At 30.6% G+C, this 115,343-nt stretch carries 101 protein-coding genes, 2 tRNA genes, 3 rRNA genes, 1 pseudogene and 3 other annotated features (2 of these 110 cut by a window edge); of the genes and pseudogenes, 87 read left to right on the forward strand and 20 right to left on the reverse strand.

What is annotated here, in order from left to right:
- The 6 genes from EBB51_RS00300 to EBB51_RS00325 form a co-directional block, all read left to right on the forward strand.
- A protein-coding gene (locus tag EBB51_RS00300) for an alanine--glyoxylate aminotransferase family protein (protein WP_123052615.1) crosses the window boundary here: on the forward strand, nt 1–418 show its final stretch. Its footprint begins 716 nt before the window's first position; 418 of the gene's 1,134 nt are visible here — the last part of the coding sequence; the start codon falls outside the window, past its left edge; the stop codon is at nt 416–418.
- A gap of 856 nt (nt 419–1,274) precedes the next feature.
- A 16S ribosomal RNA gene (locus EBB51_RS00305) occupies nt 1,275–2,787 on the forward strand.
- Nucleotides 2,788–3,163: 376 nt separating this feature from the next.
- Nucleotides 3,164–6,063: ribosomal RNA gene (locus tag EBB51_RS00310) — 23S ribosomal RNA — on the forward strand.
- 142 nt (nt 6,064–6,205) lie between these two features.
- A 5S ribosomal RNA gene (gene rrf, locus EBB51_RS00315) occupies nt 6,206–6,322 on the forward strand.
- The 16S, 23S and 5S rRNA genes sit together here with 1 tRNA gene alongside, the layout of an rRNA operon.
- Before the next feature lie 16 nt (nt 6,323–6,338).
- Nucleotides 6,339–6,414: transfer RNA gene (locus EBB51_RS00320), tRNA-Phe, on the forward strand.
- A gap of 125 nt (nt 6,415–6,539) precedes the next feature.
- Nucleotides 6,540–7,286: a peptidylprolyl isomerase gene (locus EBB51_RS00325; protein WP_123052616.1), complete on the forward strand. Its 747-nt coding sequence runs from the start codon at nt 6,540–6,542 to the stop codon at nt 7,284–7,286.
- Nucleotides 7,287–7,358: 72 nt separating this feature from the next.
- On the opposite strand, the gene EBB51_RS00330 is transcribed toward EBB51_RS00325, so the two are convergent.
- Nucleotides 7,359–8,090, reverse strand: coding sequence for an NAD-dependent protein deacylase (locus tag EBB51_RS00330; protein ID WP_123052617.1), 732 nt, complete (start codon nt 8,088–8,090; stop codon nt 7,359–7,361).
- A gap of 263 nt (nt 8,091–8,353) precedes the next feature.
- On the opposite strand from EBB51_RS00330, the gene EBB51_RS13760 reads away from it, so the two are divergent.
- The 3 genes from EBB51_RS13760 (at nt 8,354) to EBB51_RS00345 (ending at nt 9,685) form a co-directional block, all read left to right on the forward strand.
- Entirely contained in the window at nt 8,354–9,031 is a 678-nt protein-coding gene (locus tag EBB51_RS13760) for a hypothetical protein (protein ID WP_243103864.1), read from the forward strand.
- A gap of 6 nt (nt 9,032–9,037) precedes the next feature.
- Complete coding sequence (locus tag EBB51_RS13765) at nt 9,038–9,367, forward strand: transposase (RefSeq protein WP_123052618.1); 330 nt, start codon at nt 9,038–9,040, stop codon at nt 9,365–9,367.
- Between the two features lie 244 nt (nt 9,368–9,611).
- Nucleotides 9,612–9,685: transfer RNA gene (locus EBB51_RS00345), tRNA-Cys, on the forward strand.
- 186 nt (nt 9,686–9,871) lie between these two features.
- Here the strand turns inward: EBB51_RS00345 and EBB51_RS00350 are convergent.
- The 6 genes from EBB51_RS00350 to EBB51_RS00375 all read right to left on the reverse strand — a co-directional run bounded on the left by EBB51_RS00350 (nt 9,872) and on the right by EBB51_RS00375 (nt 17,047).
- Entirely contained in the window at nt 9,872–11,296 is a 1,425-nt protein-coding gene (locus tag EBB51_RS00350; RefSeq protein WP_123052619.1) for an amino acid permease, read from the reverse strand.
- A gap of 365 nt (nt 11,297–11,661) precedes the next feature.
- Nucleotides 11,662–12,492 (reverse strand): DNA-binding domain-containing protein, encoded by an 831-nt coding sequence (locus tag EBB51_RS00355; protein ID WP_123052620.1) that lies wholly within the window; start codon nt 12,490–12,492, stop codon nt 11,662–11,664.
- A gap of 5 nt (nt 12,493–12,497) precedes the next feature.
- Nucleotides 12,498–13,757 carry an ATP-binding protein gene (locus tag EBB51_RS00360; RefSeq protein WP_123052621.1) on the reverse strand — a complete coding sequence of 420 codons (1,260 nt, stop codon included), beginning with the start codon at nt 13,755–13,757 and terminating at the stop codon, nt 12,498–12,500.
- 156 nt (nt 13,758–13,913) lie between these two features.
- Nucleotides 13,914–14,834 (reverse strand): LD-carboxypeptidase, encoded by a 921-nt coding sequence (locus EBB51_RS00365; protein WP_123052622.1) that lies wholly within the window; start codon nt 14,832–14,834, stop codon nt 13,914–13,916.
- Nucleotides 14,835–14,850: 16 nt separating this feature from the next.
- Entirely contained in the window at nt 14,851–15,792 is a 942-nt protein-coding gene (locus EBB51_RS00370) for a magnesium transporter CorA family protein (RefSeq protein WP_123052623.1), read from the reverse strand.
- A 73-nt stretch (nt 15,793–15,865) separates the two neighbouring features.
- On the reverse strand, nt 15,866–17,047 hold the full coding sequence (locus EBB51_RS00375; RefSeq protein WP_123052624.1) for a M20 family peptidase: 1,182 nt from the start codon (nt 17,045–17,047) through the stop codon (nt 15,866–15,868).
- Nucleotides 17,048–17,261: 214 nt separating this feature from the next.
- Between EBB51_RS00375 and EBB51_RS00380 the strand changes: the two genes are divergently transcribed.
- From EBB51_RS00380 to EBB51_RS00440, 13 genes are all read left to right on the forward strand, one after another.
- Entirely contained in the window at nt 17,262–17,474 is a 213-nt protein-coding gene (locus EBB51_RS00380; RefSeq protein ID WP_123052625.1) for a sigma factor G inhibitor Gin, read from the forward strand.
- Nucleotides 17,453–18,880 (forward strand): aminotransferase class V-fold PLP-dependent enzyme, encoded by a 1,428-nt coding sequence (locus tag EBB51_RS00385; protein WP_123052626.1) that lies wholly within the window; start codon nt 17,453–17,455, stop codon nt 18,878–18,880. Before EBB51_RS00380 ends, EBB51_RS00385 begins: the two co-directional genes overlap by 22 nt.
- Nucleotides 18,881–18,897: 17 nt before the next feature.
- A complete protein-coding gene (locus tag EBB51_RS00390; protein WP_123052627.1) occupies nt 18,898–19,584 on the forward strand; it encodes a deoxynucleoside kinase in 687 nt (228 codons plus the stop codon).
- Between the two features lie 114 nt (nt 19,585–19,698).
- Nucleotides 19,699–20,028 carry a cyclic-di-AMP receptor gene (locus EBB51_RS00395; RefSeq protein ID WP_123052628.1) on the forward strand — a complete coding sequence of 110 codons (330 nt, stop codon included), beginning with the start codon at nt 19,699–19,701 and terminating at the stop codon, nt 20,026–20,028.
- Nucleotides 20,029–20,044: 16 nt separating this feature from the next.
- Nucleotides 20,045–20,992 carry a DNA polymerase III subunit delta' gene (locus EBB51_RS00400; protein ID WP_123052629.1) on the forward strand — a complete coding sequence of 316 codons (948 nt, stop codon included), beginning with the start codon at nt 20,045–20,047 and terminating at the stop codon, nt 20,990–20,992.
- 2 nt (nt 20,993–20,994) lie between these two features.
- Nucleotides 20,995–21,903 carry a stage 0 sporulation family protein gene (locus EBB51_RS00405; protein ID WP_123052630.1) on the forward strand — a complete coding sequence of 303 codons (909 nt, stop codon included), beginning with the start codon at nt 20,995–20,997 and terminating at the stop codon, nt 21,901–21,903.
- 11 nt (nt 21,904–21,914) lie between these two features.
- Nucleotides 21,915–22,118 (forward strand): heavy-metal-associated domain-containing protein, encoded by a 204-nt coding sequence (locus EBB51_RS00410; RefSeq protein WP_123052631.1) that lies wholly within the window; start codon nt 21,915–21,917, stop codon nt 22,116–22,118.
- 80 nt (nt 22,119–22,198) lie between these two features.
- The gene (locus EBB51_RS00415) at nt 22,199–22,369 is read left to right on the forward strand and encodes a 4Fe-4S binding protein (protein WP_119969820.1); all 171 of its coding nucleotides are present in this window, start codon (nt 22,199–22,201) and stop codon (nt 22,367–22,369) included.
- Nucleotides 22,370–22,511: 142 nt separating this feature from the next.
- Nucleotides 22,512–23,306 carry a flagellar motor protein gene (locus tag EBB51_RS00420; protein ID WP_123052632.1) on the forward strand — a complete coding sequence of 265 codons (795 nt, stop codon included), beginning with the start codon at nt 22,512–22,514 and terminating at the stop codon, nt 23,304–23,306.
- Nucleotides 23,303–24,103: a flagellar motor protein MotB gene (locus EBB51_RS00425; RefSeq protein ID WP_123052633.1), complete on the forward strand. Its 801-nt coding sequence runs from the start codon at nt 23,303–23,305 to the stop codon at nt 24,101–24,103. Before EBB51_RS00420 ends, EBB51_RS00425 begins: the two co-directional genes overlap by 4 nt.
- Nucleotides 24,104–24,262: 159 nt before the next feature.
- Nucleotides 24,263–25,012: a tRNA1(Val) (adenine(37)-N6)-methyltransferase gene (locus EBB51_RS00430; protein ID WP_123052634.1), complete on the forward strand. Its 750-nt coding sequence runs from the start codon at nt 24,263–24,265 to the stop codon at nt 25,010–25,012.
- A gap of 14 nt (nt 25,013–25,026) precedes the next feature.
- Complete coding sequence (gene rsmI / locus EBB51_RS00435; protein WP_123052635.1) at nt 25,027–25,869, forward strand: 16S rRNA (cytidine(1402)-2'-O)-methyltransferase; 843 nt, start codon at nt 25,027–25,029, stop codon at nt 25,867–25,869.
- A 455-nt stretch (nt 25,870–26,324) separates the two neighbouring features.
- The gene (locus EBB51_RS00440; RefSeq protein ID WP_123052636.1) at nt 26,325–27,419 is read left to right on the forward strand and encodes an NlpC/P60 family protein; all 1,095 of its coding nucleotides are present in this window, start codon (nt 26,325–26,327) and stop codon (nt 27,417–27,419) included.
- A gap of 161 nt (nt 27,420–27,580) precedes the next feature.
- Here the strand turns inward: EBB51_RS00440 and EBB51_RS00445 are convergent, their stop codons facing one another.
- Complete coding sequence (locus EBB51_RS00445; protein ID WP_123052637.1) at nt 27,581–27,826, reverse strand: AbrB/MazE/SpoVT family DNA-binding domain-containing protein; 246 nt, start codon at nt 27,824–27,826, stop codon at nt 27,581–27,583.
- Between the two features lie 405 nt (nt 27,827–28,231).
- Between EBB51_RS00445 and EBB51_RS00450 the strand changes: the two genes are divergently transcribed.
- On the forward strand, nt 28,232–29,458 hold the full coding sequence (locus EBB51_RS00450) for an HDIG domain-containing metalloprotein (protein WP_123052638.1): 1,227 nt from the start codon (nt 28,232–28,234) through the stop codon (nt 29,456–29,458).
- A 386-nt stretch (nt 29,459–29,844) separates the two neighbouring features.
- On the opposite strand, the gene EBB51_RS00455 is transcribed toward EBB51_RS00450, so the two are convergent.
- From EBB51_RS00455 to EBB51_RS00465, 3 genes are read right to left on the reverse strand one after another with little or no spacing between them, the layout of a single operon-like run.
- A complete protein-coding gene (locus tag EBB51_RS00455) occupies nt 29,845–30,501 on the reverse strand; it encodes a DUF1292 domain-containing protein (protein WP_123052639.1) in 657 nt (218 codons plus the stop codon).
- Nucleotides 30,502–30,510: 9 nt separating this feature from the next.
- Nucleotides 30,511–31,161: a PspA/IM30 family protein gene (locus EBB51_RS00460; RefSeq protein WP_123052640.1), complete on the reverse strand. Its 651-nt coding sequence runs from the start codon at nt 31,159–31,161 to the stop codon at nt 30,511–30,513.
- A 24-nt stretch (nt 31,162–31,185) separates the two neighbouring features.
- Nucleotides 31,186–31,737 (reverse strand): hypothetical protein, encoded by a 552-nt coding sequence (locus tag EBB51_RS00465; RefSeq protein ID WP_123052641.1) that lies wholly within the window; start codon nt 31,735–31,737, stop codon nt 31,186–31,188.
- Between the two features lie 394 nt (nt 31,738–32,131).
- Between EBB51_RS00465 and EBB51_RS00470 the strand changes: the two genes are divergently transcribed.
- Together EBB51_RS00470 and argF are read left to right on the forward strand one after the other, a co-directional pair.
- Nucleotides 32,132–32,725, forward strand: coding sequence for a DUF1836 domain-containing protein (locus EBB51_RS00470; protein WP_123052642.1), 594 nt, complete (start codon nt 32,132–32,134; stop codon nt 32,723–32,725).
- A gap of 222 nt (nt 32,726–32,947) precedes the next feature.
- Nucleotides 32,948–33,946 carry an ornithine carbamoyltransferase gene (gene argF, locus EBB51_RS00475; protein WP_123052643.1) on the forward strand — a complete coding sequence of 333 codons (999 nt, stop codon included), beginning with the start codon at nt 32,948–32,950 and terminating at the stop codon, nt 33,944–33,946.
- 52 nt (nt 33,947–33,998) lie between these two features.
- On the opposite strand, the gene ispF is transcribed toward argF, so the two are convergent.
- Complete coding sequence (ispF, locus tag EBB51_RS00480) at nt 33,999–34,487, reverse strand: 2-C-methyl-D-erythritol 2,4-cyclodiphosphate synthase (RefSeq protein WP_123052644.1); 489 nt, start codon at nt 34,485–34,487, stop codon at nt 33,999–34,001.
- A 1,088-nt stretch (nt 34,488–35,575) separates the two neighbouring features.
- Here ispF and EBB51_RS00485 point away from each other — a divergent pair.
- Complete coding sequence (locus EBB51_RS00485; RefSeq protein WP_123052645.1) at nt 35,576–36,493, forward strand: polysaccharide deacetylase family protein; 918 nt, start codon at nt 35,576–35,578, stop codon at nt 36,491–36,493.
- A gap of 102 nt (nt 36,494–36,595) precedes the next feature.
- On the opposite strand, the gene EBB51_RS00490 is transcribed toward EBB51_RS00485, so the two are convergent.
- Complete coding sequence (locus EBB51_RS00490) at nt 36,596–36,838, reverse strand: metal-binding protein (RefSeq protein WP_123052646.1); 243 nt, start codon at nt 36,836–36,838, stop codon at nt 36,596–36,598.
- 162 nt (nt 36,839–37,000) lie between these two features.
- Here EBB51_RS00490 and EBB51_RS00495 point away from each other — a divergent pair, with 162 nt between their 5' ends.
- The 7 genes from EBB51_RS00495 (at nt 37,001) to EBB51_RS00530 (ending at nt 44,570) form a co-directional block, all read left to right on the forward strand.
- Complete coding sequence (locus EBB51_RS00495; protein ID WP_123052647.1) at nt 37,001–37,576, forward strand: nucleoside recognition domain-containing protein; 576 nt, start codon at nt 37,001–37,003, stop codon at nt 37,574–37,576.
- 17 nt (nt 37,577–37,593) lie between these two features.
- Complete coding sequence (locus tag EBB51_RS00500; protein ID WP_123052648.1) at nt 37,594–38,112, forward strand: spore maturation protein; 519 nt, start codon at nt 37,594–37,596, stop codon at nt 38,110–38,112.
- 39 nt (nt 38,113–38,151) lie between these two features.
- A complete protein-coding gene (locus EBB51_RS00505) occupies nt 38,152–38,712 on the forward strand; it encodes a uracil-DNA glycosylase (protein ID WP_123052649.1) in 561 nt (186 codons plus the stop codon).
- 91 nt (nt 38,713–38,803) lie between these two features.
- Nucleotides 38,804–39,054 (forward strand) — a binding site (T-box leader).
- Between the two features lie 72 nt (nt 39,055–39,126).
- Nucleotides 39,127–41,064 carry a methionine--tRNA ligase gene (gene metG, locus EBB51_RS00510; RefSeq protein WP_123052650.1) on the forward strand — a complete coding sequence of 646 codons (1,938 nt, stop codon included), beginning with the start codon at nt 39,127–39,129 and terminating at the stop codon, nt 41,062–41,064.
- A gap of 683 nt (nt 41,065–41,747) precedes the next feature.
- Complete coding sequence (locus EBB51_RS00515) at nt 41,748–42,350, forward strand: helix-turn-helix transcriptional regulator (RefSeq protein ID WP_190285293.1); 603 nt, start codon at nt 41,748–41,750, stop codon at nt 42,348–42,350.
- Nucleotides 42,351–42,775: 425 nt separating this feature from the next.
- Complete coding sequence (locus EBB51_RS00525; protein ID WP_123052653.1) at nt 42,776–43,246, forward strand: MarR family transcriptional regulator; 471 nt, start codon at nt 42,776–42,778, stop codon at nt 43,244–43,246.
- Between the two features lie 10 nt (nt 43,247–43,256).
- Nucleotides 43,257–44,570 (forward strand): acyl-CoA thioesterase/bile acid-CoA:amino acid N-acyltransferase family protein, encoded by a 1,314-nt coding sequence (locus tag EBB51_RS00530; protein WP_123052654.1) that lies wholly within the window; start codon nt 43,257–43,259, stop codon nt 44,568–44,570.
- Nucleotides 44,571–44,605: 35 nt separating this feature from the next.
- Here EBB51_RS00530 and EBB51_RS00535 read toward each other — a convergent pair whose 3' ends face one another.
- On the reverse strand, nt 44,606–44,941 hold the full coding sequence (locus EBB51_RS00535; RefSeq protein WP_123052655.1) for a helix-turn-helix domain-containing protein: 336 nt from the start codon (nt 44,939–44,941) through the stop codon (nt 44,606–44,608).
- 257 nt (nt 44,942–45,198) lie between these two features.
- Here EBB51_RS00535 and EBB51_RS00540 point away from each other — a divergent pair, with 257 nt between their 5' ends.
- The 10 genes from EBB51_RS00540 (at nt 45,199) to EBB51_RS00585 (ending at nt 54,352) form a co-directional block, all read left to right on the forward strand.
- Nucleotides 45,199–45,435, forward strand: a complete 237-nt coding sequence (locus EBB51_RS00540; protein ID WP_243103870.1) for a hypothetical protein — start codon at nt 45,199–45,201, stop codon at nt 45,433–45,435.
- A 13-nt stretch (nt 45,436–45,448) separates the two neighbouring features.
- Nucleotides 45,449–46,246, forward strand: a complete 798-nt coding sequence (locus EBB51_RS00545) for a nitroreductase family protein (protein ID WP_123052656.1) — start codon at nt 45,449–45,451, stop codon at nt 46,244–46,246.
- 210 nt (nt 46,247–46,456) lie between these two features.
- Nucleotides 46,457–47,044, forward strand: a complete 588-nt coding sequence (rbr, locus tag EBB51_RS00550) for a rubrerythrin (protein ID WP_123052657.1) — start codon at nt 46,457–46,459, stop codon at nt 47,042–47,044.
- A gap of 638 nt (nt 47,045–47,682) precedes the next feature.
- Nucleotides 47,683–48,489 (forward strand): TatD family hydrolase, encoded by an 807-nt coding sequence (locus tag EBB51_RS00555; RefSeq protein ID WP_123052658.1) that lies wholly within the window; start codon nt 47,683–47,685, stop codon nt 48,487–48,489.
- 260 nt (nt 48,490–48,749) lie between these two features.
- On the forward strand, nt 48,750–49,793 hold the full coding sequence (locus EBB51_RS00560; RefSeq protein ID WP_123052659.1) for a 3D domain-containing protein: 1,044 nt from the start codon (nt 48,750–48,752) through the stop codon (nt 49,791–49,793).
- A gap of 58 nt (nt 49,794–49,851) precedes the next feature.
- Nucleotides 49,852–50,397, forward strand: a complete 546-nt coding sequence (gene rnmV / locus EBB51_RS00565) for a ribonuclease M5 (protein ID WP_123052660.1) — start codon at nt 49,852–49,854, stop codon at nt 50,395–50,397.
- 11 nt (nt 50,398–50,408) lie between these two features.
- Entirely contained in the window at nt 50,409–51,236 is an 828-nt protein-coding gene (gene rsmA / locus EBB51_RS00570; protein ID WP_123054938.1) for a 16S rRNA (adenine(1518)-N(6)/adenine(1519)-N(6))-dimethyltransferase RsmA, read from the forward strand.
- 87 nt (nt 51,237–51,323) lie between these two features.
- Nucleotides 51,324–52,685 (forward strand): hypothetical protein, encoded by a 1,362-nt coding sequence (locus EBB51_RS00575; protein WP_123052661.1) that lies wholly within the window; start codon nt 51,324–51,326, stop codon nt 52,683–52,685.
- Nucleotides 52,686–52,801: 116 nt separating this feature from the next.
- Nucleotides 52,802–53,389, forward strand: a complete 588-nt coding sequence (locus tag EBB51_RS00580; RefSeq protein WP_123052662.1) for a hypothetical protein — start codon at nt 52,802–52,804, stop codon at nt 53,387–53,389.
- A gap of 111 nt (nt 53,390–53,500) precedes the next feature.
- Complete coding sequence (locus EBB51_RS00585; protein ID WP_243103873.1) at nt 53,501–54,352, forward strand: hypothetical protein; 852 nt, start codon at nt 53,501–53,503, stop codon at nt 54,350–54,352.
- Between the two features lie 47 nt (nt 54,353–54,399).
- Here EBB51_RS00585 and EBB51_RS13565 read toward each other — a convergent pair whose 3' ends face one another.
- A complete protein-coding gene (locus tag EBB51_RS13565; RefSeq protein ID WP_190285295.1) occupies nt 54,400–54,570 on the reverse strand; it encodes a hypothetical protein in 171 nt (56 codons plus the stop codon).
- Nucleotides 54,571–54,811: 241 nt separating this feature from the next.
- On the opposite strand from EBB51_RS13565, the gene EBB51_RS00590 reads away from it, so the two are divergent.
- Genes EBB51_RS00590 through EBB51_RS00600 form a run of 3 tightly spaced genes read left to right on the forward strand, consistent with a single transcriptional unit; the run spans nt 54,812 to nt 57,877 of the window.
- The gene (locus EBB51_RS00590; RefSeq protein ID WP_123052663.1) at nt 54,812–56,914 is read left to right on the forward strand and encodes an anaerobic ribonucleoside triphosphate reductase; all 2,103 of its coding nucleotides are present in this window, start codon (nt 54,812–54,814) and stop codon (nt 56,912–56,914) included.
- A 27-nt stretch (nt 56,915–56,941) separates the two neighbouring features.
- Nucleotides 56,942–57,460 (forward strand): anaerobic ribonucleoside-triphosphate reductase activating protein, encoded by a 519-nt coding sequence (gene nrdG, locus EBB51_RS00595; protein ID WP_123052664.1) that lies wholly within the window; start codon nt 56,942–56,944, stop codon nt 57,458–57,460.
- A gap of 51 nt (nt 57,461–57,511) precedes the next feature.
- The gene (locus EBB51_RS00600) at nt 57,512–57,877 is read left to right on the forward strand and encodes a metalloregulator ArsR/SmtB family transcription factor (protein ID WP_123052665.1); all 366 of its coding nucleotides are present in this window, start codon (nt 57,512–57,514) and stop codon (nt 57,875–57,877) included.
- 103 nt (nt 57,878–57,980) lie between these two features.
- Here the strand turns inward: EBB51_RS00600 and EBB51_RS00605 are convergent, their stop codons facing one another.
- Nucleotides 57,981–58,613 carry an MBL fold metallo-hydrolase gene (locus tag EBB51_RS00605; protein ID WP_123052666.1) on the reverse strand — a complete coding sequence of 211 codons (633 nt, stop codon included), beginning with the start codon at nt 58,611–58,613 and terminating at the stop codon, nt 57,981–57,983.
- 121 nt (nt 58,614–58,734) lie between these two features.
- Nucleotides 58,735–58,960: a binding site (T-box leader), on the forward strand.
- A 92-nt stretch (nt 58,961–59,052) separates the two neighbouring features.
- Between EBB51_RS00605 and ileS the strand changes: the two genes are divergently transcribed.
- The 15 genes and pseudogenes from ileS to EBB51_RS00685 all read left to right on the forward strand — a co-directional run bounded on the left by ileS (nt 59,053) and on the right by EBB51_RS00685 (nt 81,470).
- Complete coding sequence (gene ileS / locus EBB51_RS00610) at nt 59,053–62,163, forward strand: isoleucine--tRNA ligase (protein WP_123052667.1); 3,111 nt, start codon at nt 59,053–59,055, stop codon at nt 62,161–62,163.
- Nucleotides 62,164–62,309: 146 nt separating this feature from the next.
- On the forward strand, nt 62,310–63,308 hold the full coding sequence (locus EBB51_RS00615; RefSeq protein WP_123052668.1) for a LacI family DNA-binding transcriptional regulator: 999 nt from the start codon (nt 62,310–62,312) through the stop codon (nt 63,306–63,308).
- 79 nt (nt 63,309–63,387) lie between these two features.
- Nucleotides 63,388–63,984 (forward strand): DedA family protein, encoded by a 597-nt coding sequence (locus EBB51_RS00620; protein WP_123052669.1) that lies wholly within the window; start codon nt 63,388–63,390, stop codon nt 63,982–63,984.
- Nucleotides 63,985–64,186: 202 nt separating this feature from the next.
- A complete protein-coding gene (locus EBB51_RS00625; protein WP_123052670.1) occupies nt 64,187–68,269 on the forward strand; it encodes an AAA domain-containing protein in 4,083 nt (1,360 codons plus the stop codon).
- A gap of 120 nt (nt 68,270–68,389) precedes the next feature.
- Nucleotides 68,390–70,153: a sigma-54 dependent transcriptional regulator PrdR gene (prdR, locus tag EBB51_RS00630; protein WP_123052671.1), complete on the forward strand. Its 1,764-nt coding sequence runs from the start codon at nt 68,390–68,392 to the stop codon at nt 70,151–70,153.
- A gap of 407 nt (nt 70,154–70,560) precedes the next feature.
- Complete coding sequence (prdC, locus tag EBB51_RS00635; protein WP_123054940.1) at nt 70,561–71,862, forward strand: proline reductase-associated electron transfer protein PrdC; 1,302 nt, start codon at nt 70,561–70,563, stop codon at nt 71,860–71,862.
- Nucleotides 71,863–71,878: 16 nt separating this feature from the next.
- Nucleotides 71,879–73,972, forward strand: coding sequence for a D-proline reductase (dithiol) proprotein PrdA (gene prdA / locus EBB51_RS00640; protein WP_123052672.1), 2,094 nt, complete (start codon nt 71,879–71,881; stop codon nt 73,970–73,972).
- Nucleotides 73,973–73,980: 8 nt separating this feature from the next.
- Nucleotides 73,981–74,241: a CBO2463/CBO2479 domain-containing protein gene (locus tag EBB51_RS00645; protein WP_123052673.1), complete on the forward strand. Its 261-nt coding sequence runs from the start codon at nt 73,981–73,983 to the stop codon at nt 74,239–74,241.
- Complete coding sequence (prdB, locus tag EBB51_RS00650; RefSeq protein ID WP_123052674.1) at nt 74,241–74,966, forward strand: D-proline reductase (dithiol) protein PrdB; 726 nt, start codon at nt 74,241–74,243, stop codon at nt 74,964–74,966. The genes EBB51_RS00645 and prdB overlap by 1 nt, the downstream gene beginning before the upstream one ends.
- Nucleotides 74,967–75,047: 81 nt before the next feature.
- A pseudogene (prdD, locus tag EBB51_RS13770) lies at nt 75,048–76,301 on the forward strand (proline reductase cluster protein PrdD).
- A gap of 2 nt (nt 76,302–76,303) precedes the next feature.
- Nucleotides 76,304–77,311: a proline racemase gene (locus tag EBB51_RS00665; protein WP_123052677.1), complete on the forward strand. Its 1,008-nt coding sequence runs from the start codon at nt 76,304–76,306 to the stop codon at nt 77,309–77,311.
- A 28-nt stretch (nt 77,312–77,339) separates the two neighbouring features.
- Nucleotides 77,340–78,218, forward strand: a complete 879-nt coding sequence (locus EBB51_RS00670) for a sulfite exporter TauE/SafE family protein (RefSeq protein ID WP_123052678.1) — start codon at nt 77,340–77,342, stop codon at nt 78,216–78,218.
- A gap of 153 nt (nt 78,219–78,371) precedes the next feature.
- Nucleotides 78,372–78,599 (forward strand) — a binding site (T-box leader).
- 155 nt (nt 78,600–78,754) lie between these two features.
- Nucleotides 78,755–79,630 carry a sulfite exporter TauE/SafE family protein gene (locus tag EBB51_RS00675; protein ID WP_123052679.1) on the forward strand — a complete coding sequence of 292 codons (876 nt, stop codon included), beginning with the start codon at nt 78,755–78,757 and terminating at the stop codon, nt 79,628–79,630.
- A gap of 88 nt (nt 79,631–79,718) precedes the next feature.
- Nucleotides 79,719–80,330, forward strand: coding sequence for a DNA-3-methyladenine glycosylase (locus EBB51_RS00680; protein ID WP_123052680.1), 612 nt, complete (start codon nt 79,719–79,721; stop codon nt 80,328–80,330).
- 75 nt (nt 80,331–80,405) lie between these two features.
- Nucleotides 80,406–81,470, forward strand: coding sequence for a mannose-1-phosphate guanylyltransferase (locus EBB51_RS00685; protein ID WP_123052681.1), 1,065 nt, complete (start codon nt 80,406–80,408; stop codon nt 81,468–81,470).
- Between the two features lie 72 nt (nt 81,471–81,542).
- Here EBB51_RS00685 and EBB51_RS00690 read toward each other — a convergent pair whose 3' ends face one another.
- The gene (locus tag EBB51_RS00690) at nt 81,543–82,946 is read right to left on the reverse strand and encodes a peptidoglycan binding domain-containing protein (protein ID WP_123052682.1); all 1,404 of its coding nucleotides are present in this window, start codon (nt 82,944–82,946) and stop codon (nt 81,543–81,545) included.
- Nucleotides 82,947–83,248: 302 nt separating this feature from the next.
- On the opposite strand from EBB51_RS00690, the gene EBB51_RS00695 reads away from it, so the two are divergent.
- The 5 genes from EBB51_RS00695 (at nt 83,249) to EBB51_RS00715 (ending at nt 89,311) form a co-directional block, all read left to right on the forward strand.
- On the forward strand, nt 83,249–84,082 hold the full coding sequence (locus EBB51_RS00695) for a spore photoproduct lyase (protein WP_123052683.1): 834 nt from the start codon (nt 83,249–83,251) through the stop codon (nt 84,080–84,082).
- Nucleotides 84,048–85,058, forward strand: coding sequence for a spore photoproduct lyase family protein (locus tag EBB51_RS00700; RefSeq protein WP_123052684.1), 1,011 nt, complete (start codon nt 84,048–84,050; stop codon nt 85,056–85,058). The genes EBB51_RS00695 and EBB51_RS00700 overlap by 35 nt, the downstream gene beginning before the upstream one ends.
- 50 nt (nt 85,059–85,108) lie before the next feature.
- Entirely contained in the window at nt 85,109–85,990 is an 882-nt protein-coding gene (locus EBB51_RS00705) for a DMT family transporter (RefSeq protein WP_123052685.1), read from the forward strand.
- A 516-nt stretch (nt 85,991–86,506) separates the two neighbouring features.
- Nucleotides 86,507–87,889 (forward strand): radical SAM protein, encoded by a 1,383-nt coding sequence (locus EBB51_RS00710; protein WP_123052686.1) that lies wholly within the window; start codon nt 86,507–86,509, stop codon nt 87,887–87,889.
- 141 nt (nt 87,890–88,030) lie between these two features.
- The gene (locus tag EBB51_RS00715; protein ID WP_123052687.1) at nt 88,031–89,311 is read left to right on the forward strand and encodes an extracellular solute-binding protein; all 1,281 of its coding nucleotides are present in this window, start codon (nt 88,031–88,033) and stop codon (nt 89,309–89,311) included.
- A gap of 148 nt (nt 89,312–89,459) precedes the next feature.
- Here the strand turns inward: EBB51_RS00715 and EBB51_RS00720 are convergent, their stop codons facing one another.
- Nucleotides 89,460–90,578, reverse strand: a complete 1,119-nt coding sequence (locus tag EBB51_RS00720; protein ID WP_123052688.1) for a glycosyltransferase family 1 protein — start codon at nt 90,576–90,578, stop codon at nt 89,460–89,462.
- Nucleotides 90,579–90,760: 182 nt separating this feature from the next.
- Here EBB51_RS00720 and EBB51_RS00725 point away from each other — a divergent pair, with 182 nt between their 5' ends.
- Genes EBB51_RS00725 through EBB51_RS00740 form a run of 4 tightly spaced genes read left to right on the forward strand, consistent with a single transcriptional unit; the run spans nt 90,761 to nt 93,809 of the window.
- On the forward strand, nt 90,761–91,768 hold the full coding sequence (locus tag EBB51_RS00725; RefSeq protein WP_123052689.1) for a CotS family spore coat protein: 1,008 nt from the start codon (nt 90,761–90,763) through the stop codon (nt 91,766–91,768).
- Nucleotides 91,769–91,788: 20 nt separating this feature from the next.
- Nucleotides 91,789–91,995 carry a hypothetical protein gene (locus EBB51_RS00730; protein WP_123052690.1) on the forward strand — a complete coding sequence of 69 codons (207 nt, stop codon included), beginning with the start codon at nt 91,789–91,791 and terminating at the stop codon, nt 91,993–91,995.
- Between the two features lie 23 nt (nt 91,996–92,018).
- The gene (locus EBB51_RS00735; RefSeq protein WP_123052691.1) at nt 92,019–92,780 is read left to right on the forward strand and encodes a spore coat protein; all 762 of its coding nucleotides are present in this window, start codon (nt 92,019–92,021) and stop codon (nt 92,778–92,780) included.
- Between the two features lie 12 nt (nt 92,781–92,792).
- A complete protein-coding gene (locus EBB51_RS00740) occupies nt 92,793–93,809 on the forward strand; it encodes a CotS family spore coat protein (RefSeq protein WP_123052692.1) in 1,017 nt (338 codons plus the stop codon).
- A gap of 62 nt (nt 93,810–93,871) precedes the next feature.
- Here EBB51_RS00740 and EBB51_RS00745 read toward each other — a convergent pair whose 3' ends face one another.
- A complete protein-coding gene (locus EBB51_RS00745; protein WP_123052693.1) occupies nt 93,872–94,999 on the reverse strand; it encodes a glycosyltransferase family 1 protein in 1,128 nt (375 codons plus the stop codon).
- Between the two features lie 115 nt (nt 95,000–95,114).
- On the opposite strand from EBB51_RS00745, the gene EBB51_RS00750 reads away from it, so the two are divergent.
- The 12 genes from EBB51_RS00750 to spoIIR all read left to right on the forward strand — a co-directional run bounded on the left by EBB51_RS00750 (nt 95,115) and on the right by spoIIR (nt 109,025).
- On the forward strand, nt 95,115–96,128 hold the full coding sequence (locus EBB51_RS00750) for a CotS family spore coat protein (protein WP_123052694.1): 1,014 nt from the start codon (nt 95,115–95,117) through the stop codon (nt 96,126–96,128).
- Nucleotides 96,129–96,268: 140 nt separating this feature from the next.
- Nucleotides 96,269–97,129 (forward strand): sporulation peptidase YabG, encoded by an 861-nt coding sequence (gene yabG / locus EBB51_RS00755; protein WP_123052695.1) that lies wholly within the window; start codon nt 96,269–96,271, stop codon nt 97,127–97,129.
- A 196-nt stretch (nt 97,130–97,325) separates the two neighbouring features.
- A complete protein-coding gene (locus tag EBB51_RS00760; RefSeq protein ID WP_123052696.1) occupies nt 97,326–97,562 on the forward strand; it encodes a Veg family protein in 237 nt (78 codons plus the stop codon).
- A gap of 313 nt (nt 97,563–97,875) precedes the next feature.
- Complete coding sequence (locus EBB51_RS00765; protein ID WP_123052697.1) at nt 97,876–99,432, forward strand: SPOCS domain-containing protein; 1,557 nt, start codon at nt 97,876–97,878, stop codon at nt 99,430–99,432.
- A 196-nt stretch (nt 99,433–99,628) separates the two neighbouring features.
- On the forward strand, nt 99,629–100,441 hold the full coding sequence (locus EBB51_RS00770; protein WP_123052698.1) for a cyanophycinase: 813 nt from the start codon (nt 99,629–99,631) through the stop codon (nt 100,439–100,441).
- A 48-nt stretch (nt 100,442–100,489) separates the two neighbouring features.
- Entirely contained in the window at nt 100,490–103,117 is a 2,628-nt protein-coding gene (gene cphA, locus EBB51_RS00775) for a cyanophycin synthetase (RefSeq protein ID WP_123052699.1), read from the forward strand.
- Between the two features lie 163 nt (nt 103,118–103,280).
- Nucleotides 103,281–104,123, forward strand: a complete 843-nt coding sequence (gene ispE / locus EBB51_RS00780) for a 4-(cytidine 5'-diphospho)-2-C-methyl-D-erythritol kinase (protein WP_123052700.1) — start codon at nt 103,281–103,283, stop codon at nt 104,121–104,123.
- Between the two features lie 121 nt (nt 104,124–104,244).
- Complete coding sequence (locus tag EBB51_RS00785; protein WP_190285296.1) at nt 104,245–104,439, forward strand: CLC_0170 family protein; 195 nt, start codon at nt 104,245–104,247, stop codon at nt 104,437–104,439.
- A gap of 45 nt (nt 104,440–104,484) precedes the next feature.
- On the forward strand, nt 104,485–105,945 hold the full coding sequence (locus EBB51_RS00790; protein WP_123052702.1) for a spore germination protein: 1,461 nt from the start codon (nt 104,485–104,487) through the stop codon (nt 105,943–105,945).
- Between the two features lie 16 nt (nt 105,946–105,961).
- The gene (locus EBB51_RS13775; protein WP_243103875.1) at nt 105,962–107,065 is read left to right on the forward strand and encodes an endospore germination permease; all 1,104 of its coding nucleotides are present in this window, start codon (nt 105,962–105,964) and stop codon (nt 107,063–107,065) included.
- Nucleotides 107,062–108,240 carry a Ger(x)C family spore germination protein gene (locus EBB51_RS13780; protein WP_243103878.1) on the forward strand — a complete coding sequence of 393 codons (1,179 nt, stop codon included), beginning with the start codon at nt 107,062–107,064 and terminating at the stop codon, nt 108,238–108,240. The genes EBB51_RS13775 and EBB51_RS13780 overlap by 4 nt, the downstream gene beginning before the upstream one ends.
- A 149-nt stretch (nt 108,241–108,389) precedes the next feature.
- Nucleotides 108,390–109,025 (forward strand): stage II sporulation protein R, encoded by a 636-nt coding sequence (spoIIR, locus tag EBB51_RS00800; protein WP_123052703.1) that lies wholly within the window; start codon nt 108,390–108,392, stop codon nt 109,023–109,025.
- Between the two features lie 17 nt (nt 109,026–109,042).
- Here the strand turns inward: spoIIR and EBB51_RS00805 are convergent, their stop codons facing one another.
- Nucleotides 109,043–110,290 (reverse strand): glycosyltransferase, encoded by a 1,248-nt coding sequence (locus tag EBB51_RS00805; RefSeq protein ID WP_123052704.1) that lies wholly within the window; start codon nt 110,288–110,290, stop codon nt 109,043–109,045.
- Nucleotides 110,291–110,670: 380 nt separating this feature from the next.
- Between EBB51_RS00805 and ypeB the strand changes: the two genes are divergently transcribed.
- The 5 genes from ypeB to EBB51_RS00830 all read left to right on the forward strand — a co-directional run.
- Complete coding sequence (gene ypeB / locus EBB51_RS00810; RefSeq protein WP_123052705.1) at nt 110,671–112,041, forward strand: germination protein YpeB; 1,371 nt, start codon at nt 110,671–110,673, stop codon at nt 112,039–112,041.
- Nucleotides 112,042–112,539: 498 nt separating this feature from the next.
- Nucleotides 112,540–113,520 (forward strand): tRNA 4-thiouridine(8) synthase ThiI, encoded by a 981-nt coding sequence (locus tag EBB51_RS00815; RefSeq protein WP_123052706.1) that lies wholly within the window; start codon nt 112,540–112,542, stop codon nt 113,518–113,520.
- Nucleotides 113,521–113,552: 32 nt separating this feature from the next.
- The gene (locus tag EBB51_RS00820) at nt 113,553–113,969 is read left to right on the forward strand and encodes a DUF1934 domain-containing protein (protein WP_123052707.1); all 417 of its coding nucleotides are present in this window, start codon (nt 113,553–113,555) and stop codon (nt 113,967–113,969) included.
- Between the two features lie 126 nt (nt 113,970–114,095).
- Entirely contained in the window at nt 114,096–114,398 is a 303-nt protein-coding gene (locus EBB51_RS00825) for a ribose-5-phosphate isomerase (RefSeq protein ID WP_243103880.1), read from the forward strand.
- A 294-nt stretch (nt 114,399–114,692) separates the two neighbouring features.
- Nucleotides 114,693–115,343, forward strand: partial view of a CTP synthase gene (locus tag EBB51_RS00830; protein WP_123052708.1) — the start only. 951 nt of this gene lie beyond the right edge of the window; only the first 651 of its 1,602 coding nucleotides appear in the window; it begins with the start codon at nt 114,693–114,695; its stop codon lies off the right edge, out of view.

Here is a 115,343-nt window from a genome sequence, read left to right on the forward strand (position 1 = left end):
GTATACTCCTTCTTCTAGTGATATAGTTGGACTTAGAGCTGCAATAGATAATTTACTTGAAGATAAGGATATATTTGAAAGACACAGAAAAATAGCAGAAGGCGTAAGATACGCTGTACAGGAATCAGGGTTAGAATTATATGTAAAAGAAGGATTTTCAAATACAGTTACTGTCATAAATACTCCAGCTAATATGGATAATAAAATGGTTAGAGATTATATGTGTCAAACTTACAATGTACTTATAGCTGGTTCGTTTGGCTATTTGGAAGGAAAGGTATTTAGAATAGGACATATGGGTGAAAATGCAAGAGTAGATAAGATAGCATATACTTTATTTGCATTTCAAAAGTCATTAGAACATTTTGGGTTTAAATTGAACTGTGATTTAAGTCAAAAGTTTCTCGAAAGATTTTAATTCTAAATCCTAAGGACATAAAAACATAGGACAATTGACAGAGAAGGAGGATTTTTGATAACTCGTTTCGCTAAGGCGAAACATTGTGTAACCATGAGAATGTACCTAGATTTGTGTAAATCAAATCTAGATACGTTCTTTTATTTCTCAAGAGTACCCTTCTAAGTAAGCAACTATTTAAAAATTATAGATTTTAGATGCTTGCTTAAGCGATGTTTTGCAATAGCAAAACAAACTTAAAAAATAAATTAATTTTCTGACGTAAGGAAGAAAACTTACCTTCTCTGTCACCTATCTTCTTAAAAATATTGCATCGCATATTTTTATATTATGGGTTACACATATATATTAAGATAATTTACTTTGATGATTATCTTAATATATATGTGCTTATATACTTAAGACAGCTTGGATTAAAACATAATTTGATAATCAACATTACCTTGTGTGTCAGTATTAAAATAAGTGCAAAAAATGTAGATACATTTAGAAATAATGATTTAATTTGATGTAAGCGAAGTTGTATTCAACTTCTTCATTAAGTTTTGTGATAGAATAACATATGTCGCTTGAGTGATTTGAGTGGCAATCAAGAAAAGGACTTTTAATACAAAATTTAATTACTTAATGGAAAGTTAAAATAATTAAAAAAAGTTTAAAAAGTTCTTGACAGTTTCAAATATACATGATAGTATATAGAAATCGCTTAAATGAAGCGATGATGAACCTTGAAAATCAAACAGAGAAGAGAATAATAAACCAGCAATTCTTTTGAAAGCTGTGAAAACAGCTTAAAAGTAAGTAAATGAGCTTAAATTGAACTTGAAACTCTGGAAAGAGTTTATATATAAGAAATTAAATTGAGAGTTTGATCCTGGCTCAGGACGAACGCTGGCGGCGTGCCTAACACATGCAAGTCGAGCGAGAGAAATTCCTTCGGGAATGGATCTAGCGGCGGACGGGTGAGTAACACGTGGGCAACCTGCCTCAAAGAGGGGGATAGCCTCCCGAAAGGGAGATTAATACCGCATAAAGTTATTTTATCACATGGTAAAATAACCAAAGGAGAAATCCACTTTGAGATGGGCCCGCGGCGCATTAGCTAGTTGGTAAGGTAACGGCTTACCAAGGCAGCGATGCGTAGCCGACCTGAGAGGGTAATCGGCCACATTGGAACTGAGAGACGGTCCAGACTCCTACGGGAGGCAGCAGTGGGGAATATTGCACAATGGGCGAAAGCCTGATGCAGCAACGCCGCGTGGGTGATGAAGGTTTTCGGATTGTAAAGCCCTGTCTTTTGGGACGATAATGACGGTACCAAAGGAGGAAGCCACGGCTAACTACGTGCCAGCAGCCGCGGTAATACGTAGGTGGCGAGCGTTGTCCGGATTTACTGGGCGTAAAGGGTGCGTAGGCGGATATTTAAGTGGGATGTGAAAACCCCAGGCTCAACCTGGGGACTGCATTTCAAACTGGATATCTAGAGTGCAGGAGAGGAAAGCGGAATTCCTAGTGTAGCGGTGAAATGCGTAGAGATTAGGAAGAACACCAGTGGCGAAGGCGGCTTTCTGGACTGTAACTGACGCTGAGGCACGAAAGCGTGGGTAGCAAACAGGATTAGATACCCTGGTAGTCCACGCCGTAAACGATGAGTACTAGGTGTAGGAGGTATCGACCCCTTCTGTGCCGCAGTAAACGCAGTAAGTACTCCGCCTGGGAAGTACGATCGCAAGATTAAAACTCAAAGGAATTGACGGGGGCTCGCACAAGCAGCGGAGCATGTGGTTTAATTCGAAGCAACGCGAAGAACCTTACCTAGACTTGACATCCCCTGAATTACCTGTAATTAGGGAAGCCCTTCGGGGCAGGGAGACAGGTGGTGCATGGTTGTCGTCAGCTCGTGTCGTGAGATGTTAGGTTAAGTCCTGCAACGAGCGCAACCCTTATCATTAGTTGCTACCATTAAGTTGAGCACTCTAGTGAGACTGCCCGGGTTAACCGGGAGGAAGGTGGGGATGACGTCAAATCATCATGCCCCTTATGTCTAGGGCTACACACGTGCTACAATGGTGAATACAGAGAGATGCAAACCCGCGAGGGTGAGCCAAACTTCAAAATTCACCTCAGTTCGGATTGCAGGCTGAAACCCGCCTGCATGAAGCTGGAGTTGCTAGTAATCGCGAATCAGAATGCCGCGGTGAATGCGTTCCCGGGCCTTGTACACACCGCCCGTCACACCATGAGAGTTGGCAACACCCGAAGTCCGTGGGGCAACCGTAAGGGGCCAGCGGCCGAAGGTGGGGTTAATAATTGGGGTGAAGTCGTAACAAGGTAGCCGTAGGAGAACCTGCGGCTGGATCACCTCCTTTCTAAGGAGTCGTAAGATAGTTAATTCTATCTTAAAAGACTGGTTTTATTATACTCTGTTTGATTTTGAGGGATTAAAAACCTAAATGGTTTTTAACAGATAATGAATTAATTATCTGTCATCACTCTCAAAAATTGTTCTTTGAAAATTGCACAGAGAAAATAAGTTAAAAGTAAAGCATATTCATGTATATTTATTCTAAAAAGAATATTTATACTGAATGAAGATTAATATAATTAATCGTACTTTGTAGAATTAAAAGATTCTTATAGTTATAGTTGGTGTAATAATATATCAACTAACAAACAAACATTAATAATAGTGTATAACTTATTATTAATGAAATAAAAATTGCTTATAGCAATTTTTAACTTAAAGGTCAAGCTACAAAGGGCGCATGGTGAATGCCATGGCACCAGGAGTCGAAGAAGGACGTGATAAGCTGCGATAAGCTTCGGGTAGGCGCAAATAGCCTGTGATCCGGAGATTTCCGAATGGGGAAACCCACATGACTAACGTCATGTACTTTAAACTGAATTCATAGGTTTATAGAGACAAACCCGGGGAACTGAAACATCTAAGTACCCGGAGGAAGAGAAAGAAAAATCGATTTCTTAAGTAGCGGCGAGCGAAAGAGAAAGAGCCCAAACCAGGAACTTGTTCCTGGGGTTGCGGGTAGATCATAAACACTTTTATTTCCTAATTGAAGGGAGCTGGAAGGCTCCGCCACAGAAGGTAAAAGCCCTGTAAATAAAAAGAAATTTAAGTTAGATCTATTCCAGAGTACCACGAGACACGTGAAACCTTGTGGGAAGCTGGGAGGACCACCTCCCAAGGCTAAATACTACCTGGTGACCGATAGTGAAGCAGTACCGTGAGGGAAAGGTGAAAAGAACCCCGGAAGGGGAGTGAAATAGAACCTGAAACCGTGTGTCCACAACCGGTCGAAGCACATTTAAGTGCGACGGCGTGCTTTTTGTAGAACGAGCCAGCGAGTTGCGGTATGCAGCAAGGTTAAATACTTAAGGTATGGAGCCGAAGGGAAACCGAGTCTGAATAGGGCGACTAGTTGCATGCTGCAGACCCGAAACCGAGTGACCTATCCATGGACAGGATGAAGCGGAAGTAAAATTCCGTGGAGGTCCGAACCGCGTTGGTGTTGAAAAACCATGGGATGAGCTGTGGATAGCGGAGAAATTCCAATCGAACTCGGAGATAGCTGGTTCTCCTCGAAATAGCTTTAGGGCTAGCGTCGAGATTGAGTAATGGAGGTAGAGCACTGAATAGGCTAAGGGCTGAAAACAGTTACTGAACCTTATCAAACTCCGAATGCCATATACTCGTATCTCGGCAGTCAGACTGCGAATGATAAGATCCGCGGTCAAAAGGGAAACAGCCCAGATCATCAGCTAAGGTCCCAAAGTGTAAGTTAAGTGGTAAAGGATGTGGGATTTCTAAGACAACTAGGATGTTGGCTTAGAAGCAGCCACTCATTTAAAGAGTGCGTAATAGCTCACTAGTCGAGAGATCCTGCGCCGAAAATGTCCGGGGCTAAAACTTACCACCGAAGCTATGGACTCGAAAGAGTGGTAGAGGAGCTTCCTGTATGGATTGAAGCTGTACCGTAAGGAGCGGTGGACTGTACAGGAGTGAGTATGCTGGCATAAGTAGCGAGAAATAAGTGAGAATCTTATTGGTCGAAAACCTAAGGTTTCCTGGGGAAGGCTCGTCCTCCCAGGGTTAGTCGGGACCTAAGCCGAGGCCGAAAGGCGTAGGTGATGGACAATTGGCTGACATTCCAATACCGCCAGCTTCCATTTGACAGATGGGATGACGCAGGAGGATAGGATGTGCACACTGTTGGATGTGTGTCTAAGCACTTAGACGTGCCCAGAAGGTAAATCCGCTGGGATTAGTTGAGGTGTTACAGGGATTTCTTTTCTAAGAAAGAAGTATCCGATTCCACGCTGCCAAGAAAAGTCTCTATGGAGGAAACTGGTGCCCGTACCGCAAACCGACACAGGTAGGTGAGGAGAGAATCCTAAGACCATCGGAAGAATTGCTGTTAAGGAACTCGGCAAATTGACCCCGTAACTTCGGGATAAGGGGTGCCGTCCTTACGGACGGCCGCAGAGAATAGGCCCAAGCAACTGTTTAGCAAAAACACAGGTCTCTGCTAAAGCGAAAGCTGAAGTATAGGGGCTGACGCCTGCCCGGTGCTGGAAGGTTAAGGGGAATACTTAGCGCAAGCGAAGGTATGAACTTAAGCCCCAGTAAACGGCGGCCGTAACTATAACGGTCCTAAGGTAGCGAAATTCCTTGTCGGGTAAGTTCCGACCCGCACGAATGGCGTAATGATTTGGGCACTGTCTCAACAGCAAATCCGGCGAAATTGTAGTGCAAGTGAAGATGCTTGCTACCCGCAGTTGGACGGAAAGACCCCGTAGAGCTTTACTGCAGCTTAACATTGAGTTTCGGTATTGTCTGTACAGGATAGGTGGGAGACTTAGAAACTAGGGCGTCAGCCCTAGCGGAGTCATCCTTGGGATACCACCCTGACAGTACTGAGATTCTAACCGGAGGCCATGAAACTGGCCACGGGACATTGTTAGGCGGGCAGTTTGACTGGGGCGGTCGCCTCCTAAAAAGTAACGGAGGCGCCCAAAGGTTCCCTCAGAACGGTTAGAAATCGTTCGAAGAGTGCAAAGGCAGAAGGGAGCCTGACTGCGACACATACAGGTGGAGCAGGGACGAAAGTCGGGCTTAGTGATCCGGTGGTACCTCGTGGGAGGGCCATCGCTCAACGGATAAAAGCTACCTCGGGGATAACAGGCTGATCTCCCCCAAGAGTCCACATCGACGGGGAGGTTTGGCACCTCGATGTCGGCTCGTCGCATCCTGGGGCTGAAGTAGGTCCCAAGGGTTGGGCCGTTCGCCCATTAAAGCGGCACGCGAGCTGGGTTCAGAACGTCGTGAGACAGTTCGGTCCCTATCCGCTGCGGGCGCAGGAAATTTGAGAGGAGCTGTCCTTAGTACGAGAGGACCGGGATGGACTGACCTCTGGTGTACCAGTTGTTCCGCCAGGAGCACGGCTGGGTAGCTATGTCGGGACGGGATAAACGCTGAAAGCATCTAAGCGTGAAGCCCACCTCAAGATTAGATTTCCCATAGCATAAGCTAGTAAGACCCCTTGAAGAACACAAGGTTGATAGGTCAGAGGTGTAAGCATGGCAACATGTTCAGCTGACTGATACTAATAGGTCGAGGGCTTGACCAAATTAACTTAAATCATTTAATTTGACTTTTAACTTAACTGTGCAATTTTGAGAGAACAATTTTCTCAAATAAAGTATCAATTAACAATAAAAATTGATAGAAGCGAACAGTAATGTGAAGCTTATAGCAATTTTTAAAGTAAATCTGGTGGTAATGACGTAAAGGTAACACTCCTTCCCATACCGAACAGGTAGGTTAAGCTTTACAGTGCCGATAGTACTTCAGGGGAGACCCTGCGGGAGAGTAGGTCGCTGCCAGGTATAAATACTATAATTTGGCCAGATAGCTCAGTCGGTAGAGCAGAGGACTGAAAATCCTCGTGTCCCTGGTTCGATTCCTGGTCTGGCCACCAAGAACATATTAGTACTTACTAATATGTTCTTTTTGTATACATCTGAAAAATAATTAAAGGTTATGGTAAAGTTTTGTTATATATGATATAACTATATTGACTAATAAAATATAAGGAGAAAAGTAATGGAGAATAAAGTATTAGCTACTATAAATGGTAGTAAAATAACACAAAAAGATTTAGAAAGTGCTATAGAGAGGTTTCCTAGCGATAGACAAAGCTATTTAAACACTGATGACGGAAAAAAACAGCTTTTAGAAGAAATGGTGTCATTTGAACTTATCTATAATTATGCTAAGGATTCTGGACTAGATAAGGATCAAAGCTACATAAACAAAGTTGAACTTGTTAAAAAAGAAATTTTAACTCAGACAGCTATAGCAAAGGTAATGAGTGAGGTTATTGTTAAAGATAGCGAAGTTGAAGATTATTATAAAGTTAATAAAGATAAACTTGTAAATCCAGAAAGCGTTGTAGCTAGACATATATTAGTTAATACAGAGCAGAAAGCAAATGATGTATTAAAGGAAATAAATGATGGAATGAGTTTTGAAGATGCTGCTCAAAAGTATTCCTCATGTCCATCAAAAGCGCAAGGTGGTAATTTAGGAAAATTTACTAGAGGACAAATGGTTCCTGAATTTGAAGATGTTGCTTTTTCAATTGATGTTAATGTTGTAAGTAAGCCTATTAAGACACAATTTGGATATCATTTAATTAAGGTTGAACAAAAAATACCAAAGTCACCTAAGTCCTATGATGAAGTAAAGGGTACAATTAAAAATAATTTACTTCAACAAAGACAATCATATAAGTATAACGAACTTAACAAACAATTAAAAGAAAAATACACTGTCGAATACGAAAAATAATTAACATAAAAAATGCTGTTAAATATTTATTGATTAAAATATTTAACAGCATTTTTATTTATAATTTAATTGTTATTCATCTATTATACTGGATAGTACTTTACCAATACTATCATTGATTACTATATCTGCTTTACTATCATATGGAGTAGAAGACTTATTTATTAATACTAATTTTGAACCTTTAAAATAGTCTACTATTGCTGCAGCTGGATAAACTACTAAGGAAGTACCTCCTACAATTAGCATATCTGCATTTTGGGTGAATTTAATTGCATTATTTAGTGTATTCATATTGAGACTTTCTTCATAAAGAACTACATCAGGTTTCACGATTTCACCGCAGTCATCACATTTTGGAATTACAGATTTTGAATTTATAATATAATCCAAGCTAAATGGTTTACCGCATTTTGTACAAAAGTTTCTATGTATTGAACCATGCAGTTCAAATACATTTTTAGAACCTGCCATTTGATGAAGTCCATCGATATTTTGAGTTATTATAGCTTTAAGTTTACCTAGTTTTTCTAACTTTGCTAGAGCATAATGAGCAGCATTTGGTTTAGCATTTTTATATATCATTTTGCTCCTATAAAAGTTGAAAAAATCCTCCGTATGAGATTTAAAAAAAGAATGACTTAGCATTACTTCTGGAGGATAGGAATAGTTATCTTTGGTCTTATACAGTCCTGCATCTGATCTAAAGTCAGGAATGTTAGACTCCGTAGAAACACCGGCACCGCCAAAAAATACTATATTTTTACTTGCTTTTATCGCAGATTTTAAATTTTCATAATTCATACCATATCACCTCTTGTAAAGTATTATATCATAGACGTTATTGTAAATGAAATTTCATAAATTTTATTAAAAGGGTATGTGTTGAAAAATTAATAACAGAAGTTTAGCACCTAAAAAGTTTCTAGAACGATAGTCCTTTGGATTATAAAGGTTTATGAGTATTTACAGTAGAATTAATAAATTACGATTTTTACTGGAAATTATATAGAAAAAACTTGCATAATAAAAGCATCCTTTTTATAATGGTTTTGTCAGAAACTAAAATGCTCTGTATTGACGCCGTTAGGCGTTGTTTAAATGATTTTGATTTTGATGGCTTAAAAGATATCAACAAACATATAATAAAAACTACTGTAAAGAATAAAGTATTTAGAAATGGAACTATAGACGGCTTAAAAGTAGCTGCCATAGATAGTGTAGAATTATTTGATAGCATTAAAAAATCTTGTAAAAACTGTCTTACAAGGATTGATAAAAATGGTATAACTCATTATTTCCATAGGTCAGTAGTTTGTGCAATGATAGGCTCTGATCCACATATTATTTTAGGACAGGAAATGCTTGAACCTAAAAAAGATAGTTCCAATAAAGATGAAGGCGAAATTACAGGCGGTAAACGGCTAATTAAAAAACTATATAAGGAATATCATCACTTTGCAGATATTATTGCAGCTGATGCTTTATATTGTAAGTCCACATGGGTAAAGGAAGTCCTTTCCATAGGAATGGATGCAGTAGTGAGGGTAAAAGATCGCAGACTTAATATTGTAAAAGATGCGCTGGTCTTATTTAAATGCCGTGAGGCAGATAAATATTGGACTGTAAGGAAAAACATAAATGCCTATAGAAATATTAAAGCTTGGGATGAAGATAATTTTGAAATGACAGATGCGTCTATAAAAGTTAGATTTATAAGGTTTGTAGAGGAAATTCATACTTGAGATAAGGTGGAAATTAAGGAAGGATGGATTATAACAACAGATAAATTTACGTCAGTAGAAACCTTATGGAAGGTAATGCATAGAAGATGGGATATTGAAAATAATGCATTTCATCAACTAAAAACAGAATGGCATTTAGACCACTGCTTTCTTTACAGCCCTGCGGGCATAGAGACAGTTTTGATGTTTATAATAATAGCATTTAATTTAATGCAATTGTATTTTTTTAGATGTATAAAAGGGTTTAGAAAGAAGTGTATGCTTCAAATATATATAAAAGATGAAAGACTTACTATAGAAAACGGTTGGGATAATCCATTGTTTGAAAAGACCTAATCTCAAAACAAAACTGGAAATTGACTTATTAAGATTTCTTGAGGTAGGAGTAAGTGCAATTATTTTTATGACCTAACGGTCTGCGAGACTACCAGCTCTTCAAGTAGGTGTAAAAAAATGAAGTTCCAGTAGAAGTAAAATTTTCACTGGAATTTTGATGCTAAATCTCTGAATTAATAATAAAACTATTGACAAATGTATGTATAACTGCTAAACTAAAATAGCATTGTTAATTAGGAGATATGGCGCTATAGCCAAGCGGTAAGGCAGAGGTCTGCAAAACCTTTATCCCCAGTTCAAATCTGGGTGGCGCCTCCAACTTAATATCAGTGATTAAAAGCAACTTATACAGTAACTTATAATAGGGTTAACTGTATAAGCTGTTTTTTCTATTCTTTCTATTCATGATTTTAATCATGTATTTTATATTTAACTATAATTTTTAATAATTTAAACTTAAAAATCTAATTTGTATGAAAGTTTTTCTGTAATTATTGCATCTTATTAAGCACCATGTTTCTCTGATAGATTATTATAATTATCGTTATCTTGCAATTTACTGTTTTTATGCGAATATAGTGCATAAACAATTACTCCTAGTCCAACCCATACACCAAAATATAACCAAGTTGCTTTTGATAAATTAAGCATCAGAAATACACAACATGCTACTGCTATTAAAGGTACGACTGGTACTAAAGGTACCATAAAATTTCTCTTTAAATTTGGATAAGCTTTTCTAAATATGATTAGAGATACTGCTACAAGTGCAAATGTTCCTAGGAAAATCATATTTGAAAGGTCAGCTAACTGCTTTATATTTGCAATACCGGCTAAAAAGCCACTTACACATCCTACTATCCAAGTTGGAAGTACAGGTACATTTGTTTTCTTATTTAACTTAGAAAACTTTTTTGGAAGCAATCCATCACGTCCCATTGAAAATAATATATGTGATGCTCCATAAAGGTATGCAACGATAACTGCTAAAATTCCGATAATTGCTCCAACTGAAACTATAGAAGCTGCCCAATTTTGACCAACAGAACTTAATGCGTAGGACATAGCGTCACCAACATTTAGCTTAGTATAATCGGCAATTCCTGTTAAAACCAAACTAACTACAATATATATAAGTGTACATCCTATCATTGAACCAATAATACCTATTGGCAGGTTCTTTTGAGGATCTTTTATTTCTTCAGCAGAAGTTGAAATTGCATCAAAACCTGTATAAGCAAGGAATACTGATGCTGCACCAGCACACACACCCTTAAAACCAAATGGCATAAATGGATGCCATCTTTCTGGCTTTATAAAAAATACACCTACAACTACGAACAGAGCTACAATACCGAGTTTTACAAATACAAAAAAACTATTTACTTTTTTACTTTCACTTGTTCCTTGTGATAGAAGAAGTGTAATAGCAAATACTACAGCAATTGCTGGGAGATTTATTATTCCTCCCTCACTTGGAATATTTATTAAAGCGTTTGGCAAGTTAATTCCCATGTCTTTTATCAGACCATTAAAGTATGATGCCCAACCGCTAGCTACAGTTGCAGCACATACTGTATATCCAATAAAAAGTGACCAGCCAACTAAATGAGCAACAAATTCACCTAATGATACATAAATATAAGCATATGCACTTCCTGACGTTGGAATTGATGATGCAAATTCAGCATAACATAAGGCTACGAGTGTACAAGCAATTGCCGAAAAAATAAATGATAAAACTACAGCAGGACCTGCATTTGTTGCAGCTACAAGACCTGCTAATACCATTACTCCAGTTCCAATTGTTGCTCCAATACTCATCAATGTTACGTCAAATGCACCTAAAGTTCTCTGTGAAGAATTGTTTTTATTGTTGTTTAAAATAGACTCTACATCTTTTTTTCTAGTAAAACAAGATAAGTTCATATGGTAACCTCCTTTATAAAATATAATTTATAGTTAAGTATAAAACTTATAGTCTGTTATTATAAATCAAGATTTTGTAAACCTTATCAAAAGTAAAAACATAATCAATAAATAATATATATGAAAGCATTTTTGCAATTTAATAATAATTGGCTTTATAATTAATTAAACTTTAATTAATTGCTATCAGTAATTACATAATTATTATAATAGCTTGAATACAAGATACCTCAAGATACTTCAAAATGCTTCACAAAAAAATAAAATACTTTTAAAAAATTTAGAATTTTAAAAGTATTTTATTAAGAAATATGAAGGTATACTCCAAAACTTAAAAATATTAACATCTACTATTCAGTAAACTTTTAATATTCTTCACATTGCAATAACAATCCATCAAAAAATTTACTTAGTATTACCTTTCCACCAGTTTTACTTTTCCCCTTGATATAATCCATCTCAGTTTTAACGCTTGCAAAATCAAACATACCCTTAGAATAATCTTGAAAACTTTCATTAAAATAATTTTCTATTTCCATATATGCAAGATTAGTTAATCCAATTTTAATTGTTCTCCTTATTCTTTGCTGCACTGTTTTAGGGCTATCTCCAAGAATGGAGCATAAATCATTAAAATTACATTCTTCAAATGATTTTTTCGTTTCTAATAGATAAAGACAAATTTTAATAATATCATCCGTTCCTTTTTCACCTAGCATGCCAAATCTACTTAAAATATGTTTGATTATCCTAATATTATTGTCTTGTGATTTTTTTTGAGGATTAGTATCTTTGAACATTTTCTTTATGCTGCTAAGCATATTTTCAATTTCAATTTTTTCTGCCACTTTACTTGTAACTTTTTCTACCTCAATTTTGTTAATAGGCTTGCTGATAAAAAACTCGATTCCAGAATTATAAGAGTCTTCTACTAATTTTGCGTCTGATACTTGAGAAATCATGATAAACTTAATTTTTGGTTTTAATAGTTTTACTTCTTTCACCAAACTATTACCATCTAGTTTAGGTAGAAGCAAGTCAACTAATACAATATCTGGATTACAAATCAGTATTTCATTAAGAGCTGTTTCTCCATCATTGGAGCTTCCTATTACCTCACCTGATTCATTTTCTTCAAGTAAGTTAGTCAGTATCTTAACAACATTTACATCATCATCAATAATATAATAACGCACAATATCTACCCCCTAAATGAGTTTATTGGTATTTTTACTGTAAAAGTTGTACCTTCATTTTTTATAGATTGTACAGATATGCTTCCATTAAAAATATTTTGAATTAAATCTTTTACCAAAGTAAGACCTATTCCCCTGCATATATTACCAGTCTTTTTATCGTACTTAGTAGAAAAACCAGGATTAAATATAAAATCCAAATTACTTTTATTTATGCCTGTCCCATTATCGGATACAGTAAAAATATATTCATCTTTGGCCTCTTCAATTTTCAGTTCAATTAATCCTCTTTTCTTATTATCTATAGCTTCTATACCGTTAAAAATAAGGTTTCTTATAACTGATACAAGGTAGAAATGTTGGGAAACATAAAAGTCACATCCAACTTTAAAATCAAGGTCAATGTTTAAATTCTTAGCATTTATGTAATCTTTAGTATCTATTTCTAAAATGTTTATAATATCTTTTATTTTCATACTTTCAACATCTAATTTTTCATTAGACATTTCTTCAAGTCCCCCTATTACCCTGAGGTAACCCTTCTTAATCTCGTGAACATCTTTAGCAATATCAAGTGTGAGATCTCTCAACTTTTCGGGATAATTATTCTTAGAAACAATCTCATACACTGAAAAGGACTTTTTCATTACATCTTCTATTTCAGAAGCATTTTTATTCATAAAATATATTTCACTTTTGAAGCTGGAAGTTAACAATATCAATTTTCTATAGCGTTCTTCATGTTCTTCTTTTATAAGAAATGATCTATAGTATTTCATTACTATTAATATAATCAAAGCCGCTAAAGTTCTTATACAAGCTACTATTAAAAGAGCTGTAATCATATTGCTGCTTTCACCAGTTATCTTAGTTCGAATAGTTATTTCAATAACATTTGAAATAAAGTCGCAGCAAAATATTGAAAGAATAAACCTTGTTAGATTTTTCTCTTTACTTTTGTAATACAAAAAATAAAATATACACCCGTAAGTAGCAAAGAATACTATCTGTGGTGCAGTTATTTTAATGGTTTTAATAAAATCCATATTACTAGAATAAACCCATATTGATCTATAAAGCGTTACAGATATTCCTGTGATTATTGCTGTTGTTATCGGGTTTAATTCAGTATAGTTATAGAGGAACACGGAAAATACAACTACTGAAAAAGCTATGGTAAAGTTTTGAATTAAAAGATCAAAATAAATCTGAGATGCTATAACTACACCAATTATAACTATAAGAATATGTTTAAATTTTTTCATCTAATACACTTTCCTCTCATTTACTTTCGGAAATCTAACGGCGTAAAAAAGTATCAGCAGATGCAGTAAGCTGCAAATACACATTAACTAAAGGTTTTAAAATACGTTTATAAGGCTCTGAAATTACTTTCAGAGCTTTTTAATATAATTTAATTGCTACTTTACTACAGGTTCTAAAGTTTTTATAAAACCAGATTTAAAATTGACAACTACTTTTGCACCTATTGGAATTGTAAGTCTTGGATAAGAGTGCCCGGATTGAAGATTAATTAAAGTAGGTTTATTTAAAGACAATAATCTGTCTTCAAGTACTTCTTCTAAAGTCAAACTTCTCTCATAGTGAGGAAGAGTACACCTTGTAAATTGACCAAGCACAAATGCCTTACATTCCTGCAATTTGTTATCTAAAAGTAATTGAGTTAGCATCCTGTCAATTTTGTATGGATCTTCTCCAACATCTTCTATAAATAGTATCTTATCTTTGGTATCTATCTCATAGGGTGTTCCCATAGTACTAGATATTAAGCTAAGATTTCCTCCAACTAATTGTCCTGAAACTTCAGGTACATTACTCTTGTACTCAGCAGGAAAGTTTTCAGGATTTTTTATAGTATAATTTTCATAACCGTTCATAATTGTATTAAAAAAGCTTTCTGAAGTTGCTTTGTCCAAAAAGTTTGAAGTACACATAGGAGAGTGAAAAGTTACTAAGTTACATTTAGAAGATATAATGTTCAACAGTGTAGTTATGTCGCTAAATCCTGCAAATATCTTAGGATGTTCTTTTACTAAATTAAAATCTATCATTGAAAGTATACGCATTGTGCCATATCCACCTCGTATACAAAGAACCATGTCTACAGTATCATCCAAAAACATATCGTTAAAATCATGAGCCCTATCTTCATCATTACCTGCTAGATATCCCCACTTGTCAGATATGTGTTTACCTTCTTTAATTTTAAAACCTAAGCTTTTAAAAAGTTCTATACTACTTTTTATTTTGTCGTAACTTTCGGGACTTGATGGTGCTATAAGTCCTATAGTACCGCCTTTTTTTAATCTTTTTGCTATCATAAAGATCACTACCTTTTTAAAATAATTGTTTTTTGCGTAAAATTATTATGGTAATAAAGCATATTAATGCAGCGATAGCATAAACTATCCAAAATGATCTAGGATCATGACTAAATGGAATCCCGGGCACATTCATTCCAAAAGAGCTAAATATGATATTTGGTATGGACATAACTATAGTTATAGAAGCTAGTAATTTCATTACCATATTTAAGTTATTCGATATTACGGAAGCAAATGCATCCATAGTTCCACTTAATATATTGCTATATATATTTGCCATTTCAATAGCTTGTTTGTTTTCTATGATTACATCTTCTAAAATATCCTGGTCTTCTGGATATTTTTTTAATAATTCTAATTTTAACATTTTCTCGAGTGTAATTTCATTTGACTTTAACGAAGTAGAAAAGAATACTAATGACTTTTCAAGTGAAAGCAGCTGAATTAACTCTTTATTTTTCATGGATCTATGAAGTTTTTGTTCAATTATAAGACTTTTTTTATCTATTTGTCTCAAATATAGTAAGTAATAACTAGCTATTCTATAGAGTATTTGAAGAATAAATCTTGAACGTTTGAATGTAAAAAATGATTTAATTTTTCCATCTATAAAGTCAGTCAATATCTTACTGTTTTTAAGACAAATTGTTATAATTAAAGATTTTGTATGGATAATCGATAAAGGGTAAGAATCATATGTTAGTGAATTATCCTCCATTTCAGTAAATGGTATGTCAACTATTACCAAAAGGTTATCATCTTCTGAGTCAATACGAGAAGTTTCTTCTTCATCCAGGGCTGATTTTAAAAATTCTAAGGAAACGCTGGCTTTTTTAGAAACCAATACAAGTTCCTCCTTTGAAGGAGCAACTAAGTTAATCCAGCATCCAGGTTCGATAGTATCAATGGATTGCAGTACTTGTTCATCATTAATAGTTTTATAAATTGAAATCATAAAATCCCCCACTGTTTCTTAAACTTAATATATAATTATTATACATTATATATTATATTTGTACACGATATTATTAAAGGTGTACATATGAATTTTTACATTTATGTAAACTACAAAAATCATTTTTAACTTCAGCAAGCAGAGAACTATTTTCTATCAAGTCTAAACCAGTTAATGCAAGTGCTTGGGCTGCTCTAAGTATTCTTTCTTGAGCACAATAGGATATAGTTGCACTAGCAAATTCTTCTGATGAATATTTGATGGATTTACCATCACATATTGATATATATGGATGAATACATGGTACTATGCTGCTTACAGTTCCAAGGCTTAGGCTTGAATTAGTATTTTTAGGTTCGCCAATGGCTATTATTCCACTTTCTTTTAGATTATGACTGAATATTCTAGAAAGTGTTTTATTTGGCACAAATTCATCATAAGGCAGTTCGTGCATGCATACATCATATTTTATATCCATCAATTCTGACGTAGTTTGAACTAATTTTCGTATTTTCTTTTCTATTTCACAGCATTTAGTCATTTTGGGGGCTCTAATATAAAATTTTGATTCTGATTTATCAGGCATCAAATATGGAGAATCTCCTCCATTTATTATTACGCTGTCTATTAAAGCGTTTTCTCCAAATCCCTTTGCAAGTAAATTAATTGAATTAAAACTAAATAAACATGCATCAAGGGCATTGTAACTTGATTGATTTCTATATGAAAGACCACTTTTGCTTTTATATGTTATCTTTAATGGTAGAACAGCCATAGATGTTCCACTTGCTGCAGTTACTGTATCTGGATGAGCCATGAGTACAGCATCTATATCATCAAAGGTACCTTGTTTTGCCATAGTAATTTTAGCACTGCCTACAAATTCACCGGGACATCCAAGTACAATTACACTGCCGTGAATTTTAGGAATAACTTTCGAAACTGCAAGGGCAGCACCTATTGACATAGCTGATATTAAGTTATGACCAACTATGTGACCAAGTTTTTTTACTGCATCATATTCACATATATAGCAAACCTTAGGATGACCGGTACCAAATTGAGCATAAAAAGCAGTTGAAATACCAAGGTAATTGTCTTTTACTTCAAAATTATTGGATCTTAAAATGTTAGTTAAGTAATTGCAGGCTTTGTATTCATGAAAACTTTCTTCGGGATTATCGTAAAGATATTTTGATAAGGACAATATTTCATTTTTTATAGTATCTAAATATGAAATTATATTCTGTTTCATTTGGTTACCTCCAAATTATATGTAAACTTAATCTATTTTATTTATTATTAGCACAATTTTTTAGGTTTATACGTTCATAAAAATCCTAAAATTTATGTATAAATTTTTATATCATCTTTATTTATGTGGACAAAATAAGTTTTAGCATGTAATTGAATATTATATTAATTAGAGGCAATAATTTTAAATAATAAATTGTCATGGGAGGATTTAAATGAAAAAACAAAGATGTATAATATGTGGCAAGTCTATGAATGATGGTATAATTATATATAAGAGAAGAATATGCAAATGCTGTGAACAAAGACTTATTAATATGGATTGTCATACCGATTTTTATAGATACTATGTAAGTCGTATAAAGAAGAATTTGGTACCGGTTATTATAAGAGGAGAGGAATTAAAGTGTCAAAGTTACCACTTTTAGACGGAATTTTAAAGTATGTAGATGAGAACAATACATTGTTTTGTATGCCTGGGCATAAAGGAGGAAGAGGATTTTTAACTACGAGTATAGGGGAAAAGTTTATAAGAAACCTATCCAAAATCGATATTACTGAAGTGGATGGAGTAGATAATCTTCACAAACCAAATGGAATTATCAAAGATTCCCTAGAGGCACTAAGTAATTTTTACGGAAGTAAGAAGTCTTATTTTTTAGTCAATGGGAGTACATCAGGAAATTTTATAATGATATTTAGCAGTTTTAATGAAGGAGACAAGATACTCGTAGAAAGAAACTGTCATAGATCTATATTTAATGCTATAATCATGAGAAAATTAAGACCAATATATATAAAAAGTGTTATAGATGTAAGGTTGAATGCTCCTGCTTTTATAGACTTGGAGCATCTTTCAAAAGAAATAGATGAAAATAAGGATGCTAAAGGAATAATTATTACTTATCCAAATTACTATGGATTATGTTCTAACTTAGAATACATAATAAAAAAAGCAAAGAAGAACAATATGAAAGTATTAGTTGATTCTGCTCATGGGGCTCACTTTGGTGTACATGAAGGGTTACCCAAAAGTGCATTAAAATTGGGTGCTGATATGGTTGTAGTTAGCGCACATAAAACACTTCCAAGTTTTACGCAAACTGCATATTTACATATTAATAATTTAGAAGATATTCAAAAGGTTGATTTTTATACAAGTGCATTTTTGAGTACAAGCCCTTCTTATATGCTTATGTGTTCTATGGATTATGCTAGATTTTTTATGGAATCATATGGGCATGAGGCATATGATAAACTCTTAAATACATGTAAATACTATAGAAAAAAGATAAATACAATAGGTGGAATTACTATACTGGGTAAAGAATATTTTAAAGATAACTCAAAGTTTTTTTATGATATGGATGAAACAAGATATATAATAAATTTAAAAAGGAATTATAGTTCTTATAAATTGTTAAACTATTTGAAAAAAAATAATATACAAGCTGAGATGAATGATAGTTCAAATGTAATACTTATTTTTTCACCATTCAATGAGGAAGAAGACTTTTGTAAACTGTATGAAGTTTTGAAAAAATGCAGCTTGGAAGAGCTAAAATGTGATGAATTTCAAGTATTAACTCCGCATATACCTCGTTTAAAATTTTTACCATTTGAAGTTTTAAATGTAGATAAAAAAGTTATAGATTTAAGTGAGGCTTTAGGGGAGATAAGTGCTGAAAACATAGTACCGTATCCTCCAGGAGTACCCATTTTAAATATGGGAGAAATAATTGATGAAAAAACTATCAATTGTATTAATTATTACTTGAGTAACAATGTAGAAGTGTTAGGATTAAATGATAGAAAAATAAAAGTAGTTAGGTAAGCTTAAGGGGGATAAGTATGAATAAGAAAGGTAAACTTATAGTAATAGAAGGATGTGATGGAAGCGGCAAGGCAACACAAACACAGATGTTACATAAGAGATTTATAGATGAAAAGTATAGTGTGAGGAAAGTTGAATATCCAAATTATAAGAGTGATTCGTCAGCACTTGTTAAAATGTATCTTGAAGGAAGATTTGGAACTAATCCAGAAGATGTAAATTCCTATGCAGCGTCTACTTTTTACGCAGTAGATAGATTTGCTTCATATAAAACTGAATGGAAAGACTTTTATGATAATGGAGGAATAATAATAGCAGATAGGTATACTACTTCAAACATGGTACATCAAGCTTCAAAAGTTGATAATAAAGCTGACAAGGATAAATTCTTAGATTGGTTATGGAATTTTGAATTCAATCTTTTTAATCTTCCAGTACCTGATTGTGTTATTTTTCTAGATATGCCTCCTAAGTACAGCCAAAAGTTGATGCAAAATAGAAAAAATAAAATAAATGGTAAGGAGACTAAGGATATACACGAAAGTGACTTAAATTATTTAAAAAAGTCATATGATAATAGTAAGTATGTTGCAGAAAAATACAACTGGTGCGTTATAGATTGTGTAGAAGATAATTGTGTGAAAAGTATGGAAAAAATTCATGAAGATATATATTTAACTGTTAAAAGTTTTTTGAATTTATAACAGTTAAAATATTAGATAAAATTTACTATGACAGACAGGTTTAATACAAAATTATGATAAAATTGATTTAAATAAATTATTTATATTCTATATTATAAAGAGGAGATGAGTTTCATGAAATTAATAATAGCTATTGTTCAGGATAACGATGCTAATGCATTAATAGATACTTTGACTGATTCAGGTTTTAGGGTAACTAAATTAGCTACTACAGGGGGTTTCTTAAAGTCTGGTAATACAACTTTATTAGTAGGAGTTGAACAAGAAAAAGTAGATGAAGTCATATCTCAAATAGAAAGTGTATGCAAAACCAGAGAACAAGTTGTTACAACTCCATCACCTGTAGCAGGGTCAACTGGTATATATGTACCTTATCCTATGGAAGTAGAAGTTGGCGGTGCAAATATATTTGTAGTGGATGTCGATAAGTTTATTAAAATTTAATGGAGGTAATATTTTAGTGGCATTTGATGAAATAATAGGGCATGACAATATAAAAAATCAAATGTTTATTTCTATAGATAATAATACCTTTTCTCATGCACATATCATATCAGGTGAAGATGGAATAGGGAAAAGTCTTATTGCAAGAAAAGCAGCATCAGAGTTTTTATCAAGACAAGGATTGCCTGGATTTAAGGTAGATATAGTAGAATTTAAGTTACTTGAAGATAAGAAGTCTATAGGAATAGACGAAGTAAAAAATATAATACGTGAAGCAAATAGAAAACCAACTGTTGGGAAGAACAAAGTAATAATAATATACAATTCAGATAAAATAACCGAAACAGCTCAAAATGCATTATTAAAAACTGTAGAGGAACCTCCAGATGGAATAGTCATAATAATGTTATGCGAGAAGCTGGATATAATATTAGATACTATAAAATCAAGATGTCAAATTCACAAATTAAATAGATTAAAAGAGGAAGAAATGAAGATATTTTTGAAACGCAAGTTTCACAATCTATCTGATGATTATATAAAGTCCGTATGTGCATTTAGCGATGGGGTACCTGGAAGGGCAGAAAAGTTTATATCAGATAAAATATTTCATGAGATTAGGAATAAAACATTAGATATACTAAAAAATTCAGGAAAAGACGAGTTTGAAAAAGTATTTCAATACGAAAACTTTTTTATAGAAAATAAAAATGAATGGCAGGAGATGTTTACGTGTCTATTGTCTTATATAAGGGATGCACTTGTATATAAAGAAACTGGAAATAAGAGCATGGTTATAAATATAGATAAATTTATAGAGATAAAGGGTATAGCAGAAGAATTTTCATTTAATAAGTTAATTAAAATTATAGATATAGTTAAAGATACCAGCAATAAGCTGAAGAGAAATGTTAACTTTACGTTAGTTTTTGATTCAATGTTGTTGAATATGCAGGAGGTATAAAAATGGTAACAGTAGTAGGTGTAAGATTTAAAAGGGCTGGTAAGATATACTATTTTTCACCAGAAAGTTTAAATGTAAAAAAGGGTAATAATGTTATAGTAGAAACTGCAAGAGGAATAGAATTTGGAGAATGTGTAGTAGGTCCGAAACAAGTTGGCGACAGCGAAATTGTATCTCCACTCAAAAATGTTATAAGAGTGGCTACTAATGATGATATAAAAAAACACGCAGAGAATAAATCTAAGGAAAAAGAAGCTTTCAATATATGCCTTGAAAAGATAGAGAAGCACAATTTAAAAATGAAACTTATAGATGTTGAATACACTTTTGACAATAACAAAGTTATATTTTATTTTACAGCAGACGGGAGAATTGATTTTAGAGAACTAGTAAAGGATTTAGCGTCTATTTTTAGGACTAGAATAGAATTAAGGCAAATAGGTGTAAGGGACGAGGCTAAAATGGTAGGCGGATTGGGCTCATGCGGCAGACCAATGTGCTGCTCAAGTTTTTTAGGTGATTTTGCTCCTGTATCTATAAAGATGGCAAAGGAACAAAATTTATCCTTGAATCCTACTAAAATATCAGGAATATGTGGAAGACTTATGTGCTGCTTAAATTATGAACAGGAAACATACGAGAAGATAAGAAAAAGGCTGCCTAAAGTGAAATCTATTGTGAATACGGTTTATGGAAAAGGAGAAGTAATAGCTAACTCTGTAGTGAAGGAAAGTGTAAAAGTTAAAGTAAAGATTGAAGATGGTGATGATATAGTAGAAGAATTACCTATAAGTGAAGTTACTATTGTTTCTGGAAGTTTTGAGGGAACTGTAAACGAGGATGATATTAAAATAGATGTAGAGAATTCTGAAGATGCACATATAATAAAAGAGTTGTTTAAGGAAGATTGAGGAGGTAGGACATGAAATCTGTACTAAAAGTTTGTAATATTAATACAGTTAATGATGTAGTTAAGATAAAAACAGCAATTTCAAATAATTCCGGAGTAGTGGCTTGCCAGATAAATAGGGAAAAAGGAGAAGTAAGTGTGGTCTATGATGACTACTTTATTGACAATGAACTTTTAATACAATCAATTGAAGATTTGGGATATGCAGTATTTTAAAATCTACTTTAAAAATTAAATTAAACGTGGTAAAATATAAATCAGATGTATAACATCAATTTTATAAGGAGGTGTTACATATGGCATATAAAATTTCAGATGCCTGTGTAAGCTGTGGAGCATGTGCTTCAGAGTGTCCAGTAAGTGCTATAAGTCAAGGAGATACTCAATTTGTAATAGATGCAGGTACATGCATTGACTGTGGTAACTGTGCTAATGTTTGCCCAGTAGGAGCACCAGCTCAAGAGTAGTTTCATCTAAAAGACTGTCTTAATAGGCAGTCTTTTTTTAATGAATTATAAATATAAAGATTAGAGTATATCATACGAGTATTTATTGTGTGGATATTTTTTAGATTTTGTAGGGGAAACTTTAATTGAATGGAGGATAAAAGTGGATATATCTGTTATTATTTTTATCATAGTAGGTTTTGGATCTATTATATCTGGATTTTTATTGGAAAAAGGACAATTAAGTGCTCTTTTTTTACTTGCACCAGCAGTAATAGTCTTTGGTGGAACATTTGGTGCAGTTGGACTTACTTTTCCTGGAGAAATTTTAAAAAGGCTGCCGGGTATAATAAAAGTAGCTATAAACCCTAAAAAGATTGATTTGCCAGGACTTATAGCATACTTCAAAGATGTGTCTTATAAAACTAGAAAAAATGGTTTATTGAGTCTTGAGGGAGAAATATCTAGTGATCCTAACTTGGATCCTTTTATAAAGAAAGGACTTCAATTAGTAGTTGATGGAGTAGATCCACAAGCAGTTAGAAGTATTTTGGAATTAGAATTAGAATATACATCGGAAAGGCATAGAGAAGGAGCTTCTATTTTTGAACAAGCTGGTGGATATTCACCGACACTTGGAATTATAGGTACGGTAATGGGACTAATTCATATCTTAGCTGACTTGTCAGATCCGGCTACTTTGGGCCCAAAAATAGCATCAGGCTTTATAGCAACACTTTATGGACTTTCTTTTGCTAACCTCTTCTCTTTGCCAATAGCTACTAGATTGAAAGTTATAGATGGAAAGGAATATAATGAAAAATCCCTTATAATTGAAGCTATATTGTATGTACAAGAGGGTATAAACCCCAATACTATAGCAGAAAAGTTGAAGGGGTTCTTAAGCAAAGCTGAAGTCGCTAAATTTGAAGGAATGGATGGTAAAGCAGAAGTATGAAGAAGAAAAAACGAGAAGAAGGGGGTAACAATTCCGGAAGATGGCTTCTTAGTTATTCAGACTTTATGACTTTGCTTATGATACTTTTCGTTGTGATGTATGCTATGAGCAGTGTGGACCAATCTAAGTTCTCACAATTGTCTCAATCATTAAATTTGGCTATGGGTGGAGGAAAATCTATAGTTGCAAAAGAAGACGGCGTAGATATAAACCAAAATAGTAAACCTGTTGATACTAACATAGAACAAAGTGAGCAAGCTAAAATGCAAGACTTAAAAAAACAAGTTGATAAGTATTTAAAAGAAAATAATATGGGCAGTAATGTGTCTACTCAGTTAGATCAAAGGGGACTTATAGTAAGTTTAAATAATACACTAGTTTTTGATACAGGAAAGGCTGATGTAAAGCCGGAAATTCAAAGTGAGCTTATAGATATAGCTAAAATATTAAATCAAATTAAGAATAATATTAGAATAGAAGGTCATACAGATACAGTGCCTATAAATAATAGCCAGTTTTCTTCAAATTGGCAGCTGTCATGTGCTAGGGCAGCTAATGTAACACAATTTTTAATAGATAAGGCAGGTATACCTCCAAATAAGCTTTCGGCAATTGGATATGGTCAGTATAGACCTGTAAGTGATAATTCCACTGAGGAAGGTAAGGCTAAAAATAGAAGGGTTGACATAATCATAGAAAATAGTGAATTTAATAAGATAGATAATAATGTGAAGAATAATTCAAGTAATAATTCGCAGACTAATCCTAGTACAAATTCAAATAGCGGAAATAAGTAACAAACAAGGATATCCTTTTATTTAAGGGATATCCTTTTTGAATTGTAAGTAAGGTTTGACAATATTTCATGTATAGAACATAATTAACTTATTGTATTATTAAGTTTATTTACAGGGAAATATATTAATATTTATATGATGAAAAGTGAGGCATGAGCTGTGCAAAAGCAAATTATAAATTATGATGAAACTTTAGATGATCTGCAACTCAATAATATTTTTATTATACAAAAAAAGCATGCTTTTAGGTTTGGAGTTGATGCAGTTTTATTAGCCAATTTTGTAAAAAGTAAAAACAATGCCAAAGTCATAGACTTATGCAGTGGAACTGGAATAATTCCATTTATCTTATCTGCAAAGACTAAAGTTTCAAGTATAACAGGAATTGAAATACAAAGCGAAATGGTTGATATGGCAAATAGGTCTGTTTTATTTAATAAACTTCAGAATAAAATAAGGTTCGTAAATCAAGACTTAAAGAATATGGATTTTATTAAAAGTTTGGATAAAGTTGATATAGTTACTGTAAATCCACCATATAAATTAAGAGGATCAGGCATTATAAATGCTGATGATAAAAATGCCATAGCTAGACATGAAATATGCTGTACTTTAGATGATGTAATTAAAGCGAGCAAAGACCTTTTAACTCATAATGGAAAGCTATATATGATACATAGACCTGATAGATTAGTAGATATTATGTGTACTATGAGAAAGTATAAAATTGAACCTAAGTTTATAACTATGGTACATCCTAATATAAAAAAAGCACCGAATATGGTTTTAATAGAAGGACAAAACAATGGGGGAACCTTTTTAAAGTGGGGTGAACCAATCTATATACATAATTTAGATGGAAGTTATACTGAACAAATTGACGGGATATATGAAAGAAACTTAAAGTGATTGGAGGCAATAATATGAATGGAAAGCTGTACTTAGTACCTACGCCTATAGGAAACTTGCAGGATATAACCCTAAGAGCATTAGATACTTTAAAAAGTGTGGATATAATAGCAGCAGAAGATACGAGACAGACTTTAAAGCTTTTAAACCATTTTAATATAAAAAAGTCCTTGATTTCATATCATAAGTACAATGAACAGGAAAAAGGAGATTACATAATAAAAAAGTTAAAAGAAGGAATAAGCATAGCAATTGTAAGTGATGCTGGAACTCCTGGGATATCTGATCCTGGAAGCGTTATTGTATCAAAGTGTATACAGGAAAATATAGAATTTGAAGTTTTAACTGGTGCGACAGCAATAACTACGGCTTTGGTATACTCCGGAATGGATACTACTAAATTTATATTTAGAGGATTTCTACCGAGGGACAATAAAGCAAGAAATAGTATAATGGAATCTCTCAAAAATCGAATGGAAACCTTAATATTTTATGAAGCTCCACATAGGCTTATGAGTACATTACAATTTTTAAAAGAAAACCTGGGAAATAGAAATATAGCTGTATGTAGAGAACTTACTAAGATTCATGAGGAAGTTTTAAGGATGAGATTGAAAGAAGCTATAGAATACTTTGAAGACAAAAATATAAAGGGAGAATTTGTACTTGTAGTTGAAGGTAAAAGTGAAGAAGAGATAAATCAAGATCAAAAAAAGTTATGGGAAAAGTTTAGCATAGATGAACACATAAAAATGTATATTGAAAAAGGATTAAGTAAAAAAGATGCTGTAAAGAAAGTTGCCAAAGATAGAAAAATACCAAAATCTGAGGTATATAAATACTCAATTGAAATATAGCATCTATAAATGTTTAAGAATGTATTTATGAAGTTAGGTATTATATTAACAATTTTAATATTTAATAGGTATTATATTAACACTTTAAAAAAAATAGCACGTTAAAGTTGAGATTTATTGTCTTTTAATTTATAATATAAATATGCAGCTAAAATTAGGATAGTACTCAATAATTTTGTTACTTTTAATTATATCTGATTTACATATGTAGTAAACCTTGAAAAAAGCCAGATGCAGCATAGTATAAAAGCAGAAGATTAGCTTAATATTCTGTATATAAATGAAATTGAATTTTTCATACTTATATAAAATCATTTTGTTTAGATAGTTTCAAAATAGCAGCTGTAGTATCGAATCATTTATAAGATAAAGATATATTTTTTAAAATAGAGTACTTAGAATATTTTGCAAACGTATGATTAGGTTGCTTTTTTCAGTAATTAAGGAGGGGAAAAATGAACAGGAGAACATTATCTGTAGCTTTGGCTTTGACCTTAGCATTAGGAATTGGTGGGAATGTCTTAGCAGCTCCTGCTGGCGATTCTGTATCATTAAAACAGGTTCAGGATCAAAGACAAGACTTAGAAGTAAAAGCAGAACAATTGGACAACCAAATAACTCAAACTATGAATCAAATACAGGATGACAAAAATAAAATTGCCCAAACAGCAAATGACATAAAACAAACACAAGTCGACTTAGATAAGGCACAAAATGACATAAAAAATCAACAAGAATTATTTAATCAAAGAGCGAGAGCTATGTACATAAATGGTGCCGATAGTTATTTAGGCGTAATATTAGACTCTGAAAATTTAAGCGATTTTATGACAAGAGTTGATAATGTAAAGAAGATAGTTGGATATGATAAACAGGTAATTGACAACTTAAATAGTAAAAAAGATAGTATAGAAAAGAAAAAGCAGTCGCTGTGCGATGAAAATAATAAGCTAATAGCTCTAAAAGCTGATAATGAGAAGAAGCTTGCACAACTAAATAGTGATAAATCAAAGGAAACTCAATTATTGACAAGCCTTAAGCAAAAAGAGACAGAACTTGCTCCGCAGGAAAAGCCTATAATAGCTTCCGCAGCTAATGGAATTGAGCAAATAAAAAATTCTGAATCATCTTCAACTTCAAAAGGAGGGTCAAGCAGTGCATCTGCATCATCTTCACTTTCAAGAGGAGGGTCAAGCAGTAGTGCATCATCTAATGCTGTAGTTGCATATGCATCTAATTTCTTAGGAACCCCTTATCAGTGGGGCGGCAATGGACCAGATTCATTTGATTGTTCAGGATTTACTTGCTATGTATTTGCACATTTTGGTATTAGCTTACCAAGAATAGCATCAGATCAACAAAATGTAGGAACAGCAGTATCAAGCAGTGATCTGCAGCCTGGCGATTTGGTATTCTTCGGATCCCCAGCACATCATGTAGGAATTTATGTGGGTAATGGGTGCTATATACATGCGCCAAAAACGGGTGATGTAGTAAAAATATCACCATTAAATCGATCAGATTATAGTGGAGCTAGAAGAGTTCTATAGAATGATTATAATAATGTGTTAAGAATTGCATTAATGGAACTATGTAAAAGTATTAATTTTTAATATACTTTTTATAGTTCCATTTTGATTTTTAACAAGTTTAATTTTAAGTAATAAAAATCCCCACAACATATGTGAGGAACGTTAAATATATTAAAATATTATTTTCCGTTTTTTAACTCAGCTAGACAGCTCTTGCAAATATTTTTACCTTTGTAGTTAACAACATCTCTTGCATCTCCGCAGAATATACAAGCAGGTTCATATTTTTTAAGTATAATTTGTTCACCATCTACATAAATTTCTAATGCATCCTTTTCAGCTATGTCCAAAGTTCTTCTTAACTCAATAGGAATAACAATTCTCCCCAATTCATCTACTCTTCTTACAACACCAGTTGATTTCATTTAAGTTTCCTCCTCTTAATCTTCTTCAAAATTCGACATACTCACAATTAAATAATAACAAAAGTGACATTAAAAGTCAATATATAATTTTGAAAGTAACTTTACAAATTTAATATTTCATTCTATCTGTAATTAATATACTATCTAAATATACTACCTAAATATACAAATGTCAATATATTTTTGTTATATAATACAGTTTTTTACTATATTATTTATGATATATATATGCAAATATTATTCTTAAGTTCCTTATATAAGCTGACTTTAAAGCTATTTTATTTTTAAGCTTGTATGTGAATAAAATAGTTATTAAATGGATAATGATAAGTAAATGTCGAATACTTAAGTAAGTTATGTATAAGATTATATATATATGTTAAAATGATTTGGTAGGTGATTATAATGAATGATATAATTGAATTTTTAAAACAGATAAAAGACTTAAATAAGAGAGTTGGAGGGGATGTTTATATAGTAGGTGGATTTATTAGGGATAGGCTCTTTAATTCAAAAGCAAATATTCACGATTTGGATTTAGTTTATAGTGGAGATATAGAAAAGTTTATAGGTGAATTAAATAAATTAGGATATAATTTTTCGACTTTAAAAGAAAACAAGAATACATATAGGCACAAGTGCATTGATTTAACAATAGATATATCATTAATTAATGGAGATAATATTGAAGATGATTTGAGTAAGAGAGATTATACTGTTAATGCCATATGTATGAAACTTATTGAAAATAAAATAATAGATCCATTTAAAGGTAGAAGAGCTATAAAATCAAGAATAATCAAGCAAGTTAATGAACATAGTTTAGAAGATGATCCTGTTAGAATTTTGAGAGGCATAAGGATGTATATAAATCATGGTATGCATTTTAATTTTGACACAGAAAAAAAGTTGATTAATGCTGCTTGTGAATTAAAGAATTGTGAGAGACAAAGGGTCTTTGATGAATTCATGAAGATAATAGACTGTGATACAGAGGGGAAGGCATTTGAAATACTAGACAATTACGGTGTACTTAAAAATATGTTCCCATATATAGACGAGTTAAAAACTGTAGGAAAATGTAAGTATCATATTGAAGATGCATTTACACATATGAATTTGACATATCAAGTATTTAAAGATGTATTAAATAAGAGAATAAGTGTTGAGGAATTTAATGTAAATGAAATGTATGAAAATCTAGGTGAATTTAACTTGAAAGACTATATTGGAATTGCATGCTTTCTACATGATATAGGAAAATTTAAATGTTATAAAAAAGAAGGAGATAAAGTAAGTTTCTCTGGACATGAAATTGAAGGCGCAAATATAGTTAAAAGTATATGCGAAGACATGTCATTCCCTAAAGAAGCAGCAGTGTTTTTAGAAAATATTGTAGAAGCACATATGATTCCACTTGGTATCTTTAAAATGAATTCTGAAAAGCAGAAACAAGCATTAAAAGATTTCTTTAATAAGTATAATAGATATGTACCATATATACTTATAGTATCATTTTGTGATAACTATGCTACAAACATGCTAACTATTCATAATGATGAAAAGCTTAGCTTTAAGCAATTTATACAAAACCTGTTGTTAGAGTATAAAAGATACTGTAAGAAGATTTAAAGCAGGCTTAATAATGTTATTGATCTAGGAAGAAAAGTTATCTTCCTAGACCAATTTATTTAAAGTAAGTGGCAATCGTAGTAAATTATAATAAATAATATTTTTAATGATAGTATTATTCTAAAAACGATATAAAATTTGTATTATTGCAGGAAGTATTGTACGATATTAACATAACTTATCCAAAATAAGTAAATTGAGACGAAAGATATCAACAGTTAAGTTATCAACAGTGTGAATAAGTTTTTTTTAATAACTATAAAGCTAATGTTTCCAAAGAAAAAAGTTATCAACAGAATTTGTTGATAACTTAGTGAAAATTGTGGATAATTTTTATACTAATTGCATATGGTGTAAGTTTTATTTAATTATTCAAGGTTGATGCATTAAATTTCTTCTATACTTTGAAAAGTTGAAACTATAAAGTCAAATTCATCTGGATTTGAAATTTCACCATAATCGTCTCCAGATATTCCAGGATAGTAGTATAGTATAAATTTTTCTTTGCTAGTACAGTTTTGAATTATTATATACCTTTTATCAAGTTCAACATCTTGAAGTACGGCTAGAACTAGATATTTATCATTTTCTCCTGTTCTATTATTAGTTAAATCAATTAAAAGCATATCTGGCTTTGTGACATTCATTTTTCTATGGTCACACTCAATAATTTTGGAGTTATCCTTACATCCAAGGCAGCTATCAAACTTACAATTAGCACTGCAATTTAAGCATTTACATTCACTACATTTTTTGAGCTGAAGTAATGATTCAGAATTTTCTCCTTTAAAGTCTTTAATTAAGTCAATAATTTTATCTTCTTTAAATCTCCCTAAAAAACCGCCATTTTTTAGTTCGTTTTCTGCACTTTCTATTGAATTTATATACTTTTTTAATATAGGCAGCTTTGATACATATTTTCTCTGCTTTAATATATTGTTTTCTAAAAATGGAGAAACATTATCAATAGCATAATTTATGTCGACGTAAACCTTGCCGTATATGTTTTTTTCATTTTCTAAAAATTCTTTAGCTTTACTCATAATTTACACCTAACTTTGCTTATATTTCTTTAATTCTTCATCTATATTAACTTCTTGAAGTTTTTCAAACTCTTTGTCAAGTGAGTTATCTTCTTTAAGATCGGCAAGTCCTTCTGCTAGAGATTCTTTTCTTTGGATCTTTCTTTCTATATCATCTAAATTTATTTTATTGCCTTTAGTTTCAACATTAGCTAAAATTTCATTTACTTTTTTACTTGCTTCTGCATTATTATATCTAGCTGATGCTTCGTCTCTATAATTTCTTGTTTTTTCAATTTCTTCGTCTAAGTCTTTCAATTTTGTCTTTAAAACTTCTGCTTTTTTTGAAGCGTCATCATAACTCTTTTTTAAACTTTCATAGGATTTATCAGCTTCTATTTTTTTTGCGAGGGCTCTTTTAGCAAGATCCTCCCTGTTACTATTCAATGCAATTTTAACTTTTTCGTCAAAATCTTTTGAGGTTAGCTTTACTTCATCCATTTTCCTCTGAATCTCATGAACATTACCTAAAATTTGTGCGGAAGAAAGTTTAGCTTTATTTAAACTTTCCTCCATATCTCTTACTTTCTGATCTAAAAGTTCAATAGGATTTTCAACGTTATCTAGTGCAAAATTAGCTTTTGCGTTAAATATGTTAGATATTCTTTTAAAAACTCCCATATAAAATTGCCTCCTTAAAATTATTTATTTTCTACGTCTTTTTACAAGTCTTATGATAAACCTTATGATGATTATAAGTATTATAAGCTTAATTATTGACCATATAAAGTTAGCTATAGGATGATAATGTCCATACCCATATCCACCAAAAGTTGAATGTCCCCACGGTATAGGAATAGGTATAGGTAAAAAAGATCTCTTTCTACTAGTCTGAGTTTGAGAACTATTTGAATTTGGTGTTTGAGATCCTTTAGATGTTTGTGAAGAAGATTTAGGGCTATTTGAAAAACTTCCAGATTTAAAGCCTCCACTGGATGATTTATATGAAGAAGTTCCGGATGAAGATTTAGGGGATGAGAAACTTCCAGACTTAAAACTTCCACTAGAGCTTCGAGAACTTGAATGATGTCCGCTGTTTGAATGATGTCCTCCGCTAGAACCCTTGGCAAAAACTGTTTGAGAATTATTATTTATACCCATATAGCTTGTAAATTCAGGACTTATTGCACCTGTAAATGTAAATAAAAATATTATAAGTAAGGATATTAAAAAATGTTTTCTATTAATTTTAATCACCCCCAAATAATTTATTGTATCTATTATTATATATTAGCATAATACTATCTAGTGATATTAGCTGTAAACAATAAATTTCAATCTCATTATATATTCATTATATAGTATTTCATACTATATTACAATATGTATTATACGATATTTTAATTCGAAATAAACTAGATTTGGGCTGAAATTATTTAATAACTTTATATATCACAGTGGATCTTATAATTAGATTTACTTTTTAATAATTGAGTTTGTTTTTATGGCATCTAACTTGTAAAGTGGTAATGCATACTGTATAATATTAATATATGTATTTTAAATTTAGTTTTAACATAATTAATTTATAGTTAAAGTGTATAAATTGGTAATATACATAACAAATTATTTATGTAGAGGTGTTGTAAAAATGAAACATGGTCACTTTAACATGGAATACCTAGATAAATTAGCTAAACAAATATCTGAAAATACAATAGTTCCGTATGAGGACTTACCGAGGTATGATTTATTTTTATCTCAGGTAATAGATTATTTGAATGACAAATTTTCTGATGAAAAGTATACTAATAATATAGTTCAAAATTATATAAAAAATGAGGTAATTTCTAAACCAGAAGATAGTAAAAAAAGAGGATATACAAAATTACATTTAGTGCAATTAGTGCTTTTAAGTTATATGAGACCAGTTTTAACTACTGATGAAATAAAGAAAGTTTTCAAACTAGCATTTAATGAAATAAATAATAATGAAGATGATATAATAACTTGGGAACAAACCTACAAAATCTTTTCGGATATACAAAAAAATAGTTTTGAGAAATTCATTTCGAAAAAGTATTTTGATGAAGAAAAGTTGAAAACTATAATAAAGGGTATGAATTTAAAAGATGAAGAACAGGAGAGAATATTTATATTCCTTATTGTTGTAACATTGATTTGTGAAGCTAGTGCGATAAAAAAGCTGGTTCAGAATATAGTTGATAATTATGAAGAAAATTAATTAAAATTAATTAAAATACACATTATGAATTAATATCATAGTGTGTATTTTTTATAGGCTTAAATTAAATATATTTAGAAGGACTGCAGCTTTGAGAATGCTTTTAGATTTTATATAGTAAAAAAAGGCTAGAATTTTTTAAAAATATGTTATATAATAGAAAGTATATTTATACAAAATACAGTATAAATATACTACATGTTTTAATAAGGAGATGTCATTATGTTTAATTTAAAGAATAGAAATTTTTTAACATTGTTAGATTATACACAAAAAGAAATAGAGTTTTTAATTAAGTTAGCTAAACAACTAAAAATTGCAAAGTATACAGGATCAGAAAAGAAGAATTTAAAGGGAAAAAATATTATATTATTATTTGAAAAAGATTCTACAAGAACAAGATGTTCATTTGAAGTTGCTGCAATGGATCAAGGTGCAAATGTTACATATATAGGACCAAAAGGCGGCAGCCAGATGGGCAAAAAAGAATCAATAAAAGATACTGCCAGGGTTCTTGGAAGAATGTATGATGCCATAGAGTACAGGGGATATGGGCAAAATATTATAGAAACTCTTGCAAAATATTCTGGAGTACCTGTTTGGAATGGATTAACTAATGAGGATCATCCAACTCAAGTGCTGGCAGATTTTCTTACGATAAAAGAACATTTCAATAAAAATTTAAATAGAGTAAAGTTAACATATGTTGGCGATGGTAGAAATAATACAGCTAATTCACTTATGATAGGTGCTTCTAAAATGGGCATGGATTTTAGAATAGCAGCACCTAGGCTGTTATTCCCAGATAAGGAGTTAGTTAAGAAGTGTAATGATATTGCCCAGGAAAGTGGTGCCAAGATAACTATAACTCATGACATAAAACAAGCAGTAAAAGATGCAGATGTAATTTATACAGATGTATGGCTTTCTATGGGAGAACCAGAAAGTGAATGGGGGGAGAGAATTAATCTCTTAAAACCATATCAAGTAAACATGGATATGCTAAAAGCATCATGTAATCCAGGTGTTAAGTTCTTTCACTGCTTACCATCTTTTCATGATTTAGATACTGAAGTGGGGCAAAAAATATATGAAAAGTATGGTCTTGAATGTATGGAGGTAACTAACGAGGTATTTGAAAGTAAATATTCACTAGTATTTGATGAGGCTGAAAATAGAATGCATACTATAAAAGCTGTTATGGCAGCGACATTAGCATAAATTATTTAATAAAACCTCATCAAACTTTAAATTCGATGATTTTATAGTATGTTTATAAATTATCATCTGTGTTTTTGTATAAAAGACATACACTTTGAGCAGATATACCTTCTTCGCGGCCAGTAAACCCCAACCCTTCTTCTGTGGTTGCTTTTATACTTATATCTTGTTTTGTTATGTTTAATATATTTGATATGTTATCTTTCATCTTATCTATAAATGGATTCAACTTTGGATTTTGAGCGATTATAGTTGAATCTATATTTCCTATCTTATAATTTTGTTGTTTAATAATCTCATATGTTTTTTTTAATAATAATAAACTTGATATATTTTCATATGATTTGTCTGTGTCTGGAAAGAGTTTACCAATATCTCCAAGGGCAAGTGCACCTAAAAGACTGTCTATTATAGCATGTATTAAAACATCTGCATCTGAATGTCCTAGAAGCCCTTTTGAGTGTGGTATATGAATTCCTCCTAGTATAAGTGGTCTATTTTTATCAAGTTTATGTACATCATACCCGATTCCTATTTTCATTTTTAATCCTCCTTATAAGTTTTTACTATTATATTTTAGCATATATATATTTATAAAAAAAATCCTAGATGCCTTAAATAGGCACCTAAGATATATCCCGACTATAATATATGATTTTTTTATTGTTTTTAGGATTTGAAGGGTCATCATAATTAAGTAATCTTCTTATTAAGCATTTTATTCGAGAGAGGAATGTTAGTTTATTATTTTTTCTTTTATTTTTGGTAAAATCTACATAAATGATATTATTGTCCATAGATAGTCCTACCTTTCATTAAAAATAATTCCCCTTAATAAAATAATAACATAAAAGTATATAAATGTTAAGAAAATTCTAAAAATATATTTTTGTAAGATAAAAATATATTCCTTTGCTGCAACTTATATATATATTATAAACATAACATTTTATAAATATGTATTTGATTTATAGGGACAAGAATGTCCCTATAAATGAAAGAGAAAAAAGCGTATAAAATGGACTTTACGTAAAACTTTAAGGTAATAATATTATATGTTATATACGTTTAATAGGTTAATTATATTATCAATCATAATATAATTCTATGAAAAAAAATTGTTTTAAATACATAAATTTAAGCTTTGTATGGTAGTATAAATAGGTGTAGGTGTTAATTACAAATATATCTATGAATTACCAAAGTCGAATGTTATCAACATATTGTCCACAAAATTGTGGATAATATATATAAAATATTTTAATTTAATAATTAATTTACGCAATGTGAAAAAATCAACAATAATTTCACAAGTTATAAACAGATAATCTGTGGATAACTTAAATATATGTGTATAAATGAAATTAATAGAGTATACAATTTTTTAACAAGAAATTATTCCAAATGGAGATAAATAAAAAACTATGTACATATATATCAAGCAATAATGTAATATTGTATCGATTAAATAGGTTTATGTGAAGAAAATGTTACTAAATATAATTAACAAATTATGCACATATAACATGTTGATAAATTAACTACAATTATATACTATCAATGTTAAAAATTTTATATTATAATTTACTTGTAGGTTCTAAATATATCATATGCGAAAGAAGTGATATTATGAGAGTTAAGAGCAAGATCATTTTTATAGCCCTTGTAATCATATTAATAGCTGGAGCTGTAACATATGGCTTTAAAAGTAAGAAACCGGCTGTAACAAAAAAAACTCAAGTAGAAGCTAAGCAGCAAGACAATAAAAAAAACAAAGAAAATCAAGTTGAAAAAAATAAGCAGCCTAGAGAATTTAAAAACACACCGCTTATATATAATGATAAATCTATTCCTGTTCTTATGTATCATTCTATTGACTATGAAAAAAATAATGAATTAAGATTACCTAAGGAACAATTTAGACAGCAGATGAAGTATTTAAAAGATAGTGGGTATACCACTTTGACATTAGATGAATTATATAACTTTATGGTAAATAATAAACCTGTTCCAGCCAAGTCAGTAGTTATAACTCTTGATGATGGATATAAGGACAATTATACTAATGCGTATCCAGTATTAAAAGAATTTGGATTAAATGCAGCTGTTTTTGTAATTACAAGTACAATAGATAAAGATAGTAGTTATTTGACAACATCTGAATTAAAAGAAATGGATCAAAATGGCGTAGATATTGAAAGTCATACTGTAAACCATGATAAATTAGGTCAACTTTCTTATGAGAAGCAGTGCGAAACTTTAAAAGGATCTAAAGAATATATTGAAAAGATATTAAATAAGAAGGTAAAGTACATAGGATATCCTTTTGGTAAATATAATAATTACACTCAAAAGGCAGCAAAAGACACAGAATATACTATGGCATTTACAACTAATTCAGGATGGTCAAACAAAGATCAAGGAATATATAATTTAAATAGAGTCTATATATCTGCAAATTACAGCATGGACGAATTTATAAGGAGGATTACAAACCCTAATTATAATGTACAAAACACGGCACACAAAACTGGATCAAAAAAATAAAACCTAATATAAAAGTAACTTTTGATATACCCTAAGTTTAAGTGATTATATAAAAATAAAGGATTAAGTTTTAAAAGCTTAATCCTTTATTAGCGTTTAAATTTAATTTAAAATGTTCCTTGCCTTTTTTAATCCTTCTTCTTCTACAAATGGAGCATAAAATTCAAAATGCTTTTCATGTCCACAATTTGAACATACACAAGTGCATATATCATAAGGTACGTCATTAACAATATCTATCTCTAAATTTTCTGCTACATATTCGCCGCCGCACATTTCACAAGGTGTATCATTTATAACAGAATACTCACTTTCAATATATTTCATTATTTCTTTAATGGTCATTTCAAACCTCCAATAACTATATATAAAATTGCATACGTCAATGTTATCACTCTTCTATTTTAATTTCAATAAGAATTTAAGTTTGCGGTTAACTTTAAGAATTGTTTTCATATATATTAATATGAGTATCTTATATAAATGTTTCTTGGAGGAAATACATATATGATTAACATTATATGGTTTTTGATTTTGGCTTTTAGCATAGTTTTTGGCATATTTACAGGAAGAGGAGACGAGCTTTCTAAAGCTATAATATCTTCTGCTGATTCATCTGTAAAGCTTATTATAGGACTTATCGGAATAATGAGTTTATGGTGCGGAATAATGAATATTGCCAAGGAAAGTGGAATTACGTCCAAGCTTGCAGCTATTTTAAAGCCTATTTTGAAGGTTATTTTTGAAGATGCAGCTAAAGATGAAAAGACGTTAGGAAATATAGTGATGAATTTGACTGCTAATATGATGGGGCTTTCAAATGCAGCAACTCCATTTGGAATAAAAGCAATGCAGGAACTCAGCAGGTTAAATAATCATGACAGTACTGCTAGCAATGATATGGTGCTATTTCTTGTTATAAATGCCGTATGCATACAACTTGTACCAACTACTATAATATCTATAAGAGCTGCATCCGGTTCCCAAGATCCTGCTGTAATCATAATACCAACTATAATTACAAGCAGTATATCAGCTGTCTCTGGAGTTATAATTTGTAAGATACTTCAGAGATATTTTTAAGGAATTGGGAGGTAAATATGGGGTATATCACAAAATCTATAATTCCAATCATAGTTATGTTTGTAATTGTATATGGGGTTATAAAAAAAGTAAAGATATATGAATGTTTTGTAGATGGTGCAAAAGATGGAATAACAATATGCATAAAAATTTTTCCGTACCTTCTTGCAATGTTTATTGCAATAGGGGTTTTTAGAGAATCTAATGCTTTAAATTATTTTATAAACTTGATAAAACCTCTAGTAAAGTTTATAGGGCTTCCCCCGGAAGTAGTTCCTTTAATTATGATAAAACCGCTGTCTGGAAGTGGTGCACTTGGAGTATTTGCAGAAATATTAAATAAGTTTGGACCTGATAGTAGGATAGGATTAATTTCTTCTATAATTATGGGATCGACAGAAACTATATTTTACACTATTACAGTTTACTTTGGAGCTGTTGGGGTTAAAAAGATAAGGCATGTATTATGGGCTGCATTTTTTGCAGATTTAATTTCTATTATTTCAGCTGTTACTTTGGCTAAATTTATGTTTTAATATATTTATAGAATTAATTGTGCTTAGAGGTGAAAAAAATTGTTGAAGTGGAGAGAATTATATGAGGAATGTTTAAAGTGCAATAAATGTGATTTAAGCAACAGCAGAACTAATATGGTATTTGGAGATGGAAATCCAAGATCAAAACTCATGTTTGTTGGTGAAGCTCCAGGAGCAGATGAGGATAGAACGGGAATCCCTTTTGTTGGAAGGGCAGGACAGTTGTTAAATAAGGGTTTACTTGCCTTAAACTTAGTAAGAGAAAAGGATTATTACATATGTAACATATGTAAGTGCAGACCTCAAGGTAATAGGACACCTTATGAGGAAGAAGCTAAAGCTTGTATTCCGTATTTGAGAAATCAAACTGCACTCATAAGGCCCAAAATAATAGTTTGTTTAGGTGCTACAGCTTTAAAATACATATTGGGCAGTGATTGGAGAATAACCAGAGATAGAGGAAAATGGGTAGAGAAAAAAGGAATATTTTTAACAGCAACTTTTCACCCATCTGCAATACTTAGGGATCAAAGTAAGAAGGCTCTTTTTTGGGAGGACTTAAAAAGTATAAAGCAAAAATATGATGAAATAAAAGAATAAAATTTATTATATTGGGGATTATTTTATTTAAAGGCAATATAAATTAATTAAATAATATTGACATATATGTATTTGTGGAATAATATATTGATAAAGTGTTATGAAGGAAAGAGTAGTAAATTCAAGTATCCATAAGAGAATCGGGGTTGGTGAAAACCGATGATTACTGAAGTTTACGAATATGGCTCCAGAGCAGGTTATCTGAAGTTTTAGTAGGATGACACGGGAAGCAGCCGTTATACTGCAAAGTAATAAAGATTTTAAAATTGAGTTACTTAGTGAGATTTTTATTGTGAAATAAAAATGAATTAGAGTGGTAAAGTGTATAATTATGCCTCTATATGAACATATGTTCATATGGAGGCATTTTTGATATTTGTACAATTTCAATTTAATTAGGAAGGAATGAAAGTAATGGAGAAGAAAACTTATTATATTACAACACCTATTTATTACCCATCTGCAAATCTTCATATAGGAAATACATATACTACGGTAGCAGCAGATGCACTCGCAAGGTTTAAAAGACTAACTGGTTATGATGTAATGTTTTTAACTGGTACAGATGAACATGGACAAAAGATTCAAAGGCTAGCAGAAGCCAAAGGAGTTACTCCAAAGGAGTATGTAGACGAAATAGTCGCAGGGATAAAAGATCTCTGGAAAATGATGAATATAAGTTATGATAAGTTTATAAGAACTACAGATGATTATCATATAAAAGCTGTTCAAGATATATTTAAAAGGTTATATGATCAAGGAGATATATATAAAGGATATTACGAAGGATGGTATTGTACACCGTGCGAATCTTTCTGGACAGAAACTCAACTTGCAGACGGAAATTGTCCTGATTGCGGCAGACCAGTTGAAAAGACAAAAGAAGAAGCATATTTCTTTAGAATGTCAAAATATGCTCCAAAGCTAATAGAGTATATAGAAAGTCATCCTGAATTTATTCAACCAGAATCAAGAAAAAATGAAATGATAAATAACTTTTTAAAGCCGGGTCTTCAAGATTTATGTATTTCAAGAACGTCATTTGATTGGGGAATTCCTGTAACATTTGATGAAAAGCATGTTATATATGTTTGGATAGATGCTCTTTCAAATTACATAACAGCTTTAGGATACGGAAGTAACAACACTGAAGCATTTAATAAATACTGGCCAGCTGATGTACATCTTGTAGGAAAGGATATACTTAGGTTCCACACAATTTATTGGCCTATTATGCTTATGGCACTTGGAATTCCACTGCCAAAACAAGTTTTTGGTCATGGATGGCTTTTAGTTAATGGCGGAAAAATGTCAAAATCAAAGGGAAATGTAGTAGATCCTGTTGTACTTGTAAATGAATTTGGAACAGATGCTGTAAGATACTATCTTTTAAGAGAGATTCCATTTGGATCAGACGGATTATTTAACAATGAAATATTCATAAATAAGATAAATTCAGATCTTGCAAATGATCTTGGGAACTTATTATCAAGAACATGTGCTATGGCTGAAAAATATTTTAAAGGAGTAATTCCTTCACCAACTGCAAAAGAAGAAATTGATGACGAACTTATAAATTGTGCATTAGCCGCTCCTAAAAAGTTAGAAGATAGTATAGATAAACTTAGAATTCCAGAAGCATTGGACTTTATTTGGGAACTAGTAGGAAGATCAAATAAATATATAGATGAGACTGCTCCATGGATTCTTGCTAAAGATGAGAGTAAGAAAGAAAGACTTGGAACTGTTATCTACAATTTAGTTGAGTCATTAAGATTTATATCAGTATGTTTGTCACCATTTTTACCTGAAACAAGTGAGAAGATAAATAAACAATTAAATGTTGATGTTGCAACATGGGATAGTTTAGCATCATTTGATGGAACTCAAGCAGGTACTAATGTTCAAAAAGGAGAGCTTTTATTTCCTAGAATAGATGTAGAAAAGAAGATAGAAGAACTTAATAAAATTAAGGAACAAAATAAAGCTCTAGCAAATAAAATTCAAATGCAGCCTATAAAAGATGAAATCACTATAGATGATTTTGAAAAAATAGACTTGAGGACAGCTAAAGTTTTAGAATGTGAACCAGTTAAAGGTGCAAAAAAACTGCTTAAATTAAAGGTTGACTTAGGAGGAGAACAGAGACAAATTGTATCTGGAATATCCAAGTATTATAAACCAGAAGAACTGGTTGGTAAATCTGTAGTAGTTGTAGCAAACTTAAAACCAGTTAAATTAAGGGGAGAACTTTCTCAAGGAATGATACTTGCAGGTGCTGCAGATGACGATAGCAAATTATTTGTTGCTGCATTAGATGGAGAACTTCCAACAGGCAGCATTGTAAGATAGTTAATAGTTAAGAATTAATAGTGGTAAGTTAAAAGAGCTGCAAGTTTAATTAAACTTGCAGCTCTTTTATACTATCAGTTTTTAAGCACGAAACATATTCGCTTTTAAAAACCGCAATAGCTTCTTTTAAATATACTATATCACATTCTTTAAAAAGTTAAACATCATTCTCTTGAATCTTTATTCTTTATTTCATTTTGAATAGCATTAACTATTCTTTCCCGCAAGACAAACACTTATATATGGATACTATGATTTCTGAATTATTTAATTTACAGTTATATTTATATTGTCTAACAATTATCACATATAAAGTATCATATATCCTCTCTTCAATTTTTTATATTGATGAATCTATTGATTCTTTTTTTGAAAAGTTGTTCCGTGATCTTTTTTACTTTTTTTGCATATTTCTTTCAGCAACAGTTTATCATTGAATTATATGTATATATATAATTAGAAAAATTCCCGTATATACCCTCTTGTATATTTGATACATTCATATTTATAATATTAGTGTATGTGTAACCTATACTCAATATACTTTGAGCAAATTAAACAAATGTTCCTGTATACTTTATATATATATTGTATTAATATATATTAAATTAGCATCTTTATATAAAGAATAATTTACATTTTTAGAGTACCTAAGTATATTTAAGTAAGGAAGTATGGAAACAATGGAAAATAGTAAAAAATATACTAACAAAAAATATACTTCAAATGAAAGAAGTGATAATACTGAAGATAATGAAAATGATCCTATAAAGAATGATAGACTTGATGACGCAGAAAATAAACAAGGAATTAATCAAAATAATAGCGATACAGATAATTCCATACATGATGACAAAGTAAGCAATAGAAAAAATCTTTCACCAGATATAGGTACAAAATTAGCCGATGCAAGAGCTAATGCAGGATATACTCAAGCTTCTGCAGCAGAAAAGGTTGGTGTTACTCGTCTTACGATGTGTAAATATGAAAATAACAAATCTCAACCTACTTTTAAGAAAATTCAAGAAATGTGTGATTTATATAGTATATCTATGGAACAATTATTTTCGAATAATGATAATAGTAAAGATACTAAAGAAAAAGATAATACCTATTTAAATGAGAATTTAAATAATGCTCTATTAGATCAGCTTATAGATAAATTTATAGCTGGACTTACTTATGAAGGGGTTCTAGCAGAGAATTCTGTTACAGACGAGATGAAATTTAGACTTCGATCATTAGCGATTAGATACTTTAAGAAAATACAAAAGACAAAAAAGTAAAACTATATTGGATTGGCCTTCCCTGAATGGGAATAATTCATTCAAATACTCGCTAATTCTTAGAATTTCATTTTTTACATGGTACTAATTTTTTGTACCATGTAAATGCTATAGTCTAACAACTAATTTTTTTTAAAGCTACAATCTTTTAAGTTATAAAAACTGTCTAGTGTTCTATAACCAATGGATGAATGTATGCGTTCAGTATTGTAGCCATTAACATAATCCATAATCGTTTTTTCAGCATCCTCAAAGCTTTCAAATATTTTTAAGTATTATGCATCACAATTTAAATGTTATAGTAAGTTTTATTTTTTAAATTATACATACTATTTTTATTTAGGTTATTGATTTTTTATAAAAAGCGGTATACTATCTAATTAGACAACATGTTGTCTAATAACTAAATTTTAAGGAGGAACTAAATGAATCAGTATTATATACAGCAAGTTTTTGCAACAATTTTTTATCTATCAAATAAGGTCCAAGTAGAAGGAGATAAACTGGATGAAAGAATAACAGTTCGCCAGTGGATGGTACTTTTAACAATTTTACATTTACCAGAAAATGAAGCCTTTTATAGCAATGTAGCAGAGAAGATGGGATGTTCCAAGCAAAATGTAAAACATATTGTTGTAAACTTAGAAAAAAAGAACTATGTAACTTTAGAAGAAAATAAGAAAGATAAGCGATCAGTTAACATTAAAATAACTAAAGATTGTATGAAAATTATTAAAGAATATTATGAAAAAGGAAACGAACTCATGAGCACTATATTTAGAGATTTTGATGAAGAAGAATTAGAGACATTGTGGAAACTTTTAAATAAATTAGCTGCTTATGATGGTTCTAACTGGACAGGTTATGGAGAAAGAGTAGATATTGATAGAAAGTAGATGATAAGTTATGAATAATAATAATTGTAAAATAAGTATTACACCAGAAGTATCAATGGCAGATAAATCTGTTGATATAAAAATAAGTGGTCTTTCAAAAAATGAAAAAGTAATAGTTCGTGCTGCAAGTGATGATTACTATTGTATTAATACTTCTATACTTGAAATAGGAGATAACACGTTGTGGGAATCTTATGCAACTTTTTCAGCAGATGAATATGGAAATATAGATTTAAAAAATGCAGTACCAATTGATGGTACTTATAAGAATTGCGATAAGATGGGATTGTTTTATTCTATGAAACCAAAGCAGATTCATAAGAGTAAACTAATTCAAAGATTAAGTGATATTAGCGAAAACAGGAAATATAAGATTACACTTACAATAGAAAAGGATGGAAAAGAAATCACATCCAAAGATCATACGAGAATCTTTTGTGATGAAACAATTAAAAGCGCAGATGTAATAGAAAAAAATCTCTTAGCAAGATATTTTATTTCAAAAGATAATATAAAACACCTTGCAATTATTGTTTTAAGTGGAAGTGATGGCAGAATTGAAAAAGCACAGGCAATTGCTGAACTATTTGCCATGAGAGGATATTCTGCATTGGCGGTTTGTTATTTTGGAATTGAAGGAACACCAGAGGATCTTAACCTGATACCCCTTGAGTACGTTGAAAATGCAGTAAAGTGGCTAAAGAAGCAGGATACTGTTGATGAAAACAAGATAGCTATATATGGAAGATCTAAGGGTGGTGAACTGGTGCTTCTTGCAGCATCCATGTTTAAGGATATTACTTGCGTTATTGCAAATACTCCAAGCTGTTACGTATATGAGGGTATTAAGAATGGAAAACTTCCATCTCATCATTCTTCATGGATGTATAGAGGTGAAGAAATACCTTATCTAAAATTTAGTTTTCATATTATACTGAGATTGATAATAAAAATGATGAAAAAAGAAAAAGGAGCACTAGCATGGATGTATAAAAAACTAATTGAAGAAGGCGATAAGGACAAGGCTACTATTGCATTGGATAAGATAAATGGATCTGTTTTAATGATATCATCACTAGCAGATGAAATATGGCCTTCAAAAATGTATTCAGAAATAGCTTGCAATATATTTGAAAAATCACATTTTAAACATGAATATAAGCACATTACATTTGCAAAGTCAGGTCATATGTTGACAGTGCCTTTTCAGTCAATATATCCATCAGAGAAATATCCATATGATGTAGAAAGTTGGGCAAAGGCAAATAGCGACTCGTGGAATGAGACAGTCAAATTTTTAGGAAAGTGGGCAAGTAAATATTAAATATCAAATTTGATGAATAGAAACATTTCATTTTCTTAACTTGATCTCATTGAATTAGAATATTCAATTGCCCACTTACATAAAGTTGATAAAACAGGTAAAAGGGTTTTACCCTTTTCTGTAAGAGAATATTCTACTTTAGGAGGAACCTCAGCATAGACAAATCTATTCACTAATTGATCTTCCTCTAATGCTCTAAGCTGCTGGGTAAGCATTTTTTGAGTAATATTTGGCAAGGACCTCCTTAACTCACTGAATCTCAGAGTATTTTCACCTAAGTGCCATATAATAAGAGGCTTCCATTTGCCGCCTATGATATCTAAAGTTAATTCCATGGAACAGCTATATTCATTACCCTTAAATTTCAACATTTGTTATATTTAGTGATGAGACATACAACTTAACAGAGCTTTATTATATTGTCATCACTAATATTCACCCCTCTTCATTTTGTAATAATTAGTTATTATAAGTATACAAATGGGTACTATACTACTAAAAAGTACCTACTTCCATAAAATGATTGTACAGTATATAATATCTCTTGTAAAGTACTTTACAACATTTACTTCTACCTAGAAATATTCTTGTAGCATTAATATATACGATGAACATATCTGAAGAAAAAATGAAAAATATATGTTTAGATAAATATCTTGAATCGAATGAAATGCTATTTAAAAAATTCTTTGGAAAATGCAAAACATTATATTGTACTGATACTTATCAATTTAATGATTATTCAAAGGTAGTTTCAGATATGTTTGATCATGAAAAAAAGTTAAAAAGACATAAAGAAATATTTCCTAAAGATTGTGCTAAAGCATTTGATATAGGAATTGAATTTGTAAAACACAAGATTTAAGAGGTGAATATTAATGGATTTAGTTAAAGTAGATAAATCATTATGTATGAAATGTGGAGCGTGTACAAAAGTTTGTCCTACTACATCTTTATATATGAAAGAAGATGGTCCTGAAGCTAATAAAAATTCTTGCATTGCTTGTGGACAATGTGTTGCCATATGTCCTTGTGGTGCACTTGATAATGTTAAAACGCCATTATGCAATCAAGTAGCCGTAAAAGATTTTAAAGGGTTAGATTCAAAAACTGCTGAATATTTTCTTAGATCTCGCAGGTCAATAAGATGTTACAAAAATATATCTGTGCCTTATGAAGAATTATTAAAACTAGTTAATATTGCGCGTTTTGCTCCTACTGCTAGTAATTCACAAGGAGTATCCTATATTATCGTAAAAGATAAAAAAATATTAGAAAAATCTACTGAAATAATAGTTAAGTGGATGGAAGATAATATTGAACTTCATTGGAGCTTTTCAAGACATGTAAATAATTATAGAAAAAATGGCATAGATTCAATTTTACGTGATGCTCCTCATATTATATTAGCAACTGCTCCAAAGGATTTTAAAAATGGAAGAGAAAATAGCATTTCTGCATTATCTTATGTTGAATTATTTGCACCTACATTAGGACTAGGTTCTTGCTGGGCTGGATTATTTGAATTTTGTGCATTTTTAAATTATAGACCATTATTAGATTTGTTCAATATTTCTAAAGACAAAGTAATAACAGGTGCACTTATGGTTGGGCATCCTAAATATAAATATAAAAGATTAGTAGACCGTAATAAATTAGATGTTGCATTTATATAAGCAGAAAAAATGACATGATCAAATTGGAATTTGATCATGTCATTTTTTCTGAATACATTAAATATATTGAATAAGTTTGTTTTATAAGTTTAAAATCATACCGTGTTAATACCTTGAATCCTTTCAGTATAATAAAATAGCTTAATGCAAATTATATTATATGATAAAATGATTTTTTTATAATTTAACCGAAAAAAGGAGGAATTTATTATGAAAAGTTTAAATGGTACTAAAACAGCTGATAACCTTGCAAAAGCTTTTGCTGGAGAATCTCAAGCTAGAAATAGATATACATATTACGGTAGAACGGCAGATAAAGAAAGATATAAGAAAATTGCAGCAGTATTTTTTGAAGTAGCAGATAATGAAAGGGCACATGCAAAAGTTTTCTTTGACTTATTGATACAAGGATTGGGTAAGGCACATATAAATGTAAATGCACAATATCCTATTGGGTACGGAAATACAGAACAAAATCTTCAGTATGCAGCAGAAGGCGAAAAGGAAGAATGGGGAACACTATATCCACAATTTGCGGATCAAGCTAAGGAAGAAGGATTTCCAGAAGTTGAAACTGCATTTAGAGAAATTATAAAAATAGAAACGTCTCATGAAAAAATTTATTTGAATCTATTAAATAACTTAAAAAACGGTACTTTATATAAAAGAGATACAAAGCAAAGGTGGAGATGTAGAAATTGTGGATATATTTTTGAGGGAACTGAGGCACCTTTAGTATGCCCAGCATGTAAACATCCTCAAGGATATTTTGAAATTATGGATAATGTTGAATTATAAAATTATAGGATTTTTGATTCAAAACTTAACTCATACTCCGGGATATATTTGTAAACCTCAGCACGTTAAAAAGTTTTAACAGCTCTAAGCTTGTATTTTGAAAATCTAAGTAGATTATATAAACTCGCAAGCTTAGACAATATATAATCTACTAAGATTTTCTAAAATACTTCACTAAGAGCTGCAAAAAAAATCTTTTAAATGTGCTATCATTTTACAAATATATTCCTGCGTATGAGTTAATTTTTAAGCTAAAAGTAATGTATATAGTTATTTTAATTTTCAAAATAAGAGCTTTAAACTTGTTAAAAGTTTTTATAGTGTCAAAGGCTGTATATATTTCCCGGAGTGTAAGTTAAACTGCAATCTAGAAACCCTGCAATTACAGTACTAGAGATAGGTTTAGTTAACATAGAATTAAATTGAACTTTTGAAATTACAGACAAGCATTCATGAAAAACTTATCAATCTTAAGGAAACTTGATGTAATTTTAAATTAAAAAGGTATATTAAAGAAACCTAATTTGACTATATGGCAGTATGTAATAAAATGGAAATATGCTGCGCAGTCATTTCAGTTAACTTAGAACAATTATAAAGTAAGGTTGCAAAACCGAAGATTTGAATGGAGAGATACAATGGATAAATTTAATAAGGATTTAATCTTTAAAAGTAATGTAAAAATATTTGATGCACATGCACACTATGATGATGATGAATTTGATAGTGATAGGGATGAATTGATAGGTGAACTTAAAAAAAATAATGTTATAGGTGTATTAAATTGTGGTTGCTCCCTAAAAGGTTCAGAGGATTCAGTTAAGCTTGCCCAAAAATATGATTTCTTTTATGCGGCTGTTGGAATACATCCTGAATATGCAGACAAGTTTGATAAAAATCAAGAAGATATACTTAGAAGGTTAGCATCGTATGATAAGGTTAGGGCTGTAGGAGAAATAGGACTTGATTACTATTACGATGAAAATCCTGATAGAGATATCCAAAAAAAAGTTTTTATAAGACAGATGAAACTTGCAGAAAAGTTAGGGCTTCCCGTTATAATACATGATAGAGATGCACATGAGGATACATTAAATATAGTCAAGTCATTTCCAAACGTCAAAGGTGAGATACACTGTTTTTCTGGAAGTGTTGAATCTGCAAGAGAATATTTAAAACTTGGTTATTATCTTGGATTTACTGGGGTAGTTACATTCAAAAATGCAAAAAAGACAATTCAAGTGTTAAAAGAAGTACCAATTGACAGAATTTTAGTTGAAACAGATTGTCCATATATGACACCTGCTCCATACAGGGGCAAAAGGAACATGTCGGCATATATATATTACATAATGGATAAAATAGCAGAAGTTAAAGAAATTCCTATTGAAGAAGTAAGTTTAAACACTATTTTGAATATTAGGAACTTGCTTAATTTAAGATAATGGTGTATAATGGAAATGCATTATTATAAATTTCCATTTGTGTAATAAATTTAAAAATGTACTTATATAATTATAGTATATAAATTCCACTATATAGATATTAGCTCTTTCAAGAAAGCTATTATAATATTTATAATTTATACATTTTATGCACAGTGCTGCATTATATATTCTAAAAAGCTAGAGTGTTATTTTATTGACGTTACTATGTTATGCCTGAAATGTTAAATGTCGCTCTCGCCTGGAGGAGGTATTTTCTTATGGTGGAAAAGTTAAAGAATTATTTTAATAAGTATCTTTCCAATGGCTCAAAGATTATAATGGGTATGTTTTTGGTAACTTTGGTAGTTTTAGTGTCAGTAATATATAATACTAAAAAAGTAATAACAGTCTGTATAGGCGATAAGCAGATGCAAATTACTACATTTAGCGATAATTATAAAAAAGCGCTGGAAAATAATCATGTAGTTATAGGGCCAAAGGATAGGACGACACCGAGTTTAGACAGTGAAGTAGTAGATAAAGGTAAAATTACAATAAAGAGGGCAGTAGACGTTGAGGTAAAAGTTGATGGAAAAAAATTAGCTATAAAATCTGCAGAAGATAATGTTAAAGACATGTTAAAAGCAGAAAAAATAAAAGTAAACAAGTCTGATGAAGTCAGTCCAGCTGAGAATCAACCATTAAGACAAGATTTAAAAGTAGTAGTAACTAGATTAGAAACAAAAGATGTAAAAGAAGTAAAATCGATAGATTATGAGACAGTTGTAAAGAAAGATGACACCAGGGAACAAGGTAATGATCAGATTTTACAAGAGGGGCAATCAGGGGAAAAAGAAGTTACAACAGAAGTTCTATATAAAGATGGTAAAGAAGTCTCAAGAAAAGTTGTAAGTGAGACAGTTAAAAAGCAGCCTGTTCAAAAAATTGTAGCCATGGGAACGTTAGGAGTTTATACTCCTTCGCGTGGAAGTAGAATTTTATATAGTAACGCTATATCAATGAGAGCTACAGGATATACCGATGATTATGAGAGCACTGGTAAATCACCAGGAGATCGTGGTTTCGGAATTACAGCATCTGGTACTGTGGCAAAGAGAAGTACAGGTGGTTGTAGTTCAGTGGCTGTTGACCCTAGAGTTATTCCTCTTGGCACTAAACTCTATATCGAAGGATATGGATATGCAATTGCAGAAGATACAGGCGGTGCAATAAAAGGAAATAGAGTGGATTTATTTTTTGATTCCGCTTCAGAAGCCAATAATTGGGGAGTAAGACAGGTAAATGTATATATAATTAAGTAGGGGTATTAAGCTCCTACTTTTTTATATTATAATATAATTATAAGGAGGAGTGCTTTTTATGATAAAAGAAGTTATAGTTGTTGAAGGTAGAGATGATGTAACAGCAGTAAAAAAGGCTGTAGATGCTGAAATAATAGCTGTTGGTGGTTTTGGAATAAACAAAAAAGTTATACAAAAAATAAGTGAAGCTCAAAGGAGGCAGGGAGTTATAGTATTAACCGATCCTGATTTTGCAGGGGAAAAAATAAGAAAAATAATTTCTAAAAGGGTTAAAGGGATAAAACATGCATATATATCACAAAAGGATGGAATCAAGAATGGTGATATAGGAGTTGAAAATGCAAATCCGGATATAATAATAAGGGCACTTCAAAATGCTAAATGTGAAATAAAAGAAAAAAGAGTAGAGTTTAACATGGATGACATGATATATTTTGGACTTACGGGAACATCTGCTTCTAAGGATAAGAGAGATGCATTAGGAAAAGAACTTGGCATAGGATATTGTAATGCTGCCCAATTTTTAAGAAGGCTCAATAATTATGGAATAGGCAAAGAAGAATTTATAAAAGCCTTAAATAACATAAGTGAGGATAATAAATAATGATTAGTGATATGTATACTAAAGATATAGTTAAAAAATATGGTTTTAAGTTTTCAAAAAGGTTGGGACAGAATTTTTTAATTGATAATTCAGTTTTAGAAGATATTATAGATGGTGCTAATGTATCACCTGATGACGTGGTTTTAGAAATAGGTCCTGGAGTTGGAACACTTACAAGAGAACTTTTAAAGAAGGCTAAAAAGGTTTATGCTGTAGAACTTGATTCAACTTTGATACCAATTTTAAAAGAAGAATTAAGGGAATTTGATAATCTTGAACTTATAAATGAAGATGTACTTAAATTAGACCTTAGTGAATTAATTAAGGGTGAATCAAATGTCAAGGTAGTAGCTAACTTGCCTTACTATGTAACTACACCAATAGTATTGAAACTTTTAAATGAAAATTTAAATTTTGAATCATTAACTGTAATGATTCAAAAAGAAGTTGGTGAAAGAATGGCTGCAGAACCTAATTGTAAAGAATATGGTTCACTATCAGTACTTGTACAATATTATTGCAATATACAAATTATAAGAAAAGTTAGTTCTGAATGCTTTATACCAAGTCCTAAAGTTGATTCAATGGTTATAAAGTTAACAAAACTTCCTGCACCTAGTATTAAAGTAAGAGATAAGGACTTATTCTTTAAAATTGTAAGACTTTCATTTAATATGAGAAGAAAAACTTTATGGAATGCACTTAAACCACTTAATATTGATAAGGTGGAATTACAAAAGGCTTTTCAAAACTGCAATATCGATCCAAAGAGACGAGGAGAAACTTTATCATTAGACGAGTTTGGCAGACTTTCTGACTTTATATACGATTTACTATAATCTTTTTTATAAGTTTATAACTATTTGTTCACTTTTTGGATGTTGTTTCATATATTATAATGAATAGAATATATGGGGGTAACAAAGTTGTCTCAAAAAAAGAACTATAGTAGATATTTTATAATATTACAAGAAGATGAGAAGGGATACTCTTTATCTGCTGACAAGATAGTTTCTGGTTACTTAAAATCAGAGCTTAAAAATGATAAGTGTAAAATATCTTATTACGTACAAAACTTGAAAAAACAATCGATTCCCTATCATATGGTATTAATATGTAATAAAAAGGATGTAAAAAAGATTATCAAGATAGGAAAAATGAACATAGATGACTATGGAAGGGCAGATGTATCTTATGAGTATCCTGCAAATAACATAGCAGGAACTGGTGTAGCTATGGACAAAGTTTCTGGTGCAGCTATAGTTAAGTTCCTGGATTCAAATGTAATATCTATCATGAGTGGATTTACTAGTAAACAAATACCTGACTGGAGAAATTTCGAAGTGGTTGAAAATAGTTTGAGAAGTACTACTGAAGAAGAGATAGCTGCAAAACAAGAACCAGAGGTTGTAGAGAATAATGAAGATGAAAATACAGGTACAAAATACAATTATGAATATGAGGAAGCAAAAGCTGAATTAAAGAAAGAAGCAAAAGAGGATACTGCAGAAGATGTACCTAGTAGTAAGAATGATGATGAGGCTGAATATCAGACAAAAGAAAAGAGCATATTTGATAAGTATGAAGAAGTTATAGAAAATAACAAGCAATTAGAAGATCAAAAAAGTATAGAAATTGCAAATGATAAAAAGTTAGAAGTTAATAATACACAGCCGGAAGTTGATGATAAGAAGGTAGAAATTAGTAACACACAGATAGAAGTTAATAATACACATAAGATACAGCAAAATGAGAGTCAGAACAGGAATTATACTGATAAATTAGATAATAGAGATCAAATTTTAAACGAAAATATCAGCGTAAAAGAAGAAGTCCAAGAAAATGATAATAGACTTAAGCAATCTACGCCAAAATTTTTTAGACAACTTGTAGATACATTTGAAGGTATAGATGGAATTTATGGTAATATAAAAAGATGTGATTGGTACAAAGTTAAAGTTGATTCAATTAAAGATATGTATGATTTATCAGACATCAATAAATATAAAATAATATACCATCCTATGGTAACTTATTACGATTATATAAAGAAATATGGATATTATATGATGGGATACAAACATGATAAAATGGGGCAAATAAAGTATTTAGTTTACGGAGTACCAGGAACTAAAAATAAATACGATCAGCCTCTTAATGGAAGATCTGGATTTGTTACCTGGGTACCTTTATCAAGAAATCAAGAATATCCAGATAGTATTGGATGCTGGCTTATGTTCTATGATTTTAGGACGTCTACTGTTATCATACCCGTTAAAAAAAGATAGTTGTACGAAAATGACATTAAAAATGTTAATATTTTTAATGCCATTTTCATATAATCTAATATAAGTATTCATATTAAATTAATGTCAGTACTTTTATGAAGTAAGGTGGTATGGGGATGAAATTTGTAATAATAAATAAAAGAAGATTAGGGGTTACTATAATTATAGTTGGTCTTATGTTTATATTATTAGGATTTGAAAAGCATTTTGAGGATAGATTAAAACATACAGTCTTAATACAGAATAATATAAATTCTCTTGTAAAATATGACGGCTTGAATAAAAAGTTAAGTTATAAACTGCCAGAAGAATGGTCAGCTAAGGAACAAAAGTTTTCAGGAAATGAGATAATATATCATAATGATTTTATCAGTAAGGATTATAAGATTCACGGTTTTGTAGAAGTTTGGAACTCAAGCAGGGATTTAAGAACCTTTTTGGAAGAAAGTAAAAAGGTATCAAGTGAACAAAACTTATATAAGGCATATAAAGTAGAACCTATAACTGTAAATAGCAGCGGTGGATATTTGGTTAAATACATAATACTTACCCCGGATGATATAGAATATAATGGATATGAATATTTTATAAGAGGTGATGGAAAGTTTTTTAGGTTCTCATTTTTTGTAAAGAAAGATGACTTTAAAGAAGATATGTCAGTTATATTTGAGAATATAGTTAAGACTTTAAATTATGAAAGTTGAACATATGGTGATCCTTTGTATTATAATTTGTACAAGGGATTTTTTTATTTATAAATATGCTATAATAAATATAAAATAATAAGGATATTAAGATTCAGGAGGTAGCTGTAGTTGCAGAAAAAAATTATGAAATTAAAGAGGATAAAACAAGTTTTTTTATGCTTATCATTAATACTATGTTTACTTTTATCAGGATGCAGCAGCGTTCATCAAATGCAAGTTAAACTTGGCATTAAAAATAATGATTTTGAATATATAAAAAATGATAAAATACAGAAAATAGTAATACAGAGTACTAGAGATGAAGGATTTAGATTTGTACTTCAAGACCAACAAGCTATAGAAGAATTGTATGATATCTTATCTGATGCAAAACCTGTAAAAAACAAGTCATCTCTTAAACCAGATTATGTTTTTGAAATATATCAAGGAAGTAAAGTTCATAAATTTAATTACATAGCTGAGTTAGACAAGAAAGATACAGGTAATTTATATGGCGATAATAAGGTGTATGCAGTATCTAAAAGAATAGATACTAGTGTAATTCAAAACTTTTGGACAATAAGAGAACCAAAAGACTTTCAAAATGTGTACTATAAGTCTATAATTATGGCTTTAGATGATTATATTAAGTCCCAAAAAAAGCAGGGAAAGTCTGTTGGAGTGAATTTGGATGATGATGTTGAAGTTGCTAAATATATATTGTCTAATGATCTTGAAGGTTTTAAAGATGATCTAAACAGCAAGTTTAAGAATACTAAAGTTGTAAGTGCTGCAGATAAAGATAAATATACTATTTTGGCAACTGTAAAAACTGAAGGTTATAAATTAACTTTATATAAAGGTACAGTTACATTCTATGACAGAGAAGATAAAAGTGAAAAAAAATATTATATATTTGACAAATATGAAAATGCACGTTGGGATATCAAAGTCACAGATAGTAAGCCGGATGGTTTTTAATTTATTGTAAAGAGGCTGCTGTCAATCAATTTGATGGTAAGCCTCTACTAATATATATGATTATCATTTTTCATTTCTATTGAGCATGGATCTATATTTATAGTAGTTCCTATCTTACAATTAGGGGGAAGATGACTTGAACCTATTTCTATTGTTCTGTTGTCCTGTAATACTACAAATGCTTCACTAACGTTCATGTCAATAACTTTTCCAATCATTTATATCACCTCGTTAATTAGTTTTGCATTTTTTGTACTAATTATTCAAGAATTTCATTCTTATAAAAATATAAATATCAAATCTTAATCCATAATAAAAATCAATAAAATAACGAGATATGTAAAAGTAAATTGATATAATATATAGTCAGTACTAATTTAAGAATTGCTTAAAAAATTTTTCCATAGTATAATAATCAAGGTATTAAACACAATATATTGTGGTTAGGAGGTATTTATTATGCTATATGTTGTGAAGAGAGATGGAAGAAAGGTTGAATTTGATCCTGGAAAAATAAGAAATGCTATAAAAGGTTCTTCAGAAGAAATTGGATATGATCTTAAGGAAAGTGATTTTATAGATTTGACTCAAAAGGTTATAAAAAAAATAGAAGGACTTAATATAGATGAAATTAAAGTTGAAGATATACAAAACATAGTTGAAAAAACTTTAATGGAAAATGATTATAAACAAGTAGGTGCAGCTTATTCAAATTATAGAAAAGAAAGAACTAAAATAAGAGAAATAAAATCAGACTTGATGAAAGTCATAGAAAAAATAGGAATAGAGACAGATAGAGATAATGCTAATGTTGGAAATAACTTTAGTTCAAAGTTACTTAGAATAGCAAGTGAATCCAATAAGTGGCATAATTTAGCATCTATGCCAAAGTATCTTGCTAAAGCACATGAAAATGGAGATGTCTATTATCATGATTTAGATAGCTATAATCTTACTGTAAATTGTTTACATATACCAACAAAGGAAATACTCGATAGAGGATTTAACACAGGATATGGAACCATAAGAAAACCAAGAAGGATAGAATCTGCCGCTGAATTATCATGTATACTTTTGCAATCAACTCAAAATGATATGTTTGGTGGACAGTCTCATTCGGATTTTGATAATGATATGAGTGAATTTGTTGAACCTACAAGAGAAGAAATAAGTAAAGAGTTATTAGAAGTTGGAGTTAAAGACAGCGATATAGATGAATTAGTTGAAAAGAAGCTTAGAAAAACTATACAACAGTCTATGCAGGGTATTGTATATAATTTAAATACGATGCATTCACGTGCTGGTTCTCAAGTCCCATTTTCATCTGTTAATATAGGTGTACCAAAATCTAAGGATGCAGCACTTATATGTGAAATATTCCTAACAGAATATGAAAAAGGACTTGGAAAGGGAGAGCAGCCTATTTTCCCTAATATAATTTTTAGGGTAAAAGCAGGTGTAAACAAGAATCCTGAAGATCCATACTATTATTTATTTAAATTAGCTTGCAGAGTTGCTGCAAAGAGGATGAATCCTACTTTTATGAATTTGGATGCAGATTTTAATAAGTATTATTATGATAAAGGAATACTACCAGCTACTATGGGATGCAGAACTTATGTAATGTCTAATATAAATGGAGAAGCTGGTGTTAAGGGAAGAGGAAATATTGCACCTACTACTATAAACTTACCTAGACTTGGAATTGTTGCTAAGGGTGATATAAATAAGTTCTTTAAACTTTTAGATGCCAAGCTTGATTTGGCAAAAGAGTCACTTATGCATAGGTATGGTGTATTAAAAAGATTAAGAGTTAAAGATCTTCCATTTGTTGTAGGTCAAGGACTTATGAAAGGATCTGAAAACTTGAAACCAGAAGATTCAATAGAACCAGTACTTAAGCAGGGAACATGGGCTATTGGATTTATAGGGCTTGCTGAGACACTAGTTGCTCTGACAGGACATCATCATGGAGAAACGAAAGAAGCAAGAGAACTTGGATTTAAGATAGTATCATATATAAGAGAATATACTGATAAGACAACTGAAGAAACGCATTTGAATTGGAGCTGTTATGCAACACCAGCAGAAGGTCTTAGTGGTAAGTTTATAGTTCAAGATAAAAAGATATTTGGAGAAATAAAAGGAGTAACCGATAAAGATTATTATACTAATTCTTATCATATACCTGTAAACTTCCCTATATCCATAAAGGATAAAATAGATATAGAAGCTCCTTATCACAAGTTATGTAACGGAGGACATATAAGCTATGTAGAATTAGATGATTATCCTTCACCAGAAGTTGTAATGGATATTTTAAAGTATGCTTATAGTACTAACATAAATTATATAGGTATTAATTTTCATATAAGATACTGCAGACAATGTGGAACATATCTACATGGTGAATGTGAATGTCCTAAATGCGGAAGTACTGATATACAGGGAATTTCTAGAGTAACTGGTTATTTATCTTTAGATGAAAGATTTGGAGTAGGAAAGACAGCTGAAAGGTCAGATAGATTGTCACACTCTAATCATAAAAAGATATATAACTAGAGTTAAAGGAGGCAGTAATAGTTTAATATGGAACAAATTAAAACTATACGATTAGCTGGAATAACTTATGAGAGTCTTGTAAATGGTCCTGGAATAAGAAGAGTATTTTTTTCTCAAGGATGCAGACATAATTGTAAAGGGTGTTTTAATCCGTCCACACATGCATTTGATGGTGGAGAGCTAAAAGATATGGATGAACTGCTTAAGGATGTAAAAGAAAATCCAATGCTGCATGGGGTTACTTTTTCTGGTGGGGATCCATTTGAACAGGCAGAAGAATTTTCTTATATGGGTGAAAAAATAAAAGAATTTGGACTAAACATATGGTGTTATACAGGATATGTATTTGAATACATTTTTGAAAATAGAAATAAAGTAAAAGGGTGGAATAGACTTTTAAATTGCATAGATGTATTAGTAGATGGCAAGTTTGATGAAAAAAAATATGATCCAAATCTTAAATTCAAGGGATCTTCTAATCAAAGAATCATAGATGTTAAGAAAACTCTTGAATTGGGAAGTGTTGTATTATTGAAAAAAGTTTAATACACATATATAATTGCATATGAATGTATTTTCATATGTAGGAGTGAGAAGATGAAGGATGATATAAAAATAGAAGTTTGTGATTGCAGTGAAATTCATAAGGATTGTATTGAATGTGTTAGAGATAATATGCTTGAAGAAAAAACTTTTTTAAAGTTATCAGATTTGTTTAAAGTGCTTGGAGACAATACTAGGATAAAGATAATATATGCATTATTCAAAACAGAATTATGTGTTTGTGATATTGCACAAGTTTTGCAGATGAGTCAATCATCAATATCTCATCAACTTAGAATTTTGAAATCTGCACATTTGGTAAAGTTCAGAAGGGAAGGTAAGGTTGTCTATTATTCATTAGATGATGAACACATATTTCAATTATTTAATGCAGGGCTTGAACACATTCAGCATAATTGATTGCAGTATGTAAAAACAATTAAATTAAAGCTTGACAAGAACAGGCGGCAAATTTTGAATTTAATTTGTCAGCCTGTTTTTTAAAATTTTCTATTAAATTTAATTACTTATAATTTAAAATTTTTACTGCGTTTAACTCTTTAAGCGGCTTATCAATAACAAGAGTATTACTGCCTAACCTATCGCCATTTTTCATATGAATTAGAAAATTTTCAAGCCCGCCCAATTCAAATGAAAGTAATGGAGTTTTGTAATGCATAGGTATTACTATATGGCTTTTAATTGCTTTAGCTAGTTCGGAAGCTTCACTGCCATTTATTGTATAATTTCCGCCTATAGGTACAATTAAAATGTCGATAGGTCCCATCTGCTGTATTTCATTGCTTGAAAGAACATAGCCAAGGTCTCCTAGGTGGCATACTTTGTATCCATCTATGTCAAAAGTAAAAATAATATTTTTACCGCGTTTTGCACCTTTCACTTTATCGTGATATGAGGGTATTCCCTTTATATTGATGTCACATATATTGAATGTGCCTGTTTTATCAATGATATTATCACACTTTAAATTGTCTACATAATCATGATCAAAATGATGATGGCTTATTGTAACTATGTCAATCTTTTCACTGCAGCACTTGTATCCAACGGTTTCATCAAATGGATCAGTAAGTATTTTTTTACCATTAGAATTTTCTATTAAAAATGAAGAATGTCCAAGCCATTTAATTATCATAAAATCACTCCTAACTTAATGAAAAGTTATAAATTTTAATTATATTATAACCTAATTTTCACAGTTTAAAAAAATTGACAAGAAAAAAACGTTATAATATAATAAAGAGAAATTGTAATTATCAAATATGTTGAACAGGAAAAGTATTTAAGATAAGTTACTTACAGAGAGTGGAAATGGTGAGAAACCACAGGATAATCTTAAAGAAAATCACCTGGGAGTTAGGAAACTGAATATACTTAGAGTAGTTAGTAAGTTTCTTCGCAGTCCTGCGTTTAAGGATAGAGTATATTTGTACTTGAAATGTTACCCATAGGTGGTATAACGAATAAAACTTCGTCCTATTTTGGATGAAGTTTTTTGATTTTAAGTATTATAAATAACAAAAAGGTTAAAATAGTAAAATATTACATATGTAAACAGAAAGGGGCTAGGTTATATGTATAAAAAAGTTGACAACACTAGAAGTTTTGCCGAGATGGAAAAAGACATAATGAAACTCTGGGACGATAAACAAATTATAAAAAAGAACTTTGATCTAAATAAAGATGGAGAGTATTTTACATTCTACGATGGACCGCCAACAGCAAACGGAAAACCACATATAGGTCATGTACTAACAAGAGTTATGAAAGATTTAATACCTAGGTATAAAGTTATGAAAGGGTATAGGGTCTTGAGAAAAGCAGGATGGGATACTCATGGACTTCCAGTAGAACTTGAAGTTGAAAAATCTCTTGGTATATCTGGAAAACCACAAATTGAAGAGTATGGTGTAGAAAAGTTTACTAAAAAGTGTAAGGATAGTGTTTTCACTTATGTAAGTGAGTGGAAAGAGATGTCTGAAAGAACAGGTTTCTGGGTTGATATGGAGAAACCATATGTAACATATCATAATGATTATATAGAATCAGTATGGTGGGCTTTAAAACAAATTTGGAATAAAGGACTCTTATACAAGGGATATAAGATAGTACCTTATTGTCCAAGGTGTGGAACAGCACTGTCTTCACATGAAGTATCCCAAGGATATAAGGATGTAAAGGAAACTTCAGTATATGTAAAATTTAAGTTAAAAGGTCAAGATAAATATATGCTTGCATGGACAACTACACCATGGACATTACCAAGTAATGTGGCTTTAGCAGTTAACAAGGCATATGATTATGTTGAAGTAATTAATAATGGAGAACACTTAATATTAGCTGAAGCTCTTCTTAATAAACTTGAAGGTGAATATGAAGTAGTTAGAAAGTTCAAAGGAGAAGAACTAGTTGGATTAGAGTATGAGCGGATGTTTAATTTTGTTAAACCAGAACAAGGTAAAAAGGCATTTTGTGTTGTTCATGCAGACTATGTAACTTTAACAGATGGTACAGGTATAGTTCATACTGCTCCTGCTTTTGGTGAAGATGATAGTAATACGGCAAAAAAATATAATCTTGCATTTATAAATTTAGTAGATACTCAAGGACGTTTTGTTGATGAAGTTACAAACTGGAAAGGTATGTTTGTAAAAGATGCAGACCCTAAAATAGTTGAATACTTAGAAGAAAAGAATATATTATATAAATCAGAAAAGTTTAAACACTCTTATCCATTTTGTTGGAGATGCGACACTCCATTACTTTACTATCCAAGGGATACATGGTTTATAAGAATGTCTGCATTAAGGGATAAGTTAGTTAAAAATACTAATGATACTAAGTGGTATCCTGATAATGTAAGGACAGGAAGGTTTGGAAACTTTGTTGAAAATGTTATAGATTGGGGACTAAGTAGAGAAAGATATTGGGGTACACCTCTACCAATATGGCAGTGTGAATGCGGACATAGAGAATGTATAGGAAGTATAGAAGAACTTAAGAAAAAGGGAATAAATGTTTCTGAAAATATAGAACTTCACAAACCATATATAGATGAAGTTAAATTAAGATGTCCTCATTGTGGAAAAGAAATGACAAGAACAAGTGAAGTTATAGACTGCTGGTTTGATTCAGGCTCAATGCCTTTTGCACAACATCATTATCCATTTGAAAATAAGGAAGTATTTGAAAAGAATTTCCCTGCCCAATTTATATCAGAGGCAGTTGACCAAACAAGAGGATGGTTTTATACATTAATGGCTATATCAACAATATTATTTGATAGAAGTCCATTTGAAAATTGTGTTGTATTAGGTCATGTACTTGATAAACATGGACTTAAGATGTCAAAACATAAGGGTAATGTATTAGATCCTATGACAGTCTTAGAAAATGAAGGAGCAGATGCTTCAAGGTGGTACTTCTATACAGCAAGTGCACCATGGCTTCCATCTAGATTTTATGAAGAGGCAGTACAGGAAAGCCAAAGAAAATTCTTAGGAACACTTTGGAATGTATATTCTTTTTATGTACTTTATGCAGAGATTGATGAATTTAATCCACTTGAGTATAAAGATTTTGTAAGCAAAAATGTAATGGATAAATGGATTATATCAAAATTAAATTCATTGATAAAAGAAACAGAAGATCACTTGGATAATTATGAAATTACACAAGCAGCTCTTAATATAGGTAATTTTGTAGATGAACTTTCAAACTGGTATGTTAGAATAAATAGATCCAGGTATTGGAGTGAAACTCTAACAGATGATAAGATAGGAGCTTATGTAACTTTGTATAGAGTACTTGTTACATTAACTAAAGTTGCAGCTCCATTTGTACCATTTATGACTGAAGAGTTATATCAAAATCTTGTAGCAGCTCTTGATAAGGATGCACTTGAAAGTGTTCATCTTTGCAAATGGCCATTATATGATGAAAAAGTTATAGATGAACAATTGGAATCTGATATGGAAGAAGCATATAGAATAGTTAAGCTTGGAAGAAGTGCAAGAAATTCAGCTAACATTAAAAATAGACAGCCGCTTTCTGAAATGCTTGTAAGCGTTAAACATCTTCCAGAATACTATGGTGATATAATAAAAGATGAGTTGAATATAAAGAATATAAAATTTAATGCTGATTTATCTAAATACGTCAACTTTGATATAAAGCCAAATTTACCTGTACTAGGTAAAAAGTATGGTAAATTAATACCTGTTATAAGAAATAAGATATCATCAATGAATCAAATGGAACTTGCACAGAAGATAAGAAATGGTGAGACTGTATTAATTTATGCAGGTGATGTTGAAATAGAGCTAAATGAGGAAAACTTACTTGTAACAATGCAGGGACTTGAAGGATTTGCATTTGCAGGTGAAAATAATGTTGGAGTAGTACTGGAGACCAACATAACACAGCAATTAAAAGAAGAAGGTAATTTGAGAGAAATATTAAGTAAAATCCAAAACATGAGAAAAGAAAGTGGTTTTGAAGTAGCTGATAAGATAAAACTTTATGTGAGCGGAGATGAGGAATTAGAATCTGTAATCAAGAAATTTGAAGACAGAGTAAAGAAGGAAACTCTAGCAGTTGAAGTTTTATATAATCAAGATAAAAAGTATGGCAAATGCAAAATAAATGGTAAAGATTTTGACATTTTGGTAGAAGTAGTTAAATAACAGTTGATTTAGTTTTAAAGATGTGCGTAAAATACAGGTGAGTTTATGCACATCTTTAAATTTGTTTTAATAATTTGAAAATAAACTTGTAATAAGTAATTTTTATAAGTATAATGTTTAAAAGAAAATAAGTAGGAGTTGATAAAATGCCAGCATCAATAAAAGATGTAGCTAAAGAAGCAGGAGTTTCTATTGCTACAGTATCAAGAGTTTTAAATGATGTAGACGTTGTGAATGAAGAAACTAAAAAAAAGGTTTTAAAAGCTATAGATAAATTAGGATATAGACCCAACATAGTTGCAAGAAGTTTGAAAACACAAAGAACTAAAACAGTTGGAATAATAATACCAGATATATCAAGTCCCTTCTATCCTGAAATAGTAAGGGGTGCTGAAGACGTATCAAATATATATGATTACAATATGATACTTTGTAATACCGACCTGGATTCTGAAAAAGAAATGGAATACTTAAGAGTACTTAGGGAAAAAATGGTTGATGGGGTTTTATATATGAGTAGTTCACTTAAAAGCAATATACTCGAATTAATAAATAAACTCCAGATTCCTATGGTTATGGTCGAAACCACAAGTGACAAAGGTAACATACCAAGTATAACTATAAATAATGAAAGAGCGGCATTAGATGCTGTTAACTATCTTGTTAAAAATGGAAGCAAGAAGATAGCATACATAGGCACTCATAAAGATGAGATAAATGCAAGTGCAATTAGATATAAGGGATACGCAGCAGGACTGAAACAAAATAATTTAACTTTTAATGAAAATATGGTTTACTTTGGTGGATTAAAAGCTAGAGATGGATATGAAGGTATGAAAAAGATACTAAGTTATACAAAAGTAGATGGTGTTTTTTGCGGCAGTGATGAGATTGCCATGGGAGCAATAAATTTACTTAGAGAAAAAAGTATCAAGGTACCAGAGGATGTAAATGTTATAGGCTTTGATAATATTTATTCTGCAGCTACATTTTATCCTAAACTTACTACTGTGGCTCAACCAATGTATGATATGGGCTCAGTTGGAATGAGAATGCTTATAAAAGTCATAAATAAGCAGGAATTAGAAGAGAGAAACTACGTTTTAAAACACGAGATAATAGAAAGAGACTCTTGCAAGAAATAGATATTAATGTTGAAAAGTATATTTTGATTAAAGTACTAGTAGTTAATTTAAATAAAATCGACATACGGGAAGGTAAGATATGGTAGAAGGTTTAATAAATTTAGTGATTTTTATTCTGGACAAACTAGGATATGTAGGTATATTTTTTGGCATGGCATTAGAAAGTGCATGTATTCCAATTCCAAGTGAAGCTATATTACCATTTGGAGGGTATCTAAGTTATACTGGAAGATTGAATTTAGCTCTTACTATAATCATAGGTACACTTGGAGGTACGTTTGGGTCAATAGCAGCATACTATCTGGGCAAACTTGGAGGCAGACCTTTAGTTGAAAAGTATGCAGATAAGTTAAGATTATCTAAATCTAAAATAGAGAAAAGTGATTATTATTTCAATAGATACGGGGAAAAGATAGTCTTTTATTCAAGACTTTTGCCTATAATAAGGACCTTTATATCACTGCCTGCAGGTATAAGCAAAATGGAATTTAAGAAGTTTACTATTTATACTTTTTTAGGATCTTTACTATGGAGTATTGTACTTGGATGTGCAGGGTATAAGATGGGGCAAAATTGGGTAAAAATACATTCATTATTCCATATAGCAGATATACTTGTAGTGCTGTTTATAATAGTATTTGTTATATATAAATTGATTTTAAAACATAAAGAATAAAATATATAAAAAGTTTACTGTCATTTGATGGTAAACTTTTTTATTCCTTAAAATGTTTACGTCTATTAAAATAAAAATCTAAAAAGGGTGTCATTTAACTGTGAAATATGTTTAACGATTTTTTTGAAGAATGCACACAGTGATGGTATAATTTAACATAAAAGTAAATATATTTATAAGTTATTGGTGCGGGGTGGAAAAAATGGATTGTAAGAATAAAGTTAAAGACATATTTTCTTATCTTTTAAGTATAAAGAATTTAAACGAAAAAATTATAAGAAATGCATACGAATATGAAAAGATGTATTGTGAGTATGATATATCAAGTATGGATGGCTGCACTGTAAATAAAGATCTTGAGTCAGATTGGTGGCTTGAAGTAAATAAAAAATGTAAGCAGCTATATGACCAGTTATTTAAGATATATCTTGAAATGGAGAAAAAGGGACAAGATATAGAAATTATATGGGGGCATGGTCTTATAGTATGGAAAGTGAATAACGAAAAAATAATGCATCCAGTCCTTACTACAAGGCAGAAAGTAGAATTCAATGCGAAAGACAAAAAATTTAGGCTAACTCCAAGTTCAAAGACATCTTTAGAGACAGGAATATTTGAAGGATTAGATTTTCTGAATTTGCACAGTATAATGCAAATGGAAAACGAGGTCAATAGTAGGGACTTAGATCCTAGAAATATAGCCAATATTAAGGATGTACTTGAGGAACTTATACTTTATTTGAATTCTAAAGGCAGACTTGACGAGGAAAAATCCTCAATAGAAAAGATAAAGGCATTAAGTTATCCTGTAATATATAATATACCTGTAATTATAATAAGAAAGAATAGTATGAGATTATGGCAAAAAGAATTAGTGAATATAATAAACGAAATAGACAATGGCTATCCTATACCAGAAACTGTTAAGGCACTTGTATACGATAAAAAGTTAGAACAAAGTGAAAAGGATTTTAATGAGTGGAAAGATGTATCTCAAGATTTATTATTTCCATTACCTTCAAATCATGAACAAAATCAAATAGTAAGAAAGTTATGTGAAAATTATGGAGTTGTTGTACAAGGTCCTCCAGGAACAGGTAAGAGTCATACCATAGTTAATTTGATATGTCATTTGCTTGCTCATGGTAAGAGAGTGCTTGTAACGAGTCAGACAGATAGAGCTTTAAAAGTGCTTGTAAATAAGATACCTGATGAGATAAAACCACTGTGCATAAATGTTTTAGGAAATGATTCAAATTCTATGAAAGAACTTAATGATTCAGTTAGAAATATAACAGATAATTTATCTGTAGAACCAAACAAATTATATGAGGACATTAAAGATTTAAAAGAGGACTTAAATAAATGTACTAATAAACAGAGTATGCTGTACAAAAAGCTTGAAGAATTAGAGAAGGCTGAAAATAAAAGTGTGCAAATTGAAAATCAAAATTATACGATAACCGATATAGCAAAATGGGTTAGAAGCAGTAAGGATAAGTATGGTGTTATAGAGGATGATGTAAAATATAATAAACCAATACCACTTTTAGAAAGAGAATTTAATGAATTTTCAAGTTTAATGAATAATGTAAGCAAAAAAGACAAGCAAGATTATGATGACATTAAGGTTATGCTAGACAAGCTTCCTGATATAGACATGATATGTGATAAAATGATAAAACTTAAGGAGTTAAATAGTAACTTAAAGGAATATAGAAAGGAGTTAAATGGCTGGAGAATTCCAGATAAATATAAAATTGATTATGATTCGACTTTAGATGTTTTATATCAATGTAAAAATAAGATACACAAAATAGAAAGTGGAGATATGAAGCATATCATGGAACTTCATTACACAAGTAAGATATCACATGATAAGTTTTTAGATCTTGTATTTAAATTTAATAATTATATGTCTGCGCTGAGTAAACTAAGGTGTAAATTGGTTAATAATAGAGTTGATGTACCAAATGATGTTGATATAAAAAAGTTAGGTGATGATTGCAGCAAAGTATATGATTACTTAAATTCTAGGGGAAAGCCGGGAAGAATATTTAAATTAATGCATCCTGATCTCAATTATATATTTGAAAAGTGCAGAGTTAATTTCAAGACTGTTCAAGGTGTTGAACAACTTTCAATATTAAGGACGTTTATAAAAGAGCAGCGTATAATTAAAGATATTGAAATATTATGGAATGATGTTGCCAAGGACTATAATTTAGAGCTTATAGATTATAGTAAAGATAAGATGTGCATCTTGAAGATTGAACAAAAAATCAAAGAGCTAAATGAAATAATTGACTGGGACATGAAATATAAAAATAGAATAATAACCATGCTTGGCAGAATATCTATACCGCAAAGTATAAACTGGCACAAAGAAGAGGCATATGATTACCTAATAAGATGTGTAAAATGTATAAGAGAAATAGAAGACTATAATAAATTGAGATCATATATAGAAGTTCTTAAGAAGGTTATAATAGCTACAAAAAACTTGGACAACTTGTATGAAGCGCTTGATAATTTTTGTGTAGATGATGTAAAAAAAGCATTTAAGAGAATAGAATATTTAAGAAGTATAAAAGGAAAGGTGGAGAATCTAGAAGGGTCTTTCAAAAAGCTAAAAATAGCGTGCCCAATTACCTTAAATAAATTACTGAAAAGCTGGCATGTTAGAGCAAGAAACTTTAATGAATGGAGTGAAGAGTGGAGATGGGCAAAATGTAATTTTGTAATTAAAAATATTTATAAAATAAATCCGGAATTTATTGAAGCTGAGATAGAGGAACAAAAACAAAAAGAAAAAATACTTGTAAATGAGCTGGTAGCTAAAAAAACATGGTATAATCAAATACTTAAAACTACGGAAAGTGAAAAAAGAAGTTTGTTTGCATGGATGCAGGCAGTTAAGAGGATAGGCAAAGGTACTGGTAAAATGGTTTCACAGTATAGAAATATAGCACAAAGTGAAATGGAAAAATGTAAGGATATTATTCCGGTTTGGATAATGCCTTTAAATAGAGTTATAGAAAATATAAAGCTTTCAAGAAGATTGTTTGATGTAATCATATTTGATGAAAGCAGTCAAAGTGATATGTTTTCAATATGCGGGCTTATGCGTGCAAAAAAGGCAATAATAGTTGGAGATGATAAGCAAATAAGTCCTGAAACTGTTGGAATAGATCAAGGTATTATACAAGGTTTAATAAGTAAGTATTTAAAAGATGTACCTCAAAGCGAATGGTTTGACTTACAGACAAGCCTTTATGATACAGCTCTTAGGGTATTCCCTAATAGGTTAATTTTAAGAGAACACTTTAGATCTATTCCAGAGATAATTGGATTTAGTAATCAATTGTGTTATTCTGGTGAGATAAAGCCGCTTAGATATCCAAGTCAATATGAGGCTTTTGATCCATCTATAGTTACAGTTAAAGTTAAAGGTGGATATAGGGAAGAAAATAGGCCTGTAAATATTTTAGAGGCAGAAGCTATTGCAAGTAAAATAGCGGAATGCTGCAAGAATTCAAAGTATAACGGAATGACTATGGGAGTTATATCTCTTTTGGGAGATGTCCAAAGTGATGTGATACAGAATGCAGTAAAGCAAAAAATAGGAGAAGAGGAGATGATAAATAGAAAGCTGATATGTGGAGATGCATATTCCTTCCAAGGGGATGAAAGAGATGTTATGTTTTTATCCATGGTAATATCAAACAATGTAAAATTTGCACCTTTAACTAAGGAATCAGATATGAGAAGATTCAATGTAGCAGCTAGTAGAGCTAGAAATCAAATGTGGCTGTTTTATTCTATAGATTTAGACGATATAAATAAATCATGCGTTCGATATAGTTTTTTAAATTACTGTTTAAATTATAAAAAAATGAATAAAGCAGCTAGAAAAGTAGAATATGTTTTTCAATCAAGATTTCAAAAGGATGTATACAATGTGCTGGCGAATAAAGGGTATTTTGTAGTACCACAAGTTCGAATAGGTGAATACAAAATAGATCTTGTTGTTGAAGGAGAAAAAAATAGAGTTGCAATCATTTGTGATGGGGATGCAGCAGATAGAAAGTTGGATTGGAAATCAAGTATAGAGAGACAATTAAATTTAGAGAGATTGGGATGGAAATTTTGCAGAATAAGAGGAAGTGAATTTTACTATAATCCACAAAAAGTAATAGATAAGATATGTAAAAGGTTGAAGTTTGCTGATATACAGAATGTTTTGAATAATGAAGCCTTTTCAAAAAATTTGAAAGTAGTGTAAAATATATTATAATAACACTTATTCTTAAGTTATAATAAGGGTAAGTGTTATTATAATATATTTTAATAGTATTTACTTAAACTTTATTCTCTTATATTATGAGAAAGATAGGTGTTTTTAATGGAAATTTCTGAGTTGATATATAAAGTAAAAGATATAATGCTTAAGGATTTTTTAAAGGCAAAACCAGATGATAATATAAAAGACATTACCAATAAGATGATAAGAAGTTCTAGAAAAGAAGTATTAATTGAAGGTAAAGATAATAAATTAAAAGGTATATTTACTTTAAAAGATGCATTTAGAATGAAGAGAAAAGGTATTCCTTTAAATATGAGAGTTATAGATGCTGCTAGTAAAAATGTCATAACTATAAGTCCTAATGATTCTGCAAAGAAGGCTAGAGATGTGATGCTGAAGCATGGAATAGGCAGACTTCCAGTTATAGAAAATGGGTGCATAAAGGGTATAATTACTAATGACAATTTAAGGGATAGATTTTATTTGAAAATGGATGAATTATTTAATCTTCAAGATAATGTTTTCAATAATTTACATGAAGCAGTATGCGTATGTGATCAAAATGGTATAGTAAACTATTGGAATAAGAGTTCTGAAAGATTATATGGAATAGGCATGGATAAAATTGTACATAGTAATATAAGAGACTTTTTCCCAAATGCATTGATTTTAAAAGTCTTAAAGACAGGAAAGCAAATTGACAATGCATGTCATGAGCCTGTAAATGGTAAAAGAGTTATATTAAGTGCTGTACCAATATATAATTCGCAGGGAAAGCTCATAGCTGCTGTTTCTACAGATAGAGATATAACTGATGTGGTTAACTTAACTAATAAGCTAGAAAATGAAAAGAAAAAGGTTGAGTTTTTAGAACGCGCTTATAAAAGTGAAATTTCTCTCAAATATAATTTTTCATCTATAGTAGGTAAAAATAAGAAAATAATTGATGCAATTACTATAGCTCAAAAGGTAGCACCAACATCAACTAGTATTCTTATAACAGGTAAAAGTGGTACAGGAAAAGAAGTTTTTGCAAAAGCAATACATGAGGCAAGCGGCAGGACAGGAAATTTTGTAGCTATAAACTGCAGTGCTATACCGGAAAACTTATTTGAAAGTGAATTATTTGGATATGTAGAAGGTGCTTTTACTGGAGCAATAAAAGAAGGAAAGATAGGCAAATTTGAATTTGCAGATAATGGTACACTATTTTTAGATGAAATTGGAGATATGCCGCTTGAAATGCAGGTTAAAATATTAAGGGTATTACAAGATGGTATAATATATAGGCTTGGCAGCGAAAAGGCTATAAAAACAAATACTAGAATTATTGCTGCTACAAATAAGGATTTAAAAAAGTTAATAAGTGAAGGTAAATTTAGAGAAGATCTATTTTATAGACTAGCAGTTGTTCAGATACAACTTCCACCTCTTAAGGATAGAAAAGAAGATATAAAGGATTTGACAAAGTTATTTTTAGATGAAGTATCTAAAGCAGAAGGGATAAAGATAGCCAAAGTAGATAAGAAAGTGTATAAAATACTTACTAATTATAAGTGGGAAGGCAATATAAGAGAGTTAAAGAATGTAGTTCAGAGAATGGTTGTCTTATCCAATGACGGACAAATAAATATTGATTCCATACCAGAGTATATTTTGAATGATGTTTATGATCAGGAAGAGATATGTGATGATGAGTTTAATCTAGAGAAGATGGTTGAAAGATTAGAGAAAAAAACTATACTGCAGGTTATGCGCATGGTTAATGGTAATAAGAGACAGGCTGCAAAATTATTGAATATAAAAAGAAGCACATTATATTACAAGTTAGATAAATATAATATAGATACCAAGATAGTATAAAATTTAATTATGTGTGTAATTCATATCATAATATTGACGTGAATTATTTTTTTATGTCAGTTTTTTGACCATATATTTACTAAAAAGGTGCTTGTATTCTTGAAATAAGCGGGCTGTGTCAAAAAATACTACACATATGTCAGGAAATATTACATAAAGTAATCATGGTGATGAATTAATTGGATTAAAATATGTAGATTTGAATTTTAGTAAAATTGTGGAGATACTGCAATGTAAATGTTTGGTGGCAGTTCTGGTTAATTATGACAAAGGGTTGGTATAGGTATTGCTAATGTAATTGAGTGTAATAAGAAAAACTTATAGAACAAAATTTTACTATTTGCTTATCTAATAATAAAAACTAGAAAGGAGGTGGCTGCATTTTTAAATTAATGCAGCAAGGTATTATGGGAAAAGTATTTGTTTTTCCTCTAAAGATGCATGTAGGAGCTCCTGATGTACCAGTTGTTAAAAAAGGTCAGGAAGTCAAACGAGGCGAATGCATTGCAGAACCTAAAGGACTTGGAGCAAAAATTCATACTAGTGTTTCAGGAAAAGTTTTAAATGTAACTGATACTGAAATATTTATTGAAGCATCTGGCAGTCAATCAGAGGATTATGTAAAGATAAAGGAATGCAATAATATAGTTGATGCAGTGTATGAAGCAGGTATCGTAGGTGCTGGTGGGGCTGGATTCCCAACTCACATTAAATTAAAAGCAGATATTAAAGATGGATACATTATTGCAAATTGTGTGGAATGCGAACCTATATTAAACCATAACATAACTATGCTGGAGAATAATCCTGAGATAGTTATAAAGGGTATAAAATATGCAATGAAAGCAACAGGTGCGCCAAAAGCTTATATAGGAATAAAAGGTATACATGAAAAAGCCATATCTTCTATAAAAAGAGTACTAAAAGGTGAAAAAAATATTTTAGTAAAAGAATTAAAAGATATATATCCAATGGGAGAAGAAAGAGCTCTTATTCATGCAATATTTAATAAGTGGCTTGAGCCTACTCAGCTTCCACTTGAAGCAAAATGTGTTGTTTTAAATGCAGAAACTCTTGCTAATATTACAAGAGCTGTTGAAGATAGAAAACCTGTTATTGATAAAGATATAACAGCTGCAGGAAAACTTAAAAGTGGAAAAGATTCCAATGTATTTTTCAACGTTCCTATAGGAACAGATATAAAGAGCCTTATTGAAAAATGCGGTGGAATAGATGGAGAATATGGTGAACTCTTAATTGGAGGACCTTATACAGGAAAAGCTCAAAATTTAGAAGCTGCAGCAGTTACAAAGACATCAGGTGGGGCAATTGTAACAATACCATTCCCAGAGTATGATGGACCAATTGGACTTCTCGTTTGTGCTTGCGGCGCAAATGAAGAGAGACTTAGGGATGTAGCAGGCAAAATGCATTCAAAAGTAGTTGCAGTTGAAAAGTGTAAAAATGTAGAAGTAATAAAAGGTGCTAATAAATGTAAGACCCCAGGTGATTGTCCGGGACAAATAGCAGCAGTTATGAAGCTTAAAAAGGCTGGTGCAAAGAGGTTATTAATTTCAAATTGCAGTGATTGTTCTAATACAGTAATGTGCTGTGCTCCAAAGTTAGGACTGCCAGTATATCATCATACAGATCATGTATTTAGAACAGTTGATCATACATTAACTAGAAGATTACCAATGGATGAATAAAAGGAGGTTATGAAAAATGTCAATGAGTGCTGAGCATGCAGAACAGTTAAAAAATGAAGTGGCTGTTGTGTGCTGTAGAACAGAAGAGGGAACAATAATTTCAGCAGAAAACTTAGAAGACCCAGATATATTCCCTGACATGGTTGACTCTGGACTGCTGACAATACCCGAAAATTGTTTAAAAGTAGGTGAAGTTATAGGTGCAAAATTACTTAAAACTATAGATTCACTTACACCTTTAACTCCAGATATTATGGAAGGAACTAAATCTATTGAAGAAGCTAAAGCTCCAAAAAAAGAAGTTAAGCTTACTGAAGGAAATCAAAAAGCTGTTTTAAAGTACAATAAAAAAGCAGGAGAAACTATTGGTGCAGAAGACTTAGAAAATCCAATGAATTTTGAAAAACTTGAAGATTCTCTTTTAATAAAACTTGAAGACAAAGTTTTATCAAGGGAAGAAGCAGTTGGAAAAACACTTGCTGTGGATGCACCAGCATTAACTCCAGTAACAGCCAGTATATTAGAAGGTTATGTGGAAGAAGCTCAAATTCCACAAGAAGTTCAATCAGGAGCAGCTATAACTGGCGGCGTTTTAAAAATAAAGATAGCAGAAGGTAAAGGAATTGACATAGAAGTTCCCTTAGGATCAGCAGGAACTACTGCTGTACCATCTAAGGTTCAAGCACCTTTAGCTGTAAGAAACCAAAAACCAGCTGCAGCTGAAGAAGTTAAACTTGAAGAAAAAGTTTTAAGAACTCTTACAAGAAAGCATTATAAAATAAACGAAGTTAAATTTGGACCAGAGACAAAAATAGATGGAACAACTCTTTATATAAGAGAAAATGTTTGTGATGATGCTGTTAAAGCAAATAAGTTAGTAAAAGGTATAAAAATCGATATAATAACTCCAGATAAATACAACACTTACAGCGAAACAATAATGGATGTTCAGCCAATAGCAACTAAAGAAGGAGATTCTAAGCTTGGAACTGGAGCAACTAGGGTATTAGATGGAGTTATAATGATGGTTACTGGTACTGATGAAGATGGAGTTCAAATAGGAGAATTTGGTTCATCAGAAGGTATACTTGAAGAAAATATCCAGTTTGGAAGGCCGGGATGCCCTGACAAGGGAGAAATATTCATAAAGACGCAAGTTACAGTTCAGGCAAAGACAAATATGGAAAGAAGAGGACCTATTGCAGCTCATACGGCAACTGATGTTATAACCCAAGAAATAAGAGAAGCATTAAAGAAAGTTGAAGATGACTCTTTAGTTGTAAATACGGAAGTACTTGAACAAAGAAGAAGACCTGGAAAGAAAAAAGTTATAGTAGTTAAAGAAATAATGGGTCAGGGAGCTATGCACGATAACTTAATACTTCCTGTTGAGCCAGTTGGAGTACTTGGAGCAAAACCAAATGTTGACTTAGGAAATGTTCCTATAATGTTATCACCACTTGAAGTTGCTGATGGAGGAATTCATGCATTAACTTGTATAGGACCTGCATCAAAAGAATGTTCAAGACATTATTGGAGAGAGCCGCTTGTTCATGAAGTTATGAATGATCCAGAATTAGATCTATGCGGAGTATTATTTGTAGGAAGTCCGCAGATAAATACTGAAAAGTTCTATGTATCTGAGAGAATGGGAATGATTGTTGAAGCACTAGATGTAGATGGTGCAATAGTTACAACAGAAGGATTTGGAAACAACCATATAGATTTTGCAAGCCATATGGAGCAAATTGGCATGAGAGGAATCCCTTGTGTTGGTATGTCATTCTGTGCAGTACAGGGTGCTTTAGTTGTTGGAAATCCTTATATGAAATACATGGTTGATAACAACAAATCTGAAGCAGGTATTGAAAATGAAGTTTTAGGCTGCAACACATTATGCAAAGAAGATGCAGTAAGAGCAGTAGAAATGTTAAAATCAGCTATGTCAGAAGAAGATGTTAAAGCAGCTGAGAGAAAATGGAATGCAAATGTTAAGGAAAACAACCTTGAATTAATAGAAGAAACTAAGGGAATTGAAGTTAAAAGAGCTGAAAATGAGACAGCAGTTCCAATGAGTCAAAAGAGACTTGAGAAATATTCAACAAAGTAGGCGAATTTATGGATCTTAAATATGGCGATAAGATAATAGAAATGCAGGGTATAGTCGTTAAAGTAAGCGACGGCTCTGTTGCAATAGACTTAAAAGGAAGACTTGGATATTTATCAGTACCTTTAAGAATGCTTATAACAGATTATCCATTAAAGGTTGGGCAAGAAGTTGGATTTAAAATGAGCTTTTTAGAAGTTTTGTCCCCAGAGGCAAATGAAAAATATGTAAGTAATTTAGAGAAGAGAAATAGAAAGGAAGGTAAGAGATAATGGGTTTAGATCTTGTAAAAGGACTACAGTCTGAAATCTATGTTCCTGTAACACCACCACCTGTTTGGGCTGATGTAACAAAGGAACTTAAAGACATGAAAATAGCCATAGCTACAGCAGCCGGCGTACATTTAAAATCAGATAAGAGATTTAATTTAGCAGGTGATTTTACATTTAGAAAGATACCAGGAGATGCACCATCTGATGAACTTATGGTATCCCACGGTGGTTATGATAATGGAGATGTAAATAAAGACATAAATTGCATGTTTCCTATAGACAGATTAAGAGAACTTGTAAAAGAAGGATTTATAAAAGAAGTAGCACCAACTCATATAGGATTTATGGGCGGCGGCGGAAACCAGCAGAAGTTCAGAGAAGAGACTGGTCCAGCTATTGCACAAATTTTAAAAGATGAAGGTGTAGATGCAGTTATAATGACTGCTGGATGAGGAACTTGCCACCGCTCTGCAGTTTTGGTGCAGAGAGCAATAGAAAAGATAGGTATACCTACAGTAATCATAGCAGCATTGCCTCCAGTAGTTAAACAAACAGGAACTCCAAGGGCAGTTGCTCCGCGTGTTCCTATGGGTGCTAATGCAGGAGAACCTCATAATGTAGAAATGCAAACTGGTATAGTAAAGGGAGCATTAGAACAATTAGAGATTATAAAAACTCCTGGATCAATAGTTTCACTTCCATTTGAATATGTAGCTAAAGTTTAATTTTGTTTAAATATAGTTATAAGCCTTTTGGCTTATAACTATATAAAATATCTAATTTTTAGAGTTAATGTGGTGATATTTATGGAAAATTGTAAAGAGCTTAGAAGGCTTGTTATAAAGTGTTTTCATATAAAAAAGGTAGAGTTTTCAGAAAAAACATATATACAAGATGGAATCTTGTATATAAATAAGAAAATCTCAGAGGGTAAAAATATACATGAGGATTTAATTAAGTCTATAAAAGTTGACGTGATAAATCCTAATAATCACGACTTATTTGTAAATTCAATTTTAGATTTTTCACCTATAGCGGCAAAAGTTTTAGGAAAACTAGGAGAAGGCATAACTCATGTACTCACAGGAGTTATGGTAATGCTTACAGGTGCTGATGAAAATGGAATTCAAGTAGCTGAATTTGGTTCATCAGAAGGTATATTGAAAGATCAAGTGTTTTTTGGAAGAGAAGGCACTCCTGATAAATCTGACATAATAATTCATGTAGACATCATACTTAAAGCAGGTAAAGGTGCAAGCAGACCTGGACCTATGGCAGCACATGAAGTTTCTGATATGATAATTCAAGAAATAAGGGAGTACTTAAAAAAGATGAACGGCAGATTATGCGATGAAAAGCATGAATATTTTGACAAAGTTAATTTAGACAAGAAAAAAGTAGTTATTGTAAAGCAGGTTGCAGGTCAGGGCGCAATGTATGATACAGGATTATTCTCAAAAGAACCAGGCGGTTTTAAAGGATGCAGATCTATCATAGATATGGGAAATATGCCGGTAGTACTGAGCCCAAATGAATACAGAGATGGAGCACTTAGAGCTATGAACTAAAGTTAGGAGGGATATCATATGGGAATAGGACCTTCCACAAAAGAAACAACGCTGCATCATTTTAGAGATCCTCTACTTGATATTGTGTCTAATGATAAAGATGTTGATCTATTAGGCATAATAGTTTCAGGTACACCGCAAGAAAATCAAGATAAAGTTTTTGTAGCACAGAGGACGGCAGCATGGATAGAAGCTATGAGAGCAGATGGAGTTATAGTATCAATAGACGGATGGGGCAATAGTAATATTGATTTTGCATCATTGATACAAGAAGTTGGAGAAAGAGGAATTCCGGTAGTTGGAATGAGTTTTGTAGGTACACAAGCTCAATTTGTTGTAACTAATAAATACATGGATACCATAGTTGATTTTAATAAATCTAAAGAGGGAATCGAAACTGAAGTAGTAGGAGAAAACAATGTAGTTGAGCTTGATGCTAAAAAAGCCTTAGCTTTCTTAAAATTAAAAATGAAAAATGACAGGGGGAAATAATGATGAAAATTCAAAAGAGTATATTTGCAGTTGATTCACATACAATGGGAGAACCTACAAGAATAGTAGTAGGAGGAGTACCTAATATTCCAGGGAAAACTATGCCGGAGAAAAAAGAATACTTGGAAAAACATATGGACTACTTGAGAACAGCAATAATGCTTGAGCCAAGGGGACACAATGATATGTTTGGTTCAATTTTAACACAACCAACTGTAGATGAAGCAGATCTTGGAATTATATTCATGGACGGCGGCGGATATCTAAACATGTGCGGACACGGTTCTATAGGAGCAGCAACAGTAGCTGTAGAAGAAGGTATAGTACCAGTTACAGAACCTGTTACTAATTTAACATTAGAAGCACCAGCAGGACTAGTAAAAGCTAAAGTAAAGGTTGAAGATGGAAAATCAAAAGAAGTTTCAATAGTAAATGTACCAGCATTTTTATATAAGAGAGACATTGAAGTTGATGTTCCGAATATAGGAAAGGTAAGAATGGATATATCCTTTGGCGGAAGTTTCTTTGCAATAGTAAAAGCAGAAGATTTAGGAATAGAAATATGCCCAGCTAATGCACAAAAGTTAATAGAAATAGGAATGAATGTCATAAAAGCAGTTAATGAACAAGTAGAAATACAGCATCCAACACTTTCACATATAAAAACTGTAGATCTTTGTGAAATATATGGACCTGCAAAGAGTGCAGATGCAGCACTTCAAAATGCAGTAATATTTGGACAGGGACAATTAGACAGATCTCCTTGTGGAACGGGAACAAGTGCTAAACTTGCAACACTATATGCTAAAGGCAAATTAAAAATTAATGAAGAATTTGTATACGAAAGTATTTTAGAGACAAAATTTAAAGGAAGAGTATTAGAGGAAACTAAAGTTGGAGATTATGATGCTATAATTCCAGAAATAACAGGCTCAGCATATATAACAGGTCATAACCAATTCTTTATAGATCCTGATGATCCAGTTAAATATGGATTTATCTTAAAGTAAAAAATAGATAAATAAAGGAGGTCTCCTGATGGTAAAAACAGCGTTATTTGGTATGTTGCTCATTTTAGTATGTTATTTTTCGTTTTTATTTTTTACAGATTATGCTAAGGCCGCAAAAGAAGGAAAACTTGAAAAAACAAGTTTCTCTAAACTTGGAGCGGTAGGATTCATTACAAATTTCTTCGACACACTAGGAATAGGAAGTTTCTCACCAACAACAGCATTATTGAAAGGATTCAAACTTTCTAAGGATAGGACATTACCTGGTACACTTAATGTAGCCTGTACTATACCCGTAGTAATAGAAGCACTTATTTTTATAACGGTTATAAAAGTAGATTCATTAACACTTTTCTCAATGCTTGCAGCAGCAACAGTAGGTGCGGTAATCGGAGCTGGAATTGTATCAAAGCTTGACGAAAAGAAAGTAGAAATTGGAATGGGAGTAGCTTTACTTGTGGTAGCAGTTATAATGCTTGCTCAACAGCTGAATCTTATGCCTTCAGGTGGGGACGCTATAGGACTTGCAGGAACAAAACTTGTAATAGCAGTAATTGCAAACTTTATACTTGGAGCGCTTATGACTCTTGGAATTGGTCTCTATGCACCATGTATGGCATTGGTATTTGCTCTTGGAATGAGCCCTAAGGTTGCGTTTCCTATAATGATGGGATCCTGTGCATTCTTAATGCCAGCAGCATCAGCTAAGTTTGTTAAAGAAGGAGCTTATGATAGAAAAGCTTCTATGGCCATAACTATATTTGGTGCTATTGGAGTTCTTATAGCAGCTTATATAGTTAAATCACTTCCATTAAATATTTTAAAATGGTTAGTATTGGTTGTCATTGTTTACACATCAATCGTAATGTTTAAATCTGCAAGTAAGAAAAAAGTTGAAAATGCATAATTATAAAATTTAAGCTTAAAATATTAACAAGAAAGTTAAAAGGTTTAAATAATGTATAAATGTTATTTAATAATATATTGACAATCTTTGTTATATAAATTATAATATAATGGGATTATTAATTATAATAATAGTCCAGCGCATATTATATAATCAAAAGCAAAGAAAAGGATAAGTAAGAATACAGATCTTTTCTTAGAGAGGGAATGAGTGATGAAAATTCCTAAAAGATGTTTCTGAACCTGCCTTGGAGTTTTGTATTGAGGTTGCAATTATTCAACGTAAAATATGACGGAAGCCTTCGTTAAGGTTAATAGAGAATATACTCTTATAGAGCATATTAATCAGGGTGGTACCGCCGATATGACCTCGGTCCCTTTTTTGGGATTCTGGGGTCTTTTTATATTCTCCTAAAGTGTTATATGAAATTATATAGGCACAAGCTTGTTTGAAAATTTTGTATATACAGTAAATTCACATTTCGTTTTATATAAGTTTTAAATAAATTAAATATTTTCTGAAAGGAATGGTCCCTTATGGTTAAAATCTTATTAGTTCTACTTATTGTCTTTGCACTGTATTTTTTAGGTGTATTTTTGAAAGACTATACATATAGAGTAAAAAATAAATCAGTTGATAACAAAAAGTTTTTTTCGTTTGCAGTAATAGGTTTTATAGTTAACTTCTTCGATGCACTTGGGATAGGAAGTTTTGCTATACTTACTGCTATACTTAAAAATTTCAAACTTACTGAGGATAGAACTATTCCAGGTACTTTGAATGTTGCTTGTGCAATACCAGTTGTAGTGGAAGCTCTCATATTTGTAAATGTAATAAAAGTAGATACTTTTACATTAATATCAATGATTATTGCAGCTACTATTGGTGCTGTATTTGGTGCAGGGTTTGTTTCCAAGTTAGATGAGAAAAAAGTAGAAGTAGGAATGGGAGCAGCTCTCTTAGCTGTTGCATTTATAATGTTTGCAGGACAGATAAACTTAATGCCTTCAGGAGGAGATGCAACTTCATTAACTGGAACAAAACTTATCATAGGTTTAGTAGGAAATTTCATATTTGGAGCATTTATGACACTGGGAATAGGAATTTATGCACCATGTATGGCATTAGTATTTGCTCTTGGAATGAGTCCTAGGGTTGCGTTTCCTGTAATGATGGGATCGTGTGCATTTTTACAGATAGCAGCTTCGGTTAAGTTTGTAAAAGAGGGAGCTTATGATGTAAGAATACCTATACCAGTGATAATATTTGGCTCTATTGGAGTGCTTATAGCAGCGTATATAGTAAAGGAATTACCTCTTTCTACATTGAAATGGGTAGTTATGATAGTTATAATTTATACATCAATAGTTATGTTTAAATCTGCTGCCAAGAAGAATGGCAAAAAGGCTTAGATAAGTTTTTTGTACCACTTTCAAAGATAAAATTTTATCTTTGAAAGTGGTTTCCTTAATATTGTAGTTGAGGAGGTTAGTTTAAATAATGGCTAAACTTAATAGGGAGTTTTACAATAGAGATACATTGATTGTTGCAAAAGAGCTTTTAGGAAAAACACTTATACATGAAGTAAACGGTACCAAACTCTCAGCAAAAATAGTTGAAACCGAAGCATATATGGGTGTAACAGATAAAGCTGCCCATTCATACGGCGGGAGAAAAACTGAAAGGGTCAAAGTAATGTATGGAATGCCGGGATATGCTTATATATATTTTATTTATGGTATGTACCATTGTTTTAATGTAGTGACTCGTGAAGAGGGAACTCCACAAGCTGTTTTAGTTAGAGCAGTTGAACCCATGAGTGGAATTAATGAGATGGCAATTAATAGGTTTAATAAGGAATATACAAGTTTAACTAAATACCAAAAGAAAAATTTAAGTAATGGTCCTGGAAAACTGTGTATGGCTATGGGTATTGATAAAAATTTAAATAAGCAGGATTTATGCGGCGAAATACTATATATAGAACAAGGCAGTGATGAAGAAGTTCCAATAACATCAACAAAGAGAGTTGGAATAGACTATGCTGAAGAGGCGAAGGATTATTTGTGGAGATTTTATATAACAGGAAATCCTTGTATATCAGTAAAATAGCCAAAGTATTTTTCACACTTAATGTAATTTAAACATATTATAACAACATAGCAAGCATTATTTGGAGTGGAGTTATTGTTATATGCACTAATTCTTGCTGGTGGAAAAGGAACAAGATTATTTCCATTATCGAGATCTAAGAACCCGAAGCAATTTTTAAAAGTAATTAATGATAAGAGCTTTTTAAGAAATACAGTTGATAGGATACTTCCTCTAGTTGATAAAAGCAATATCTATATTGTTACAAATAAAGATTATATAGAAAAAGTTTATGAGGAAGTTCCCGATATTTCGAAAGAGAATATATTTTCTGAACCAGAAAATAAAGAAACTGCAACTTGTATTGGATTTTCAGCAGTTAAGCTGCTTAAAAAAGATAAAGATGCAGCAATGATAGTTTTACCCTCTGACCATTATATTCAAGATCAAAAATTATTTATAGATACAATTTCTCAAGGAGTTCAGATTGCAGAGAGAAGAAGGGGAATGGTAACTATAGGAGTAAAGCCAACAAGGCCGGAAACTGGATATGGATATATTGAAATGGGCGAGAGGATAAGCGGAGATATTGCAACTTTTAAAGTTGAAAGATTCTTAGAAAAACCTAATGTTGAAGTTGCTAAGGATCTTTTACTAAAAGGGACATATCTTTGGAACAGCGGCATGTTTATATGGAGAGCAGATGTATTTTTAAGAGAAATGCAAAAATATCTGCCTAAAATGTATAAGAACATGGTTACTATATACCAGAGTATAGGCACAGATTCAGAAGCAGATACTATAGTTGATCAATACAGGTTAATAGATGGAATATCTGTAGACTTTGGCATAATGCAAAGAACAAGAAAGGCATATGTAATAAAGTGTGAGTTTCTATGGGATGACATAGGAACCTTTGCAGCTTTAGGAAGATTTTTAAAAAGTGTTAGGGGAAATAATATATCAGGAAATACGTTTTTAAATTCGAGTCAAAACTGTATTGTATTTGGCAAGGATAGGCTAATCATAGCTTTTGGTATAAAAGATGTGATTATAGTTGACACAGGTGATGTGCTGCTGGTTATGGATAAAAATAAGGATCAAGAGGTAAAGTATCTTGTTAATCTACTAAGTGAGGATGGGTTTGAAAAATATTTATGAAAAGTTAATAGGTGTAAAAAGAGCATGAAATGATATAAATATCTTTCATGCTTTAATATTTACAAGTGTTTATTAATAATAACAAACAACTGGAGTACCAGGATCAATGTTGTCGAATACTGCTTTTGCTAAATAGTATGGTGAATTTACACAGCCGTGAGAACCAGATGTTAAATATATACTGCCTCCAAATGCATTTCTCCAACTAGCATCATGAATTCCAATTCCTCCGTTAAATGGCATCCAGAAGTTAACTGGAGAGCTGTAACCTTCACCTTTTAATGTAGCATTTCTCTCTTTATATTTTAATCTATAAATGCCTGCCGGTGTTGAATGATTGATGCTTACATTACCTGTAACAACATCGCCTTGAGTTACTAAAGAGCCTTTTTTATAAAACCATAAATGTTGGTCACTCATATCTATTTCTACATAGGTATCTCCAATATCGTTAGCACTATGAGATGCAGCAGTTTGAAGATATTCTGGCTCCTTTTTAACAATTCCGCCTTGTTTAATAGAAGCAATCAAATTTTGTGTTTCTTTAGAAGTATTAATGTCCCAACCATAGTCACCACCGCCAATACTTATTGTTTTTCCTAAAGATGTAACAAAGCTCCTTGTCTTGCCAATTGTATCATGAGTATTGGAAAGTTCATGTAGATACTTTTTTATTTTATCTTCATCAAATGCAACTTCAAAGTCACCATTAACTGTAAGCCAATTATTTATTTTAGAACCATCTATATATTCCTTTTTATCACCGAATGTATAAGTGATTTTAGAAGATACATATTTATTAAGGGTATTTTTGATTTCAGTAGTTTTTTTCGATGCTGTAGTATACATTGGTTTGACATAACAATTTGCTGTTTCCAAATCTAATGTAGTTTCACCTTGAAGTACTGCCTTTACTATATTATTGTATAATAAATCTTTATTTAATTTGTTTCCATTTACCTCATTCATAACCACATAGCCGTTACTTGTATACTTGAAACTAGGATTCTTAGGTTCAATTATATTTTTACTATCCATACAAGAGAGATTATCAATTTTTTCTTTTAACAGTTTGTCGTCATATGAAATTCCAGCTGTCATTTTAGAATCCTTTGTTAAAGATCCTAAAATCCATTTATGAGAACCTTGTTCATCCTTAAGCTTTTTGAATTCATCATTTGAATTAAATTTTAAATTAATATCATCGGCTTTAATTTGTTCGCTTTTACCATTCCGTTCTTTTAAATTTAGCTTGTATGATTTTATTTGAGATGCCATTTCTTTATTTACTTCTTCAACGGTTTTTCCTGAAACATTTACGTGATTAATTTCAGATCCTAAATAAAAGTGAGTCTTAAAATAGGCTGTTATCCCAAAATATATAACAAGTAATGTGAAAATAGAAATCACAGTATATGTTATAACTTTATTGTGTTTATTCTTTTTCTCCTTTTCAGTTTCTGCGTCAATTTCCATGATACCCATCCCTTCTAAATTACAACAAATTTCAAAATTAGGTTCTTGTAATTTCTAATATTGATAAAATTTATATAAATAAAGACTATGCTAATTATAACCTAAATATCTTTATGATTAAATAAGAAATTATATTATATTTATAAGTTTTATCTATAGTATATAAAAAAATTGCAAGTAGTGAATTTATTAAAATTTAGAAAAAGAGATGTCTTTTGCAGTTTTTTAGATTAAACTATGTATTATGAGGCATTTTTTGTAATACAGTTTATCAGAATTAACTATATAGAGGAGGCATTTAGATGATATATATAACAACAGCTATGTATTACGAAGCACAGCCGCTTATAAAATCTCTTGACTTGAAGAAGGATTTAAACTATGATAAATTTCAAGTTTTTAAAAATGATGATGTGGTTCTTATAATAAGTGGTGTGGGCTTTGTAAAAGCGTCAATTGCAGTAACATATATTTTAACTTCTTTAAAAAAGTCAAAGACTTTATCAAATAACGATATCTTTATAAATTTTGGCATATGTGCTTCAATTAAGGAAAAGAGTGGAGTTGTAATGTGTAATAAGATAATTGATCATTGTACCAAGAGGTCATATTATCCAGATGTGATATTTAAACATCCATTTTTAGAAGGAACAATTGAAACTTTCCCATGTGTTGTGAATGAAAACAAAGATATACAAGGTGATTTTGTAGATATGGAAGCTTCTGGAGCATTTCAAGCTGCCTCTTTATTTTTCCATACACACCAGATGTATTTTATAAAAGTAATTTCAGACTTAGTTAATTCAAATAATATAACAGGCGATAGTATCAAAAACTTAGTAGACAAAAATTTACCTAAAGTTATTTCATGGCTTAATGTGAGAAAGTCAGCATTGTCAGAAGAAAAAGGATTATTAAGTGATATAGAAAGAAAATACATACTTGAAATTGAACAAAACTTAAATATAACACAGAGCATGAAACATGAATTTTTAACATTGTGCAGTGACTATAAAGTAAGGCGAAAAAATAGCTTAATTGATATTCTTAAACTCTTTTCAAAACGGAAGTGTAATTCTAAAAGAGAGGGGAAGATTTATTTTGAAGAACTTAGATCAAAACTTATGGAATTATAATTTTTCTCATATATATGTTGAAAAAGATGCTGAAGATAATATAAATACGAAAAGGATATTAGACCATTTTAAAAATGCACGTAAAATATCTATAGATAGTTATAAGGAAATTTTTAATAGACCCCATCAGGATTTTAATGTTCAAAAAAAGAGTATTAATTTAATACTTGCAGTAAAGAAGGATAATTTTATCTATAAAGGAGCAGATGTTTGTGAAAACTTTGGAAACAAGTATTTTTACTATACATCTTCAATTATGAATTGTGTTTATAACTGTGAATACTGCTATCTTAAGGGAATGTATCCTTCTGCCAATATTGTAATATGGGTTAATATAGATGATGTTTTTAAGGAAGCTTCACAAATTTTAAATGAACATCCAATGTATATATGTATATCATATGATACTGATTTACTTGTGTTTGAAAATGTAACTTCTTTTGTGGATATGTGGATAGATTTTGCGGCAAGCAGAGATAACTTAAAAATTGAACTTAGAACTAAAAGTTCAAAGTTTGATTCAATAAAGCATATTAAACCGATAGAAAACATGATTATAGCATGGACACTTTCTCCACAGGACATAATTGAAAGATATGAAAAAAATACGCCGTCCCTTGAAAGCAGACTTAAGAGTATAAAAGAAGCAGTGGATGCAGGATGGAAGGTTAGAATTTGTTTTGATCCATTGATATATGTGGATGACTGGAAAGAAGTTTATTCAAAGTACATAGATGATGTATTTAACACCATACCTGCTTATAAAATATATGATGTGAGTATAGGTGTATTTAGAATATCCAAAACATATCTTAAAAACATGAAAAAACAAGATAAAAATTCATATATACTTGCATATCCATTTGAATGTAATGATGGAGTTTGTAGTTATAGGGAAAGTGAAAGAAGTAAGCTTGTTGGATATGTGTACAACTTGTGTAAAAAGTATGTTAAGAAAAACAAAATATATGTATAATGAAACGTATATAATTACTTTTTCAAATATTAAGGGAGAGGAGGAATAAAATGACCACAAAATTAAAAGCTGATTTGAGTCTGCTGGCTATTACAGTATTTTGGGGAGCAAGTTTTCCTATAATAAGTAAAATATTAAAATACATCCCGCCGTATTCGCTTATGGCACTAAGGTATCTTTTAGCAGGAGTAATACTTCTTGCAGTAACTTATAAAAATTTTAAAAATATAGAAATGAAAGTGATAAAGGCTGGAATACTAATTGGCATATCCTTATTTTTAGGTTGTGCATTTCAATTTGTTGGACTTCTTTACACAACTTCAAGTAAATCTGGATTTATAACAGGACTTAATGTTGCAATTGTTCCTATAATATTGGCTTTTGGGTATAAAAGGTTTCCAGATTTGAAAACTGTATTTGGAATTATACTTTCTGTAATAGGACTAGCCTTTATATCATTAAATGGAAGTAAATCGATAAACATTGGAGATTTTTTAACTTTGTTATGTGCTGTTGCATTCGCAGCTCAGATAATACTTGTAGACTTATATGCAAAAGATGCAGATCCTCTTCTAATTACGTGTATTCAATCACTTACAGTTGGAATTTTAGCAATTCCACCTTCTATTTTCGTTGAAAAGTTAAAAATTACATTTAATTTGTTTTCTGTAGTAAGTTTATTGTTTATGGTTATTTTTTGTACCATAGCAGCTTATGTAGTGCAAAATAAGATGCAGAAATATACAAGCCCTACTCATGCAGCTGTAATATTTTTAGCTGAACCAGTTTTTGGTGCAATTTTTTCTACCTTTATAGGAGATAGGTTATCTGGAAAAACCTTAATTGGATGTATTATGATTTTTATTGGAATGGCTGTTATAAACTTAAAAGTTAAAATGCAGCCGTCAAATTTAAATCAAAACAAAAGTTGATCGCAAGAACATTATAAATATATAAAAGATTTTAAACGCTATTTAAGTTAATGGCGTTTTTTTACATATATAAAAGTTATCTTGCATATAATGTTATAAATAATATTTCAATATAAGTTCGAAGATTACAATTATACAATTATTTTCAACAATATTAATAATGTGTAAATAGTGTTAATTATATGTTGATAATATGGGAAGGTGAAATTATAATATAAAGTATAGTATTTATTATGTATAATTGTATATACTCTACCATAAAGTTTTTGAATCATATTCATATTTGATACCTTTATCAGTATATTATTTTGAAAGTTCATTAAAAAAATCTGCAGCTTATTCAAATATACTGCAGAGATGAATTCGGTTTTTTTAATTTATTCATAAAGGATACCTTACAATATATTTGATATTGAGTGGGGAAAATCTTTTTTGATACAGCTTGAAAAATCTTGAATTCTAATGATTTCATGGTTTTACAAGTGATTACACAATTATTTGTCAGGGGGAATATGTATGAAAGTCACAGAAAAAATAGAGAAAACAGCTAAGGAAGCTCTTATAAAAAAAGGAGTAGAACTATTAAGCAATGATCCTGAGAAAAATGTTCACAAGTTAATTGAATTAGTAAGAAAGTATATTGGTGAAGATGAAGGAAACCTAGCCAGATTAAAGGTAGTTGAAGATTTATATGATAATAACCCACCTACCAATAAATTCATAAATAACATATTAGAAACAACAGACAAAAACTGTATGAAAAAGTTTTTTATAAACTTTCTTGCTAATTCAGCATGGTATGGGATGCCTAAAAGAGAAAAGTTTTTTAAGAGTACCGGAATAAAAACACCATATGTAATACTGATAAGCCCTTCAATGAGATGTAATTTAAGATGTACAGGCTGTTATGCTGCAAATTACAGTAAAGATGATGATATACCTATTGAAGAGGTCGATAGAATTATAGGAGAAGCTAGAGATTTAGGAATATACTTTTTCGTAATCTTAGGTGGAGAACCTTTCTTTAACAAGTATATGTTAGATATATACGAAAAGTATAATGACTGTATATTTGCAACATTTACTAATGGTACATTATTTGATGAAAAGTTAGCAGATAGAGTTAAAGATTTAGGGAATGTAGTACCTATGCTTTCACTTGAAGGTTTTGAAAAAGAAACTGATGCAAGAAGAGGTAAAGGCGTATTTAAACAAGTTATGAGATCTATGGACTTGCTTAAAGAAAGGGGAGTACTCTTTGGAGTATCTTCAGCAACCGGCAGAAGTAACATAGATACTGTAACTTCAGATGAATTTATAGATATGTTAATTGAAAAAGGTGCAAAGATGAGCTGGTACTTTATCTTTATGCCTGTAGGACGTGATCCAGATGTAAACATAATGCTTAAACCTGAGCAGAGAATATCCCTTGGAAAGAGAATTAGAAAAATAAGAAGTACAAAACCTTATTTTGCTATAGACTTTTTCAACGATGCTCCATATGTAGGAGGATGTATAGCAGGTAAGTATTACTGCCACATCAATTCACATGAAGATGTTGAACCATGTATATTTAGTCATTTTGCATCAGATAATGTAAAGGGTAAAAAACTTGTTGATGTATTTAAATCTGATCTTTTTAAAGAACTTAGAAGTAGACAGCCGTATAATCAAAACTTGTTACTTCCTTGTATGATGATAGATAATACTAACGTAGTTAGAGAAGTAATGGGCAAGACGGGAGCAAAACCTACAGATGAGGGTGCTAGAAAAATGTTAGAGGATAAAGATTTTCAAAATGATTTAGACAAATTAGCTTCTGACTTCAAACCTTATGCAGAAAAAGCATGGAAAGAAGACTTCAATTGTAAAGGCAATTATAATATGTCTAAAGGTTAATAGGAATAGTAAAAGTTTTAATAATTGTTGTAATTTAAAATAGGATGTTGAGAAATACCATCCTATTTTATTTTTGTTGATTTTTTAATTTATATGGTATATTTTATTATTATGTTTTAATTATAATTTAGGAGAGATTTTATGATAAAGAATAAGAGCTTAATTAAATTAGCAATTAGCCTTGTTTTAATTGTAAGTTTAACTGCTGCCTGTAACAATGCTCCACAAAGCAATTCTAAGAAGAAGTTGAGCGGGAAAATTACCATATTAACTGATCAAAGTTATGAACCTATGCTTAAGTTAGCAGCAGATAATTTTAAAAAAGAAAATAAGAAAGTTGATATAGACATAAAAGTAGATAATAATCTTTATAATGATTTGGAATTAAATATAAAATCTAAAGATAAATCTATAGATATAGCTGTTGTGGAAGATCCATATGTCAAATACTACATAAGTAAATTTCCAGGTTCATTTTTAAATGTTACTGATGATGTAGGGTACTATAATGATAAGTTAATAAAACATCAAGTAAGTAATTTAACTTCAAAAAATAAAGTGTATGGATTCCCTTGGAGTACATCTCCTGAGGTGATAATATACAGAAAAGATATTTTTGAAAAAGAGGGAATAAGTGTAGATGATATAAAGACATGGGATGATTACATAGAAGCAGGACAAAAGGTAACCTATGACACTGGAAAGAAGTTTTTAACAAATGTGGAGAGTAATAAAAGTAACATGTACTTAATAATGACAAATCAACTTGGAACTTCTTATTTTAACAGTGATGGCAATCTCGATTTTAATTCTAACAAGTCCATTAAGGCTGCAGATATGCTTCAAAAGTTGTATTCACAGAATATACTTTTTGATCTTAAATCAAGAAAGGAATCTATAAGTTCAATTTTAAATGGTAACAGCGTATCAATGATAGGTGATGCAAAGTACATAAGTTATCTAGTACACAATTTTCCTAGTTATAAAGACAAATTGGAAATAATTAAAATACCTGCTTTTGAACCTGGTGGAAATAGGGATGTTTCAGTAGGAGGATGTAATTTGATGATAAATAGTTCAAGTGAAAATGCAGATGCTGCAAAAGAATTTTGTAAGTTTTCGATGAGTGATGATCATACAATAATTGACTCTATGAAAAATTACGGCTATTTTCCTGTATTTACTCCAGCTTATAACTTAGTTGAATTCAATAAGAATGAAGGTTATTTTAATCAAACGGTTTGGAAAACACTTGGAAGTGCGGAGAAAGGAAGTATGCCGCTCAATTATACAAAAGACTTCCTAAAGATATCAGAACAGTGTAAAAGTGCTTTAGATGCATCTAATTTAAAGGATAAACAAGTTAATGAGATGCTGAATGAACTGCAAAAAAGTTTACAAACCGACAAAAATATAAAATAAATAAGAGTTTTTCCAATAAAACGTTTACAAAATTGTAAAGTTAGTATATAATAAGTTACTGTAAGGGATTAATCATAGGGAATTTTAAATATAAATGATATGGAGTCTTTTGATTGGGATCGATAGCAACCAAGAGACTCTATTCGTGTTATTGACGCAGTATATCTTCATATGCTTTTAAAGTTTTTTCAGCAGTTTTTCCCCATGAAAATTTGGAGGCTTGCTTTACAGCTTTTTTCTTCATTTCCAACAGCAATTTTTCATTACTCAATAATTCTTGAATAGAATTCATAATTGAATCTAAATTAAACGGATCTATGAGAATACCGCCGTCTTCTACTACTTCTGGTATGGATGAAAGGTTGGAAGTTATAACTGCACTTCCACAGCTCATTGCCTCTAATGGCGGCAGACCAAATCCTTCATATGTTGATGGATATACGAATAAATCACATGCATTATAAAACTTTGGCAGCTCATCTTCTGGAACAAAACCTGTAAATTTTATAAGTTCATTCACATTTAAGTCGCAGCATAACTTTTTAAGTAGAGGCAGCTCATCTCCATTTGTTCCAATAATAACTAAATTATATTCCTTATTTAAATTTTTATATATTTTTGAGAATGCTAGTATAAGTGATCTTACATTTTTTCGAGGACTAAATCCTCCTAGATACAGTATGAATGGTTTATCTATATTGTAGTTTTTTGAAATGAAGTCTCTGCATAGTCTATTATCTAAAGGTTTATATTTACTATCAGCAGCTAATGGAATTACAAAAATTTTGTCTTCATTTATTGGAAAAAATTTAAGTATATCCATTTTAGAACATTCGGAAACTGTTATAATACCATCTGCCATTTCTATTATATTAGGCATTTCCTTTAAAAATTTATTTAGATATCCTCTACCTACAGTCTCAGGTAATATATATGGTATTAAGTCGTGTATTGTTACCACTTTCTTACATTCAATATTATTTGAAATATCAATTCCATTTTGAGGTACGTGATAAATATCTATATTTTCTCTTTTTAAATTACTAGGGAAGTAAAAGTTCTCAAAAAATCTATGATGTTTTCTAGACGTCATTATGATTTTTGTATTAGAAGTATTCAGTTTTTCATAGTTTTTACCAGACCAATATATGTGATAATAATTTTCGATATGTTCTTTTACCATATATTCTAAAATCTTGTCAGTATAGGTGCCTATACCAGTACCTCTATACCAATTGATACCTCTTGCATCTATGGCAATCCGCATAATCAATTTACCTCCATATCAAAATAAGCATTAAAGGTTATAAAATAGTGTAAGCTTATAAAACCAGTAACTTTTTAGCTATAATACATATTATTAATGTTCATTATAAAATGTGTCAGTTAGCACATACATATAGAATAATTCATATAATACCTATATAGTGATGTTCTGGAGGAAAAAGGTTGCAATTTAATGATATAAACCAAGTACTTGAGAAAAATTATGATAAGAATGTTACTTCTATAGAAAAAGTTAAAAATGTTTATAAAATATGTTGTGATGATAAAAACTATTGTTTAAAAGTCATAAAATATGATTTTGGGCATTTTATATTTATTTTATCTGCTATAAAGCATCTCCAAAAAAATGGTTTCAAATATATACCTGAAATAATAAAAACTAATAAAAATAAAGACTACGTTTGTATTTCAGGTAGTTATGCATATCTTACTTTGTGGGTAGAATCAAGACATTGTAATTATGAAAATCCAATAGATATGATTGTTGCAGCATCAAAGCTAGCAGAACTTCATGATAAAAGTTTTGAATTTGAAATTACTGATGATATGAATCCTAGAATTGGCTGGTTTAAGTGGATTGAAACTTTTAAAACTAGAAAATCTGAAATATTCGATTTCAGGAGGAGAATACTTGAGAAAGAGAATAAATCACAATTTGATATTATGTACCTTGATATGATTAAGTATCAAGTTAATATTGCAGATAGTTCTGTAGGTAATCTTGCAAAAAGTGATTACATTGAATGCATGAGTCAAGATATAAAAAATAGAGGGTTTTGTCATCATGATTTTGCCAATCATAATATACTTATAAGTTCTAATGGACAAATAAATATAATAGATTTTGATTATTGTATACTTGACAGCTACCTTCACGATGTTGGAAGTTTACTTATAAGAAAAATGAAAGGTGGTAATTGGAGTATAAATAATGCACTTTTTGTGCTTGATGCCTATAATGTTTCAAATAGAATTAAACAAAAACATATACCAATACTAGCTGCTTTTATTGAATTCCCTCAAGATTATTGGCAAATAGGAATTCAATATTATTGGGAGAAACAGCCGTGGAGTGAAGAAACTTTTATAAAAAAACTAAAGAAAATATATGATGATGATGAAAATAAACAAGATTTTGTAAGAAAGTTTAGTTCTATAAAATATAACTGATATTCGTGGAGGTATGATATATGACGAAAAAGAAGCATAATTATAAATATCAGGAAAGTGATTTTAGCAACATAAGTTTAGAAGAATGTGAAAATGAACTAGCTAACTTAAAGAAGAGTGTAAAAATGCTTGAAAAATTTAAAAAGAGAAATAAAGAGATAATGAAACTTAAAAAGAAAAAGGGTGAGATAATAAGAAATATTAATAGTAAAAAGAAATCTAGGTGAAACTCATGGGGGAGGTAAGGGGTATGTTTAAAGATACCACTAGGTCATTTATAGAATACCTCAATTCAAAAGATATTGAATGTGTAGAAGATTTAAAAGTAGATAAAAAGGAATTTGTTGATTTTGACAAAATAAAAAGTCAGGTTTCCTCCATAGCAGAATTTAATTTGAGGACATTAGGTTATGAGGAAGATATGAATAAAAAGCTCAAAAGCAATGTAGGAAGCACATTAGAACAATACAAGATATATACAAAGAAACTTAAAAGGTACTTAAACGAACTAAGGGGAAAACACATGGAAGGCAAATTACAAGAAACAATATATAAGTATGGCATTTCATGCCTTGATAGATCTAATAAATGTATTGATACAATATATCAAAACGACTATTTAGGATTGATAAAAAGAAGCATGGATAGAAAGGAAGTTTGCCTTGGAAACACATATTATAACAATTTAAGTAAAGGAATAGATGAAAAAATCAGGATAATGTCAATAGATAAGTGCTGCTATAATATGGTGGAAACTGATCTAGTTTATTTTTTAAATAGATTAAAAAAATCTAAAGTAGAAATAAATTTTATAAGCTTGATAGATGATTTTTGTAATATGGAATCTTTGGATAAAAGAAGTTTTAAGTTTATATCTGCACTTTTATCTTATCCTTATTATTCTATGAAATATTACAATAAATTTATAACAAAAGTCACTAATCATAACGTAATGGAATTCTTAAATGGACTTACTAAAGTAATGAAAAAGGATAGATATAACCTAGTTTAAAGAGGTGTTATAATGTTAGAAAAGTTTAATACAAGAGAGTATCTAGCAGAATACGATCTGTGCGTAGATTTATTTAAGAAGTTTGATTTAAGTGTAATTGATGTAATTCCAGTTAGAAATGTTTATATGGCATCTACAGATAAGGGAAATAAAATACTTAAAAAAGTTGAATATACAATAGAGGAATTGAAGTTCATAGATGATTTACTAAACTATATAAGGAATAAATTTAATAGGATAATTAATTTTGTAAAAAACAAGGATGGCAAAATTTATACAATATGGAATGGTGACATGTATTGTATCATGGATGTTGTACAAGGTAGGGAATGTAATTTCAGCAATCCCATTGATGTATGTATAGCAGCTAAAGGGCTTGGAGAACTTCATATTGCATCTGAAGGATTTAAAACTAATCTATCTAATAAGTACAATAATGGAAAACTAATAGATAATTTTAAACGAAGAATACAAGAGATGAATTTTTTTAAAAGTATAGCTTTAGCACATGAAAAAAAGAGTGAATTTGATGAAATATTTTTAAAAGATGCAGGCTATTATACAGATCAAATAAGAGATTCTGTAAGCTTATTAGAAGGTTCATATTATTATAAACTATGCAGTGAAGAAGATAAAATTGTAGTATGCCATAATGATTTAGCACATCATAACATATTAATAAATAATGAAGAAGCTTATTTTATAGATTTTGATTATGCCATTATAGATTTAAAGGTGCACGATTTGTGCAATTTTATGAATAAAGTAATAAAGAATTTTTGCTTTGATATAGAAAAAGCCAGCCTTATACTAGAAAATTACTGTACTACTAACTCATTAAATAAAAGAGAATTAGAAGTATTATATGCTATGCTTGCTTTTCCAGAAGATTTTTACTCTATAGCAAAGGATTATTATACAAGACGAAAGGACTGGGAAGAAGAAGTATTCTTGAATAGACTTAAGAAAAAGTCCTCATATAAAGAAGATAGAGAGGAATTTTTAAGGGAATTTAAAAAATTAATTTAAAGTCTTCAATAAAAACCTTTAAGTATTATAAATAAAAATTAATACTTAGAGGTTTTTAAATTTTATAATTTATTTAGCACTTTATTATAGGCTATAAGTGTATTTCTAGCTGTTTTTTGCCATGTTAGTCCAGAAGCTCTAGCTAAGCCCAACGTGATTAATTTATTTTTGAGTTTTTCATCAAGTATGACTTTTAAAATAAGTTCACTTAAAAGCTCTGTATTGTTTGGATCTACAAGTAGAGCACTTCCATTGGCAACCTCAGGGATTGAAGTAGTGTTGGATGCTATTACAGGAATTCCACATGACATGGCTTCAATTGGCGGCAAACCAAATCCTTCATAAAAAGAAGGATATACAAATAATTCAGCTGCATTATATAAGTATGGTAAATGTTCTATTGATATAAATCCAGGAAAAATAACCTTATCGTCAATATTAAGTTTATGAACCCTTTCCTTATATATACTGTAAGAAGGACCGCGTCTGCCGGCTATTACAAGTTTTATGTTCTTTTTATATTTACATGAAAATATATTAAATGCATTAATTAATCCTAATATATTTTTTCTTGGACTAAAACCTCCTACATAAAGTATAAAATCATCATTAATTGAATAGAATTTTTTAATGACATTTTTACTTACCAGTTTATCAATTGGTTTATATATTTCTTCTGCAGCAAGATGAGTAACATATATTTTATCAGCAGGGAAGTTAAGGGTTTTTATAATATCCTGCTTAGAATAATTAGAAACAGTGATTATTCCATCACACTTAGGTAAAATTTGAGGAATTTTTTCTCTAAATATTTTTAAATAATTTTTGCTTACTGTTTCTGGCATTTTGTATGGTATGATATCATGAAGAGTTATAACAAAATTACAATTTTTATCTTCGGGTAATCCTATACCATTCTGAGGAACGTGGTATAGTTCTATGTCTTTATTTTTTAATATATTTGGGATATTAACTTCATCCCAAAAGTTATTCTTATTATCGTCAATAATATCATTAACACAAAAGTTGCTTTTTAAAGGTATATTGTAAGTACAATTTTTAGGTATAAATAGTAAGTATTTATTAATGCTATCAATTTTATTTAAGCAGTTGATTAATTGATAAGTGTAAGTACCTATCCCTGTACCTCTATATAATTTTGCTGCTCTACTGTCAATACCAATTTTCATAAAACTATTCCTTTCAAATTTGTGTTACATTTCATTATATTAAATAATATTTCAAAATGTTAATATTCTTCTAAAGTACATTGACATTTCATATAAATATATAGGGGTGATTAACATGATGAGAGAGTTTGAAATAGAAAGACAATTTGGAGTTAAAATTGAAAGTATAAGGCCTAACAAAGGAGTATATCTCTTAAAAACGAATGTAGGAACTAAATGTTTAAAAAAAATAAATTATGGGGTTCAAAAACTTTTATTCGTATATGGCGCCAAAGAACATTTGATAAATAATGGATTCCCAAGAGTTGATAAGTACTCACTGAATGTAGAGGGAAAGCCATTTGCACTTGTAAATGAGGATATATACACTCTTTCTGAATGGATAGATGGAAGAGAGTGTGATTTTAAAAATAAAGATGACTTAGTAAAGGCAGCTAAATGTTTGGCTAACATGCACATAGCATCCAAGGGGTATGAACCACCGGAAAATAGCAAGTTAAAAACTGATTTAGGAAGATGGCCGGGTCTTATGGAAAAGAGAATAAAAGCTCTTGATAAAATGAGGGATATGGGCAGAAGGAAAAATAATAAAGGAAGTTTTGACTTAAACTATATACAGAATGTAGAATTTTACAAACAATTAGGTAGAAGAGCAGTGGCAGTATTAAATGATTCAAAGTACGCCGACTTATGTGAATTTGCTGAAAAGGAAAAATCTTTTTGCCATCACGATTTTACTTATCATAATATAATAATTGATAAAAACGATGAAGTAAATGTTATAGACTTTGATTATTGCAAAAGAGAACTTAGGTCATATGATATATCTGCTTTCATGATGAAAGTTCTTAAGAGAACAGATTGGAATATAAAATGTGCTAAACTCATACTTGACTCTTATAATAGTGTAAGTCAGCTTGAGGAAGAGGAATATAGGATATTATTTGCGTTTTTGCTATTTCCACAGCGCTTTTGGAGACTTGCAAATAGATATTACTATAATGAAGTTAATTGGGCTGTTAATACCTTTAATAATAAAATGGAGGAGTTAATTTCTGAAAAAGAAAAGTATACCAAGTTTATTGAACAGTTTAAGGACATGTATAATCAAAAAGAGGAAATTATGTGATATAAAAGCGGACATATGGTAAATACGTGTTATACAAGTATTTACCATATGTTTATTTTATATTACCTTTAAAAGCACTATTTTATATGCGATATCATACTATATAATGAGTTTATATTAATGTGGAGAGGGTAATAAATATGAAAATAGGAGATATAGTTGTAAGAAAATCTTATGGTGAAGATATTACTTTTAAAATTATCAACATTATACACTCTAAGAATACTACTATATGCACTTTGAAGGGAATGAACTTGAGAATAATTGCAGATTCTCCAGAAGAAGATTTAAAAATTGTTCCACAAGACTCATTAACAAAGTATGAACGATTATTTAATAGAAAGGTAAATAGTTCAATTAAAAATATTTTAATGACCAGAGATAATGTAAACAAAAGCTTTAGAATGTCTAGAGAATCTGATAAAAAGGATCTTGCATTTGGAAGACCTGGAAGAATACTTCATGTAGATGGAGATCCTGATTATTTAGATGTATGCTTAAAGGTTTATAAACAATTGATGCTTGAAGTAGTAGGTCAAACTGTAAAGGAAGAAGAACAAGCTAAAGTTGTTTTAGATTTAGTAAAGAAGTTCAGACCTGATATAGTTGTAATTACGGGGCATGATTCAATTACAAAAGGAACAACGGATTATATGAATATAAATAACTATAAAAATTCAAAGTTCTTTGTTGAAACTGTGACACAGCTTAGAAATTATGAAGCAAACTATGATGATTTAGTTATATTTGCAGGAGCATGTCAATCATGTTACGAAGCTATATTAGATGCAGGTGCAAATTTTGCAAGTTCTCCAAGTAGGGTGTTAATTCATTGTCTAGATCCAGTGTTTTTATGTGAAAAGATAGCGTATACAAATATAAGCAAAGTTGTGTCAATACAGGAAGCGTTAGAGAACACTATAACAGGTACAAAAGGAATTGGTGGATTGCAGACTAGGGGAAAATATAGAGAAGGTTTTCCAAAATCATCTTATGTGTAAATACTTTAAATAAACTGTATATATAAGAAAGTATAAGGGAATAATACTTCTTGTGGTATTAATCCGAATATTTTAAGCTATTTACAAAAAATTAACATTGACAAAACAATTTGTTAACTGTAAAATATAATGTTTAGTTGACATTATATATATTAGGATATATAATATAGATTGTGGAAAGAGGGTGTTTAAATATATGCAAAGAGGAAATGTATTGGCCACAATAAGAAAAGATATTGAAGGTCATGTTGGCGATAAGGTAACCTTAAAAGCAAATGGTGGTAGGAGAAAGGTATTTATCAATAGTGGAGTAATTGAAAAAGCTTATCCTAGTATATTTGTAATTAGGTTGGAAAATGACACCCAAAGGAAAGTCACTTATAGTTATTCTGATGTTTTAACAAAGACAGTACAACTGGTATTTTCAGCATAAAGCTGGTACTTATTAGTACCAATTTTTTATTCTAAAATAAAAGAAAGATGGTAGCATCCATCTTTCAACTATGGTATAAAAAGGGTATTGAGAATTTATGAGAGGTTATATGGTCAACAACCACTTTTATGATATGTCAAAGTTCAGCAAATGTCAATATCAATAAGCAGCACAATGTAAAATTATTAAAAAAAGTTCATAAATAGTATCTTCAATTAAATAGTCTTACGAGTAACTTTTTTATCATATTTATTTATGAAAACATATATAAATAAGTAGTAGGTCTTTAATTGAAGGGAGATGTAATGTATTTATGGATATGGTCAAGGAAAACATAGAATGTGAGCAGCTGTTGGGTGAAAACTTTTGTGATACAGTAGTTAAATCCGAATATGTAATACCCGATACTAATCCTGATGTAGATGAAATTTTAATGTTAAATTCCAATCCGCGTATTATAAATACTGAAGTTATGAAGGATAAAGTCTTTGTAGAAGGACAAGTAGATTATACAATATTATATTTGGCAAAAGAAGATGAAGGTTCAGGAATATATGGAGTAACATATCCAGGTAAATTTTCTAATTATATAGAGCTTCCAGAAGTAGAACATAAAATGCACTGTGATTCAAGCTGTTATATAGAACATATGAAGTGCATGATAGTAAATGAGAGAAAAGTGTCTATTGAAGGAATTATAAAATTGAAGGCAGAAGTTTATAAAAACTATGAATTTGAAGTAATAAAAGATGTTACTGGCTCAGAAGATGTTCAAATGTTAAAGAATCCGGGAGCTGTAGATAAGATTATGGGAAATGTATCCGGAGATCTTATAGCTAAATGCAGCATTAAAGTACCAATGGAAAATCTTCAAATAGGAAGTATACTTGAAAACAATATAGAACTGCGTAAAAAAGAAGTAAAGCTAATTGAAAATAAGATTTCTATAAGTGCTTATGCAGCAATATGTGTATTATATAGAGGCAAAGATACAAAGGATATAGTTTATATGAAAGAAGAAGTCCCGATTTCGAAAGAACTTGATTTAGATGGTGTAAATCCATCTATGGAAAGTTATACTGATTTTAAAATTGATGCAGTTGAATATAATGTAAAGGAAGATGATCTTGGTGAAGATAGAGTAATAGATGTAGAGGCTTTGATAAAAGCTGATACAAAAGTTATGGCTAAACAGGAACTAGATATAATCCAAGATGCATATTCACCTACAACACTTTTAGAAATGACTAAAAAGGATTATCAGCTAAATGTTATGCATGGGCAAGCTACTTATCAGGATATAATAAAAGAAGATATAGAATTAGACGATAGTTTACCTAAAGTATCAAAGATAATTATGTGTTCTGGTGATGTGTCTGTTGCTGATAAAAAACTAGTAGAGGATAAAGTCATAGTTGATGGAGTGCTAAATGTTGGAATATTATATAAGACTATGGATGAAGAAAAGGGATTTTATACTATAAATGAGGAAATACCATTTAGCTGTGGAGTAGAGATACCTGAATGCAAAATTGATATGCAGTGTATAGCAAAGGTTTCCTTGGAGAATATAGAAGCTTCTATAGAACTTGATAGAATAAGTGTAAAAGCAGTAGTTGAAGTGTATGCTAGAGTTAATTATTTAACCCATAGAGAGTTTTTAGTTGACATAGTTCCAGTAGAAGAAGAAATTCCAAAGAAAAAGGCAAGCTTGACAATATATGTTGTTGAACATGGTGATACTCTTTGGAAAATAGCAAAAAAATACTATACTACTGTAGAAGCATTAGTTAAATTAAATGATATAGAAGATCCTGATGTAATAAAGGTTGGAGACAAACTCATAATTCCAGGAAGGGCAATTATATAAAATAGTGCCATTAAAAAATCCAATACTTTGAAATTAAAAATTGTTAGAGTTTTATTTAGTTACATTTATACTAAATAAAACTCTATTTTTTTTGTAATCATTACCTCCTGCGTATGCAGCGCAAATTGTACTGGCATGTATAATAATTAAAAGTATGGTAAAAATAAAAAATATCTATATGAAAGGGTGTTGAGCTTTGGAAGAAAAAACTGAAGGCAATTTAATAATAATTGGCGGGGCTGAAGATAAACATGGAAGTAAAACTATACTTAAAGAAGTATGCAATAAAATAGATAAAGGGAAAGATATACTTGTAGTAGCAACAGTAGCTTCAGAGCTTCCAGAGGAATTGGGAGATGAATATAAACAAATATTCCAGGCTCTAAATGTTAAGAATGTTCAAATATTAAATATCAAGGATAGGGAGGATGCTTATGATATAAATAATATAAAGATCATAGAAGATGCTTCACTTGTCTTTTTTACAGGAGGAGATCAGCTTAGAATAACTAGCTTGATAGGAGGAACCCCTTTATATAAGGTTATACAGAGAATATATAATGAAGGATGTATTTTTGTTGGAACTTCTGCAGGAGCATCTGTTATGAGTGATACTATGATAGTAACGGGACCTGACGAGGAATCACCTAGAAAGTGTACTTTAAAAATGGCACCGGGATTAGGTCTTATTAAAGGAGTTATTATAGACCAACATTTTGCTCAAAGAGGAAGAATAGGAAGACTCATGGTAGGTATTGCTGAAAATCCAGAAAGCTTAGGTATTGGTATAGATGAGGATACAGCTATAGTAGTAGATAACAAGGGAGAATTTAGAGTTATAGGATCAGGGGCCGTGTATGTAATAGATGGAAGCAATATAGAACACACTAATGTATCTGAACAGTATCCAGACGATATACTGTCTATTTTCAATGTCAAACTGCATATACTTAAAAATGGTGATTTTTATAATTTAAACTTAAAAAAATGTTATAGCAGTTTAGGCTGATAGAAGTAAAATATATAGTTAACTAAGAGGAGGAAAACACATATAAAAATGAAAATTGAAGGTTTTAGGGTTTATAGCGGGAGGAATATATATTCACATAGGAAGTGTGTAAAATTATATGTGGATTTGGAAGGATACAGCAATATTCCTACTAAGGATATAGATAACTTTAACAATAGGCTATTACAGATAATACCAAAGCTTAAAGAGCATAGATGCGGTATAGATGAAGAAGGTGGTTTCGAAAAAAGATTAATAGAAGGAACATACCTTGCGCATGTATGTGAACATATAATACTTGCAATTCAAAATATGTTGGGAATTGATGTTTCATATGGAAAAGCACGCGAAATAGAAAATGACAAATACTATATTATATTTGAATATATATATAAAAATACTGCTCTAGAATCTGCTGGGGCTGCAGTAAAACTTATAAATTCATTGATAAACAAAGATTATTTTAATATTGAAATGTATAGAAAAATGCTAATGGATACGTTAAAAGAAGAAGAGTTAGGACCAAGTACATTAGCTATAGTAAATGAAGCTAAAGCAAGAGGAATACCTGCTATGAGATTAGGAGAAAGCTGCAGCGTGTTTCAATTGGGATACGGCAAGTACAGTAGAACAATAGAAGCAACGATTACTGATAATACAAAAGCGGCGGCTGTAGATATTGCTTGTGATAAAGCTTTGACCAAGGAAATTCTATATAATCAATGTCTGCCTGCTGCAAGAGGCAGTATAGTTAGAAATCCTTTAGAATTACTATTTAAGGCAGATAAAATAGGATATCCTGTAGTCTTGAAACCAAGACATGGTAATCAAGGTAAGGGCGTTTATGTAAATATAAAAAATGAAAAGGAACTTGTAAGGATATACACTGCATTAAGTAAGAAGTTTGATGAAATAATAATAGAGGAAAATATAGTTGGAAGAGATTATAGAGTATGTGTTGTAGATGGAAAAGTAGCAGCTGTATCTGAAAAAGTATTACCTTATGTTATAGGTGATGGTGTAAGTACTGTAAGACAGCTCATTGAGAAATTAAATCAAGATAAGATGAGGGGAGAAGGACATGAGAAACCTCTTACAAAGATAAAAATTGATAGTGAGCTCAAAGCTTGTATAGCAAGGGGTGGATACGAGTTAGATGATGTACTTAAGGATAAACAAAAGCTTATCTTAAGAGAAAGTGCAAATTTATCAACTGGTGGTAAGGCAATTGATTGTACAGATGATATATCTAAGGAAAATATTGAAGTATGCGAAAGAGCAGCCAAAGCAATTGGACTCGATGTATGTGGTATAGATGTACGCTGTAAGGATATAAAAAAGTCTTTAAAAGAAGATGGAGCTATAATAGAAGTGAATGCAGTACCAGGAATTAGAATGCATCACTATCCAAGTGAAGGTAAGAGTAGAAATGTGGCAGGTGCTATAGTTGATATGATGTTTAAAGATATTCCTAGAAGTATACCTATAGTTTCTGTTACTGGTACCAATGGAAAGACTACTACAACGAGATTAATAGGTCATGTCTTAAAATTAAAAAAGCACCATGTTGGAATGACAACTACTGGGGGAGTATATATAAATGATGAATGTATAGATAAAGGAGATACTACAGGCTATGATAGTGCAATAACTGTACTTACAAATAAAGAAGTTGATGCAGCAGTGCTTGAAACTGCTAGAGGTGGTATAATAAGGCGAGGTCTTGCATATGATTTAGCTGATGTTGGTGTTATAACTAACATTACAGAGGATCACTTAGGAATAGGTGGTATAAATACTATGGAAGATTTGGCTTCTGTAAAGTCCCTTGTGGGAGAAGCAGTAAAAGATGATGGATATGTAGTAATAAATGCAGACGATAAAGTAAGCTTAAGTATAATAAAGAACATGAAAAGTAATATAATTATGTTTTCAATGCATAAGGATAACCGCGCACTCAGAGAAAATATAAACTGCGGAGGGTATGGAGTATATTTACATGATGAAATTATATATGTAGAAAAAAATAATAGTATAATTCCAATAATAAATATTAATGATATAAAGATTACTTTAGGCGGCAAATTAGCTTATAATATAGAAAATTCTATGGCTGCATGTGCAGCTCTCATAGCTTTGAATGTAGACTATGCTGCTATAAAATTAGGGCTTATGACGTTTGGATGTGATAAGAACTTCAATCCTGGAAGATTTAATGTTTATAATGTAAATGGGGCTCGAGTTGTTCTAGATTATGGTCATAATATAGAAGCGTATAAGGCCGTACTTAAGGGAGTAAATAATATTGAACATAAAAGGTTAGTTGGAATAATAGGAGTTCCAGGTGACAGAACAGATGAAAGTGTTGAGAAAATAGGAAAAATATCAGGACAAAGTTTTGACTATATATATATAAAAGAAGATAAGGATAGAAGAGGAAGAAAAGAAGGAGAAATAGCTGACATATTGAAAAAAGGAGTAATTAGTTCTGGATTCAATAAAGAAAAAGCAGAAGTAATTTTAGATGAGAGATATGCTTTAGAAAAGGCCATAGACAATTCAGAAGAAGGGGATTTGATTATAATATTCTTTGAAAAATTAGAACCTCTTATGGGGATTATAAGAGATAAAGTTAAAGATACTAAATTAAAACTGAAATCTAAAGCTATAGTTTAAAACATTAGGTTAATTAAAGCTATATTATGAAATAACTTAATTTCACAATATAGCTTTAATTTTAATATTGTATTATAATACTTAAGTTGGTTAATGTAAATTTTACTCATTGAACAACATTAGTTAATTATTTAATTATATTTGTTAAACTTGGAGGATGAAAATGGTAATAAGAGCGTTTGCTAAGATAAATTTATCTCTAGATATAGTTGGAGAAAGGGAAGATGGATATCATCTTTTGAAAACTATAATGCAAAGAATTGAATTATATGATTTAATAGATGTAAATAAAGCTGATGAGGGAATAAATTTAACTTGTAATAAACCGTATTTACCAACTGATAGTAGAAATTTAGCATATAAGGCTGCAGATATTTTTTTAAAAACATATAATATAAATTCTGGGGTAAGTATAAATATTGCAAAATTTATACCAGTATCGGCAGGACTTGCGGGAGGCAGTACCGATGCAGCAGCAGTACTTCTAGCACTTAGAAGGCTTTATAAACCTAATATAAAGGATAATGAGCTCGCCAAATTAGGATTAAATATTGGGGCAGATATACCTTATTGCCTAATTGGTGGAACTGCATTATGTGAAGGTATAGGAGAAAAGGTGAGAAAACTTAAAAGCTTTAAAGGTAAAATATTAGTGATAATAAAACCACCATTTGGTATTTCTACAGGAGAAGTTTATAAAAGTTTTAATATAGATAAGGTGGAAAAACACCCTAATACGGATTTAATGCTGAAGTGTATAGAAAGAGATGATATAGTGACTCTTTCTAAAAATATGCAAAATGTACTTGAGAATGTTACTTTAAATAAACATATTATAATAAAGAATATAAAGCAGCAGATGATTAAAGATGGTGCATTAGGAAGCCTTATGAGCGGAAGCGGTCCTACTGTATTTGGATTCTTTGATGATATGTTTAAAGCACAATTGTGCTATGATAAAATGAAGAAAAGATATGAAGAAACTTTTATAACAAGAACAATATAAAAGTATATAATAGTTTGAGCTTTTGAAGAAATTCAAAAGCTCTTTTTATATTGGACTTTAGTGAATAAATAAATTTATTAATGTAAAAAATAAGTTGAGAACATATGCGAGGAGTTAGATTATGAGGATATTAGGTTTATTTGATAAGTATTTTTTGATACTCATGCTTATACAGGGAAGTGTACTTAGTTCAATAGATTATGCAAAATTTAAAAAGTTAAATAAAAATAAGCTAGCAATGAAATCAAGGCTTATTGGAATAGTTGTTATATTAATATCTATAATACTTTATTTAATAACTAAGTTTCTCTATTAGTACAGTTTTTTATAAATATGCTATTAAATTAGGAAGTGATAATTGTTGAAAGAAAATATTAGGGATGAAATTTCAGTAAAAGTTGATAAAAATCAGGATTATGTAAAAGAAATATTTGAGGGAAACTCTGACATGGTTTTTAGGCAATTTTACATAGGAAAGTTTAAAGCTGCCTTAACTTATATAGATGGTATGAGCGATAAGATTCTTTTAGATGATTATATACTAGAAAATTTAATGCTTGCAGTAAACGAAGTTAGAGATATTAAAGATATAAAGGATACTTTACTTACTGTATCTGATTTAAAAGAAGTTAAAAAGTTGAGTGAAGGAATCAATGCAGTACTTTCTGGTGACACGTTAATGATGATAGATGGTTTGGATATATGCTATGTTATATCCACACGTGCTTGGCCTAGTAGAAGTGTAGGAGAGCCATCTGGTGAAACTACAATAAGAGGTGGAAGAGATGGATTCACTGAAACTATAAGGTTTAATACAGCCTTGATAAGAAGAAGAATAAAAGATACAAGGCTCAAATTAACTTCAAGGAGTATGGGAACAAGATCTAAAACTGATGTAGTTATAGCTTATATAGACGATATTGTGAATAAAAATATCCTAAAAGAGTTAAATGATAGATTGGATAAAGTAAGTATAGATGCTATTTTAGACAGTGGGTATATAGAGCAGTTTATAGAGGAGAATGAATGGTCTGTATTTCCGCAAATACAAAGTACAGAAAGACCAGATGTAGTAGCTGCAGCCTTATATGAAGGAAGAATTGCCATATTAGTTGATAACTCCCCTTTTGTACTCATAGTTCCAACAACCTTTGCTAATATGTTTCAATCACCAGATGATTATTATCAAAGGTGGGTTTATGGTTCTATGAGCAGGATTATAAGGTTTCTTTCCATATTTGTATCACTGCTTTTACCTTCTCTGTATGTAGCAGTTACTTCATTTCATACTTCCATAATTCCTACAAAATTAGCTTACTTTATCGCTTCGACTAGAGAGGGAGTACCTTTCCCTGCTTTTATTGAAGCAATAATTATGGAAATAAGTCTTGCGTTCTTATTAGAGGGTGTAGCTAGATTACCAAAAGCAGTAGGTGCAACCGTAGGAATAGTAGGAGGACTTATAATAGGGCAAGCAGCAGTAAGTGCTAATATAGTTAGTCCAGTAATGATAATTATAGTATCTATTACAGCACTAACAAGTTTCACTACTCCAAATTACGGCATGAGTTCCGCATTTAGAATTTTAAGGCTTTTTCTCATAATAACTGCTGCAATAGCAGGACTTTATGGAATAATAATAGGTTTAATATTTATATTAATTCATCTTGTAAGACTTAAAAGTTTTGGTGTACCTTATCTTTCTCCTGTAGTTAAGCCGAATTCTAATGACTTTAAAGACTTGCTTGTGAAAATATCAATAAAACATTTTAAAAGAAGACCAAATTATATGAGAACCCAAGACAAGATAAGACAGAAATAGAGGTGTAAATTGCGTTATGGAAAATAAGGAATTTATAAATCATCACGGATTATTTGCTACTATTATTACTGCAATAATTGGGGTTCCTGCATTTTCTTATCCTAGGGAACTTGCTAGCACTGTCGGAACAGATGGTTGGATTATAGCGCTAGTAGAGGGAATAATATGGTTCCTTATAATCTATATAACTTATAGAGTTATAGAAATTAATGATTACGGCGGGTTTTACAATATAATTACTAATAACTTTGGAAAGATACTTGGTTTTATAATAAGTATATTTTTTATAATATATAATTTAATGTTTATATCACTGCAAATGAGGATGTTTACGGAAGTTTTAAAAATGTATCTGCTTGAAAAAACTCCAACAGAATTTATATTAATTGTAACTATACTAGTCGGAACTTACATGATAAGATCAAGCGTTGACGATTTAGTAAAATTCAATGAAATAACTCTCTGGATTATGATTTTTGCAGCCGTTTTTATAATGATATTTAGTTTAAACAAGGCTGACTTTACAAATGTACTACCTGTATTATCCAATACACCTGCAGATTACATAAAGGCAATTCAAGCTACAATTTACAGCTTTACAGGACTGCAGGTAATATATTTAATTTGCCCATTTGTGAAAAATAAAAATGATATACCTAAGACGGTGCTAAAAAGTATAGGATTTGTAACAATATTTTATGCTCTTATAGTGGTTTTTACACTAGCTGTACTTACCAAGGATCAAAGCAAAATAATGTTATGGCCTACTATATCTATGGTAAAGTGTATAAACATACCAGGTGCACTTATGGAAAGATGGGACGGTATAATTATGTCGCTGTGGGTTATATTCTATTTTACAAGCTTTGCAAATATATGTTACTTAGTTTCAGATATAACAAAGGATACATTAAAATTAGGCAGCATAAAGTTTTCACCTATAATAATAGCACCACTTATATATTGTATGGCAATATATTATCCCAATATAGCAGATGTTAATAATGCACTTGCAAAAGTAGATAGCATATTTGGATTTATATCTTTAATTTTACTTCCTTTACTACTTTATTTGATTTCAGGATTTAAACACAAAAAAAAGAAGGTGGTAAACAGATGAATAAGTTTCTTAAAATGATTTCTTTACTATTAATTATGATTACATTAACTGGATGCTGGGATAAAGTTGAAATAAATCAGAAAAGTTTTGTATCTGTAATAGGAATAGATGCAGGAGAGGATATAGGTAAAGAAAAGGAACTTAAAAAATTAAAATCTAATGAACCATTTACAGGAATGAATTTAAAGAGGATACATGTAACATTTGGCTTGCCAGATATAAGTAAGTTGGGACCTGAGAAAGGCGGCGCAGCTCAAGATGTATATATTAATTCTGATGCATACTCTATGCAGGATGCTATAAATAAAGCTAATACTAAAACCAGTAGGGAGATTACGTTTAGTCATATGAAACTTCTTATACTCGGCAGCAATTTGTTAACGTATCCTGAAACATTTAAAGAAATAGTTGATTATCTGCAAAGACAGCCCGCACTGGACAGGACGATGTATTTAGCTATAGCTCAGGGTAAAGCTGAGGATTATTTAAAATATAAACCTACTTCGGAAAAAAGTTTTGAGAACTATATTCTTGGATTAATGGAAAGTAATCAAAGAAATAATACATTTGTAGTTATAACTTTAAATGATTTTCTAAAGTTACTTAACCAAAATAGTAACTCAATACTTCCCAGCATGAAAATGGATAATGATAAAAAAGAACTCAAAATTTCAGGCTCTGGAATAATTAAAGATTATAAATTAAAAGGATTTTTAACTAATAGTCAAACCTCGGATCTAAAAATATTAAGGGGTGAGTTTCAAGGGGGAACAAAGGTAATATATAGGGAAGGCCATCCCGTAGATATTACAATAGATGGTTCAGATAGAAAAATAAAAGTCAGAAGCGCAGATAATAAATTGATATTTGATATAGATGTAAACTTAGAAGGTCAAATAAAAAATTATTATGCCGGTAACCAGTTATTTTCAGAAGATGTCATAAGTTCCATAGAAGAAGATTTTAATACATCTATACGAAAAGAATGTGAACAATCGGTAAAAATAACCCAACAGCAATCTGAGGTTGATCCAATAGGGTTGAGAGAACATGTGGAAAAATATCATCCTGCACTGTGGAAACAAAATAAGGATAATTGGTCTGAAGCATACAAAAATGCACAAATAAATGTAAACATTAACACAAAAGTTAGAAGAATAGGAGCGATAAAATAGCATATGTAAAAATATTACCATAAGTGAATATAATTACAAATAGTGTAAATAATACTAATATATTCAAATGAAATTACTGTAATTAAAGAAATTTGATATGTACAAGCTTGTAATCAATTTTTTAAAATTAAAAATGGGGGATGCAAGTAATGAAAAAAATATTATGTATTTTTATAGGTATTTTAATTATATTCGGATGTATCTTTGAAAACAAGGTGAAGAGTCAAAGTTCGCAGCAAGATATTTCTTCCAAGATAATAAGATTTCATGTAATAGCAAATAGTGATTTAAAAAGTGACCAGCAGTTGAAATTAAAAGTAAGAGATAGTGTCTTGAAATATATACAGCCAAAGCTCAAAAACTGCAAGAGTATAGATGAATCAAGAAAAATATTATTGGCAAACGATGATAAGATAAATAAGATAGCAAGAGATGTTGTAAGAGAAAATGGATATAATTATGAAGTTAAGACTATGCTGTCAAATGAAAATTTTCCTGTAAAGACTTATGGTAATATTACTCTACCTCAAGGAAATTACGAGGCTTATAGAATAATTATAGGAAGTGGAAAGGGACAAAATTGGTGGTGTGTAATGTTTCCCCCTCTGTGTTTTGTGGATATTACAAAAGGAGAAGCATCATATGAACAGACGGAAAAAGATATGAAGAAAGTTTTGACAGAGGAAGAATATAAGTCGATAGATAATAGAATAAATAATTCAGATAATGATATTAAGGTTAAACTTAAGTTAGTAGAAATGATTAAAAATAAAAGAATCCAGTAAATTAAGTTCTGGATTCTTTAACTTTCCACAAAAATTTTACTTGCTGTTTTTAGTACATAATTTTGAACAGTTTTAAAAAAAGTTTTTACAGCATTGTCTTTAGATGGTACTTTATCAGAGCTTTTTATTATCATTTTGTTTGATTTATTTTGTAGTAGGTATTTGATTAATTTAACTATGTTTTTGCCGCTGTCTGGTTTTGAAAATTTATTACAATTATCTTTCATAGTCTGTAATTTTTCTGGGCAATTAAGTAAATCTTCTATCACATCTTTGCATAAACTTATATCGGATATACTTATTGCTAAGTTATTTTTTATAAGAAATTCTGCATTTTTTTCTTCTTGACCCGGTATTGGAGAAAAAATACCCATTGGTATTTTACATATTAATGCTTCTGTTACAGTAAGTCCGCCGGGTTTAGTTAAAAGTAAATCACTAGCTTGCATATATTTATTAACTTTATCTGTAAATCCTATTATACGAGTTTTCTTTGAAAAGTTTTTTTTCAATTTCATTAAACTTTCATAGAGTTTCTGGTTTTTACCAGTTATAACTGCAATTTGTATATCCATAGCTAATTTATCTAATTGCTCGCATACATCTTTAATTTTACCCATGCCTAAACTTCCACCCATAACCAATATAGTAGTTTTGTTTGAGTCTAAGTCTAACTCTTCTAAGGTGGTTTTTTTGTCGTATTTTTCTAAAAAGTCAGGTTTGACAGGTATGCCTAAATTATAAATTGTATTTTTAGGGATTCCCTTTGATACCATGTCGTATATCATATCTTGATTTGACACAACATATGCATCGATATACGGATGTAACCATGAACCATGTGGATAATAATCTGTAATTATTGTAATACACGGTATCATTATGTTGTATTTAACTTTCATTATTGAATCCATTTCTGTTGGAAATGGATGTGTGGATATTATTATATCAGGATTAAACTCTGATATTAAAGGGACTAACTTATAAGTCATAATCTCATTAAATTTAGAACTTATAGTTGTAGCAATTTTATTGTAGTCACCTTCAGAATATGTATAGATTTTACCATATAGTGATGGTGTAACTTTTAAACTCTTTAAATAACTACCAATAACGACTTTGTCTATTATTGGATTTATATATTTTAATGTATCAATAATTTTAATATCAGAATTAGAAAGTTCTGATTCGATATAATCCCTTAATGCTTCCGCAGCATGGCTGTGACCACCACCAGCAGAAACGGAAAGAATTAATGCTCGCATTAAATCACCTTCTGGTTAAGTATGTAATAACATTATATAGGATATAAAGACAATAATAAACTAATTTAATAAACATTTAAGAAAAAATTAATATAAGTAAAGTGTAATCTTATATATTTAGTATAATAAAAAAATAAAAATATAGTATAAGTTTTTATAGTATTTAATGATTATTTTATGCTATTAATATTAATTGGCATTTTACTTATATAGTGAACTAAAACAATTATTTAGTCAATATAATTGAAAAATATTTCATATAATAGTTACCTTATTATTATGGATAATATGCTTTAAATTAATGTATAACTAAGGAATTAAATATAGATAATATAAGTAATTTATGATTTGTGCTATTAATACAAATAGGAGGAATATATATGAAATTTTCAAAAAAAAGAATAATATATACATCAATAGTTACATTGATAGTAGTATTTTCAACTACTTTTGCAATACTTATGACTTTAGAGAGAACAGATTATAGAAATTATTTACAAGCTGAATACAGTAGAAACATGTACGATTTAATAAATTCAGTTCAAAACATAAGAGTAAGTTTAGGAAAAGCAGCTGTAGTAGGTTCAAGTGAGCAAAGTATCACTGCCTTTGATGACATATTTAGATATTCAAGCATGGCTAATGACAAACTTCATGCACTGCCTATAACGGAACAGGAATCTGGAGCTACGAGTAAGTTTTTAGCTCAAGTAGGTGATTTTTGTTACAATCTAGCTAAAGCATCATCGGAAGGAAGACAATTAACAGATAAAGATTATGCAGCTATAAACAGACTGAAAAATGAGTCATTTTCATTGGAACAGCAATTAAAAGGTATATCGGATCAAATAAATGAAGGAAATGTTAGGTGGGGAGAAATAAGGAAAAGAACTAGTGGGGTTCTTGCAAGTAATCAAAGTGATCTTTTAGATGAAAGATTTGCTGCTATACAAAAACAAGTAACTGATTATCCTGCACTAATATATGATGGACCTTTTTCTGATAATGTTGTAAGTGCAGCACCTAAGATAAACTCACAAAGACAGGTTTCAAGCAAAGAGGCAGAACAAATTGCCAGAAATGTTGTAGGTAAGGATAGAGTACAGCAGATAGAGTTAAAAGGTAATCAAGGTAAAGAAAAAATAGATACTTACAGATTTTCTATAGCAGTTAAAGATAGAAAAGACAGTAATCAAAGAATTGTATGTGAAATAACTAAGAAGGGTGGAAAAGTATTATATTTAATTGATGATAGACCTATAGGTAATAAAACTATTGATGCAAAAAAGGCAGTTGATATAGGAAGTAAGTATTTAAATAATATAGGATATAAAAACATGGCACCAACATATACCATGAACTATGGCAGTTCAATTGTAATAAATTATGTTTATAGACAACAAAATGTAACAATATATCCAGATCAAATAAAAATTAAAGTAGCATTAGATAATGGAAACATAATAGGAATTGAATCAGAAAAATATCTTATATCTCATGAGGAAAATAGAAACATACCAATACCTAAAGTAACACAAGATCAAGCTAGAGAAAAGGTTGGCAGGAAACTTAATGTAACTAGCACAAAGCTTGCTATTATTCCTACTGAATCCAATAGAGAGGTACTTTGCTATGAATTTTCTGGAACATATGATAATGATCAATATGTAGTATATGTAAATGCTGAAACTGGAAAAGAACAGAGAATACTTCAAATTTTAAATACGCCTAATGGTGCACTAGCAATGTAGGATAAGGACATAAAAACAGAGGACATAGGACATAAAAAAACAGAGGACAGATGACATAAAAAACAGAGGACAGAGGACAAAGGACAGAGGACAATGAAGGTAAGTTTTCTTCCTTACGTCAGAAAACTAATTTATTTTTTAGGTTTGTTTTGCTAATGCAAAACATCGCTTAAGCAGGCATCTAAAAATCATAGATTTTAGATGCCTGCTTATTTAGGAGTGTACTCCTTAAGAAACAAAAGAACATGGGTTTCTTTTAAATTAAAGATTTTTCGTAAGCGCAGCGGAGAAAAATCCTCCTTCTCTGTCAATTGTCCTCTGTCCTATGTCCTCTATCTTATGTTTCCTGTCCTCTCAAAAAATATTGCATCGCAATATTTTTTAATTTCGAATTATAGTTTATTATGGTTGCTAAAATGTTGAAAATTAATTAAACTATTATTTATAAATAAAATTTATGATATGATCTCATAACTTACAAATAGAAAGGTGATAATGATGACAAAAGCACTTGCATTAATGTCTGGGGGATTAGATAGTTTATTGGCAGCTAAACTTATGAAGGATCAGGGAATAGATGTGCTTGGAATATGTTTTAAGTCATATTTTTTTGGACCTGAAAATGCCATTAGGATGTCTAAACAAATTGGTGTTCCACTAGAAGTAATAGATTTTTCTAAAGAACATCTTGAACTTGTGAAAAATCCCAAACATGGATATGGTAAAAACATGAACCCATGTATAGATTGTCATGCTATGATGATGAGGTATGCTGGTAACCTTATGGAAAAGTATGGGGCTAAGTTTATTATAACAGGAGAAGTATTAAATCAAAGACCTATGTCTCAAAACAGGTCATCACTTGATGTAGTGAAAAAGGAATCTGGATTTAGTGATAAAATATTGAGACCTTTATGTGCTAAAAATTTAAATCCTACAGAGATGGAGTTAAATGGATTAGTTGATAGAGAAAAACTTTTAGATATATCTGGTAGAAATAGAAAGGTTCAAATGGAATTAGCTGATAAATGGGGAATAAAAGATTATCCGTCTCCAGCAGGTGGGTGTAAATTAACTGAACCAAATTATGCTAAAAGGTTAAAGGATCTTTTGAAATATAATAATTCACCTGATGAATATGAGCTGGAAATGCTTAAGATTGGAAGACATTTTAGAACATCTGAAAGTGCTAAAATCATATCAACGAGAACAAAAGATGAGGCAGATGAAATTAAAAATCTTTTAACGGAGAATGAATTAATATTTTTGGCAGAAGATTTTAATGGATCAATGGTAATAGTACATGGTAAACCAAGTGAAAAAGACATAGAAATAGCTGCTAAAGTAGCCGGAAGGTATTGTAAGGGAAAAAATGAAGATAAACTTAAGATAAAATATGGATACTTTAAACATGAATTAGACAATCATATTGAGGTAAAACCTGGAGCCGACGAAGAAATAGACGAATATATAATATGATAATATTTAGTATAATCTGAAGGTGATTATTGTTGAAGAGAAAAGCAATTATAACTGTTACAAGCAGGCAAATTAAAGATGATAGTGACATTATTGAAGTTGTTACACCAGGATATTTTTATAAAAAAGGCAGCGTTTATTATGCGGTATATAAGGAAACAAAAATATCTGGAATGGAAGATACAACTACAACACTTAAAATAAGTGGACAAAAGTTACTTTTAATCAGGACTGGAAATACGACGGCTAAGATGGAGTTTAGTGGATGCAAGGAAAATATTTCCATGTACAATACTCCATATGGTACTATAGAACTCAAAATAGATACCATTAAAATTAAAACTGACATAAATGAAAATGGCGGAGATGTAACGATAGATTATAATATGAGTTTATCGGGACAAAGCCCGCAGTATACAAAGCTAATGATAAATGTAAAAGTACAGTGAAGAGTAACATTTTTTCACTGTATTTTTGTGTTATATAATATTTAGTGTTCGTAAAATAAGTTTACAATTTTTAAAAGTGGATATTATTACAGTTAAGACGATGATTGAGTTTAGAAGGTGATAATATTGAAAAAGTATTTTATGGATAAGAATATAAGGTATGAGAGAATAATAGAAATTTTGTGTAAGTATAAAAATATAAACAGAAATGAACTTGTTGAAATATTGAAGGATAATGAATGTAAATATTTATTGTTTCTTCTTATCAAAAGATATAGATGCTGCGATGTAGATATGTTGAGTAAAGATTTTCCAAACATAAATAAAAAGAGAATGAATAATAACTTGAGGAGAGCAGAAGAAAAATTATTGATAAATAGAAAGATAAGGGATATGTACTTTGAAGCTGAAGAACTAATTGAAAGGTAGAAAAAATATTATATAGTTAATTTTAAGCAAAAATAAAAAAACTATAGCATATGAAATAAAAATGTGTTAATATATTAAGTATGTTTTAAAACACAAAAATACCATTATATTTATTAAGGGTAATTTTTATTATAAATCTATTCAAGTATCTTGTCAATAATAGTTAGCAAAAATAGGATTTTTACTAAATAAAATTTACATATATGCATACTCTAAGATTTAAATGAAAATTTATTTTCTAGACTATACAATTAGGGGGTGAAGACTGCTTCAATTTAAGAAAGCAGGATTTTTATGAGTACAAAATATATATTTGTTACTGGAGGAGTAGTGTCTTCTTTAGGAAAAGGAATAACATCAGCTTCATTAGGAAGACTTTTAAAAAATAGAGGACTTAAAGTTTCAATACAAAAGTTTGATCCATATATAAATATAGATCCGGGAACAATGAGTCCATACCAACATGGGGAGGTTTTTGTTACTGATGATGGTGCAGAAACTGATTTGGATTTAGGACATTATGAGAGATTTATCGATGAAAATTTAGGAAAAAATAATAATGTAACAACAGGAAAGATATACTGGTCCGTAATTTCCAAGGAGAGAAAAGGAGATTATTTGGGGGGAACAGTCCAAGTTATACCTCATATAACCAATGAAATTAAATCTAGAGTCTATAGAGTAGCTAAAGAAAGAGATGTCGATGTTGTAATTACAGAGATTGGTGGAACAATAGGAGATATTGAGTCATTACCTTTCTTGGAAGCTATAAGACAGATAAAATATGATGTTGGTACAGATAATGTGTGTTTTATACATGTTACTTTAGTGCCATACCTAGAAAAATCAGGTGAATTAAAAACTAAACCAACTCAACACTCTGTAAAGGAATTAAGAGGAATAGGCATTCAGCCAGACATAATAGTTTGCAGATCTGAAAAACCT

The sequence above is a fragment of the Clostridium sp. JN-1 genome (assembly GCF_003718715.1).
GTDB lineage: Bacteria > Bacillota > Clostridia > Clostridiales > Clostridiaceae > Clostridium_AV.

Coding starts and splice junctions, on each gene's coding strand:
- EBB51_RS00325 (WP_123052616.1), top strand. CDS start 6,540: ATGGAGAATAAAGTATTAGCTACTATAAATGGTAGTAAAATAACACAA.
- EBB51_RS00330 (WP_123052617.1), bottom strand. CDS start 8,090: ATGAATTATGAAAATTTAAAATCTGCGATAAAAGCAAGTAAAAATATA.
- EBB51_RS13760 (WP_243103864.1), top strand. CDS start 8,354: ATGCTCTGTATTGACGCCGTTAGGCGTTGTTTAAATGATTTTGATTTT.
- EBB51_RS00350 (WP_123052619.1), bottom strand. CDS start 11,296: ATGAACTTATCTTGTTTTACTAGAAAAAAAGATGTAGAGTCTATTTTA.
- EBB51_RS00360 (WP_123052621.1), bottom strand. CDS start 13,757: ATGAAAAAATTTAAACATATTCTTATAGTTATAATTGGTGTAGTTATA.
- EBB51_RS00365 (WP_123052622.1), bottom strand. CDS start 14,834: ATGATAGCAAAAAGATTAAAAAAAGGCGGTACTATAGGACTTATAGCA.
- EBB51_RS00370 (WP_123052623.1), bottom strand. CDS start 15,792: ATGATTTCAATTTATAAAACTATTAATGATGAACAAGTACTGCAATCC.
- EBB51_RS00375 (WP_123052624.1), bottom strand. CDS start 17,047: ATGAAACAGAATATAATTTCATATTTAGATACTATAAAAAATGAAATA.
- EBB51_RS00380 (WP_123052625.1), top strand. CDS start 17,262: ATGAAAAAACAAAGATGTATAATATGTGGCAAGTCTATGAATGATGGT.
- EBB51_RS00390 (WP_123052627.1), top strand. CDS start 18,898: ATGAATAAGAAAGGTAAACTTATAGTAATAGAAGGATGTGATGGAAGC.
- EBB51_RS00395 (WP_123052628.1), top strand. CDS start 19,699: ATGAAATTAATAATAGCTATTGTTCAGGATAACGATGCTAATGCATTA.
- EBB51_RS00405 (WP_123052630.1), top strand. CDS start 20,995: ATGGTAACAGTAGTAGGTGTAAGATTTAAAAGGGCTGGTAAGATATAC.
- EBB51_RS00410 (WP_123052631.1), top strand. CDS start 21,915: ATGAAATCTGTACTAAAAGTTTGTAATATTAATACAGTTAATGATGTA.
- EBB51_RS00415 (WP_119969820.1), top strand. CDS start 22,199: ATGGCATATAAAATTTCAGATGCCTGTGTAAGCTGTGGAGCATGTGCT.
- EBB51_RS00425 (WP_123052633.1), top strand. CDS start 23,303: ATGAAGAAGAAAAAACGAGAAGAAGGGGGTAACAATTCCGGAAGATGG.
- rsmI (WP_123052635.1), top strand. CDS start 25,027: ATGAATGGAAAGCTGTACTTAGTACCTACGCCTATAGGAAACTTGCAG.
- EBB51_RS00440 (WP_123052636.1), top strand. CDS start 26,325: ATGAACAGGAGAACATTATCTGTAGCTTTGGCTTTGACCTTAGCATTA.
- EBB51_RS00445 (WP_123052637.1), bottom strand. CDS start 27,826: ATGAAATCAACTGGTGTTGTAAGAAGAGTAGATGAATTGGGGAGAATT.
- EBB51_RS00450 (WP_123052638.1), top strand. CDS start 28,232: ATGAATGATATAATTGAATTTTTAAAACAGATAAAAGACTTAAATAAG.
- EBB51_RS00455 (WP_123052639.1), bottom strand. CDS start 30,501: ATGAGTAAAGCTAAAGAATTTTTAGAAAATGAAAAAAACATATACGGC.
- EBB51_RS00460 (WP_123052640.1), bottom strand. CDS start 31,161: ATGGGAGTTTTTAAAAGAATATCTAACATATTTAACGCAAAAGCTAAT.
- EBB51_RS00470 (WP_123052642.1), top strand. CDS start 32,132: ATGAAACATGGTCACTTTAACATGGAATACCTAGATAAATTAGCTAAA.
- argF (WP_123052643.1), top strand. CDS start 32,948: ATGTTTAATTTAAAGAATAGAAATTTTTTAACATTGTTAGATTATACA.
- ispF (WP_123052644.1), bottom strand. CDS start 34,487: ATGAAAATAGGAATCGGGTATGATGTACATAAACTTGATAAAAATAGA.
- EBB51_RS00485 (WP_123052645.1), top strand. CDS start 35,576: ATGAGAGTTAAGAGCAAGATCATTTTTATAGCCCTTGTAATCATATTA.
- EBB51_RS00490 (WP_123052646.1), bottom strand. CDS start 36,838: ATGACCATTAAAGAAATAATGAAATATATTGAAAGTGAGTATTCTGTT.
- EBB51_RS00495 (WP_123052647.1), top strand. CDS start 37,001: ATGATTAACATTATATGGTTTTTGATTTTGGCTTTTAGCATAGTTTTT.
- EBB51_RS00500 (WP_123052648.1), top strand. CDS start 37,594: ATGGGGTATATCACAAAATCTATAATTCCAATCATAGTTATGTTTGTA.
- metG (WP_123052650.1), top strand. CDS start 39,127: ATGGAGAAGAAAACTTATTATATTACAACACCTATTTATTACCCATCT.
- EBB51_RS00515 (WP_190285293.1), top strand. CDS start 41,748: ATGGAAAATAGTAAAAAATATACTAACAAAAAATATACTTCAAATGAA.
- EBB51_RS00525 (WP_123052653.1), top strand. CDS start 42,776: ATGAATCAGTATTATATACAGCAAGTTTTTGCAACAATTTTTTATCTA.
- EBB51_RS00530 (WP_123052654.1), top strand. CDS start 43,257: ATGAATAATAATAATTGTAAAATAAGTATTACACCAGAAGTATCAATG.
- EBB51_RS00535 (WP_123052655.1), bottom strand. CDS start 44,941: ATGTTGAAATTTAAGGGTAATGAATATAGCTGTTCCATGGAATTAACT.
- EBB51_RS00540 (WP_243103870.1), top strand. CDS start 45,199: ATGAAAAATATATGTTTAGATAAATATCTTGAATCGAATGAAATGCTA.
- EBB51_RS00545 (WP_123052656.1), top strand. CDS start 45,449: ATGGATTTAGTTAAAGTAGATAAATCATTATGTATGAAATGTGGAGCG.
- rbr (WP_123052657.1), top strand. CDS start 46,457: ATGAAAAGTTTAAATGGTACTAAAACAGCTGATAACCTTGCAAAAGCT.
- EBB51_RS00555 (WP_123052658.1), top strand. CDS start 47,683: ATGGATAAATTTAATAAGGATTTAATCTTTAAAAGTAATGTAAAAATA.
- EBB51_RS00560 (WP_123052659.1), top strand. CDS start 48,750: ATGGTGGAAAAGTTAAAGAATTATTTTAATAAGTATCTTTCCAATGGC.
- rnmV (WP_123052660.1), top strand. CDS start 49,852: ATGATAAAAGAAGTTATAGTTGTTGAAGGTAGAGATGATGTAACAGCA.
- rsmA (WP_123054938.1), top strand. CDS start 50,409: ATGTATACTAAAGATATAGTTAAAAAATATGGTTTTAAGTTTTCAAAA.
- EBB51_RS00580 (WP_123052662.1), top strand. CDS start 52,802: ATGAAATTTGTAATAATAAATAAAAGAAGATTAGGGGTTACTATAATT.
- EBB51_RS13565 (WP_190285295.1), bottom strand. CDS start 54,570: ATGATTGGAAAAGTTATTGACATGAACGTTAGTGAAGCATTTGTAGTA.
- EBB51_RS00590 (WP_123052663.1), top strand. CDS start 54,812: ATGCTATATGTTGTGAAGAGAGATGGAAGAAAGGTTGAATTTGATCCT.
- nrdG (WP_123052664.1), top strand. CDS start 56,942: ATGGAACAAATTAAAACTATACGATTAGCTGGAATAACTTATGAGAGT.
- EBB51_RS00600 (WP_123052665.1), top strand. CDS start 57,512: ATGAAGGATGATATAAAAATAGAAGTTTGTGATTGCAGTGAAATTCAT.
- EBB51_RS00605 (WP_123052666.1), bottom strand. CDS start 58,613: ATGATAATTAAATGGCTTGGACATTCTTCATTTTTAATAGAAAATTCT.
- ileS (WP_123052667.1), top strand. CDS start 59,053: ATGTATAAAAAAGTTGACAACACTAGAAGTTTTGCCGAGATGGAAAAA.
- EBB51_RS00615 (WP_123052668.1), top strand. CDS start 62,310: ATGCCAGCATCAATAAAAGATGTAGCTAAAGAAGCAGGAGTTTCTATT.
- EBB51_RS00620 (WP_123052669.1), top strand. CDS start 63,388: ATGGTAGAAGGTTTAATAAATTTAGTGATTTTTATTCTGGACAAACTA.
- EBB51_RS00625 (WP_123052670.1), top strand. CDS start 64,187: ATGGATTGTAAGAATAAAGTTAAAGACATATTTTCTTATCTTTTAAGT.
- prdR (WP_123052671.1), top strand. CDS start 68,390: ATGGAAATTTCTGAGTTGATATATAAAGTAAAAGATATAATGCTTAAG.
- prdC (WP_123054940.1), top strand. CDS start 70,561: ATGGGAAAAGTATTTGTTTTTCCTCTAAAGATGCATGTAGGAGCTCCT.
- prdA (WP_123052672.1), top strand. CDS start 71,879: ATGTCAATGAGTGCTGAGCATGCAGAACAGTTAAAAAATGAAGTGGCT.
- EBB51_RS00645 (WP_123052673.1), top strand. CDS start 73,981: ATGGATCTTAAATATGGCGATAAGATAATAGAAATGCAGGGTATAGTC.
- EBB51_RS00665 (WP_123052677.1), top strand. CDS start 76,304: ATGAAAATTCAAAAGAGTATATTTGCAGTTGATTCACATACAATGGGA.
- EBB51_RS00670 (WP_123052678.1), top strand. CDS start 77,340: ATGGTAAAAACAGCGTTATTTGGTATGTTGCTCATTTTAGTATGTTAT.
- EBB51_RS00675 (WP_123052679.1), top strand. CDS start 78,755: ATGGTTAAAATCTTATTAGTTCTACTTATTGTCTTTGCACTGTATTTT.
- EBB51_RS00680 (WP_123052680.1), top strand. CDS start 79,719: ATGGCTAAACTTAATAGGGAGTTTTACAATAGAGATACATTGATTGTT.
- EBB51_RS00690 (WP_123052682.1), bottom strand. CDS start 82,946: ATGGAAATTGACGCAGAAACTGAAAAGGAGAAAAAGAATAAACACAAT.
- EBB51_RS00695 (WP_123052683.1), top strand. CDS start 83,249: ATGATATATATAACAACAGCTATGTATTACGAAGCACAGCCGCTTATA.
- EBB51_RS00705 (WP_123052685.1), top strand. CDS start 85,109: ATGACCACAAAATTAAAAGCTGATTTGAGTCTGCTGGCTATTACAGTA.
- EBB51_RS00710 (WP_123052686.1), top strand. CDS start 86,507: ATGAAAGTCACAGAAAAAATAGAGAAAACAGCTAAGGAAGCTCTTATA.
- EBB51_RS00715 (WP_123052687.1), top strand. CDS start 88,031: ATGATAAAGAATAAGAGCTTAATTAAATTAGCAATTAGCCTTGTTTTA.
- EBB51_RS00720 (WP_123052688.1), bottom strand. CDS start 90,578: ATGCGGATTGCCATAGATGCAAGAGGTATCAATTGGTATAGAGGTACT.
- EBB51_RS00730 (WP_123052690.1), top strand. CDS start 91,789: ATGACGAAAAAGAAGCATAATTATAAATATCAGGAAAGTGATTTTAGC.
- EBB51_RS00735 (WP_123052691.1), top strand. CDS start 92,019: ATGTTTAAAGATACCACTAGGTCATTTATAGAATACCTCAATTCAAAA.
- EBB51_RS00740 (WP_123052692.1), top strand. CDS start 92,793: ATGTTAGAAAAGTTTAATACAAGAGAGTATCTAGCAGAATACGATCTG.
- EBB51_RS00745 (WP_123052693.1), bottom strand. CDS start 94,999: ATGAAAATTGGTATTGACAGTAGAGCAGCAAAATTATATAGAGGTACA.
- EBB51_RS00750 (WP_123052694.1), top strand. CDS start 95,115: ATGATGAGAGAGTTTGAAATAGAAAGACAATTTGGAGTTAAAATTGAA.
- yabG (WP_123052695.1), top strand. CDS start 96,269: ATGAAAATAGGAGATATAGTTGTAAGAAAATCTTATGGTGAAGATATT.
- EBB51_RS00760 (WP_123052696.1), top strand. CDS start 97,326: ATGCAAAGAGGAAATGTATTGGCCACAATAAGAAAAGATATTGAAGGT.
- EBB51_RS00765 (WP_123052697.1), top strand. CDS start 97,876: ATGGATATGGTCAAGGAAAACATAGAATGTGAGCAGCTGTTGGGTGAA.
- cphA (WP_123052699.1), top strand. CDS start 100,490: ATGAAAATTGAAGGTTTTAGGGTTTATAGCGGGAGGAATATATATTCA.
- ispE (WP_123052700.1), top strand. CDS start 103,281: ATGGTAATAAGAGCGTTTGCTAAGATAAATTTATCTCTAGATATAGTT.
- EBB51_RS00785 (WP_190285296.1), top strand. CDS start 104,245: ATGAGGATATTAGGTTTATTTGATAAGTATTTTTTGATACTCATGCTT.
- EBB51_RS13775 (WP_243103875.1), top strand. CDS start 105,962: ATGGAAAATAAGGAATTTATAAATCATCACGGATTATTTGCTACTATT.
- EBB51_RS13780 (WP_243103878.1), top strand. CDS start 107,062: ATGAATAAGTTTCTTAAAATGATTTCTTTACTATTAATTATGATTACA.
- spoIIR (WP_123052703.1), top strand. CDS start 108,390: ATGAAAAAAATATTATGTATTTTTATAGGTATTTTAATTATATTCGGA.
- EBB51_RS00805 (WP_123052704.1), bottom strand. CDS start 110,290: ATGCGAGCATTAATTCTTTCCGTTTCTGCTGGTGGTGGTCACAGCCAT.
- ypeB (WP_123052705.1), top strand. CDS start 110,671: ATGAAATTTTCAAAAAAAAGAATAATATATACATCAATAGTTACATTG.
- EBB51_RS00815 (WP_123052706.1), top strand. CDS start 112,540: ATGACAAAAGCACTTGCATTAATGTCTGGGGGATTAGATAGTTTATTG.